Genomic DNA, 97729 nt, shown 5'->3' with positions numbered 1-97729 from the left:
GCCTCTGTAGCGTAAATCTTTGCTGAAACTCACTAAGACGCATTTTATGTAGAAAGCGAACGGAAATACAAAATTGAATAAAATGGTTAATCAACAGGCGTGGTATCATAATAAAGATTGTGAAGAAGTATTTGATCAAATTTTGAAAAACTATGATTAGTATATCTTTAGGGGGTTCATATAAAATGGAAAGGGTTACTTATAAAACAAGTCAAATATTAGAAATTTTGGGTGTATCAAGAGATGCACTGAGATATTACGAGGAACAAGGAATTGTAAAACCAAACCAAGATGTAACAAACAATTATCGTAAATATAATAATTATGATATTTATACATTATTGGTCGCAGATTTTTATAAAAAGAGAAACCTATCAATGAAAGAAGTGAAAAAACTACAAGAAGGAAGAGCAATAGAAGAACTGGAAACTTTATTAGAAATAAAAGCCGAGCAATTAGAAGAAACCATACAAAATAAGAAACATATGCTTAAAAAAATAAAAGAAACAAAAGCATTCTGTGAGGAATTAAAAGAACACTTAAACCAGTACTCCATAAGGGAATTTCCGACCTATGAAGTAGTTGATGAATTTTCCGACTTTTATTCCTTTATGGAGTATCCTTCCATATTGGGAAATGTGGATGTGATAAAGGATGATATTCTTAGCAAAATCATGAGAGAATTTACTTTTGATGATAACGGGTTACTTGATACCAAGATGTATATTGTAGAAAAGCATGAAACGATCCATAAGGAAAAAGTCGGATGTTACTTACAATATGCAAAGTGTATTTATACAATTGTTGAGGATGGTAGATACCGAAATGGAAATAATGATATTAAAAATAAAATATTTGAATCTACTTTAGAATGGGGAAATAAACAAGGACTTAAACCAAAAGGGGTTGCTTTTGTTAACACTCGTCTTATTACATATCTTGATAACAAAGAACGAGCCTTCTTAGAAATATATATTCCAGTTGAAGAAGAGTGAAATTTTTTAATTGATATTGACCTAGGGGTAACACCATAGTTTATTTTTTAAACCAATGGAACAAGTGAAAACTGTTCTATTGGTTTTTTTATAAATAGGAGGGTGTTTGGTTTGAGTGGAATGGTAAAAAAGTATATTTTATGGACCTATGTAATGTTCTTTGTTTTTCTTCTTGTCATAGGGCTGACGATGTTTCTATTAAAGTCTCAGCCTGTAGTAGACATTTTAATCGTGCTATCATCATGGACGGCTACATTTGTCTTCGTAACAATGTTCCGTAACATCTACCCCTAAGGGGATTTATGGAACTTTATAAAAAAACAATTTATAGGGAAAGTTAGAATGTCAATGGTATTGTGTGTCGTTCTAATTCAATTTTTAGTTTTGATTAGCAGTCTTATAATTACTAACAAAGTTTGGAATGTACCTATTTACGAACAATTACCTGCTTCGTGGACTTCACTTCTTATCTTATTTGGTTACAATTTAATCCTTGGACCACTAGGGGAAGAATTAGGGTGGAGGGGATTTGTATTAAATGAATTGCAAAAAAGATTCAGTCCATTAAAATCAGCTATTTTCGTTGGATTGGCTTGGGGTTTCTGGCATACACCATTATGGCTTATGTCAGGATACGCTGGGCTTCAATTGGTACAATACATCATTTGCTTCTTGGCAGGAATTGTTGCAGTATCAATCATCATAACCGCATTTTATAACTTGAATCATAATCTTATTATTCCAATCATTATCCACCAACTTTTCAATTATTTTATGGCTATTCAAGCTGGAAACGTACTTAATACTCTTACAGTTACCTCTGTTTTATATTTAATAGTGGCTGTAATTTTAATAGTAGTTAATTATAAAAAGTGTTTATACAGATAATTGTGTATCATCAAATTCTTATGTTTTTTGACACGAATGTTGATTAACCATTTTATTCAATTTAATAGTTTCGGCAGCGATTTGCGCTACAGAGTCGGACGTTTACCGAGGGCACGCTTGATTTAATTCAATCGTATCCTATGAAAGTGTTTAGGGGGAAGAGATTAAGGAAATTGATTTTGAAAGAGAAATAGATTTAGCGCCATCAGCATTATTTGAAAGTCCTTGAGCCACAAGGGATTAAAATTATGAAATTAACTCAAGTAAGGACGAATAGTAAAAGATGAAGGATTATTTAATTGAGAATTGTTATCACTAATTGTATACTTAATTAGTAACAGATAAATATAATGGAGTGAGGGGAATATATAATGCAAATATACTGGACTAAAATAAATCAGATTATTGAAGAAACACCTGAGGTTAAAACGTACCTGCTCGACCGTCCGAAAGACTTTACATGGGAAGAAGGTTCCCACACTCACTTCGCACTGGAAGGTTTTAATGCTGGAGATAAGCCAAACCGCGGTTTGATTCGTCACATGTCCATCTCCACTTTACCGCACGAAAATTTAATTGGTATTACAACACGCATTAGAGAGCAGGCTTCTGAATTTAAAACGGTTTTAAGAAATCTTGAGGTCGGCAATGAAGTGGCAATATTTAAAACTCATTCGAATGTACCGCTTAAAAGAGAAGACAAAAATGTTTACCTGCTGTCATCTGGTGTCGGCCTGGCAACTTTCAGACCGCTTGTACTTGATTATTTCGAACGTCCTGACAACGTCAATCAAATTCATTCCTTGAACATCGACTCATCAAAAGATTTCTTATTCACTAACATTTTTGAATCCGCACCTGACAAGAAGTTTACATCACAGTTCGTAGATACACGTGATGACTACTATGAAGAAGTGAAGAATCTTGCATCAGACGAGAATGGACTTTACTATGTTGTCGGCAGCGATGAGTTTCTCGTGCAGAACATTAAAGTACTGCGTGAGCAGGGCATTAAGCCGGAACAAATTATGCTCGACAAGCGTGAACAGTCACTGCGTGAGTTTTTATCACTTGATTTGCCAGTTTAAAACGAAAGAATCCATTTTGATTAATCTTTACTCAAAATGGATTCTTTTCTTTTATTTACACGCTTCCGTCGTAGCGTAAATCGGTAAAAAAACTTGTTCGCCTTCTTTTATTTTTTGTTTGATGAGGTGAGGGTTTATTTTATAAAAATCTGCTAGTCTTTCTTGAAAGGACACAGGTTTGTTGGCTGGATACATAGCGAAGACAGATTGGATCGTATCACCAGGGATTGGTTTAATCGCGATAAATTCCATAGATTCACCACATTTTTCTCCAGAAGAAAAAGCAAGAGGGATTGTGCCTTCGACCATATCTACTTTAATAACATAAAATGTGCATAAGAGTAAAAGCGTTGCTACGAGTATTTTCATTGAAAAAAACCTCCTTTTCTCAATAATATGCAAGAAAAGGAGATTATATGATTCATCGTTTAATAGGATAGTATTTACACGCAAAAAATAGATAGACTAGCGTGCTAGCGTAGATGACGAACTGTAAATATCCACTCTCCCATTGAAAAAGAGAGATTATAAGAGAGATTAGCATAGGTACAGTGCTAGAAAAAAGAGTGCTTCTCCATAAATGGCGGTATTCTCCTTTTCTTTTCAGTACATAAATAATAAATGTACCGATGTAAGCCAAAATACTAATTCGAACGAATACAATGAATGTATTTAAGCAAAATAAAAAGAAAAAAGCAAAAGGATAAAGAAGCCACTTTATATCATCAAAATAGTCAACAAATCCTTCCATGCTAGTTTGTTGTCCAGCAAGACCTTTTACAAAAAACACAAAAGATATAATCGTCATTATAAAAATAAAGCTAAATATGTATTGCATTACTTTTCCTATAGGAATGAGTCGAAATGCAGCTATTTTTTTCGGGCTATGTAAACTTGCTTTAAAAATTTGATATAAACTCATAAAAAGACATCCTTTCTAATCTATTTTATCACCAATTATAGGAAAGCTACAAAGTAAATACGTCCATTTGTTAAGATATTGTAAAGTTTAAGTGAATTCGCTTTACAATTGATTTATTTTTTTAAGATAATAGATTACGTACGAAAAATGTCGAAACGGGAGTTGACTAATAAATTGGAACTCAATTGGCAGGAAATGCTGTTTGAATTTTTTGGCGGACTTGGTATCTTTTTATTCGCTATTAAATTTATGGGGGATGGACTACAAAAAGCAGCTGGAGATAAATTAAGGGGTATTATAGATCGGTATACAACAAACCCATTCATGGGTGTATTAGTTGGTATTATTGTTACTGTACTCATCCAATCAAGTTCGGGGACTACCGTTATTACTGTTGGTCTAGTAAGTGCCGGTTTCATGACACTGCGTCAAGCAATTGGGGTAATTATGGGGGCAAATATTGGAACTACCGTTACAGCTTTTATCATCGGTTTTGATGTAGGTGGCTATGCATTACCAATAATGGCTGTAGGTGCTTTTCTTCTTTTCTTCATAAAAAAGAAAGCCGTTCAAAATATCGGAGAAGTGATCTTCGGATTTGGAGGACTCTTTTTAGGTCTAGAATTAATGAGCGGAGGAATGGAGCCATTACGAGAGCTGAAGTCATTTACTGACTTTACGCTAAGTATGAGTGATCATTCTATTTTAGGAGTTTTAGCAGGTACAGTTTTAACTTTAATCGTGCAAAGCTCAAGTGCAACAGTCGCTATTTTACAAAGTTTATATGCAGAAAATTTAATAACATTATCAGGAGCTTTACCTGTATTATTTGGGGATAATATTGGTACAACTATTACGGCAATACTTGCTTCACTAGGTGCTTCAGTTGCGGCGAAACGTGCAGCAGCGACACATGTGCTATTTAATGTTGTTGGAACGATTATATTCGTTATTCTTTTAGCACCATTTACGATGTATATTGAGTGGATTTCAGGGGTGCTTAATTTAGAAAATAAAATGCAAATTGCTTTTGCACATGGATCTTTTAATATTGCAAATACCATTATTCAATTCCCGTTAATTGGAATTTGGGCTTATGTTGTGACAAAACTAATTCCTGGTGAAGATGTTTCGATTGAATATAAGCCGAAGCATTTAGATGTGCACTTTATTGAGCAATCGCCGTCAATTGCGATTGGACAAGCAAAAGAAGAAATCATTCGAATGGGTGGTTTAAGTATCCAAGGATTGGAAACAACTTACTCTTATTTAAAAACAAAAACAAAACGTGAGGCTGAAATAGCCTATCAAATAGAAGATGCTTTAAATAATTTAGATCAGAAAATAACCGATTATTTAGTGAAAATATCATCACAGCCATTGTCTGATCAAGATTCTAGTAGACATAATATGCTGATGGATACAGTAAGAGATATCGAAAGAATAGGCGATCATTTTGAAAATATTTTGGAGCTTATCGAATATCAAGAAGTCAATCGACTTACTCTTACGGATGATGCGATGCAAGATGTTTCAGAAATGTTCGAGCTAACGATCAGTACTGTGAAAAAAGCAATTGAAGCTTTAGATACAAACAGTAATGAATTAGCTAGAGAAGTAGCAGAGCAAGAAAATAATATTGACAGAATGGAACGTCAGTTTAGAAAAAATCATATTATGCGTGTGAATGAAGGTAAGTGTACAGGGCAAGCTGGAATTATGTTTGTCGATATTTTAAGTAACTTAGAACGTATTGGAGATCACTCTGTTAATATTGCGGATGCTGTTTTAGGCAAACGTATATGATAGAAGTTCTTGGTTGGATATTAATCGTCGCTTGTTTTATCATTGCTTTCGTTGGAACGGTATATCCGATTATTCCTTCTGTTGTGTTCATGGTTATCGGGTATGTCGTGTACGGATTGTTTTTCTCCTTTGACGAGCTAACTTTTTGGTTCTGGATTATTCAGTTGCTATTCATCGCGCTTTTATTCGGTGCTGATATGGCTGCAAATGCTTTTGGAGTGAAGAAGTTTGGTGGAACGAAGGCCGGAGTTTGGGGGAGTACGATTGGTTTGCTTTTTGGGCCTTTCGTTATTCCCGTTGCTGGCATTCTAATCGGTCCATTTTTAGGGGCAGTTTTAGCTGAACTAATTGTAACAAGAGAAGGTTTGAAGCAGGCAATTAAATCAGGTGTAGGATCATTAATCGGCTTTCTCACATCTTCCGTTGTGAAAGTTATGGTGTTAACGGTAATGGTTATCATTTTTATACTTTACATTTAATTTCAGTCAAAAGTATGAGAATCAGATTTTTAGTCGATTTTCATTGAACGTTTCCTTTTATTTTGTTACGCTAATACATGGAAAGAATTTTCTAAATTATTCTTTAGGAGGAAACAATAATGGCATACGAATTACCACAATTACCTTACGCGTACGACGCACTTGAACCACATATCGATAAAGAAACGATGAATATTCATCATACTAAGCATCACAATGCTTATATTACTAATGTAAATAACGCACTTGAAGGTCATGCAGATCTACAAGCTAAATCAGTAGAAGAGTTAATCGCTAACTTAGATGCTGTTCCTGAAGCAATTCGCACTGCAGTTCGTAATAATGGTGGAGGACACGCTAACCATTCATTATTCTGGGAAATCCTTTCACCAAACGGTGGCGGAAATCCAACTGGAGAATTAGCAGCAGCAATTGATGCTAAATTCGGTAGCTTTGATGCATTCAAAGAAGAATTTGCAAAAGCTGGAGCAACTCGCTTTGGTTCAGGTTGGGCATGGTTATCAGTTGCTAACGGAGAACTAGAAGTTTCTTCTACAGCAAACCAAGATTCACCAATCATGGAAGGTAACACTCCATTATTAGGATTAGACGTTTGGGAGCATGCTTACTACTTAAACTACCAAAACCGTCGCCCTGACTACATCGGTTCTTTCTGGAACGTAGTAAACTGGGATGAAGTATCAAAACGTTTCGCTGCTGCGAAATAATTTATACTTAAATTGAAACTTAGCACACACTTTTTCGTCTAAAAGTGTGTGCTTTTTATGTTACACTAGTACATAGCAAAAATAATAACTGAAGTTGGTGATCTCATGCGAAAAACTCCTCAAAAACGAGCGCAAAACGTTAAAGCAAAACAAAGAGCAAATATTTCATTTCGCATGAATATACTTTTCTTTACTATCTTTCTTCTATTTACTTTACTCATTTTACGATTAGGCTTTTTGCAAATTGTAAAAGGGGAACAATATTCGTTAGATCTTGAACGTAGAGAAGAAGTACCTGTGAATACAAGCGTACCGAGAGGACGTATTTTTGATAGTGAAGGACGTATTATGGTTGATAATGAACCGCAGCGAGCAATTACATATACGAAAATGCAAACAACAAAATCAAAAGAAATATTTGAGATTGCTCAAAAGCTAAGTGTTCTTATTGAAAAGGATGTAAATAATATTACGAAAAGTGATTTACAAGATTATTGGCTTCGAAAATATGAAGAAGAAGCAGATGAATTACTAACAGAAGAAGAGCGGCAAGAAATAGAAGATGATGAAAGTTTAGAAACGAAGAAAGAAAAAAATGGTGCGATTGATCGTTTAATGCGAAGTAAAATTACAGAGGAACAATTACAGTCATTTACTCAAGAAGAGCTTGAAGTAATTGCTATATACCGAGAGATGGTAACGGGCTATGCATTATCTCCGCAAATTATTAAAGGTGGAGAGTTTTCTAAAAAGGCGCTTAAACCTGGACAAATATCGGAAGAAGTTACTGTCGAAGAATTTGCCCGCGTGTCAGAACGATTAGGTGAATTAAAAGGAGTAAATACAACGACAGATTGGAGAAGGGTAAAAACTTCTTCTCTAGCCATTTTAGGGACTACTACTTTACCGAAGGAAGGTATACCAAAAGATAGCTTAGACTATTTCTTAGCGAGAGATTACACAAGAAATGACCGTGTTGGGAAGAGTTATATTGAACAACAATATGAAGAAGTGCTACAAGGCCAGAAAAGTGTTGTAAAAAATATTACGGATGGCAAAGGCCGAGTATTTGATGTACAAACGGTTTACGAAGGTGAGCCAGGGAAAGATTTAGTATTAACAATGGATAGCGAAGTTCAACTAGCTATGGAAGAAATTGTAGAAAGAAATTTATTGGCTTTTAAAGGGAACCCTGGGTCGAAATATTTAGATCGTGCATTTTTCGTCATGCTAGACCCATATACAGGAGAAGTTCTTTCATTAGTAGGGAAGCAACTTGTAAAAGACCCAGAGACAGGAAAGCAAACAGTACGAGATTATGCATTTGCGACTTTTACAACTGCCTATGAAGTAGGATCTACTATTAAACCAGCTACACTGCTTACAGGATATCGTGAAGGAGCAGCGAAGATCGGTGAAAAGAAAATAGATGAACCAATTGTTATTAAAGGATCTAAACCAAAAAGTTCTGTTTTTAATCGGAATTCTAGAATTTCGATGAATGATTTAGAGGCAATTGAACGTTCCTCTAACGTATACATGTTTAAAATTGCATACGGTTTAGCAAATTCTGTGTATAGACCGAATGCTCCGATTAACTTTGATCCAGATGGTTTTAGAAAAATGAGAAATGGGTATGCGCAATTTGGATTAGGTGTACCTACTGGAATTGATTTACCTGGAGAGGTTTCGGGTGTAATTGGTGGAACGGTGCCTGGTAATTTACTAGATTTAAGTATAGGGCAGTATGATACGTATACTCCCTTACAATTAGCTCAATTTGCAGCTACTCTTGCAAATGGTGGTAATCGAATTCAACCTCGTGTTGTGAAAGAAATTAGAGAACCATCGAGCGATGGCGCTCAACTTGGTAGAGTAGTAAAAGAGTTTGCTCCAAATATACTGAATACGATTGATAATACAGAAGCTGAAATTAATCGTGTCCGAGAAGCTATGCAACGAGTATACTATGGGGACAATGGGTCGGCAAAAAGAGCATTTGGTAACTCACCATTCAATGGAGCAGGTAAAACAGGTACTGCGCAATCGTTTTTCTATGATGCGGAGAAAGGTACTAGTTTTGCGACGGTTAATTTAACGCATGTTGGGTTTGCACCTTTTGATAATCCTGAAATTGCATATGCGGTGTTAATTCCACAGGCTTCACTTGAATCTTCCTATAAAACAAACTTTTCAACTCCATTTGCACGCGAGTTAGTAGATAAGTATTTTGAGATTCAGAAAAAAAATGCGGCATTAAAAGAAAATGATTCTACTTCTATGCCGCAAATTAAACCAGCGTTTACAAATGAAGTGATAGATGAAGAACAAGCTGAATAATTGTAAGAAACTGATTGGACGAATGATGTCCAATCAGTTTTTTTATATTTACATAAGCTTTACATAGGCTTCACACAGACTCAACATCTGTCCAGTAAAGTAGACATTGTAAGAGATAGAAAAACAACTTTAGGGGGATTTACCTGATGAAGAACTGGAAATACTTATTAATGACAACAATGGTAGGATCAGCGTTAACACTAGGAGCTTGTGGAAGTGAATCAAGCACAACACCTGAGAATGAAGAGCCAACAACTTCTGGAGAAACAGCCGGGGAGCAAGCGGGAGAAGAAGTAGCAACAATCGAAGGTAAAGTAGCTGGAGACGGATCAAGTACAGTTGCTCCGATAATGGAAGCAATTGTAGAAGAATACGCTGGAGTTCAAGGTAAAGTTCAAGTAACAGTAGGTGTGTCTGGAACAGGTGGCGGTTTTGAAAAATTCATCGCTGGATCAACTGATTTCGCAAATGCATCTCGCCCTATTAAAGACGAGGAAAAAGAAAAACTTGCAGCGGCAGGTATCGACTATACAGAATTTCAACTTGCTTATGACGGTTTATCATTAGTAGTAAACAAAGATAACACATGGGTAGATTCATTAACAATTGAAGAATTACAAAAGATTTGGATTGAAGACGGTTCAGTGAAAAAATGGTCTGATATTAACCCGGAATGGCCAGCTGAAGAAATCGTATTCTATTCTCCGGGAACAGATTCAGGAACATATGATTATTTCGATGAAGTAGTACTAGATGATGCAGATATGGTGAAGGCTGCAACTCTTTCGGAAGATGATAACGTACTAGTACAAGGTGTACAAGGCGATAAAAATGCAATTGGTTACTTTGGATATGCTTACTACTTAGCGAATAAAGATACGTTGAAAATAGTAAAAGTGGAAGGTGTAGAACCTACAAACGAAACAATAGAATCTGGTGAATACTCACCACTATCTCGTCCACTATTCGTATATGTTAATAATAATGCTGTGAAAGAAAATCCAGCGACTTATGACTTCATCAAGTATTCTCTTGAAAATGCAGGAGATATGGCTGAAGCAGTTGGATATGTAAAACTTCCAGATGCTGAATACGAAAAAGGTTTAGCTACTTTGGAAGGTTTGAAATAATAACTAGATTTGACAAGTTAAGAGTTGAGTAGCAGGTTTGCTACTCTTTTCTTTCGTTTGGTAAAAGGGGGATTCACCATGGCTCAAAAGAATGTAGATGGTACACGGTCAGTACAAGAGCTAATTGCAAAATCAGGTAGTAAGAAACAAAAGAAGATAATAGAAAAATCTATACCAATCGTTCTTTTATTAATCGCATCTATTTCTGTATTAACGACATTTGGAATTGTTTTCACTTTAATAGTTGAAACAGGCATATTCTTCTCGAAAGTTTCCGCTATTGATTTCCTTTTCGGGACGGAATGGTATCCATTTGCAAATACAGAGCAATTGTTTGGAATATTACCTTTAATAGTAGGTACTTTAAAGGTCACTTTCATTGCGATAGTAGTAGCGGTTCCATTTGGTATTGGATCTGCCATATTTTTAAGTGAATATGCATCAGAGAATACGAGAAGAATTATTAAACCTATTTTAGAAGTTTTAGCTGGTATTCCAACAATAGTCTATGGATTCTTTGCTTTAACTTTTGTTACTCCATTATTACAGCAATTCATTCCAGACTTGAAAATATTTAATGCATTAAGTCCGGGAATAGTAGTTGGGATTATGATTTTGCCAATGATTGCATCGCTATCAGAGGACGCAATGTCTTCTGTGCCGAATTCAATTCGTGAAGGTGCACTCGCAATGGGCTCAACCAAATTAGAAGTGGCAATGAAAGTAGTTCTTCCAGCAGCGTTATCAGGAATTACTGCATCCATTGTGCTCGCAATTTCTAGGGCGATAGGAGAAACGATGATTGTTTCTCTAGCTGGTGGATCAACACCTAAATTTGACTTTAATGTAACGGATTCTATTCAAACGATGACTGCCTATATTGTTCAAGTTTCGACAGGAGATGCTGGATATGGGACAACCATCTATTACTCTATCTACTCCGTAGGATTTACGTTGTTCTTGTTTACGTTATTAATGAACTATATTGCTCACGTTATTTCGAAAAAGTATCGGGAGGAATATTAATATGAAATATGTTCATCATGATTCTGTCGTAAAAAGAATGCAAAATAGACTAACTGTAAATCGTATATTTAAAACGATATTTTTCCTAGCAACATTATTTGCTTTATTAACATTAGCTATACTTTTTTATCGTATTATTTCACAAGGTGTTGGTTATTTAACGCTTGATTTCTTTCAAAACTTTGGCTCTCGTTTCCCTGCAAAAGCAGGAATAAAAGCGGCATTAGTTGGTTCGATTTGGTTAATGTGTGTAGTTGCACCTGTTTCCTTATTTTTAGGTGTAGGTACTGCAATTTATCTCGAAGAATACGCAAAGAAAAATAAATTGAATGATTTTATTCGCATGAATATATCTAATCTTTCTGGTGTTCCTTCTGTTGTATTTGGTTTACTTGGTTTAACGATTTTTGTTCGAACATTGTCACTTGGAAATAGTATTTTAGCGGCAGGATTTACAATGAGTTTGCTTATTTTGCCGGTGATTATCGTAGCTGCTCAAGAAGCAATTCGCGCAGTACCAAAAGATATTCGTGAAGCGTCTTATGGGATGGGTGCAACGAAATGGCAAACAATTGTAAACGTTGTGCTTCCGTCTGCAATTCCAGGTATTTTAACAGGTGGGATTTTAGCTCTTTCCCGTGCAGTTGGAGAAACGGCTCCATTAATTGTCATTGGTGTTCCTGTAATTATTCAATTTTTACCGGAAAATTTACTAAGCCAATTTACAGCACTTCCAATGCAAATTTACGATTGGGCAAAACGACCACAATTAGAATTCCAAAGTGTCGCAGCTGCAGGAATACTTGTTTTAATGATGTTTTTATTAATCATGAATTCAATCGCAGTGTTTATCCGAAACAAATTTCAAAAAAGGTACTAAGAGGGGGAAGTAAAGATGGAACAGATTTTAGAAAAAGAATCAAAAATCATCCTACCAACGAAAGATATTGTATATGACACACAACAATTAAATTTATGGTATGGCAATCACCATGCGCTAAAAAATATAGATCTTCCAATTAGAGAAAATGAAGTTACTGCAATTATTGGACCATCAGGTTGTGGTAAATCGACATATATTAAAACGCTCAACCGTATGGTAGAACTAGTGCCAACCGTAAAAACGACTGGGAAAATATTATATCGTGAACGAAATATTTTTGACGCGGATTATGGGGTAGAGGAATTGCGTACGAAAGTAGGAATGGTTTTCCAAAAACCTAATCCGTTCCCGAAGTCTATTTACGATAATATTGCTTATGGTCCGAGAATTCATGGTATTAAAAACAAGAAAATATTAGATGAAATCGTTGAGAAAAGTTTGCGCGGAGCAGCTATTTGGGATGAAGTGAAGGACCGCTTAACGACGAATGCTTATAGTCTTTCAGGTGGACAGCAGCAACGTATTTGTATCGCTCGTTGTTTAGCAATTGAACCAGATGTTATTTTAATGGATGAGCCTACTTCTGCACTTGACCCAATTTCGACATTGAAAGTAGAAGAACTTATTCAACAATTGAAAGAGGATTATTCTATCATTATCGTGACGCATAATATGCAACAAGCAGCACGTATTTCCGATAAAACGGCATTCTTTTTGAATGGAGAAGTCGTGGAATATGATGATACAGACATAATATTTTCAACGCCATCGGATAATCGTACAGAAGATTATATTTCGGGTCGTTTTGGATGAGGAAAGGGGTTAAGTGAGAATGGTAGGAAGAGAAAAGTTCGATGCAGATTTAAAATATGTGCAAGATTTGCTATTGGAGTTAAGCAATACTGCAATTGATACATTAAATAATGCAATCGATCATTTACTAGATCATAATATTGAAGGTGCGCTCACGGTTATTAATAATGATATTCATATTAATCGTTTAGATGAGGAAATAAATGATCGTGTCATTTTACTTATTGCGAAACAGCAGCCCGTTGCAACTGATTTGAGAAGGTTGATGGTATTGGTGAAAACTGCTGGTGATATGGAGCGTATCGGGGATTATGCGGTAAATATCGCAAAAGAAACGATTCGTATTGGTAAAGACGAACATATTCCATCTATTCATTTGTTAGATGAGATGCGCGTAAAAACGATTCATATGCTGAAGCAAATTTTAGATGCATTTGTGAATGAAGATATGGAAGAGGCTAAGTTAATAGCGAAGCTTGATGATGATGTTGATGAAATGTATGGGAAAACGATTAAAGTATTCCTATCAACAGGCATTGAGAACCCAGAGCAAATGGGGCAAATTACGCAGCTTTCATTTGTTTGCAGGTATTTAGAAAGGTCTGCGGATCACGCGACGAATATTGCGGAGCAGTTATTGTTCTTGTTAAAAGGAAAGCATTACGAATTGAATAATTAAAGGGAAGCCAGCTTAAGGGATACTTTAAGCTGGTTTTTCTTATAGAAGTAAGGAATATCAATGTGTTACAATATTTAGAAACATTTTAAAGGGGGAGAAATTATGGGGGAAGATTGTTTCATTTGCAATAAGCATAAGGGCAGTATTCAAACAGCGGGGATAACAATTTACGAAGATGAGTACGTGTATGTCGGTCATATTGATAAGAATGGACAACCAAATTATTTAGGGCATATTATGATTGATTTAAAAAGGCATGTACCAACACTTGGGGATATGACAATGGACGAGGCGAAAGTCTTTGGGATGACGATGACTAAAGTGAGTAAAGCGCTTTTAGAAAGTGAAAAAGCGGAACATGTATATTCGCTTGTTTCAGGTAATTCTGTACCACATTTACATATGCATCTAATAGCTCGCTATCCAGGTACTCCGGAGCAATATTGGGGACCGATGGAGGTATATGATTGGGAAGATGCTCCTATAGGCGATAACGACAAGGTTGTAAAACTTTGTAATCGACTAAAAGCTTATTTGGGAGAGAATAGTTATGAATAACGGTATAAATGACTTAAGTTGGGTAGGTAGTGAAAGAAATTTTGTGGATGATCCACTTATTATGCAAATCCAGCATATAGTTGTTGGTCGTTACGGGGGTAACTCAAATGCGGGGCAATATAAAAATGAAGACGGTTGCTTAGTTTGGGCCAATGAAAAAGAGGATTGGGAATTTGTAATTATTTTAGATGCTCATAAAACGGCTAAAAGTGCAGAAGTTGTATTAAAGCAATTTGAAAAGAAAAGAATAGATATAAGAAATCAATTATCACTAGAATTAAGTTATGATACATTCAATCATATGGAAAAGTTCATACTCTCGATTTTTAAAGAAGAAGAATTTTTAGATGCTTGTCGAAAAGTAGAAGGGGAAACTGCGTGTTTAATTGTGGTGAGAAAAGGAAAATATATTTGGTGGTTTTCTATTGGAGATTGTATTTTATACTTATATCATCCAGAGCTTGCTGCACTTGGCCAATTTCAATTAAACCAAAGGCAATTTTATGAATGGGTTGGTCAGGTTAACACGTTTGATCAAAATGTACCTTGCTATAGTACTGGTACAAGAGAGTTACGGAAAGGTATCAATCAGCTGCTTTTGACTACAGACGGGTTAATCGAATGTCCAAAAGAACCTTTTGCGAAGCCTAAAGATATATTCAATGTATTTACAAATTCTTCAGATGTTGAAAATGTAAAATCGTTGTTGTTAAAAATTCAAGAAAATAATGTGAGAGATAGTACAACTATTGTTTCGTGGAAAGTTTCTGTATCGGCTGATGCAATGATACCAAGTGATCAATAGAAAACAGAGCCATAAACCTATTTAGGTCTATGGCTCTGTTTATCGAGTCATTTTTTGTTTTTCGTAATTTTTTCTGCAATTTCTTTAATCGTCATCGAAGAATCTAATTCGTATTCTCCAATTTGTATTCGAATAGCTAAATCTTGAGCGATTAAATAGTCTTCGAAATCTTGTTTATTTGAAATAACCCCTAAGCTTTCGAGAGTAGAACCTATATCAATGGAATTCATACCTGGTTCGATGATTAATATGGACTTCGTGTCGACATCTGTCGATTCATCTTTCGGTTTTTCTTCCTTGTCTAGAACTGGGACCTTTTTGGCATTTTCTAAATCTAATTGAAGCTGAGCAAGCTGTTGTTTAACATTTGTCAGTTCTTCCTGTGACGTTTTCAATGCTGCTGTATCCGAAGTAGTCGAATTTTTTATTTCTTTATCGAAAAAATTGCTTTGTAATTGGAAAGCTGCACCTGCTATAAATAAACCAATTCCAAAAGAACGAAGAGTCGATTTATTCATTATTTGTCACCACCGATTACATTATTAACTTCCTCTACTGTTAACGAAGATCTTTTACTTATTTCTGGCAATGAATAGCCTTGTTTATGTAGCTCAAGCACTTGGTTTTTAATGATTTCATGGATAACAGGTTGTACTTTTTGTTTTTTAGGAGCTTTCATTGTAGTTCCTTCAATTAAAAGTTCTTCTTCAATTACTTTGAGTCTGCGTTTTATCGTACTTACATCTTGATACAAAGTGAAAGATAAATCTTCCACTTCCGACTCCACTTTTTTTACAGAATCCTTAATGAAAAAAGAAACAAGGATTAATAGTACTCCGATTATCATGATTATTAAAGAATAGTCCATAATTTCACCTCTAAATAGTTAACTTCTTATACTAATACTAACATATACAAAAAAACTTTGAATAATTTCTTTTATTAATAGTAGATTTTTCTCGGATGTATGCTATAATTGGTTAGTCGTATAAATCATGCTCAAGTATTTATATTTAATCCTGGAAAAGAGTGGGAGGGACTACCATGCGCGTTAATATTACATTAGCTTGTACAGATTGCGGAGAGCGCAACTATATTTCTAAGAAAAACAAGCGTAACAATCCAGAACGTCTTGAACTTAAAAAATATTGCTCACGTGAAAAGAAAATGACTCTTCATAGAGAAACTAAATAATAATTTAAACCAAAACCAAATGCGGTTTTGGTTTTTTTCTATTAAAATGTTGGGGGGAACGAACATCATGACAAAAAAAGTGCAAAGAGACGAGAAGAAGCATGCACTAGCTTCTTTGGATAAATCCCTTTACCATTCTTATTCACACCAAATTGCTTCTAACTTTCTAATGGAGGAAGATGTAAAAAGAGCCTCTGTCATCGGTTTAACTATTTCCAGCTTTCCTGAAGTTGACACAGAAGGAATTATAAAAAGCCTATGGGAAATGGGGAAAACAGTTGTTGTGCCGAAATGTTCGCCAAAAGATCGAACAATGACATTTTATAAAATCGAAAGCTTTGATCAGCTAGAAACAGTGTATATGCACTTATTAGAGCCAAATGCTTCTCTAACGAGTGCAGTTCAAATGAGTGACATTGACTTACTTGTTGTACCAGGAATCGTTTACAGCACCACAGGGTACCGAATTGGCTATGGTGGAGGGTATTACGATCGTTTTTTAGCTGATTATGGCGGTCAGACGGTTTCATTAGCATTTGATTTGCAAATAAGTAATGAAGTGCAGCCAGAAAGCTTCGATTTGCCAGTACATAAAATTATTACGAATACGCAAATAATTGATTGCAGTTTAAACCGTAAAGAGGAGAACGAATGATGAAGTCAGTATATGATGTTATGCAATTATTAAAACGATACGGTACATATATTTATACGAAAGATCGACTAGCTGATCTTGAAATGATGGAAGATGAAGTACGAGAGCTGTATAAAATGCAAATGTTAGATGCAAATGACTATAAAATGGCGCTTTTAATCTTAAGGCAAGAACAAAGTAAATACAAAAAATAATCAGCAGCAGATACTTAGATATCTGTTGTTTTTATATTTTTTTAGTAATAAATGAAACTTTTTAAGGTGTACAACCGTCTATAAGTTGTATGAGAATAAAAGAGTGAAATAATTATATCGTATATCTGCATGTTTTTTGTTGATTTATTGTTAAGAAAGGATTAAGATATACTCTGTTACTTTTACTCATACAATTAAGAGTGAAAAGGGGAGGATGTAGGCATGAAGAAGAGAAATTGGCCGACACATTCTATTCTTGTTCTAGCTATTGTGGCTACTTGGATAAAAACATATGTGGTTTACCACACTAGCTTTGATATGAAAATCGAGAATATGATGCAACAATTAATTTTATTTATTAACCCGCTAAGTTTTCTATTATTTATTTACGGACTTTCATTATTTTTCAAAAGTCCAAAAGTAAGAAATAGATATATTGTTATAATGAGCTTTATTTTAGCAGCGATATTGTACGGGAATGCTGTTTTTTATCGTTTTTTCACAGACTTTATTACATTACCGGTATTATTTCAAACGAGTAATTTTGGAGATCTTGGAGCGTCGGCAGTCGAAAGTATTTATCTAACGGATATTTTCTATTTCACAGACGTTATCATTCTAGCAATTGCATTGAAATGGTTAAAAGTCGGGGAAAAAGTTGCGATGATTAAACCAGCTGTAAAAAAAGCATATTTTGTATTAGCAGCGGCAATGTTATTTTTAAATTTAGGTTTAGCAGAAATTGAACGACCACAGCTTTTAACGAGAAGCTTTGACCGAGAAATGCTAGTGAAAAATCTTGGACCTTACAATTATCATTTGTATGACATCTATATTCAATCAAAATCACATGCGCAACGAGCACTAGCGGATGGAAACGAACTAGTAGAAGTAAATAACTATGTTCGATCAAATCAAGCTGAACCGAACGCAGAGATGTTTGGTCTTGCTGATGGACGCAACTTAATCGTTGTATCTATGGAGTCTTTACAAACATTTGTATTGAATAATGATATGAATGGTCATGAAGTTACACCATTTTTAAATTCATTAACAAAAGATAAAGATACGTTCTATTTTCCTAATTTCTATCATCAAACGGGACTTGGGAAAACGTCAGATTCGGAATTTCTTGTAGAAAACTCACTTTATCCATTAGGTGGAGGAGCCGTTTTCTTTACGCACAGTGAAAATAAATTCCATTCGATGTCAGAAAGCTTAAATGAAAAAGGATATTTTACAAACGTAATGCATCCGAATAAGAAAAGTTTCTGGAATCGCGATATGATGTATCAAGCACTTGCTATTCAAAAGTACTATGATGTTAATAGCTATTTGATAAATGATGGAGATGCGGTGAACTGGGGAATGAAGGATATTCCATTCTTCGAGCAATCGGTTGCCCATATGAAAGAAATGCCACAACCGTTTTATTCTCGTTTAATCACGTTAACAAATCATTATCCGTTTGATTTAGATGAGGAAGATCAATTAATTCCACAGTACGATTCTAATTCTCGTACATTAAATAAATACTTCCAAGCTGTACGTTATATGGATGAAGCTTTGAAATTATTTTTTGAAGACTTAAAAGAACAAGGTTTATACGATAATTCGATTATTGTAATGTACGGGGACCATTATGGTATTTCTGAAAACCATAATGCAGCAATGGCTCAATATTTAGGCAAAGAAATTACACCTTATGAATCTGCCAAACTTCAACGTGTTCCTTTCTTTGTTCATATTCCAGAAAGCGGACTTGGAAAAGAAATGCCAGAAGTAGCTGGACAAATTGATATTCGACCGACTATTTTACATTTACTTGGTGTAGAAACAGCGAAAGATATGCAATTAGGGGCAGATGTATTTTCGGAAGATCATGAAGAATTTGTTGTTTTCCGCGATGGTGGATTTGTAACGGATAAATTGGTTTATTCTGGAAATGCTTGTTATGATAATGCAACAGGCACTGCAATCGAAATAGAAAATTGTCAGCCTTATATTGACCGAGCTACACAAGAGCTGGGCTATTCTGATAAAATTATCAATGGAGATCTACTACGTTTTTATGATTTAAAAACAGGAAATCTATTATTGGACGAAGCAGAAAAAGCAAATCCAGAACAAAAAAAGTGATAGCTTTTAAGCAAATGAGCACAGACGAATTTTAGTCTGTGCTTTTTTGTGAAACAAAATGGAAGTTGATACGTCTTATACTGTAACGTGAAGGGGGGAGTCTGTTGAAAAAAATTGTCGTACTAATAATTTGTGTATTATTTCTTCAAGCTTGTAAGGAAAATACCGTCATAGTAGAAGAAATGAACAATGAGCCAGAGGAAGAAGAAGCAGTACTACCAGAAGAATTACCAACTACCCCTACGGCAGAAATACCATCTTTACAATTTCCAATTTCGGAATTTCATAGTGTAATTGGCTGGCTATCGGATGATGAAATACTTTTTACATTGTTAAATGATGGCGAATGGACCGTACAATCCTATTCCATATCAACTAAAAACTGGAGAACTATTTACACGTCTTCGTTTCCTATTATTCAAGGATATGTTCATCCGACGAAAGAAACGATTTTATTACATACTTCCAATAGTTCCTCATCTGCAGAAGTACAAATTATACATAAGAATGGACAGTTAGTACAAAGTCTATCGTTTGAATCGGCTGAGTTATATTTGGATTGGCATCCGACAAATGCTGATTTAATCGCATTTACAGCTTTTTATGAAGATTGGACATATAGTGCATTTGTATATGATGGTTCTACGCAAAACTTAACGGAGATTGAAGTAGAGAATCCGTTTGTTAAATGGTACGATGAAGAACAATTAATGGTATTTAAGTGGTCTGAAAGCAGTTTAGATGGCAGTGAATTAATGTTGTATTCTATAAAAGATAAGACTGTGAAAGAAACGGGTATAACGCATCTTTTGGATGTTTTAGTTTCAGGAGACAGTATTTTATATGTACAAATTAATGAACCCAAAAAGCAGTATGAATATCGCTTATTACAGCAGGATACAGGCAAATCTTTTGAATGGACGTCACCAGCTGTAAGTAATTATTCAGAATGGGTTATGCCGAGTATATCGATGGATTTTGAAGGGGCTTTGATTGCTATAAAATCAATTGAAGCAGGTAACCAGGATGAGTTTAATAGTAAAGGGATTATTTCGAGTATTTCATTGGAAGGCATAAATGATCTAGGGGAAATTAATGCTCAGCCCATCGACTGTGCGCCGAATGGAAAAGTTTGTTTAGGTGGGTATGAAAAAGAGAATTGGATTCAATTAGATCTGCTGAAAGAACAAACTTGGATAACGTTTGAGGAATAAAAAAAGCTGCTGTACAAATGTACAGCAGCTTTTTTGTTACACTTTAGTGTAAGCTCGGTGGAAAACCTTGGTTCACGATAGTCATGACTGTAAAGAAGCCAAAAACTGCAAATGTACCAAAGTTAAATAGAACTCCTAGCATATTCTTTTCTTTGAAAGCTTGAAAAGTGCCAATTACAGCTAAAACTGTAACAAGTCCAAAAATAACCATTAATAAGTTCATGAAAGACACTCCTTTCGACATTTGAAAATGAATGTCGCAATTGCATATTCCTCTTCTATTGTAAATGTAATAGTAACTTTTGTCGAGTGAAAAAAATGGCGAATAATTGAACAAAGAGCTGTTTATCGTATAGAATATACAAGAGGTGATTATTATTTTAAACGTTCGAACATATCCACTAGGTTTTATCGAGACAAATTGTTATGTTGTTTCGAATGCAACAAAGCAATGTTTAATTTTTGATCCAGGCGGAGACGGAGACAAATTAATCAGTGAAATAAAAAAGCTGAACTTACAACCACTTGCTATTCTTCTAACTCACGCGCATTTTGACCATATTGGTGCGGTAGATCAAGTAAGAGAGGCGTTTTCGATTCCGGTACATATTCATACTGCAGAAAAGAAATGGCTGATGGATGCATCTAAAAATGGTTCTGCTAAGTATGCAGAAATTCCATCTATATCTTGTAAAGAAGCAGATGTCATTTTAACGGATGAAACAAAATTAGAAATTGGAGATTTCACATTTCAAATTTTTCATACACCGGGTCATTCTCCAGGGAGCTTAACTTATTATTTCCCAGAAGATGAATTTGCAATCGTTGGGGATACTCTTTTCCAAAATAGTATCGGAAGAACTGACCTGCTTGGTGGGAATAGTGCAGAATTACTTCGCTCCATTCATTCTAAATTATTGTCATTGCCTGGAACAACTGTGCTTTACTCAGGGCATGGTGGTGCAACTACACCAGAAGATGAGATGGGATCAAATCCGTTTTTAAATGGTTTTTAACTTTAATCAAAACAAAAAGCAGCTCAATTTAATGAGCTGCTTTTGTCTTGGACATATTATTAATGTCCAGCGCTGTGCATAAACGTTGTATAGTATGTAAAACCTGCGAAGAAGAACATTAAGTAAGCTCCAAAGATATACATATACATACGTTCAGATAGGTTTAAGAAACCTAGTAGAAGGAATAACCCCGTATTAGCTAAGAATAGTAGAGAAGCTTCTGTCATATCACCTAAATAAAAAAATACTGCGAAAATCCCTGTCCAGAAAGCCATCACTTTATACATATTGCCCATTTGTAGTCCCTCCTTTTGCAACGACACAAATATTCTCATACTCATTATAAATGAAAGTGTTCATACATGTAAACCGAATAATATATTTCTTTATACAAACAACATAACATTGTCACAAATATGTGTAATTCAACTCTAATTATAGAACTTCTATTTGATATAAGCAATTCTTACATTGATTTTGCATACTTTCCTTTTGCTCAAACTCATTATTTGGGAATAATACATCAAATTGTCCTTTTAAATAAGATTCATGTAGTTCGCAAACTAGGTGAGAATGCGAGTTTATACTGTCTTGATACGGACAATTGTATATCGAAAACGTAATGCTTTTTTTATTGCCTTCCTCGTGAACATTCGTAATATAGCCAATGGAAGTAGCGACTTCAGAAATGGCATTTAATTTGTCTTCGAAAGAATGAACAGAATTTGCAAAGCGTTGCATTTGTTTTTCCCCGTATTGATACGTTATTTGTTTCCCTTTTGTAATAGCTTCTTCTCCAAAAGAATCTGCTAGTTCTAATAACCATTGTAGCAAAAAGTGATTTTCTTGTTTTGGGAAACTTAAATAGACAGGATCTTTTGCCAGAGTATACATTCTTGCTGGGCGTCCGCCTTTGCCATTTTTTAAAAGTACAGAGTCGAGTAAATTAGATTCGTTTAACTTTGTTAAGTGGAGTCTAGCTACGTTCGGATGAATTCCAAACTGATCTGCAATTTCTTGAACGGTAACTTCTTTTTTTTCTTTTAGCACATACTGGTAAATAGAATACCTGGTTTCATCTGCTAACGTGTTTGTAAGCTTTAATGTTTTCGGCATCTTGTTCCCTCATTTCTCCTACTACTATTATAATGAAAAATTAGGAAATGGCAAAATGAAATAAAAAATTTAGAAAATTGCATAAAATGTCTTTCTTTCTAATAGATTTCCAAGTATACTGTTTTTGTACAAGTTGTGAGCGGTCGCAATTTGTATCTGGGGAAAGGGACGATGCATGCAACAACCAGAAAATATTGTCGAACAAAAATGTTATCAACTATTAAGAAAAGCACATACATTTGGTGCGTCCGATTTGCACATGATTCCAAACGAAGAGAATTATGATTATTATTTCAAAAAAAATTCTCAAATGTTTGAAGCAGGGAAGCTTCCCCTGAATATGGGCGAACGTATTATTTCATTCTTCAAATTTTTATCCTCTCTTGATATCAGCGAAAAAAGAAAACCACAAAGTGGTTCATTTCAACAAGCTTTTAACTCTCAAAAATTTTCATTTCGAGTATCAACATTACCATCTGTTTTTGGAAAAGAAAGTCTTGTTATCCGATTACAGCAACATGATAACGCAAAAATAATTCATTCCTTATCGTTATTTCAAGATGCTTCCGAAAAAATTGTGGAGCTCGCAAATAATCGACAAGGGCTAATTCTTTTTGTCGGTCCAACCGGCTCTGGTAAGTCGACTACTATGTATTCACTCACAAAATATTGCTCAGAAAACTTAAATAGACATGTTATTTCTTTGGAAGATCCAGTAGAAAATAGTCAATCTCATTTATTGCAAATACAAGTGAATGAACGATCTGGCATTACGTATGCAGCTGGATTGAAAGCTATTCTAAGGCACTCGCCAGATGTCATCATGATTGGAGAAATTAGAGACGAAGACACAGCAAAAGCAGCTATCCAGGCATCTTTGACTGGTCATTTAGTTGTTTCGACAATTCATGCAAAAGATGCGGTAGGATCTTTGTATCGTTTAATCGATCTTGGGGTGGCAATAGAAGAACTAAAGCAAACGATTATTGGCATCGTTGCACAGCGGCTTGTTCCTGTGCAAAATGAAGGAGTACAAGAACTCTCGGCAATTTTCGAAATAATTTCCGGTGAATTTTTATTGGAAGCTTTTGATTCTATTTTGTCTGGGAAAACATATCATATGCCTCATATTTTAACTCTTTCGTATCAACTAGAAAGAGGGGTTAAATCTGGTGTTATTTCAAAAAATTAAGCATTATTTTACACGCAAAGAAGAAACGATTCCTTTAGCAATTCAAGCTTCCTTTTTAAAAAGGCAAAGTGAGCTATTAAAGGAAGGCTATACATTTCATGAATCGGTTGTGATGCTTTTGCCGTTTCATGTAAAAAACCCTGATTTAGTTGCACATAAAGTAATCGAAGTGCATAAAAACGGGCTAAGTGTTACAGAAGTATTTAAAGTGCTAGGGTTTCCGAATCGCATACTACTTCCAATAAGTCTTGCAACAATCCATGGTCAGCTGCAGGAAACGCTCGAAATTCTAAGTGTACAAGTAGGCATTTTTGAACGAGCGCGAAAAAAGTTAAACAATCTACTGATGTATCCATTGTTTTTATTTGTTGTTATCTTTTTGTTGTTTTCAATTTTCCGAATTTATTTTTTGCCGAATATGCAGTCTTTACTTGATACAAGAAGTCAAGCAGAGTCGAGCGCTTCCATTGTATGGACGGGCATATTACTGCAACTGCCGAATTATAGTTTAATAGCGCTTGTTTTGCTCGTATTAGCGATTTTTACGTTGTTATTTTTCGTGCGTAAAAAAAGTGTAGCCGTTCAACTTTCTTTTTATGAAAAACTACCGATTGTTCATGCTTGGTATCGACTGTTTTTAACTAGAACTTTTACACGGGAAATAGGGAGTTTGATAGAAAGTGGCATGTCATTGCAGCAAGCTTTTGATGCGCTAATGAAACAAGAGGAACATAAAATATTGCAATTTATAGCGGGGCAAATGAAAGACAAAATTGTACATGGAGAATCCTTTTCAAGTGCGGTACTTTTACTTCCTTATTTTACAGCCGATTTTCACCACTTTGTCATACACGGAGAAAATAGTGGACATTTAGGGAGAGAGCTTACGCTTTATAGTGAGTTTCTATCAGAAAGGCTTGAAGCAAAAATAACGAGGTATTTAGGTATAATCCAGCCAGTTTTATTTTTAATTTTAGCCGTTTTTATTGTTGGTGCTTATTTAGCGATACTTTTACCAATTTACGAAATGATTAATATAACTTAAAAGGGGGATATACATGTTGAAAAAATTGAAAAATGAGAAGGGCTTCACTCTGGTAGAAATGATGATCATTTCAAACGTTAAAACTCGAAAAGTGCGCAACAACGGTATTTGAAGGCATTTGAAGGCTGTTGCGCAAAACAGAAAACCACAGTAAAACCACATTTATTTTCATTTTAGATAAATTGGCGGAAATACTCATTAATTTTATCATCACTTTGCTGCTGCATTTTCTTCGTCACGTGCGTGTAAATTTCTAATGTGATGTTTATATTGGAATGGCCCACTCTTTCCATGATAACAGGTAAGTCGACACCAGCTTCAACAAGCATCGTGATATGTGTGTGCCGCAAAACGTGCGTGCCGTTTACATCGTTGATGTTATACGCCTTATAAATTTTATTAAAGACTACGCTAATTGTCGTCGCTCTTACAGGCTGTTGACTCCTACCAGTGAAAATCAAATCACACCATTCAGATTTCGGATCCCGTAATCCAATTAGCTTCTCTTTATTGTATTGCACTTTCATCCTCTTTAATTCTTCTGCTAGTTCATCGTTAAAAGATACAGTTCGATTGGAATCTTCCGTTTTTGGCGGAGCAAACTCAAACCCACCTTCATCAAAACCTTTCTCGTATAATGTCTTATTTACCACTAATAAGCGTTTCTCCAAGTCTATATCATCCCAAGTGAGTGCTAATACCTCGCCTACACGCAAACCCGTAGAGAGCATTGTGAGTGCCACAGAAAAGGCATTCCTTCTACCTGACGATTTAACACCAGCTAAAAAGTTTTGAATCTCCTCTTTTTCAAGATATTTTTTCTTTGCGTTTATAAGTAGTTGTGATTTTTTGTTAGCTTTCGGAATTACGGTGTCTTTGACGATGTTTTTTTCAACATATTCATTTTTGGACGCAAATTCAAACATTAAATTTAAAGCGGTACGGGTGCCAGCGATATGATGTTTGGATATATGGGTATCACGTCGTTCGATTAAGAATTTTTGTATGTCATTTATTTGTAACTTACTTATCAAATGCTTGCCATGTTTATCGATAAAAGGGCGAATAGCTACTATTCTCGTTTTAACCGACGATGCTTTAACGGTTTCTTTGTACACGTTCAACCACTCGTCGTAAACTTCTTGCACGACTTTTTTCATCGTTTGGCGCTCTTTAGATAATTCGTCAGCTACAAGTTGTACCCTACGCACAGCTTCCTTTTTCGTATCTCCACGGCGTGTTATTTGCCTACGTTGTCCTGTCAGTGGATCCGGTGTAGCGTCTGTAGTGCATGACCACTTCCCATTTTTCAGTGTTCGACAATACATATTCATTTCTCCTTTCAAACTTTAAATACTTAGAAGAATGTACATTAAGATTATATATTAAAAAGAAAAGCCTTAGGTACGGTAGGTGAATCGGGGTTCCAAAAAATCTACCTTTGCTAATTTTAGCGTTGACAGGCTAACGGTGGACCATAGATATGGGCATCACCTCATTATCGAAGGGAATATACGTTCTTTTAGGAGGTGAAATAAAATCCCATTAAATTATTTAATGGGATTCTATTTTGTTTTAAAAAGGAAATAAGTTCTCGAAGTCATAAACCTTATTTCAGGATTATAACTTGAATAATTTATTATTTTCGCTAAGTACAAGTCGAACATCATCTTCAGATAAAAAGTCATAGCGATCGATCTTTTCTTTTAATACTGCACATATAAACTGACTACCATTACTATTTATTTCGTTTGTTACCTTTTTAAAATTCTGAGAATCCATAGATTCAAGGACATCATGAATAAAAAATTTAGGGTAATTTAGTTCGAGTTTATTAAGAAAAGATACATAGGCAGTATCAAAAATTAGTGCTAATGCTTTTCTATCACCAGTACCTAAACCATCATCAATATTAGATAATTCTATTGGAAATCCATCATCGTTTGAACTTAAGTATAGTCTTTTGTTGAAAATAGAATAAGATAGTTCAGAGAAAACCTCATTAAAAACGGTTAAATTATCTTGTTCGATATCTGTATCTAAAGTTTCTAATTGACTCTGTAAACCCGATAAAATTAGATAGTTTTCTGAATAGATTTTTTTGACTGATTTTAATGAAGCTAACTGTTCATTTTCTCTTAAAATATCAGCATATTTTTTCTCGAAATCTTCATAATCATTTTTATTGAAAAGTTTTAATATATCCTCATTTTCATTTATAATAGTCTTTTGTTTAATAAGCAATTCTTCAATTTCTGTATTTAATTCTCCAGTTCTTTTAGTATAATAAGTCAATTTATTACTTCTCATTTTAGAATTGAACATTACTAGATCTTCAAATGAATGTTGAAGATTTCCCGTGAATTTATTTTCAATTTCATTATAAAAGTCCCTTAAAATATCATCGTCAATTGCTGTTTTTTCTTTTTCTTCATTTTCTTTAATTGAGCTAAATTTTTCTATTTGAAATTTAAGGAAATCAATTTTATCATTTATAGAATTAAGCATTTCCTTGACTTTAAGGTTTTTTGAAATAAATTGGTTATAATTTTCTGAGTTAATAAAACTCCTAAATATATGTTGTTTTTTTTCGATAGAATTATTTAATACACCAATTCTTTGCTTAAGTTCATTAATGTTTTTTATCTTATTTAATTGAAATAAATTAGTTATATTTGATTCATAATCTTTAATTTGTGTTTTTAAATTTAGAATTTTTTCATTGGTATTATTATCAGTCAAGCTAAATAAAAATCTATAAATGCTTTGGTATATATCAAAGCTCGTAGTAGCATGCAGATAATTGAAAACTGAATAATTATCATTCTTTAAGTTGATTCTAATAAATTTCTTTATTAATTGTCTGAAACTAGGTTTACCACTGAGGTTAAATGCAATAGAATTTAATTCTGAGCAATACTTTTTTTCACCGCATGGCTCAGAATTGATTCTTCTTCTTCCATTTTCGAACAAATCAACTTGAAGAAAATAATCTTTATTATTTTGAGAGACAAGTAACTCCACAATTAATTGTTGCTCATTAATGTATGCTTTCAAATTTTCATTTTCACTTTTTGTATCAGCATCTAACCATAAATACTTCTTATCAGTTGAGCCTAAAGCAATATCTATTAGTTTTAGGGTGGTGGTTTTTCCAACATTATTTCCTTTTTCATTATGACTACTACTGCCATCGATAATGAAATTCATACCTTTTTTAAACGTGATTTTTCGAATATCATCTTTTTTGTTTTTAGGGAATATCCTTAAATGTTCAATGTACATAATGAATCACATTCCCTTCAAGTTTTACTTTCCCTAATAAAAACAGAAAATCAATAGCTAATTGTATTTTAAATACAGGATGTGTATTATAAAAATCGCTAAAGATTTCTTGCAACTCGCTAATATGTACCAAAGAATTCTTCTTAAAATCATTATTTAATCGTGCAGCAATATAAAATATTGTTTCCTCAGGTTTTGAATCAAATTCTATTAACACTATATTTATCCTCCATTTTCTAAAGAGGTTTTATTAATTCTCTTCTTCCGGAACTGGTTCTAAAATTTTGCATCTCGTAAAAGTGTAATACATTAATGCTTGGATTGCGAAAATAATCTCTTCGTCGTCTAATATGATGTCTTGAGGACTATAGCTGTTGTCTGCTTGAATTTTAAGATAGTCCTCGATTTCTCTGCATATTAAGTCAGTGTCTTCGAATATTATATAATTTGATTTAAATTCTAAGTATTTATAATTTATTCTAGAAATAATTAAGTGTTTTTTGGGGATAGAATTCAAAACAGTTTGGACATCATCAAGATAGTGATCGCAATCTCGAAAGATAGTTTTATAATAGCCCATTTTATTGTATTCCATCTTTTCATCAAATTCTGAAGGAGATAAATTTGTGTTTTCGCTAGGTTCTTCTTCAATTCTTTCGCTAAAGTTAATGCAAAACTGAAATAGTTTTGATCTGTTTAGTTTTTTATTTATTATATTAACAGTATCGATTTGGAGATTTTGATTATTGTTTCCTCTATTAGTAATACCTCTGTTAAATAAACTCAAATCATTTCCTCCCTCTAAAATCCCCTGTATTATTTAAATTATTATCACCTCTATTCTTTATATTCCCAGTGCTATTAGAAATAGTTTTCTTCATAGCCACCAAAGAAATAATTGCAGCAGTAACTGAAATGATTGCAGCGATTAGTGAGTGGTATTCCTTGATAAATTCCATATGTAAATATTCCCCCTCATATTTTATTGGTCTTATGTGCCAATGTAATTGTTTGAAAGATAGACTGTTCAGCAAGCGACGACATATAACTATGCAAAAACCCTGAACAGTGCAATAATTCCATATATCTTATTAGTAAAATCCACCCCTATCCCCAAACAGCCTAATATACCCATCAGCCAGGTGAAAAAATACGATGGGGGAGGGGGTGGAAAAAAGCCCCGGATAGGGCATCAAACTCTTCTTGAGTAAGAATGCTCTCATCTAGCAATCTATTTTACAAATGTAGTATTTCTAACTTTCCAATCCTCGAGTTTAATGTAAACCCAGAAACCGTAAATTCCTAATGTGATGATACTTAGCAAAAGCCATTTGATCCAGTGGCCAAATAAGCCTACCGCTGAACCGTTAAACTGCATTCTTTTACCCTCAACCACGGTATGGTTAATCTTCCAACCGTAAATCATAGTGAGTGACCATGGATAACATATTCCCAAAGTGAATACAGTAACCAAAGAACCTAGTATAGTCCATCCAATGAATTGTAAAAGTCCGCCGTCAAAATAGGATGTTTGACCATTTCTTGATTCTAGAGATGTGTCTTGTGTTGAAATGTTGATTGTTGTCATTTGCTTCTCCCCTTTGTAAATAGTTTTTATATATTGGTATTACACTTGTTGCCTGAATAATAGATTCCATACTTGTTGAATTCTTGAAGTGAAAGCGGAAAAAATTGAGCATATGCTATGCCCATTGACTTGCGTAAATATAACTACATCAAATTTATAAAAAAGAGACATAGAAAACTATATCTCATATTACTAACTTTAATTTCTTAAAAGTCCTTATTCCAACCATTCCATAGCTCCTAATTTTCCGCGAATAGGGAAAATAGCATCTATTTTTCTATTAAAAATAAGTTCTATACGATATTGAGCAAATTCTTCTGATACAACAAAGTAGTCTGCAATATGACTTATTAACACTGGTTGATCTAATGCCATGTTATAGATGTTTTGAACAAATCTATATGGCATAAGTAAATATGCAGACATTCTTCTAGCTTGATTTTCTAACTTATTAATAGAACATATATCTATTTCTATTTGTGACGAATGATGAGCATATATGTGGCAAAACTCTTCTGCAAGTAGTAGCTTTCTCTCGATAGCATTTAGCCCAGGCTTCAAAAATATTGTACCTCTTCTATCTATTTCACTTGGAAGAGCAAATGACTTTAATGAACCAATATCCTCACTCTCTAAATACGATTCAGCGAAGTGGATATCAAGTGGTTTAATTTTAATTCCATACTTCCAACAAATATCTTCTATATCGATTTCATCTGGGCTGCCATATTTAAAATTTGAAAGAACTTTTTCTGCAAGTTCTTCCCAAGTATCTACTTTAATCTTTAAGGCTTCCAAAACCATCACCTGGATCCTCGTCATCATCTAATAATAACTTTTCCATCTTTTGAAGCTGAATCATTTGTTTAATCATCTTTTCTGGATCAGCTGCAAGTTTGTGAAATAGGACGGGATGTTTCTTAAGTTCTTCGAAAATATTCATTTCGTCAGGAGATAGATTTATTTCTTTTCCTGCTACAGAAACTGTTTGGGGATTAGTTGGCTTCTCTATTCTTCCTAATAAGTAGTCTGTAGATACACCTAGTAATGTTGCTAAATTATCTACTATATCAATAGGAGGTAATTTAGTGCCGTTTTCATAAGCTGTATAAGTTGTCCTAGCCATCCCGATTTTATCTGCAACATACTTTTGAGTCCACATAGGATTATTAGACTTCTTAAATTCTCTGCATTCCTTTAATCTTTTTGCGAACCTTTCCATAAATATCACCTATCCAATCGTTATAAGAGTATTATAAATGTTTCTGTCAGTAACTTCTATGCATGTTCTTTAAAGTGTAACTTTGTTTGATTAACCAGTTGACAAGTTCCTTTTAGGAACATATAATAAAAACATATCAAAGTTCCTTTTAGGAACAAAAGGAGGGTTAGTATGAGAGAGTGGCTTAAAGAATACAGGGAAGAAAGGGGGTTAACTCAAGGGGAGACAGCTCAACTATCTGGTATTTCTAGAAGTTATTACACAAATATAGAGCAAGGAAAAAGAAATCCTACAGTTGATGTAGCGAAGAAAATTGCGAAAACACTAAAGTTCGATTGGGTGATTTTTTTTAGAAATCAATGTTCTTTAAAGGAACATAAAGAGGTTGTATAAAAGATAATTTCAATAGTTCCTCGCACCCAGCAACAAGCTTTTAAACGAGCGGAGGTTCGCCACGACATTCCTTATAGGAATCGAGCACTGCCAATTGGTCACGCTAAGACTTTGAAACCTTGCTGGTGGGTGTGAAGGGTAAGAAGGGAGGAAGAAAAATGTCAGAAATCACTCTAGTAAACGCAAATGATTTAAAAGAAGTGATTCGCGAAGAGGTAAGACAAGCAGTTGGCGAAGCGTTGCGAGAACGTCAACTACCAATCTTACTATCTTTGCAAGATGCAGCTGACTTACTGGGCGTTAGTTATACGACAGTGTATCGTGCAACAAAGATTCAAGGATTTCCAGTTAGTCATGATTTTGGACACGCCAAGATTGTGACGGATCAGTTACTTCAATGGATTAAAAGCAGAAGCAACTATGACTTAGTTTACAACTTTGGCAGTTAGCCAGATTCATAAATCGCAACTTTTTATACTGGTAAAGAGACTACTACTTCTGTGAAATCCAAATCTGTCACTAGGGAGGAATAAAAATGAATCAATTAGTTTTTGTTGAAAATGAAACAGTCAGTACGAATAGTTTAGTCATTGCAGAAATGTTTGGGAAAGAACACAAAAATGTATTAAGAGATATTCAAACGCAAATTGAATATGCTGGTACAGATTTTTCACAGCTCAATTTTGAGCCGTCAGAATATGATGTTCGTGGTAAACGATATCCGAGATTCAATCTAACAGAAGAAGCTTTTACGTTAGTTGTTATGAGCTACAACACGAAAGAGGCAGTTCAAACGAAGATTAAATTCATTCAAGAGTTTAAGAGAATGAAAGAATTCATTGAAAACTCACGCCGACCAAAAGTGTTAACAGAAAAAGAACAACTTAGAGCTTCTATGAAACTATCTCTCGAAACATCTGAGGAAGTCGAGGTCCTCAAAATTGAAGTAAATGATTTAAAAGAAAAAGTTGAGAACCAAATTACAATCGATCACGGTGAACAGCGTAGATTGCAAAGAGCCATTGGAAGTAAAGTTTATGAACTGGAAAGTATTGCAGAATTTAGACCAAAATTATTTCGTGAAATCTATCGAGAAATTAAAGATAGATTTGGTGTTGCTTCATACAAAGACGTCAAACGTAAAGATCTGCAACTCGCAATTAGATATGTAGAGGCGTGGATACCTAGACGAGCTGCATAAATGAGGAGGGCGTTTAATGCGCCCAAAGACAGGAAGGGCAACATGAGAAAAGTAAGAGGAACAAACGGTTTCGTTCTGAGCTAACTTCATTCTACGAGATGTGACCGTATCATAAAAGAGCAATTCAGATACAAAAAGGGGGATATAGGAAATGACAATTAAAAATGCCGCAAACGTAGGACAAGCGGTTTCTCGATTAATGGAATCAGAAGAATTAAATGGAGATCAACTTGCATTTGATCTCAACATTAGCCGCCAATTAGGTAGTCACATGAAAACAGATAGGAGAAAGATGCAACACGATATAGCAAAAGCATCTATTCAAACATACGACAACGCTGAATATATCCATGATGTGTTATTTGAGTTTAGTGAAGGCTACACTTCACCGGTATTTCGTGGAAAACACATCGAGCAACATCGTTTATCGATTGAATCATATACGATTCATGAGTTACAAGAAGCCATAACAAAAATGAAGGAAGTCAGCTTAGCAAAACCACCTTCGGCTATTTCAAAGGATGAATTACAAGAAATTAAAAGTTTGATGGAGGAGTTACTGGATGGGAAGGTCTTCATCGACAATCTGCTCATACAGCTTCAAAAGGATTATCGAATTTCTATTAAGGACTGCATCCGCGGATTAATGCCGAGGTGGATGGCAAAAGGGTGGTTGGCGTGAAACGGATTTTAGAACAAGAAATAGCGAAAGAACAATCTTGCATCGAGGATTTATTGGTGAGGATCACTATTCACACAAAACGTGGTGATTATAGTTTAGCGAGTGAACGAGGCAAAGACATGCAGAAATCCATCAAGAAAATTGAACACTTGAAACAGCAGCAAGAAAATAACCGAAATTTTGCAAGCATTATCGAAAGATTAGCTGGAAAAGGAATTTTAATCGAGGCGGTGAAGCGAGTTGAAAATTAAACCAGGTGAGTGGTTGGCATTAGAGCCAGTTGAAAGATACCTATTAATAGTAAAGGCTACAAAAAAAGCTAATTGACTCTGCAAAGTCAATTAGCAAAATTGAATACGTATGAATATTATAACATGAGAGCATTTGCTCTCGTAAAGAAGTCTAAGATTTCCCTTTGCTTTCTTAGATTTCTTGATGGAATTCAACCATTAGAGAGAGGGTGGAAACATGTTAGAAAACGGAATGGTAGCAGGCTATGGATACGAGGAGCCTTTACGAGAACCTAGAAAGATTGGTCAATGCAAATACAAACATTGTAGAGAAGAACTGTACGAAGGTGAAGGATACGAACTTCATGGTCACTTATATTGCTCTACTGGATGCATGGGTGAACATCTTATCGAACAAGGTGAGGCCGTCGATTTAAGTGCATAAGAAAATCCACTATTCGAAGTAGTGGATTGGTAAGAAACTCTGGAATTAAATTTATATCTATATTATATCGGTAGGAATCAGAAATTTCAAGGAGGGGTATTGTGCAAGCCAAAACGTTAATACAAACAGTTGATTTGAGCCGTGAAGAGTGGTTAGAGGCAAGACGACTTGGTATAGGTGGTAGCGATGTATCAGCAATTGCAGGTTTAAACAAGTGGAAGTCTCCGGTTGGAGTTTATTTAGATAAGATCGGTCAAGCACCTCATGAGGATTTAGTTGGGGAAGCAGCATACTGGGGCAATGTTATGGAAGACATAGTTGCTAAAGAATTTACTGTACGAACTGGTTTAAAGGTTCGGAGAAGAAACGCAATATTGAAACACCCAGATTATCCTTTCATGTTAGCTAATGTGGATCGTTTGATAATTGGTAAACGAGAAGGTTTGGTGTGTAAAACAACTTCTGAATACCTAAAAGGTGAGTGGGATTGTGAAGAAATACCAACCGCTTATATACTCCAATGTCAGCATTACATGGCGGTTACAGGATTTACCGCTTGGCACATAGCAGTACTTGTTGGAGGAAATAAATTTGTCCATAAAAAAATCGACCGTGATGAGGAATTAATCACATACCTCATAAATATAGAAAAAGATTTTTGGGAAAACCACGTGTTGAAACAGATTCCTCCAGCATTTGATGGTTCTGATGCATCTGTAGATTTACTAAAAGCACTTTATCCTGAATCGAATGCAGACACGGAAATCAATCTACCTTCTGAAGTGGAAACACTTATTGATGCATTAGACCAAATTAAAGTGGATTTGACTGACCTTCAAACAAAAGAGAAGGAGTATAAAAATAAAATCAAAGCTTTTATGGGTTTGAACGAAAAAGCTTTTACAGCTACTCGGAAAGTGACTTGGAAATCAAATGATGTTACTCGCTTTGATTCGAAACGCTTAAAAGAAGAGGAACCAGAACTCTTTAAAAGATATTCGAATACTACTTCAGAACGAAAATTCTTAATCAAATAGGAGGAAAACGGTAATGGCAACAAATACACAAGTGAAACAACAGTTAGCTAATAAGGTAAACGGTGGAGTACAAAAACAAGTTCCTCCAGAGCAAACATTAAATGCGCTTTTAAAGCGCATGGGCCCAGAAATACAACGAGCATTACCAAAACATATGGACGCAGACAGAATCGCACGTATCGCCCTTACAGCGGTACGTACTACACCTAAGCTACTAGAATGTGACCAAACATCTTTCTTAGCTGCAATCATGCAATCTGCGCAATTAGGTGTAGAACCAAATACAGGTCTTGGACAAGCTTATTTAATACCTTACGGGAAGAATGTTCAATTCCAATTGGGATATAAAGGATTAATCGACCTAGCAGTTCGTAGTGGGCAGTACAAAGCGATTTACGCCCATGAGGTTTATGTGAATGACGAATTTGAATTCCAGTACGGTTTAAACAAGGATTTGATTCATAAGCCAGCCTCTAATCCAGATGGCGAACCAGTTGGTTACTATGCAGTGTATCACTTGAAGAATGGCGGATTTGATTTCGTTTACTGGACTAAGGAACGTATTGATAAGCACGCTCAAAAGTTTAGTCAAGCTGTTCAAAAAGGATGGACAAGTCCTTGGAAAACAAACTTTGATGCGATGGCAAAGAAAACGGTGTTAAAAGAAGTATTGAAATACTCTCCAAAATCCATTGAGTTGCAGAAGACGATTGAAGCAGACTCTACTATCAAAAATGAAATAGCAGCTGATATGAGCGATATTATCGATGTCACTGACTATAGCGTGGTTGAGGATGTATCTGAACATAAGTCGGAAGAATTGGCATCAGGGCAAGTATTCGAGGACAAACTAGTTTAAGAGTGAGGGGGATATCCCCTCTAATTCTTATCATGCAAAAATGAGGAGGAAATGTAATGGCGAGACCGAGAAAACAAGGGCTGGATTACTTTCCACTTGATGTAGATATCGACCAAGATGACAAAATCCAGTTGGTCGAAGCCGTACATGGTCCTGTCGGATTTGCAATAGTAATCAAGTTATTAATGCGTATTTATAAAGACGGCTATTTCTCTAAGTGGACAGAAACAGAACAATTACTCTTCTCAAAGAGAGTTAATGTCGACATTAACTTAATTAATGAGTGCATTAAGGATTGTGTGAAGTGGGATTTATTCGATAAAAGCATATTCGAAACCCATGGAGTGCTTACATCCAATGGTATTCAAACTAGATTTTTAGAGGCTGTTGGTCGTAGGCAAAAGGTTGAAATGATACAAGAATACCTACTTTTGGAGTTGGAGGACATTAAAGTATACAAAAACCTCTCGGTTAAGAGTATTAATGTCGACATTAATCTGATTGATGTAAACATTAATCCCCAAAGTAAAGTAAAGGAAAGTAAAGTAAATGAAAGTAAAGTAAATCAAACAACAACAGATGGAAAAGATGTCGTCGATGATGTTCCTAAAAATGTTGAAATGAATGATAAAAAATTAGCGGAGGTAACTCAATTCTATTCAAGTAATATCGGGAACTTAGTTCCACACATTGGGGATGAACTAGGATACATGATTGATGAACATCCTTCGGAATTAATTATTGAAGCACTAAAAAGAGCGCTTGAAGCAAATGCAACCAACAAAATACGGTATGCAAATTCTATTTTAACTAACTGGAAAAACCAGTTACTAAAAACTCTAGACGAAGTTAAAGCAGCTGATCAACGTAGAACCAATTCGTATGCTACTCATAAAGGCGCAAAAGTTGAGGTAGTACCTGATTGGTTTGGCAAACATCCAGTTGCTACTAGCCAAACAGCTGAAGTGGTAGACATAGCAGCTGAACGTGAACGATTACAAAGAGAATTGGCAGGAGGATGAAACGAATGATTGGGAAAACAATAACTCTATCTCAAGAATCTGAAACGCAATACATTATCCATCAACTAAATCTGTTCGGAATCTATGAAACTAACAGAGGTGATGATTTAAGCAAGGTTGACCGTTATACACTACGCAGCATGCTAGCGGTCGAATTGGCGGTGAGAGAGTGACGACAAAGGCAGAAGAACCAAAGTTCTTTTATGAGTTGGTAAGGATTTTAGACAATGCTTATACAGGAGATAATTTAAGTATTTCTAGAGAAGTTGAAAGCATTGCTATGAAATTTGAAAAAAAAGGTTTGAATGAACGTGCTAATAAGTTACTTGCTAAAGCAGAGCGTTTAAAAAGTAGAAGTGGCAAAGGGTTCATTCAATTGCAACAATCGACAGAAAAATTAGGTTTTGAATTATTTTCTCCTTCTGAGTCCTTAAACAAGGCTAGAAATTTCATTCCGACCTATGCCAACAAAATAAAAATCGCAGAACTAGTTAGTGTGGTTAACAAACGAGAAGTTTTTTGGGAAGCGGAAATACCTATTCCGAACAAAACTTTGATGTTCGGTCAACCAGGTACAGGCAAAACGGTAAGCGCTCATTATATATCTGGAATTCTTGACTTGCCATTGATATTAGTACGATTAGACACATTAATTTCTTCTAGTTTGGGCGGTACTGCAGGAAATTTAAGAAAAGCATTCGATGCCGCTAATAAGCAACCATGTGTATTATTTTTAGATGAATTTGATGCAATTGCAACGAACCGCTCTCAATTAACTGGCGATGGCGCTGAGAACGAGATGAAACGTGTGGTCAACTCGCTTCTTCAAAATCTCGATTCATTGAATGATGAAGTGATGTTATTTGCAGCAACGAATTTAGAAAGAGAAATTGATCCAGCTGTATGGCGAAGGTTTCATAATCGAATGGATTTTCAATTACCGAGTGAAGATGAAATGCTACTTTACTTGAACAGAAATTTAGATGACAACCTTTTAATCAATGACATTTTGGATTTGTTGATGGGACGGAGCTTTTCTGAAATTGAAATCATTTTAAATAAAGCTAAAACCAAATGCATTTTAAGAACCGTTGAAATGACTAGAGAAATTGTGTTGGAGTCGATTAATGAAAATTTAATGCAAACTAGGGAGGTTGGTTACCGATGAGCATTTGTAAACGTTGCAATCGTCCATTAAGAACTCAAAAGTCAATCGATACAGGATTCGGCCAAGTATGTAAACGAAAACACGATGAAGCCGAAGAGGAATTCCTTAAACGTCAAATAACAGTGGATGATGAACTCGAATACCAATCGAAAATGAAAGCGTAAGGGGATGCGGAATGACAAAAGTTTGTGTTGAATGCAAAGACAGCAGCAAGCTGGTTCGTTATTGGAACAGTAGTTTTTGCGAAGAGTGTTTTTCTCAGCTGCTAAACGATAAGTTCAAGGAGGATGAAGATTATCAGAAGTCCTCGCAGAAAGTCGTTTAGTCCAACGCATGCCAACAGAGGTGCAGGTCTTGAGAGATTAGTAGATATGACAAACATGCAGTATCGCAATAAAGGGGTAGCGGATATTCGTAAAGTTCCTACTCCAGTGCAGATATCAAATAACATCAAGGGTAAGGTAACAGGTTACACAACAAAAGGTGAATGGGTCGATTATGTTGGGATTTATGCAGGTCATTCAATCATCTTTGATGCGAAAGAAACCAACCTAACCACAAACTTCCCGTTAAAAAATATTCACGACCATCAATTCAACTTACTTGAATCATGGCATGAAAAAGGCGCAAGAGCATTCCTACTAGTCTCTTTTACTAAAAAACAATACGAGACATACCTACTTCCTTTTAGGCTCTTAAAAGAAGCGTGGACAGGCTATAAAGTTGATGGTCGAAAGTCCATACCTTATGAGCAGTTCCGATTGAATTGTGAGCAGGTCAAAAGTGAAAACGGATATGTGCTGCATTATTTAAAACACATTTGAGAAAGGGTGAACAGAGTGGATAAACACAAGGATTTGTTTTTTCTTTGCGATAACTGTGCTAACCCAGTCATCCTTTCACAAGAAATGGAGCAAGGGGTATTGCAAAAGGCAAGGTTCATCAGATGCCATTATTGCGAATGTGAAAACTGGGACATTGAAAAACTAAAACAATACTCAAAATGGACAAGGGAATATGCGAAAGGGTGATTACTTTGAAAATTGGTGACTGTCATAAATGCGGTGAACCAGTAATGGAGTGTACCGAATGGGATATATCACTTAGCTTGGGTTTTACTTGCGAGGCTTGTAATAAACAAAATGTTAATGCTCATGAACGCTATGTAGAAAACGCTGCTTGGTTGAAAGAGCATAATCGGAAAGTAAATAAGCAGTTAAATGGGTAGTTGGAATACGACGCATATGACACATAAAGCGTATAAAAAATAAATGATAATGGGGAACTCATGAGTTATTAAAAGCGTTGCAACGCCTCCTGACGAGGAGGAAAAGAAGATGAAATTCTTAGATTTATTTGCAGGAATTGGTGGTTTCAGACTTGGACTAGAACAAGCAGGTCATGAGTGTATTGGTTATGTTGAATGGGACAAATACGCTAGAAAATCATATGAAGCAATACACGATACAGAAGGAGAGTGGACAGCAAATGATATTACAACAGTTACAGACGAAGATTTACGAACACTTGCAAATATGGGGATTGAGCTTATTACTGGAGGATTCCCGTGTCAAAGCTTCAGCGTTGCTGGAAAACGTGGAGGATTTAATGATACTAGAGGAACGATGTTCTTCGAGATTGCTAGAATCGCCAAACAAATCAAACCACGGACTATACTCCTTGAAAACGTTAAGGGGTTATTATCTCACGACAAAGGGAACACGTTCGGAACTATCCTCCATACGTTGGATGAACTCGGGTATGACTGTGAATGGCAAGTGCTTAACTCTAAAAACTTCGGCGTCCCACAAAACAGGGAGAGAGTGTTCATTATCGGACATCTTAGAGGAACAAGTAGATCAGAAGTATTTCCTTTCAGAGGAGAAAATGAAACACCTATTAGCATCGCTGGTTATTTGAGTGAAGGTTATAAAGATGTGAACTATGTATTGAATCCAAAAGGAATAGCTAAATGTTTGCTAACAATGGGTGGAGGAAATCGAGAACCCAAAGTAGTTGTTCCTGTACTAACTCCTGATAGAGCTGAAAAACGACAAAACGGAAGGAGATTTAAAGAAGACGGAGAGGAAATGTTTACACTCACTTCTCAAGATAGACATGGAATATTACTAAGTGAACCTAAAATACTAGACGACCAAGGACGTACAAACAAAGATCACAAAATAAAAGATATCGCACCTACTTTGAGAGCGGAAAGTCATGGTAACGAACCTAAAGTTGTGGTGATGGGTAATGTGAATCCTTCAGGTAATGGGATGAATGGACAAGTTTATTCGAGTAATGGATTAAGTCCTACAATTACTACGAATAAAGGGGAGGGTAATAAAATAGCAATCCGTGAAGCCACAAAAAAAGGATTTGCGGAAGCCGAACCAGGTGACAGTGTCAATTATTCATTGCCTAATAGTGAAACAAGAAGAGGTCGAGTTGGAAAATGTGTTGCAAATACTTTAGATACTGGCTGTCAACAAGGTGTAGTAACGAATGAATTAAAAATCAGAAAACTCACACCTCGTGAATGTTGGAGATTACAAGGCTTCCCAGATTGGGCATTTGAAAGAGCTGCAGTAGTTAATTCTGATTCCCAACTTTATAAACAAGCCGGTAACAGTGTGACTGTAAATGTTATCTATGAAATTGCTAAAAGGTTAAGTTAATACACAGTTCGTAAATTAAGCGTCGCAAGAAAATTTGTAAAGGAGTGAATAAATGATTAACCGTGTCGTATTAGTTGGGAGATTAACAAAGGATCCAGAATTAAAATACACGCCTTCAGGAATAGCGAAGGCAAGATTTACATTAGCAGTAAATCGAACGTTCAAAAATGAAAATGGTGAGCAACAAGCGGATTTTATAAATATCATCGTCTGGAGAAAGCAAGCGGAAAACACGGCGAACTTTTTGAAAAAAGGAAGTTTAGCAGGTGTGGAAGGAAGAATTCAAACGGGTAGTTATGAAGGCCAAGATGGAAAACGTGTTTATACAACGGATGTAGTTGCAGATAGCGTGCAGTTTTTAGAACCTCGAAGTAGCTCAGGAGAGCGTGGTCAACAGCAGCAAGAAAGTTCAACATATCAGCAGAACCAACCAACGAATCAACAAAATTACACTCGAGTTGATGAAGATCCATTTACAAACAGCAGCGGACCAATCGAAGTATCAAACGATGACCTACCATTCTAAATAAAAAAAGACAGGACTCCTCCTGTCTCGCACAACTCAATATTACCACATTGGAGGGGTCTTGGCTTTATGGAAGATTTAAAAATAGATACTAGTACAATGCAGCTAACAGTTGATATAATGGATATACCTACCAGTTGTGTGATTGTGATTTGTGACGGCAAAGCAAAACTCAGAGAACTTCCGACACATGGGGAATATAAGATCGTGACGCATCAAGGGAAAGTTAAAAGGATGCGGACGGAACAGGGGGAAGAGTTTTGAGTGAAAGAAAGATTGAGAGAAATGTATTGTATTCTATCATTTTTGTACTAATATTTGTTCTTTACATTTTAATTTCAGGAATAATTAATTCAATTTTTGAATTTAATTTTTACATTGGCTTTAAAAGGTCTTTTTGGGGTCCTGCATCCACATTTCTAGGTGCGCTTTTGGGGGCTGGGATAACCGGCTTATTAGCTGTTCGAATAAATCAGAAAGAAACTCAAAGGTTAAGAAATATGGAGAGTGAAAAAGGAAATAAAGTATTACGAGTTCTAAATCACTATTCTAAAAATCTTTTTGATGAATTGGAATCAATTTTATTTGCAGAAAACAGTATTAATATTATAAGAGATCCTATGCAAGACGTTCCAATTATTGAAGTTAATGAAGATGAATATGGACCAGCTTATTTTCCTGATGATGAAATCATGGAATATAATAGATTAATTAAACCATTAATTGATGCAAGAAGAACTTCTGCTCAAAATTTCATAGAAGAGTATAGAAAATTTCGTGAAATCAATACAGATAATCTAAATTACGATTTATTGGACAAGTATTTATGGTTAATAAGTGAATTTAAACTATTTGTATTACCTGTTATAAACGAAATAAAGGAAAAGAGTTATCGGAGAATAAAAGAACATGAAAAAGAAAAAATTCAATTTATTTTTCATGAACTTTCTGAGTTCACAAAAGTAGTGTAGTCTCTATGTAAAAACAGAGGAACATGATTGAGTATTATTGGCTCTCAGGCCTTGTATTTTGAGAGAAAAGCTAATTTGGAGACCTTCCTCCGAATGGGATATAAAGATAGATATAGTGATAGTTACCCACCAAGGTAGGATTAATCGTATGCGGAAGGAAGATGAAGAACAGTTTTGAAAGCTACTTTTATAGCTTTCCTTGTATTCTAAAGCATCCACAAATTAAAATTGGTAAGGATCGAATTAAAAAGGGGTTATTAAAATGGCATGGTATCTTGTTCCAGCAGGTTCAAAAAAAAATACAGAAGCAGCGAGAAATAGAAAAAATACATTGGAAAATAAATACTTTATTGCTCCACTTATGACTGAGTTAGAAGATGAGATTCAAAGAATTCTGAGATTTGCAGAACAAGATGAATATGTATACATATGGGGAGCTAAGACTGGGCCTAGTAATGAAAGAACTTGGTCGAAATTAACCCAGGGTGATAAGGTAATATTTTATGCCGAAGAGTCGTTTGCATACTTAGGCGTTATATTAGCAACTACAAGAAACAGAGAAATTGCTGAAAAGATTTGGCCATCTGATACCACTAACTTTGAATTTATATACTTTATGACTGATGTACAGAGAATTGATATAAGTGCTGAGGCTTTTAACGCGGAATTTGGTTATCCAAAAGGCCCCCAAGGTTTTCAACCTATTGCTCTTCAAAGAATAGAAGTTGTCTCTAATAAGTTTGGTTCTATAGAACAATCTATTGAATACATGGCCAACAAAAGACTAGAAATCTCAGAGATAAATTTAATTACAGCAAAAGAAGAAGCTGGATTTCAAGATGAAGTAGATAATCACATAATAAATAAGGTCATAGAAGATAATTTACCAAGGGAAATTCCTCCCAAAACAAACACGGGGAACAAGAATGGACAAAATAAAAGAGATCCTGAAAGAGCTAAATCTGCCATAATACTAAATGATTATAAATGTGAATTTAATTTAGAACATGTAACGTTTATTAATAGAAAAGGAATGCCCTATATGGAAGCTCATCATCTTGTGCCTATGTCAGCACAAAAAAATTACTCTTACTCTTTAGACGTAACCGTTAATATTGTATCGTTGTGCCCTAATTGTCATAGGGCAATACATTTGGGCAACTCTGCAGTTAAAGAAAGAATAATTAAGGAAATATTTACTAAAGATAGGAAAAGGAATTTAAAAAAATGTGGAATTAATACCACAATTGATGAATTAATCTTAAAATACACATGATACTTTAAAGTCCCACCGTCCATCTTTACGGTGAGTGGAATCTAAAGTACTTCTTAATAGATAGAGAATATAAGATTGTTATGTATCAAGGGAAAGTTAATAGGATGCGGACTGATAAGGAGGAAGAGTTTTGAATGGGACAGATATCAAGTCATATGAAAGTGACCAAGGTTTAATAGTAAAAGCAAAAGTAAAGCGATATAAGAACGATGAAAAAATTTCAGACTACACAATAACAATTGGCACTGAATTAGTGGTTAAACCGATGAATAAACAAAAGATAAAGCATAGAGATAGAAAGATTAAAGTCATTAGTTTTAATTTTAGTAAAGACTATGGACAAAGAGTTAATGTGATATTTCTAGATAATAACAGAAGAGGGATAATAGAGATAAGTGATCTAGATACTTTTGAATAAATAAAGTTCTACCAGCCAACTGGAGGACAACAAACGATTGCAGCAACAGCTGTGTCATTTGTTGTCCTCTTTTTTTATTTCATTTTTTGAGGGAGAGATGGGAATGAGAGCGATTCAAACAGAGCTAGTCAAAAAAGGTTTTTCAGATGTCCTAAAACAAGAAATAGACAAAGAGAATAGTAAGGCAAGCAAACGAGTAAAAGAACATCTAACACGTAGGGAAATTGAAGAATTGATGGGGTGCAATCGTCAAACATACAAACGTGTTGGTGGCGCGGTTCGAAATAAACGATAGGAGGAATTTGAAATGTCAGATAAACAATTAGATATTGCTCGATTAGTTACAGACTACAGAATGATGAAAGCGGAAATAAAAAGGCTGCAATCAATCATCTATGGCTTTTCAATTCCAATGACCAACTGGGGAGTGGCTCAATACGGACTAGATGCAGCTATGCCGAAAGGATCGTCAGGTAAAAGTGTAGCAGAAATGAAACAAATGGATATTCGAGAAAAGAAACAAAGAGAACGTTTAGAACGGATGGAATGCATAGTTTTCGCACTAGAAAGTGTATTTGACATTTTAGAAGATGAAACTTCTAAGACTATATACGACTGCTTACTAGATGGCTTAACGCATAGAGATATAGCGGCTCATTTAACAACATCCAAGGACTTTGTGCGAATCAAGAAACAAGAGATTTTTCGCCAGATTAGCCAAAATAGCCAAATCCTAACCTATTTGCAAAAAGAAAAAATTGCGGTGTAAACTGGAAGGAGGGTCGGCTAGGTAGGTTCTCTTGCGCAGGAAAATATTAGCGTGTTTGCCATCTTCGACGGCAGTGTGAAAATATTAGGTAATATTGTTCAGTAATTCTACTTTTCTATGACGAAAATAGTCGTAGGAGGTGATAAAAAAATGGATGGTAATTTAAGGAGATTGTACGACTATAATAAAATAAAAAAGTTTTTCAAGTTTGCAAGAAATATCGATATTTATGATGACCATACTATGTCCTACTATGTAAAAAAAATACAGAAGAATTGACCGTGCCTGAACTTGAAATCATGATGGAAACGGTTAAAGAAGTTATTGAAAATGGTAAATCAATTCAATCAATATTTTTTAATACTATTAACGGATTATTTACACTTGTTGCAATGATGGTTGCTTCTTATATTGCAGGTTACGTACTTTTAACTGGCGTATTAATTGAGGTGAATGCAGAAGGAGCAGTAGAGTATATTCAAAAGCTTATGACTGGCGTTACTCTATTAGGTCTAACATACATTCTAATTCTATTAAGTTATTTTTACTTGAAAAACAAACTAGATAAATTCAGAAGTATATTATACGAAATTATCAAAATTACAATACATATAAAAAATAATAATTTATATCGTTCTTAAATGAATTATTAAGGTCACATCTAACTGGTGTGGCTTTTTATATGTCATAAAAAGCAAATAGCATAATGAGGTGATTGAGAATAAATAAGTACCTGGAGGTGGTGTTATGTTAGGTGGCTGAGAAATATGAACTGGCTGAGAAAGATTATAGAGCCGGTATGAAATATAAAGATATTGCTGCTAAGTATGATGTAAGTCTTAATACAGTTAAGTCTTGGAAACAACGTAAATGGAGCGATAAGGATGAGGATGTATCTAAAAAAAGTGTGCACACAAAACAAAAAAGGGTGCATACAAAAAAAGATACTAAAGAGCCTGTTGTTGAGTCGGATGAACTGACTGAAAAACAACGGCTTTTTTGTATTTACTACATTAAGTATTTCAATGCTACAAAGGCTTATCAGAAGGCTTATCAGTGTAATTATGTGACTGCGAATGTCAACGGAAGTAGGTTGCTAGTAAATGCTAGTATTCAGAATGAAATAGACAGAATGAAAACAGAACAAACAACAGAGCTGAAACTAGATGTCAGAGATGTGATTCAGAAATACATTGATATCGCCTTTTCAGACATAACGGACTTTGTTGGATTTGGATCAGAAGAAGTCGTTGCTAGAAATGAACTTGGCATTGCAATGACGGACGATGACGGTAAAGAGATAACTTACACTCATAACTTTGTTAACTTTAAGAATGCTGATGAAGTAGACGGAACTATACTAACTGAAGTAAAAAAGGGTAAAGATGGTGTTTCTGTAAAACTTGCTGATAAGATGGCAGCTTTAAATATGCTGGCTAAGTATACTGATCTATTAAGTGAACGCGAGTTAAAACAATTACGTGAAGAGAAGATAAAAGTAGACATCGCAAAAACTCGTTCTGAAACTAAAGGAACAGGTAGTGCAAATATAAATGTTGTGGACTTTAGTAATTTAAGTACAGAGGAGTTGAGAGCCATTGCCAACTCTAAACGATGAACAACTTAAGGCATTAGCTCATGAAGCCGAAAAAGAGCTCTCCCGTCGTTATTATCGTGATTACGTAGAGTATGCTCATAATGGTCATTACTCACATTTTAGACATACAGAATTAATATGCGAGCCTCTTCAAAGAATTGCGGATGGCGAACAATTATTTGTATTAATTGAATTGCCCCCAAGGCACGGGAAGTCAATGACGGTAACTGAAACATTCCCTAGTTACTATCTAGGTCGTAATCCAGACAAACGAGTGATAGCTGCTGCATACTCTGATGGACTTGCTACTAAGTTCGGTCGTTTGAACCGTAATAAATTCTATGAGTTTTCTCAAGAACTATTTGATGTTCAACTATCTGAATCGAATGCAGCTACTAAAGACTGGGGAGTTGAGGATAGACGAGGTGGCATGATTGCTACTGGTATTGGTGGTTCAATTACCGGTCAAGGTGCTGATTTAATGATTATCGATGATCCTATCAAAAACATGAAGGAAGCTAGCTCCCAAACTATACGCGATAACATATGGGATGAATGGGAAGCAACGCTCTCTACTCGTTTACATGATGGGGCATCTGTAATAGTCATAATGACTAGGTGGCATGAGGACGATCTAATTGGTCGTTTACTTGCTCGTAGTCCTCGTAAATGGATTCGTTTGCGGTTGCCGGCTATAGCAGAGGATGAAGATGACCTACTTGGTAGAAAAGCTGGCGAACCTCTTTGTTCAGAACTTGGATTCGATGAAAAGTGGGCAGAAGAGAAAAAAGCCGAAGTTGGTACACGTACCTGGGCTTCACTCTATCAGCAAAGACCTGCACCTGCTGGAGGTAACATCTTCAAACGTGAATGGTTCAAATATTACATTCGTACTCATGAACAAAAGCTAGAATGGGGCTTGAGTGATGATGTCATGGTATTGCCTGTACACTTCGATAAGCTTGCTCAATCATGGGATTGTACGTTCAAAGATTCCGAAACGAGTGACTTTGTAGCCGGTGGAGTTTGGGGACGTAAGAATGCACAGTATTTCTTGTTTGACATTGACCACAGAAAAATGGGTTTTGCCGACACCATGAAAGCGATTCGTGCTATGTCTGATAAATGGCCAAAAGCGAGAAGTAAATATATAGAGGATAAAGCGAACGGTACTGCTATCATCGAAATGTTGAAAGATGAAATCAGTGGTATTGTTCCCGTTAATCCAGACGGTGGTAAGGAGGCTCGTGCTAATGCGGTGTCTCCTCTTTTTGAGGCTGGAAATGTTTATTTACCACATCCTAACATGTGCCCTTGGGTCAATGACGTCATAGAGGAATTAGTAAGCTTCCCGAATGCAGCACATGATGACTTGGTGGATATGACAACACAAGCATTGAATCAACTCTATACAAATAATTCAAATCCTTTGGATCGATATAAAAATCTATTAGGAAAGTAGGTGAATAAACTGAAAACAATTGATCAAGCGAAAGAAATACGTAATGACTTTATGCAGGGTAATGGTAAAGCGAACAGTCGTGATAAATTAACACGTCAGGTAGCTGGTGTTCATCGCAAACTTTCGCATGATGAGATCACTAATCTATATGCCGATAGCCGTATAGTGCAAAATATCATTGATATTCCAGCAGAGGACATGACAAGAAATTGGTTCACTTTACGCATGAAAGACGAGCAATTAGCACGTGACATTATGAGCAAGTTAGCTGATTTAAAAGCAAAGAAGGCTTTTAAAGACATGATCACATATGAACGCTTGCGTGGAGATGGATTTATCAGTTTAGGGGTAACGCAAGCAACGAAGTTCGATTTAAAGGATACCCTAGATGTAAATAAACTTTATTCGGTCGATTATTTACACGCATTTAGTAGCATGAAGGTCAATGAGTTCCTTATCAATGAGGATGTATTCGATATTAAGTATGGTCAGCTCGAAGAACTGCGGATTAATCGTGCTTCTGGCCATGGGTTGCAGACGCAAACAACAGAATCGGCCGTGCATGTATCACGCTTACTCCATAGCCAAACAAGGCGAATGGAAGGGGAATTTCAAGGACCATCTTTATTGGAGCCGTTATATGACATTTTGACTGTTTTTGACACATCTGTATGGAGTGTTGGGCAAATTTTGCATGATTTTACATTCAAGGTGTATAAATCGAAGGACATCGAAAACTTAACCTCACAAGATAAACAGCAACTTTCTATGATTATGGATTACATGTTTCGTACAGAAGCTCTTGCAATGATTGCGGAAGGTGAAGATCTAACAAAACAGAGTACATCGGTTTCGGGTATTAAAGATCTACTCGATTTTGTTTGGGACTTATTAGCTGGTGCTGCACGTATGCCGAAAACCGTTATTAAAGGGCAAGAGGCAGGTACAATCACAGGGGCTCAGTATGATGTAATGAACTATTACTCTCGAATTGTTGCGGACCAAGAGAACGAGATGAAACCACATTTAGAAAAGCTTATTAGGATGTTGATGCTCTCTGAAAAAGAACTAGGTGGCCGCATAGATCCCGAATCAATGGAATGGGAGATTCAATTCAATCCTTTGTGGAGTGTAGATGCTAAGACCGATGCGGAAATTCGTAAACTTACAGCAGAGACTGATCAAATTTATTTAGTAAATGGTATTATCACAACTGATGAAATTCGAGAAGCGCGCTTTGGCCAGTTTGGCTTATCCAGTGAAATGAAATTTAGTGGTGACGAAGCAGACTTTAAGAGAATGGCAGATGAAGTCTATCGAAGTTGGCGTGATTCAAATGGCTAAGAAAATACCAATTACACGGTTCCCTGATGCTGCAACAGTCACCTACAGTCGTGCATTGAGGAAGATGGTAGGTGAGTTAGGCGATGAGACAATTGCTCTATTTGAAAAGTACATTGAGCCAGAACTAGCAATAAGACAGGACAGTCAGGAATTTAGTAATGACGGATTGTTTGATAGTTTAAAGAAAATGCTCAAGTCCTTAAAAAATAAAGCAAAAAAAGTTTTTGCTCCTGGTAAGAACGAGCGTGTGGCACAAACTTTTATTAATAGTGTTAATCGATTCAACAGACATAATTTAGAACAACAAATGAGGGTTAAAGAGATTAACCTTGCAACAAACGAAACATGGCTTCCTTCGTTCCTTAAATCCAAGATAAAAGATAATGTTGGTTACATTGAAACCATTGAAGTTGAATATTTTGCGGACATTGAAGAAATAGTCAACGCAGGCGTTGAAAAAGGATCTTCTATCAAAGAAATACGCCAACAATTAATGGCCCGTGTAGAAGTAACACAGAACCGGGCGCAATTTATTGCGATAGATCAAGCGGGATCTATTTTAGGTCAAATGACAGCTAAACGTCACCAAAACATTGGGATTGAGAGATTTAAATGGTTAACATCGAAAGATGAACGTGTACGAGAAACACATAAAGAATTGAATAATGAAGTATTCCCATACAGTGATCCACCAGAGGTTAACGGCAGAATTGTAATACCTGGCGAGGATTATCGTTGTCGGTGTGTAGCCATTCCTGTATTTGATGATGAAGATGAGTAACCTATTATGAAAGGCCTAGAGAGGAGGTGGAAACTTGAGGTTACAACGCTATGATAAATCGTATATAAAAGATTATGGAGAAACACCAGAAGGTTACTTGACTGTACAGGTCCCAATAACTCGTCCTGGTGTTTTTCCGTATCAGCGTCAAGATGGAACTGTTCAAATGGAAGTTAAGTTGCCGGATGAAATATTTAACGACAGAACTATTCGTTCTGCGCGATCTAAACCTGTGACAGATGAACATCCAAATGAACCAGTGACTATCGAGAACTATCAGAGTTACGCAAAGGGCATGAGTCATACAGACGCACGAGTAGAGGATTTAAAACTTTATGTCTCGTTGACAATAACCGATAAGGACCTTATTCAAAAGGTTTATGATGGCAAGCGTGAAATAAGCATCGGTTTCTTGTCTGATGTAGTTGCAGAACAAGGCACTTACAACGGGCAAACCTATGATTATGCTCAAAGAAATATCGAAATTAATCATATTGCAATCGTAGATCAAGGTCGAGCAGGTCCAGAAGTGGCTATTCGTTCGGATAGTGACGCATGGCAAATTGAAGATAAAAATAAGGGAGGGCATACAATGCCGACATATAAGATTGACGGAAAAGATTATGAAGTAGATTCAGCAGTAAAATCATTTTTAGAAGCACAAGCAGCTAAACTAGAAGCTGCACAAACAAAGGCGGCTAGCTTAGATGCGCTACAAGGTCGTCATGATGCTTTAGAAACAAAGTTAGAGAACACCGAGAAAGAACTAAAAACAGCAAAAGAAAGTCAGTTTTCTGCAGATGAATTAGATAAAAAAGTAGAAGAACGTGTCGCTTTAATTAGCACATCTACACCACTGTTAGGCGATTCATTCGATTTCACAGGTAAAACAGATCGTGAAATTAAAGAGGCTGTTATCGCTACAACTAAAGAAGAATTTAAGGGTGATGGTAAGTCAGATGACTATATCAACGCCTTTTTTGATGCAACGGTTGAGCAAGTTCAATCAACTGGATTTTCTTCAACAGGTGTAAATAATGCATTCACTGGTGATGCAAAAGCCAATGAAAAGGAAATTGAAGAAATGAAAAATAAGCGCTTAAATATGCGTAATAAGGAGGAAAAATAATGCCTATTACAAATTATCCTGATTACATGTCGCCAGCGGGGAAAGCTGGTCAATTAGCAAATTATCAAAGTTATACTGCTGACACGTATGCGGTAGAAGCTAAAGTTCCATTCGGTGCTGCAGTTCAATTAAACGTAACAGGTACTGCAATTAAACCTATTGATACTGGTGGTGCAGTTATTGGTATCGCATTAGCTCAAAACATTCACGATTGGGTGGAAAAGAAAGACGACCAGAACTATCCAGTAGGAGAACCTGCTGCAATCGTTAAGCGTGGTCGCATTTTTGTTGTTGCTGGTGGGGATGTAATTAATGGCCAAGCCGTTAAAGTGGACCCCGCTACGCAAAAGTTTGTTGCATCTGGTGCTTCTGTAATTGATGTATCAAACGCAGTATTTAAAAGTAATGCAACAGCGGATCAATTAGTAGAAATCGAAATTAACTTACCTTAAGGGAGGAAAACAAATATGACGCAACAACAACGTATGGACGCATTGATTCGTCCACAAGATCTAAACGCAATCGATAAGCGAGTATACGAACCGCATGCTTCCGAACTGAAAGCACGCTCAGTTTTCGCATTAAAAACAGATATTCCAGCAGGAGCAAAGACATACAGCTATGACGTTATGACTCGCTCTGGTGCTGCTAAAATCTTAGCTCCAGGAGCTACAGATGTACCGTTAGTAGATGCGGATTTAAGGGAAGAAACAGTGAAGATTTATTCTATTGCTGCAGCTTTCAATATTTCTGTCCAAGAAGTACGTGAAGCTCAAATGGCCGGTCGTCCTATCGAAGTAACCAAAGCTGATACTGTTCGCAAAGCCATTGCAGAAAAAGAAAATAAAATTGCCTTTTCAGGTGACAAAGAACACAGTATTAAAAGTTTAACTGATTCAGTGGGAATTCAAGTTTACGCAACGCCACAAAATGCAGGTTCTACGTCTACTAAATGGGCAGACAAAACTGGTGAGGAAATTGTTGATGATCTTATTGAAGCAAAAAGTAAAGTAGATCTATTAAACGGACATGAAGCTGACACGTTGCTTTTAACTCCTGATGCTAAGAAGCAACTGCAGAAGAAAGTGTTTAACGAATTCACCAAACAAACAGCGTTACAGTATATCCAATCAGAAAACATGTTTGCTCGTATTGAAACAATTAACGACCTTAAGAAAAAAGGTCTAGCTAGTTCAGATTGCTTTGTTGTATTTGACTCTTCGCCTGATGTCGTGCAGTTAGGTATTCCGATGGATATTGTGCGCCACCCACAAGAGTACGCTTTCCCGAATACGAAAGTACCGTTTGAAGAACGTACAACAGGTTTAATTGTTCGTTATCCTATGGCAATTTGCCGAGCAGACGGAATTTAAGGAGGGAATCACATGTTAGTACAAAATAAAGGCAATCATTCATATCAAGCTAATGGTTTAACACTTATTCCAGGAACAAATAAGGTAGATGAGCAGGACTTCGAGAAGTTTATTGCACACCCATTGATGGCTCATTTAGATCAAAAAGGAGAATTTGTGTACGACAAAGAAAAATCAAAGCCAAATGCTAAAGAAGCCATCGCTATGATTGAAGATGCGTTTGACGTAGACATGTTAAAAGCGTTGAAAGAAGATGAGGACCGCAAAACGGTTGTGGATGCTATCGACAAGCGCATCGAAGAGCTTTCTAATCCCGAAAAATAAGGGAGTGAACTAAATGTTAACAACGATTGAACGTGTAAAATCAATGGGGAATGAATTTACTTCCATTCCAGATGAACGTTTAACGATATTTATTGAGGATGCTTCGTTGGAAGTGTCCTCTTTGCCATTTACTGTACCAGATACGTATAAAGAAAGATTGGCTAGATATTTAACAGCTCACTTAACAACAGCGAATAATAAACAAGTTGTTCGTGAGAAAGTAGACGTTATCGAACGTCAGTATAGTGATCCAAATAAGCTTGAGGGCATTTTTTCTACACGTTATGGGCAAGAATATCAGAGAATGGTAGAGTGCTTAGAAGAACAGTTAAAACCAAAGAAATCAATCAACTTGGTGGTGCTCTAATATGGCTAGAGTAAACATACGGATAACTGACAGGAATAGAATCCCTCTGTTAACAATGAGTTTAAGAGAGTTGAAGAGATATTCTGTAGAAGTTGGTGTATTTGCCGATGAGGATTCGCATTATGCCATGATTGCAAGTGTTCATGAATTTGGAGTGACGATTCAAAAACGAAATAGCTCTATTATTATTCCTGAGCGTTCATTTTTAAGGACTACTTTTGACGAAAAAGAAGCAGACTGGGTTCAATTCGCCAAAAGGCAGCTAAAAAATGTTCTCGACTTTAAAATAGATGCCCGCACACTTTACGAACGGCTGGGTGCTCGTATGGTAGGCGATATACAAGAAAAAATTACTGATCTTGATGCGCCCCCAAATGCAATCTCTACCATTCAGAAAAAGGGTTCTAGTAATCCATTAATTGACGACGGTGGCTTGCGCAGACGAATCACTTACAGGGTGGTGGAACGTAATGCCTGAAATAATGATTTTTAAAGAAGTTATTGAGGAAAATGGCCTTCCGTTCACAGTGTTTATTAAAAATGAAGGGCAACATATTGATGGGAAATGGGTTACTGGTATACCTATAAAGAAACCAATGACTGGCGTTATATTGCCATTAAATAATGATGATATTAAATATATCGAAAGCGGTACTTACACAGTCAAAGAAAAGAAGTTGTTCACAACGAAGCCTATCGAAATAGGAACACAAATAGAATATAAAGAAGATATATATACCTTACAGGCTTTTAAGGATTACTCAGAGTATACAGATGTTCATATTTATTTGATGAGGTGGCGTGAAGGAGTGGACTTACTTGATTAAATATGATGACATATGGATTCCATTACAAAGAGGATTATCTGCTTATACAGGTATTCAAGTAATTCAAGCTGAAAGCGTAGGGAAACAGCCGAAATATCCTTTTTTCTCTATAAAAAAGACTACAATAGGGCAAAATGTCGGACATGTAGCAGAATCTTTGATGGGTAATGTGAAAACAATTGAGCAGGATGTAGAATCTGTATTTTCAATCACTTGCAATGCAGTGACAATAGAAGATGCAGAAGACTATACACATAAAGCCCGTGCTTATTTCTTAGGGCGTGGACATATAGAATTATCAGATGCAAACATCACTGTAGTTGACGTATTAAACGCAACGAATCGTGATGTTTTTTTAACTGTTGATTATGAAAGAAGGTGCGGCTTCGATATCCGATTACGTGTCCGAGGTCAAGCAACGTATGAAATAGAAGTAATCGAGAATGTAATAATTAATTAGGAGGGGTAATATGCCACTACAAGATGTAACGGTCATTATTGACATTAAGAAGCCGTCGGCACTTATAGGACTTGGTACGCCGCTTATATTAGCAAATAAAGCTGGTGCAAGTACTTATAAGGAATATCTAGATTTAGAAAGCATTAAAACGGCATTCGGAGACACATCAGATGCTTATAAACTAGCAAAGAAAGTATTTGATCAAGGGGATTATCGACCTCAAAAAGTCGCAATAGCTACGTATGATTTAGCAGCTTCTCCTACAGTTATTAAAGCAGTAGATACCCTAGAAGAATACTTCTACAACGATTGGTACTTTGTGATGTTGGATACTGGAGTTGTTGCTGATTACAAAGCTATAAGTGATGTAGTTGAAGAAAAAGCTCTTAAAATTGCGGCGCATGTGTTAAGTGATCCGGCTGATTTAGCGACACTTGCGGCCGGCAAGTATGATCGTACATTTGTATTTGAACATAACAAGCCAGAAGAGTTGCCTCATGCTGCGATAATTGGTCGAGTAGGATCTCGTCCAGTCGGTAGCCTTACATGGAAATTTAAGACGCTTAAATTTGTAACGTCACGAGATTTAACAGCGACGGAATTAAATGATATTCATACAGCTGGAGCAATAGCTTATGTTACGAAAGCAGGGATTGATCAAACATCAGAAGGTAAAATGCTTAGCGGTGAATTTATCGATGTTATCCATGGTAAAGATTGGGTGAAACTCAACATTGAACAGCAAGTGCAATATCTACTTTCGACTAATCCAAAAATTCCTTATACAGATAGTGGAATCGCTCAAATTGAAGGAGCTGTTCGTACAGTTCTTGAAATAGCTGGACAGAACGGTATTATCGCCACAGATGATGCAGGGCAATATCTGTATACGATTACTGCAAAAGGTCGAAATGAAGTTTTAGCTTCTGACCGTGCAGGACGTAAATATAATGGTTTGTCATTTAGTTTTGAGCTTGCTGGAGCTATCCACGAAGCAAAAATAAACGGTGAAATTTTAGTATAAGGAGGGCACTTGAATGACAGGACATATCGGCACATATGACGCACGAAAGGTTGTCACGACAGTAGACGGAATATTTATTACTGGTTATGCAGATGGAACGATGGTTAAGTGTTCGAAGGACAATGATAATTTCGAGTCGAGTTCCTCAGCGCAAGGTGATGCAGTAGTTTCTATTAATGGAGACAATATGGGAACGATAGAAATAACGTTAAACCAGACGTCTCCAAGCGTTTCATATTTAGATAAATTGGCAAATGAGCGTAAGTTAATGCCAATTTGGGTTAACTCTAATAATGAAATCAAGGAAGTAACAGGCGGTACCAAGGCTATGATTACAAAGCCATCTGATAAAGAGTATGGTAAATCCGCATCAAATCGTGTCTATACAGCCAAGGTGTTTGACTACACAGTTAAATAAAACGAAAGGAGAGTGAGCCAAGTGCTTACTCTTTTTAATTTGCTATGAAAAGAAGACATATTACAAACAACCTAAAACGAAGAGAATGGGAGCGAAAGCAAATGGCTAAAAAGGGTGAACAAAAATTATTTGAAGCAACAACTAAAGAAAAATATACATTTCAACATCCAGGACTACGTGAATCTGTAAGAATGCGTGACAAATCCAAAAATGAACATGGTGTGCAGCAAGGAGAAAAGCTTTATGAAGCAATGATGGAGCATGTGATTTTTAAAGAAGATGGAACGAAAGTGTCGTTTGAACACTTCGAGGAAGTAGGAGGATTCTCTGAAGTTATGGCAGCGGCAGTTAAATTTACCTTTCAAGAGGGCTAAACCTATTCATGTACATCGACAAACAGTTGATGAAAATTGGGTGTTTTGGCGTCCGATCATGGAGGGGAAATTAAGCTTTGAGCGTGCTGAGACTATGACGCTGGATGAGTTATTAGAAGTAAATGCCGCTATTGATAGTTACGCCCAACGGTTAAATGAAGCGAGGGGTGGTTGATTTGTCCTTACTACGAGAATTAGGCGTCGCTGTAGGAATGGATATCGATGATGGTCCATTAGCTGAATTGGATAGAAAAGTAGATGCCGTAATAGCAAGTTTAAGAAGAATAGATCCTTCTCTTATCGTTGATGTATTGGATGAAGTAGGAGATTTAGGAGACGAATTTGGTGATTTAGAAGACTCTATTAGGGACGCAACGGACGAAGTAGAAAACTTAGATGATACTGATTTGAATCGCCTGGATGGCGAAGTGAAAAAAGCGGACAAAGGTATGAATATTTTCAAAAAAGCTGTCCTAGGTGTAGGTTCTGCTTTAATGGCTCTTGGAATCGGTGCAGCTCTGAAAGAGTTTACAACAGGAGCTATCGAGGCGGCAGCTAGCGCTCAAGCAATAGAAGCACAGTTCGACCAAGTGTTCAAAGAATTAGATGTACAAGCTCAAGGTGTAGTTGATAGTTTAGGAGACAGCTTCGGAATGTTACCGAATCGAATTAAGCCAGCTTACACCTCTATGACCTCGATGTTTAAAGGTCTTGGACTTGAGACAGAAGATGCAATGGTGGCATCTGAACGAGCCGTTACGGCTGTTGCTGATGCGGCAGCCTTCTATGACAAATCGTTTGAGGATGCAAATAGTTCGCTCAATTCCTTTATTAAAGGGAACTACGAGGGTGGAGAATCCATCGGGCTTTTTGCAAATGAAACGCAAATTGCAGGTTTTGCTTCTAAAGAACTTGGATTGAATTGGAAAAAGCTTGGTGAAGCCGACAAGCAACTTGCTCGTTTAACATATGCAGAAAAAATGATGGAAGCTGCAGGAGCAACAGGTCAAGCTCTAAGAGAATCTGAATCTTATGAGAACCAAATGGGGAACTTAAAGCAAGCTTGGCAAGATTTTATGGCTAAGGCAGGCGCACCAATATTAGAACAAGCGGTAGGTGCACTATCTTGGATGAGTGACATACTTTCTAATATTGATCCTGGACCATTTATGGAATTTGTTTCGACTGGATTTGATAAGCTACTTCAATTTAAAGATGTAGTGGTAGATACGATAAGCTCTATTAAAGATGTTGGAGATGTTTCGGATTTACTAAAAAGCTTAGGTATTCCTCCTGAAATTGTAGATATGTATATGTCATTTGGAGAATCCATTTTTAATGCATTTGAAAAAGGGAAAGCTGTTGTTTCTACATTTATTAGTGATGTCATAGTACCGCTAATGCCAGTGGCTCAAGAGTTTATTGGCACTGCAATGGATTACATTTCGAACATTGTTAGTGGAACTATGAATCATTTTGATACATTAAAAGCAATAATTGCAGGACTGATCGATGGTGTCATTGTGCCAATGATGCCTGTTGCAAAATCAGTAATTGAAACAGTATTTAATGTTATTTCTCCAATATTGCGTATAGCTGGTAGTTTATTTTCTGGTGTTTCAGGTGCAGTTAAGTTTTTAGTATCAGAAATCATTGTACCGATGTTACCTTTGGCTACTGTTTCGCTGAATCAAATGTGGAATGTAGCAAAACCGATTTTAGATGGACTTACGTGGGCTTTTAACGGAATTGCTGATGCAGTTGAATGGGTAATAAAAAAGTTTAGCGGATTTAGTAAAGTTGCTGAAAAATTAGATATTGGTGGAAAGATAGGCGGTGTTATTTCAAAAATTACCGCAAATTTCCCTGGTTTTGAAGTAGGTCTTGGTCGTGTTCCTTATGATGAAATGCCAGCTCTCTTACACAAAGATGAAGCGGTATTGCCAGCAGATGAAGCAGATGCTTTGCGGAATGCTGGAATCTTAAAAGGTGATGGTACAGATCCTACATTGGATTTTGATGGAGCCAGCTATAACAATGCAGCTCCTATTACTAATAGAACATCAAGTTCTACCGTACATGCACCAGTACAAATAATTGTTCAAGGATCTGACAATCCTCAAAAAACTGGTCGAAGTATCAAAGAAGAATTAGAGGGTTGGTATAGTGATTTAAGCACTATATTCCCTGTAGTAATGGAGGGATAGTAGGATGGCAAAAATAAACGGTATACAAATTCATGTAGAAAAAGAAAGTTTACAGAATGACGTTGAATTGCCATCTCATCCGGTCGAGAAGGGAATCAATCTCACTGATCATGTGGAACGAAAACCGGTAGTTCTTTCGATTAGCGGTAAGCTCATACGCCCAGATAATACATCGTTAGAAACACTTTTAGGAAGATTATCGACAATTGAAACAAAAGGAACTGTTGTTAATTATGAAGGTCGCAGAATCTATCACAATTTGATGATTGCGGCCTTTTCCTATGATGCCGATTCAAAGATAATGAATGGTTTTAACTTCAGCATGACACTAAAAGAAGTGAGATTTGCAGCACCTTCTTATGTATCGCTTCCAAAAAAAACAAAAACGGCAGTTGCTGGTGTTTCTTCTGTAGGGCGTAAGCAAACGGTAAATAAAAAACAATCTCCTATTTATCATGTAACGAAAAAAGGGGATACCTATTCAGGTATTGCACAGAAATACGGTGCAAAGTGGCAAGAAGTACAAAAGAACAATAGCTATCCAGCGAAGCAAATTCCTATTGGAGTAAAAATAAAAGTGGGGTGATGAGGAGTGAACTTTGAATATATCGAAATAGAAAAAGAGCTCATTCCTTATCGCTTTGAAATTGAGCTTGGTGCAGAGTTATTTGAAATTGAAATCAATTATAACTTACAGCATGATTTTTTTACTCTTGATCTATATAAAGACGGTGAAGTATTAGTTTATGGTGAAAAAATGACATATGGCGTGCCATTGTTTTCTGAAGTATTTGATTCACGCTTTCCTGGTCCTACGATTATTCCGATAGATGAATCAGGACAAGAACAACTTGTGACCTTTGAAAATCTTAATGAGACAGTGTTTTTAAGGTTGGTGAATGACTAATGAGTACAATTCAATTTGGACGTGTCACAGAGCTTGTAATAGGCGACTTGAAGATGTCTAGTGAATCGTTAGAAATAGAATTTAATATTCCTTTTGACGATGATCCAGATCCAAACATGAGTGAAATTGTAATATACAACTTATCTGATACTACCTTGAGTAAGCTCAAAAAGGGTGTAAAAGTAACGATAAATGCAGGATACAGGGACGACAAAGGGGTTATCCTTTCAGGCTTTATGACTAAAGTATCATCTGAAAAGGGTGGAGCTGATAGAGCAACTAAGATTTCAGTAATTGATAGCCAACCTATTAACGACAAGAAAACGGTGAAAAAAGCTTTCAAAAAGGGAATCAAAGGCGATCAAATATTAAAAGAGCTAGCAAAAGCACTTGGCCTAAAAATAGCTGTTATAAAGTTACCGAAAAATGTTGTTTATAAAAAAGGTTTCTCGGTTAACGGTTCTATTGTTGATGCAATGAAAAAAATCGCCAAAGATTGTGAGGCTAGCTTCTATATAAGCCGTTCTAATGTTTATATTCGCTCTATAAAAGAGGGAGATAACACTAAATTTATTCTTAAATCGGACACAGGTTTAATTGGCTCACCAGAGTATTTTGAGGAAGAAAGGGATGGCAAGGTGGTTAAAGGTTATAAAGTTAAGTCCTTGCTTCAATATCGCATGAATACTGCTTCTATTATTGAATTACAATCATTATTTGTAAAAGGAAAGTTTAGGGTGCGTAAAGGTAAACATTATAGACGTGGGGATGCTTATTATTCAGAAGTCGAGGTGATTGCATGAGTAATTCATCCGAGTTTTATGCTAATTTTAAAAATCAGATACTCCTATCAATTAATACCTGTATGCCTTGTAAAGTCCTTGCTTACAACGAAAATACTCGAACAGCCAAGATTCAACCTTTATTCATGGTAAAAGAAATGAATAGACCACCTGAGAAGCTTTCTGTACTAGAAGATGTTCCTGTTCTAAAGCAAAAATACAAAGTAAACGGCGGAGCTACACAAGAATATGTGCCAGCATTGAGCGTTGGAGATACTGTATTGGCGGTGTTTTGCCAACGTGCTATTGATGATGCAGCAGAAGGAAAGCTTGTTTATCCTGGTGCATCCCGCTTATTTGATGTCCACGATGCGATTATTGTAGGGCTATTGTGAGGTGAGTGAATGAAAACTATTGAGTTAACTGATGATGGAGATTTACTCTTTGAAAATGGTGATTTTAAGCTGATAGAGGGTGTTCAAGAGGTTAAACAAGTATTAACTATCTCCCTATCAACGAACCTCAAAGAATGGTTTTTAAACTTGGATTTAGGATTAGATTTTATGAAGATATTAGAAAAGCCAACAGATGAAGAAATACGTTCTGAAATAATTCGTGTAATTGGTCAAGAAGAGCGAGTGGACATAATAAATGATGTTGAGATAGTTCAGGATCGCAAATTAAGAAAATTAAGCGTGAAATATAATGTGCAATTAATTGACGGCCAAACATTAAGTGAGGAGGTGCCTATTGGTGGCACTTGATCGCAATGGTTATAAACGAAAAAATTATGATGATTTGTTAACGGATATGTCTGCAAAGGCAAAAGAAAAGTTTGGAGAGAATGCGAATATTACAGAACGTTCAGTTTTAGGTATTCTACTTCGAATAATGGCATGGTTCTTGTCTCTAGCGTGGCAGGATAATGAAAATGTTTACTATTCTGCATATCGCAAGACAGCAGATGGAGCGCAACTTGATATGCTACTACCGTATGCAGGTATAACACGGAATTTAGATCAATATGCTTTTGGCGCATTAGAAATAACCGGCACACCTAATCATTTGGTGAGTGCTGGTTTTTTAGTTTCTAAGAATAATTTAGATAATTTTTTTGAAACGACAGAAGATGTTGTACTAGGTTCGAATGGAAAAGCAATCGTGGAAATTAAAGCAGTAGAGCTAGGTAGTATTGGTAATGTTGCAGCTAACACCATTACAGAAATAGTTAATCCAGACGCAGATGTTACAAGCGTTACAAATATCTCAGATACAAAAGGTGGACGAGAAAAAGAAACAGATTTAGAGGCTCGAGAACGAGCGTCTATAACGGTTGAAGGTATGGGCTCTGCAACTACTAACGCTATCAGAACTAACTTGCTAAAGATTCCTTCCATTCGTGCAGCTACTGTGATTGAAAACTTTGGAGATGTTCCAGATGCATACGGAACACCAAAGAGGTCTATCCAGGCATTTGTATTAGGCGGCACTGATGAAGAAGTTGCAATAGCTGTGTTTGAAAAGAAAGCCGGAGGAATTCAACCATATGGAACTACTTATGTCGATGTGATTGACGATAGCAAAAATCTTCAACAAATAGGATTTACTCGAGCAATTGAAGTGCCTATTTATATTAAAGTAGCTCTAGCAACAAATAACTCTTTTCCTAGCGACGGAATTGAAAAAACTAAATCTGTACTAATCAAATATATTGGTGGAACGGATATAGATTCATCTGTTTATGCAGGTCTTAATATGGGTGATGACGTGATTGAATCTCGTTTAATTGCAAGAACATATCAAGTTACTGGTATTGAAGATGTAACAATTCAATTATCCGCTGACGGTACAAATTACAGTGAAACAAATTTAATCATTGGAATGCAACAGGTTGCTCAAGCTGATGCAGCTAATATAGAGGTGACAGTAAATGTTTAGTACAAAACTTATCATTAAACGATTTGCAGATTATTTTGCAAAGCATCCTACCTCTAATCTATCAAAACTTATAAGCATTTTCTCTGATGAATTAGTAGAGTTGGAGAAAACCAACAAACAAATTTTATTGTGGCGTGATATCGAGAAAGCGCAAGGAAAAGCACTTGATTTAATAGGCGAAAATGTAATACAAGATCGTGGTGTTGCGACAGATGAAGTCTATCGCATTTTATTAAAGTCTAAAATGGCCAGAAATCTATCTGACGGAACAATCAATACTATAATACAAGTCATATCGATAGCATTATCAACTGATCCGTCGACTATTAAGATAGTGGAAAAATGGAATGATGTTAATGAAGCAGAACCGGCGGCAATCAAATTAATAGAATTACCATTAACAAAAATTAACGAAGCTGGATTGGATCCGATGAACTTTGTGCGTATTGTTCAAAAAACTGTAGCTGCAGGTGTGAAAGTTGGCGTAATAGAGTTATCAGGTACCTTCGAGTTTGGAGACGAATCAAATGCTATCGACAACATGAAAGGCTTTGGGGATGTAAACGATGAATCGATTGGTGGATATCTAGGAGCTGTCTATATACCAGCAACTGATCAAGAGTTACCGATTTAAGGAGGCAAACACATGGCAGAAAATTTACCAATATGGAATGCGGTTGGTGTAGAACCTCCTGCATCATTAAAAACAGATGGTTGGCAACCAGGAATGAAGCCGAGTGCTCAACACATGAATTGGCTTTTTAGCCGAATATATAAATGCTTGGAAGAATTTCAAGCGGGTGGCGGAACGGAAGAATTAGAGCAAGAATTAGCTGATTTACAACAAGCTCTTGCGACGCATAAGGCTGAAAAAGCGACTTTGGAGAAAGCGGGGCATGTGCAACTATCCAACAAGATAGACGGAGCACTCGAAACGAAAGCCGCTACAGAAAAAGCGGTGAAGGATGCAAAAGAAGCCGCTATAAACTACGCTCGAGAGTTCGGAGTAGGCTATGCAGTTAAAGACATATCAGGTGCAGACTTAAACACTTTAAATAAAAGTGGTAAATATTCCGGCGGTGGCTTGATTAACGCACCTGGTCCACATGGATTCTTTATAGAACATTATGAATATAACGATGGATTCAAAAGGCAAATTGCTTATTCTTTAGATGCACCTGTTGACAATCCTTCTTTCACAAGGCTGAAAGTTAATGGTGTTTGGAAACCTTGGGATATGTTCATTTCTGAATCCATGAAAAACGTACCAGGTGGGTATGTGGGCATAGGTTCGGATGGTACTATTCCCGGTAAGATGGTGAAGATAGGGGAAGTTAATGCCACTGGATTAAACACAGTTAGTTTTAGCGGTTTAGACGAGTACACAGAACTAGAATTTAGGTATAATCAAATATTTATACAAGAGCCCGGCGCTATGTGGGCGCCAGTATTTTCTATCAATAACAATGATATTTTTAGTGGTACTAGGTTTAATGGTAATACTGTAACGCTTTTCGGCACTAATAATCAACTTTCGACTGTGCCGTATAGCAATCCTAGGGGGTACGCAAAAGGTAACGTAAAACTAGTTAAAGTGGTACAAGCAGTAGTTTTAGAATCAAACGGATATGCTTATGGCTTTGCTTCCCCTTCAAGTTTTATAACTTTTGCTATGGCTAATACCCCTACTATAAGCAAAGTATCATTGACTAATAGCTTGAATAGAGTATTTGATAATGGGGTGGTGGAATTATGGGGAATGAAGTGAACAACGGTAACGATTGGGTAACTACAGAAGATGAGTATGGAATATATCAAACAAGAACAAATGAACATGGGATAGTGGAAGAAAAGATTACTAGAAAACAAAAATGGTATGACGAAAACCCGACCGAACCGGAAGTATTGCCCGAACCGACAGAAACTGAAATGATGATGGACTATCTTGTAGATGTCGATTATCGAGTAACAATGATCGAATTAGGACTATAAAAAATAGAATGGAGAATGCAAAATGAACTTAACTTATCGTGCATGTAAATCACAAATTGAAAGACAATCTTACACAACTAAAGAGGATATGCAACAAAAACTAGATATTTTCTTAGTTGGAGATCGCATTACCCAACCTCAATATGAAGAGTTAACAACACAATTAGACGCAGCTTAAGCTAGCGTTATTTTTTATGCCATTTTTCAACTTAGGAACATAAAGCGTCGTAAGAATTATTTAATAGTTTAGAAGGATTCCTTCCTCTTTTGTCGAATTGTGGATGAAAAGGAGAGTGAATGAAATGAAAATTTCAATGTATCATGGAACATCTAAAAAAAGAGGGGATCAAATATTAAATGATGGAATGTTGAAGGCTACCAGCATAAAAAGAGTATATGATGATGATCATCCGTTACCCTCAACAGATGGTTATATTTATTTAACTAATGATATTGCTCTAGCAGTTTATTACGCTAATAAGACATCATATTTTAGTGATGAAGATGAACAATTAATGATTTTTAAGATAGAAATGGAGAAGGAAAGCCTAAAAGCAGATATAGATGAGATAAATATGACTCATCTTTCTTTTTGGAAAGATAAGTCACCTATAATAGATAAGGAAAAACCAACATTAGATGAATCTTTAGCCATCGTTTCAGCGGCTAGGTTTCCTAACGACATTATATTGAAAGAATTTGATGTCCAACATATGATAGAAACATCTACATTCTCAAGAAATTCTTCTGCTTCTGAAAGGGTTTTCGATATACTAACAGCTCGAAATTCCAAGGATGAATATTCAATGAAAGAAAAAGAGGCTTTCTTAATGGGGTGTAAATGGGAAAATTATATAGATGTTTTATAAGAGCGTTCCAATCGGAGCGTTCTTTTTTGTCTTTGGAACAAAGAAATGTCGAAGAAAGTTTCTGGAATTTAGAAGGTATTTTAACTCTTTTGTAGAATTATGGGATAAAAGGGGTGGGTATGACTATGATTAACATAACGGTTAAAAGTTTAAAAGATAAAAGTATCGCAGTTTTACGTTATGAAAATGGTGTGTACATTTGTCCTAAAGGCCATGTTGTCTACGAAATTAAGAATAATAGATACGTATGCCAAATTTGCAATGAGGCATTTTCAGTAAACAGAAGAACGAAAAAAATTAAATTTTAGCTACAAAAGGGCATCCATTAGGGTGCTCTTTTTATGTACAAAAAAATAATAGGAGTGAACATATTGGAAAAATATTTATCTTCAACAGGAAGTTTTTTAGCTGTAGTTTCAGGTGCAATTTTAATGCCTATATTTGAATTTATGTATGGTATAGGCGAGGCAGTTATGTATACCATGACTGCGCTTTTATTTTTCTTAGTAATGGATTGGATTGCTGGTATAAGAGCTTCGAAGAAAGATGGCACGTATGCAAGCAAGTACGGAATCGACGGTGTATTTCGTTCATTTTTTATTTTACTATTACCGGCAGGTGGTCATCTATTAGACAAGGTTTTAGGTGCACCAGGTGTTTTATTTGGATTATTAGCGTTCGGAGTACTTTATCACGTCATCCAGTCTATGACGGCAAATTCGATAAGAGCAGGATGGGGAGCTTGGGTTCCAGAAGGTATTCTGAACAAAATAACAGATTGGGTCCAATCGGAGTTAGAGGCTAAATTGACACGATCTCAACAAAGAAGAGACGGGGTGAAGTAATGGTTGTCCTAAACTATGAGGTAAAACATATTAAAAAACACCATACAACTCGTACAGGGAACAAGTTATTGAGAGTTGCTGCAGAAGTCATACACTACACAGCAAATAATGGTGGAACAGCAGATAACCACTTTACTTACTTTAATAGCACATTACCAGATTCAAACAACAAGCTACCTACAGTTAAAAAACGTTTTGCAAGTGCACATATCTTTGTGGACCGTAACAAGGCACTTGAGCTAATACCATTGGATGAAGTAGCTTTCCACGCAAATGAACGAAAAGAAGGACCATTAATTCCATCATTAAAAGCGACTGCACCTTTCTATTTAGGAGGTAATGCTAATCTAATCTCAATTGGAATTGAAATGTGCATGGAAAAGGACGGAACGATTCATCCGGATACAATCGCTCGTACAATATTAGTTGTTCAGAAGCTACAGAAACAGTTTGGTAAACATCCAATCTATCGCCACTTTGATGTAACTGGAAAGAATTGCCCTGCACCGTTTGTTGTTGACAAAGCTCTGTGGGAGAAGTTTAAACAGGTTGTAGAAAAGAAGGAGGAAGCAAAAGTGGAACCAGAAAAAATAGTTTTAACACCGGGACAACAAAAAGCGAAAGATGCACTAGTTAAACATGGACTAATGGCAGAAACTTACGAAATCAATGATCCTACCGTTTTAACTTTAGTTACAATGCTGGCACCTCTAGTAAACAAATTAGAATCAAAAGGATCTATATAATATCTTGCCCTTGCTCACTTATTTGTGGGCGGGGCTTTTTTATTTGTGTAAATATAGTTGATTTCTTGACGACATAATATTTAGTAATGACAGAATGGAGGTAAATTATGAATTTAAAGAGTTTTTTCTTTATAATAACTGCATTATTAATAATTCCAGGTTTGGTATGGTTCAAAAATGAATGGATTAAAGATATACTAGGCGCATATTCATTTATCGTTTTTGCATATACTTTATTTCTTTTTTTACTAGTTTTAGTTGATATTCTTTATAACTTTTATGATTGGTACGTTCAATGGATTAGTATTAAGAAACTTAAACAAACTAATAATAAACCTAAAAAATCAAAACACTTCTATGTTTGGTTAATCAATTCCAGTTTTGACGAAAAATATTTTTATGACATTCTAAGTGGTTTTTCAGTAGATAATTTGTTAATGAATTTGAAAGTTGTAAAAGAAAAGTTAAAAGAAGGCATAGGGGAAGACATAGGTGATTATTATTTATTAAGAAACTTTCTTGAAAATGTGAAGAGTGAAATAAATAGTTTTTCTACTATTGTAAAGTCCTTTATTATTCCGATAATTGCGACTGGTATTACATTTATATTAGCTCAATCAATCGCTAAAAACGAAATGACTGATATGTTAGTCTACTTCCTTACATTTCCGAATAGTTTATCGTTCCCTTTTATTATTTCTTATACTCTAATAGCGGTTGCGCTTATTATGGTTATTACAAGGGGTGTTAAAAGCATTTTTAAATTAACTACTTTGAAAGAAAGAAGAATCAATTCTATATTATTTGTTTTAAACTCAATAATTAGTGAAATGGAACACACTAAGAAAAACGATGTCGAATAGAACTCTATAAGATAATTAAGAAATTTCTTGCCCTGCTCATTAATTTGAGTGGGGCTTTTTTTTATTTTCAGATAAATATATGGACAACTATATTTCCAAAATGTACTATAAAAGTAAATTGAAACGGAGGAGATATATAATGTTGACAAAGGGAATCAAGGTTATTTTACTAATTGTATTGATGTTAAGTTTTAGTATTTATAACACCGAAACGGCTAATGCTGCTACAAAAGTAATGTGGGGTAAAACAGAGCTAAAGCAAGGTCAGTTAGGTAAAATCACTATTTTGAGTAACACCAGCCTGCTAGACAAAAATTCAAAAGTAGTTCGTACTCTAAAAAAAGGAGAGGAATATCGAGTTTATTCTTATAAAAGTAATGATGATGGACTTTTTGGAATTGGCGGTGGTCTTTTCGTTCAGAAAAATGGAACTGTTAAATACGAAACACCGTCCAAAAGTAAACTTGAGCTATTAAATAGTGTAAATAATCAACCACTAGAGGTTCACTTTATTGATTATGGTCAAGGAGAAATTCATGAGATTGAATATTACTATGAGGAGACTTCATATTGGTTTGAAAACTGTACAGAGTTAAGAAAATTCTATCCGAATGGTGTTGGGATTGGGCATCAATCTTACCAATTTAAATTGGATAAAAACTTTGATGGTTGGGCTTGTGAGCCGGACTAAATGATTGTGAGAGTTAGTTATATGAATAAAAGGTTATTGAAAGCTCTTGCAATATTAATGCTATTAATTAATGCGTGTTTTAAAAGTCCAACGAATACCGAATTCATCGCAACCCTGCTCATTAATTTGAGTAGGGCTTTTTTTATTTGCCTTTTCATGTACAATAATATCAATTGGTATAATTTTCTTCTTCAACTACCATGAAAGTAAATTTCTTCAATGAAACGAAAATGACAACAGTTAAGAAGACCCTGCTCAATCGTTAAAAAAAAAGAGGAGAGCGTGCATTAATTAGCCTATTTTTTTCAGTGGACTACTAGTATTGACTCATCTAAACATTTTCATTCTCTGTGGTGCAGCACTATTTTGTGCTGCATGGATGGCTAACGGGACAGGTTAGTTGAATAAGAATGTTTGATTATTATTCCTAAAAATGGAATAATAAGTGTTGCGAAAAAGGAGGAAGAGAATTGGGAAATTCATTATTGATGACAACAGATGCATCTTATACTTTGAATTTTTTGATATACATACAAAATATTTTTCTCAATCAAAATCAGAGTAACGAAGAATACAAATACCCGTTTTTTCCATTAAAAATAGCTTTTAATAAAGATTTTGAATTAAAGTATAAAGATTTATGGGGTGAAATTGCAGAAAGAATATCTAAACCTCATAGTAATGATATGAAAATTTTTCATGAAGAAAAGGATTTGTTTTATCAAAGATTATTCGTAATTAATTCCGATAGTTTAAAGAAGTATGCTGAAATATACAAATCATTTCAAGTGTGGTGGGATAGCTTTGCAGGACGTTTTTCGGTAGAAAGGTCTATCGATGAAACAGGACAAAAATTATATGTAGAATTGGCAAAATCACTAACGCAAAGTGAGATAAAACCTCAAAGGTCGTTGAATATTAGCTTGATTTATGATGAATGTCTATTAGCTAATGCAGAAGTCTCTTCTTATTTTGCTGTTCTTCCAATAAGAAATTTTTTTGTTAAATATAAAGAGTTGGTTCCCAAGTTACAAGATTGTTTTTATTAAACTACCATGAAAGTAAATTTCTTCAATGAAACGAAAATGACAACAGTTAAAAAGACCCTGCTCAATCGTTAAAAAAAAAGAGGAGAGCGTGCATTAATTAGCCTATTTTTTTCAGTGGACTACTAGTATTGACTCATCTAAACATTTTCATTCTCTGTGGTGCAGCACTATTTTGTGCTGCATGGATGGCTAACGGGTGCTTTAGTTAAACTAGGCAATCATTTTTGGATGGTCTATTTTTTTATCTGAAACCTCAAGTAGATTTCAGAAATCCATTGTGAAATGTTACACTTCAACTAACACGGTAGGTTAGTTCAATAAAAGTTCCATTTAAAAAAAGGAAGATTCGATGGTTAATATTAAGGCATCAGTTCTTCCTTTTACTTGGTGAACATTTAAAAAGCGTTTAGTAAAACTTGATAATTCAGTCTTTATTTTGCAATTGTCTTCTATAAAACAAAAATAAAAACTATAATACTCTATTGTTGCCAGTGGTGTCCAGGTTGCATATAAGGTTGGAATTCATGTCTTTGAATCCAATTGGACTCATGTTGCTCATATCCTGGCTGACCCTACTGCCATGGCTGACCTTGATGCCATTGCTGCCATGGCTGCCATTGATGCCATTGATGCCATTGATGCCATTGCTGACCTTGATGCCACGGCTGACCCTGATGCCACGGCTGACCTAATGGGTTGACCATTTGAATTCACTCCTTATTTTAATAATCTAAATACCATATGATGGATTTACTTTAAGATAGGGGTCATTAGCCCTTACTTAGGAAATTAGATATCCTAAATTAGTCCAAATATAACGTTGAAGCGGAACGTTTAATTTTGTCATTTTTGAGGAGATGGATTGCGACGTTTTGGATTTCTGGAATGAATATGGATGTAATTGAAATAATTGGAACTTTTATTGCTTTTAAGCGTAATAAAGTAAAGGAATAGATTAGTTCAAATGACCAATCGATAATTACTTACTACAAAGATAAAACTCTCTCTTAATTGAGTGGGCTTTTTTATTTGTAAAATAATTAGCAATTATTTATTAGCATATAGAAGGATTTTCCTTATTTACCTCGAATATTATTTCAAAGGGGTGAGTCAATGAAGAAATATGCTGTAGAAGTGACGTTCCATGATGGAAAAAAATTCGATTTCAAAACAGATGACAATGTTCGAATGTTACAGCCAAAAAATATCAATGGTGCTAAATTAATTATGACAAAGGAACAGTATGCGGTTAATTTAATCCATGTAAAAGAAATGAGAGTAACGCAACAAGTATAGATAGAAGAATCCACCAACCATTTAAAATTTGGAAGGTGGTTTTTTATTTCTAAGTAATGCTATAGACATTGTTATTACCAAAATGTACTATATTAGTAAATGGATATAAAGGGGAGATTCATAATGTTATCAAGGTTTTTAAAGGTATTTACAATTCTTATTCTAGTTTTGGGACTCAATATCACACTTGTTGGACAAGCAGATGCAACTGGAAAAGTAATGTGGGGTAAGACTGAACTAAAATTAGGTCAGATTGGTAAAGCAACTATTTTAGCTGATACAACACTAGTTAAATTAGAAAGTGATGGATCCATATCGACTGTACGTGCGATGAAAAAAGGTGAAGAATACCGTGTGTACAATTATAAGGGCAATCATGGTGGTTTGTTTGGAGTAGGTGGAGGTAACTATATCCAAAAGAACACTAAAGTGAAATACGAAACACCATCTAAATCTAAGCTAGCTTTATTAGGTCAACAAGGACAGACTACGGGTAATATGCAAGTGCACTTTATCGATGTTGGACAAGGTGATTCGACTTTAATTCAATCTCCGGACGGAAAAAATATTTTGATCGATGGAGGTACTAAAGCAGCTGGTGCAGATGTTGTAGCTTTCTTGAAATCGAAGGGTGTTAAAAAACTAGATTACGTAGTAGCGACACATCCAGATGCGGATCATATAGGTGGGCTTATATCTGTAATAAATTCATTTACAGTAAGTAACTTTGTGAACAGCGGAAATTTGCATGCAACACAAACTTATGCAGAATTATTAATGCTAGTTGATAATCAGAATATTAATTACATTGAGCCGAAAAATGAAGATATTTTAATTGGAAATTGGACTTCTGATTTTTATTTGCAAGTGTTATACGCAAATCCAACGGCAGCCGAAACTAATGATGCTTCTATTGTAATTAAAACAGGTTTCAAAAAGGTAGACTTCTTGTTAATGGCTGATGCTGGTGTAGATATTGAAAATTATTTGGTGTCTAATTATGATGATATTTCAGCGAGTGTTTTAAAAGCGGGGCACCACGGATCTAATACAAGCAGTTCTGCAAGTTTTATTAAAGCAGTGAAACCATCAACAACTATTTTGAGCTATGGAAAAGACAATTCGTATGGCCATCCGCATGCAGAAGTTGTTAAGAATTTAACTGCAATTAGTTCAAAAATATATAAAACTGCTACAGATTGCAATATCACTGTTTCTACTAACGGATCAACACATGCAGTTTCGAACAGTTGTAAAAAAACTGAATCCAAGCCTGTTGAAAAACCAGTTGAGATACCAATCGAGAAACCTGTTGAGAAACCAATTGTCGTACCAACACCACCTGTACAAAGTGGATTTAAGAATTGTACAGAATTAAGAAAAGCATATCCAAATGGGGTAGGAGTTGGTCACCCAGCGTATGAATCGAAACACGATCGCGATGGTGATGGTTGGGCATGCGAAAAATGACGAAAGTAAAATACACACTTGATAAAATCGAAGGTGGCCAGTATGTATTTCTTGAGCGTGAAAATGAAGAAAAACAACTACTGATCCCTTCAACTGAAATTAATGTTGAAATAGTTGAAGGTAGCATCGTATTAATTAGCCAAGTAGACTTAGTTTACGAAATCGAAGTATTAATAGAAGAAACCGATGAGATGAAAGAAAAAGTCAGCAGTCTTCTTGAAAAGCTGAAAAATAAAAAACTATAATAAAACGGTCACCAACTCGATTTGAGTGGTGGCCGTTTTACAATTTAATGCGTAATCAAAATTAATAGTGCTTTTAATGGTAGATTTTATTGCAATGTGGTCTTTTTTTAGTGAATCACAATTTTTTATACTACAATGTGGTCCTTTTGAGTGGTCCACTCACATTTAAACCACAGAAATAGACGATGCTAGGTTAACGCAGAAAATGAAACCAGAATAAAACCACTTCATACGGCTTTTTGACGACTTAATGAATGTTGTGAAACAGACAGAGAAGAGTACCTTAAATGATGATCGTGCTGCTTATCATTTCCGTTTTAATATTGATAACTATTCCGAATGTGACGAAGCATTCTGCAAATATTGATGACAAAGGATGTAAAGCATTTGCGAAAATGTTAGAAGGACAAATTGAGGCGTATAAAATCGAATTTAAAAAAATCCCTACACTAGATGATTTAGAAACAGAAGGGTATTTAAAAGGGGAAAAGACGTGTCCGAATGGAAAGGAAGTTACAATTGATTCGGTGGACGGTAAAGTAACGATTGAAGGAGAAACTGCGGTAGGAACTGATCCAAGTGGAATCTAAGCTAGATGAAAAGGGCTTTACTTTGATTGAAATGTTGTTAGTTCTTTCTATTTTGATGGTCATGACCTCTTCTGTTATTTTTGCTAGTACAAATAGATTAGCGGAAATAGAAGAAAAAAGATTTTTTAGGCAGTTTCATTTGGATATACAAAGATTGCAAACAACAGCGATTGTAGAGGAAAAGTATGCTTATATAAGGTTTAGTGAAAATGGCAAGAAGTATATTGCTAGTTCTGCAAACGCTAAACTGTTTGAATACCAACTGCCAAGTGGAATTAGTTTATCGAAAGAAAGCAGTTTAAAAGGGGTTACTTTTCATCCAAATGGATCGGTGCAGGAGTTTGGGAAGTTATTATTTGAAACAAAGAAGGGGATAAAGCAAGTTACTATTTATATAGGAAAAGGAAAACTAAATTATGAGGAATAGTAAAGGTTTTTCGTGGCCAGAAACCGTATTGTCTTTAAGTATTATTTTATTAATTGCCAGTACTTTACTTCCACTTCTAAGCAATATGACTGTGTTATTGGAAGATAAAAAAAGAAAATATCATTCATCACTAGTCGTTCAAGAAGCAACTAAAATGTATATTTCTGCTGGTACTGTAAGCGGTACGATGAAAATAGATCAGCTCGATTATTCTTTTATTGTCCAAATGGATGATATTTGTGTGCATTATGAAGGGGTGCGAGAGGAGAAAAATACTTGCGTATCAATTTCAACTTATTAAATAAATTAAATGAAGGCGGTTACACACTTCTCGAATCCATTATTCAGTTGTCTGTTCTCCTATTATTTTCACAACTATTTACGTTAACGATCGGCTTGTTATTTAAAGCAGAAGACTATGTAACGAATCCAATAGATACGGAATGGGCATTATTTATTCGAGATGTGGAAAGCTATTTAAATGATGTTGAAATTTTGACGATTCAACGGGAAGATATTGGCGTGCGTTTTCGAAAAGGGGAAGAAGAGTTCGATATCGAATTGTATCAAGATCTTATTAGAAAACAAAAAAATAGGCTGGGACATGAGCAAATGTTGCTGCGAGTAAAGTCGATATCAACAACTTTAGATGGACCGTTTCTACGGTTTTCAGTTGAGTTTACCAACGGGGTAAAAAAGGAGCATACATTTTATGTTACGTATCGTGAAAAATGAAGAAGGTGTTTTGTTACCGGCAACAATTGTCCTGCTATTTATCGTCTGTTTGGCAATACTTGCGGCATCAAGTGCGTTTCAATCGAAATATCAAATATATGACTCGCTGGAAAAGAGCAATATACAAGATGCTGTGAAAAAAGTGGAAATGTCTAAGGAAGAGCTTGTGAACGATGAAGATTTAGGAATGGAGTGAATAATATTCTGCGCATTAGTATAGAAGGAAGTCATAATTCCTAGCGGCACAATTTAATAACAGTTGTAATAAGAATAGCGGCTCTCTATAATAAAGGATAACTTATTAAATGAAATGTAATAAAAACTCGAAAATAATCCTTATATGTAGTGAGTTGGTGAATGATGTATAAAGTATATTTAGTTGGATTCATGGGAAGCGGTAAAAGTGCGGTCGGTAGAAGGCTAAGCTATTTATTGAAAATGCCTTATTACGATATGGACCATGAAATAGTGAAACAGCAAAAAAGAAAGATTCCGGAAATCTTTGAGCAAGAGGGAGAAGCGTATTTCCGAAAGATTGAAACGGAATTCCTGCAAAACTTCCGCAATGAGTCCTGTATTATATCGACAGGTGGAGGTGTTGCAATGAATGAAAAAAACATTCAGATTATGCGTGCCACTGGTTTAGTTTTATACATGGATGCAACGTTCGCAGATATTTGGATGCGCATAAAAAATGACACCAATCGACCGATTGTTCAAAGTAGCTCGAAGGAAGAGTTGGAGCAGTTATATGCGAAAAGAAGAAGATTTTATAAAAAAGCGGCTCATATTACAATTCTTACGGAAAATCGCCAGTTAAGACAGATTACTGAATATGCTGGTTATCAAGTGAATCGATTGAAAGGCGAATGAGAAACGGTTAATTTTTTTTATTGTTCGTATTTTAGATACTTTATGAAAAAGTATTGCGTACTTTATTATTCAATGTTAGGATATAGACGAAGTGAACGATTTATACAGATAACGCGGATGAGTATATGGGGAGAGAACGCACACGATGCGTCGCCGAAGGAGCAAATAATGATTATTATGAATCTCTCAGGCAAAAGAACTCGTATAGGACGCATCTCTGGAGAGTGCTTTCGTTTAATATCACGCAAAGCCACCAAAGAGGACAGCCGATCTCGGTAAACTTACAGGTGCCAGGACAGAGAACCCCCAATTTTCTAAGGGGTTTTTCTGTCCTTTTTTTTGCCGAAAAAAAGTATATGCGTTTTTATTCGGTAATTGTCTAGCTTCTGCGCCTAGCCTTTCGGGGTCAAATGTGAAAAGGTGCTACTGAGGTTACTCGTCGCAGAAGAACGTGCCTGTCGGGGCAGACATAGGCGCCTACGCTTTTCTTGTGTGTGAATTATTTAAGGAGGAGATTTTTTTGTCAGAGCAGTTGAAACGTACACCTTTATTTGATGTTTATGCATCATATGGAGGAAAAACAATTGATTTTGGAGGCTGGGAATTACCTGTACAGTTTTCCAGCATTAAAGAAGAACACGAAGCAGTAAGAACAAAAGCGGGATTGTTTGATGTTTCTCATATGGGAGAAATTACGGTTACAGGTTCAGCGAGTGAAGAGTTTTTACAAAAAACAATGACAAACGATGTTTCCAAATTAGTAAATGGACAAGCACAATACACAGCAATGTGTTATGCAGATGGCGGTATTGTAGATGATTTATTAGTTTATAAACTAGCAGAAAATAATTATTTATTAGTAGTAAACGCTGGAAATATCGAAAAAGATTTCGAGTGGATGAAGCAACACATTACTGGTGACGTGGAATTAGTGAACAAATCCGATGAATACGGATTATTAGCATTGCAAGGTCCACTTGCACAAAGTGTTCTTCAAAAACTTACTTCTAAAAATCTAGATGAAATCGGATTTTTCCGTTTTGCAGAAAATGTCGAAGTAGCTGGGAAATCTGTTCTTGTTTCACGCACTGGATATACTGGAGAAGATGGTTTTGAAATTTACGCAGCAAGTGCTGATGTAGAAGCTTTATGGATGAGCATTTTAGAAGCTGGTAAAGAAGAAGGGGTTATTCCAGCAGGACTTGGAGCTCGTGATACTTTACGCTTTGAAGCATGCTTACCACTTTATGGTCAAGAGCTTTCAAAAGACATTACTCCACTTGAAGCAGGTTTAGGCTTTGTCGTTAAATTGAAAAAAGAGCAAGACTTTAACGGGAAATCTGTATTAGCAAATCAAAAAGAAAATGGTGTACCACGAAAAAGTATTGGAATTGAAATGATTGATAAAGGAATTCCACGTACTGGTTACCCTGTATATGTTGGCGAAAAACAAGTTGGTTTTGTTACGACTGGTACACAATCTCCAACACTTAAGAAAAATATTGGACTTGTTTTAATCGAAGCAGAATTTGCTGAAATCGGTCAAGACGTAGAAGTAGAAATTAGAAACAAGCGTTTAAAAGCAATTACAGTAGCAACACCATTTTATAAGAAACAAAAATAATTACAGAAAAGAGGTTGTCCATTGATGAAGCATCGTTTTTTACCAATGACTGAACAAGATCAAAAAGAAATGTTAGATGTAATCGGCATTTCTTCTATTGATGAGTTGTTTGCAGATATTCCGGAGAAAGTGCGTTTTAAAGGTGAATACAATATTAAACCAGCTAAAGCTGAATCGGCTTTATTGAAAGAATTAGCAGCTCTTGCAGAAAAAAATGCGGATAGCAAAAAATACGCATCATTTTTAGGAGCAGGTGTTTACGATCATTTCAAACCAATTATCGTAGATCATGTTATTTCAAGATCAGAATTTTACACGGCATATACTCCGTACCAACCTGAAATTTCACAAGGAGAGCTTCAAGCTATTTTTGAATTCCAAACAATGATTTGTGAACTAACAGGAATGGATCTTGCGAACTCATCTATGTACGACGGTGGTACTGCACTTGCAGAAGCAGGAAACTTAGCTGCTGGACATACACGCAGAAAAAAATTAATCGTTTCTGAGGCTGTTCATCCGGAGTATATCGATGTTGTGAAAATGTATGCAAAAGGACAAAACGTTACAGTTGTAACAGTTCCTACAAAAGATGGCGTAACTGACTTAGCTCAATTAGAAGCATTAGTGGATGAAGAAACTGCTGCTGTTTTAGTACAGTATCCAAACTTCTTCGGCCAAATTGAAGATTTAGCTAAAGTAGAACAATTAACACATGCCCAAAAAGCATTATTCGTTGTTTCTGCAAACCCACTTGCTTTAGGAGCATTAACACCTCCTGGCAAATTCGGAGCAGATATAACAGTAGGTGACGCGCAAGTATTCGGTATTTCCGAAGCATTCGGTGGTCCTCACTGTGGTTTCTTTGCTGTATCTTCTAAATTAATGCGTAAAGTTCCTGGTCGTCTAGTTGGAGAAACGACTGATGAAGAAGGTCGTCGTGGATTTGTATTAACATTGCAAGCACGTGAGCAACATATTCGTCGTGACAAAGCAACTTCTAACATTTGTTCAAACCAAGCTTTAAACGCACTTGCAGCTTCAGTTGCAATGACTGCACTTGGTAAAAAAGGTGTACAAGAAATGGCAATTCAAAATATCACAAAAACACATTATGCGAAACAAGCGTTTGAAAAAGCAGGATTTGAAGTACCTTTCCAAGGCGCTCATTTCAATGAAATCGTTATAAAAGTAAACGGTTCAGTTGCAGATGCAAATAAAGTGCTTCTTGAAAAAGGCTTTATTGGCGGATTTGACTTAGGTCGTGTAAACGCTGATCTTAAAAACCATGTATTAGTCGCTGTTACAGAACAACGTACAAAAGAAGAAATAGATGCACTCGTGCAAGAAATGGGGGCTCTTTATGCATAAGGATAATCAACCACTAATTTTTGAAATTACAAAAGAAGGTCGTGTAGGGTATAACCTACCTGAACTAGACGTACCAGCACTAGATTTAGCATCATTTTTACCACAAGGAATGTTACGTGTGGAAGAAGCTGAACTACCTGAAGTATCAGAACTAGATATTATGCGTCACTATACAGCTCTTTCAAATCGTAACCATGGTGTAGATACTGGATTCTATCCACTTGGATCTTGTACGATGAAATACAATCCAAAAATTAATGAATCAGTTGCACGTTTCGCTGGCTTTGCGAACATTCACCCATTACAAGATGAATCTTCTGTACAAGGTGCAATGGAATTAATGTACGATTTGCAAGAACATTTAGTTGAAATCACTGGTATGGATGAAGTAACACTTCAACCAGCTGCTGGTGCACATGGTGAATGGACAGCTCTTATGATGATTCGTGCATTTCATGAAGCAAATGGAGATACACACCGTACAAAAGTAATCGTTCCTGACTCAGCACACGGTACAAACCCTGCTTCTGCAACAGTTGCTGGTTTTGAAACAATTACGGTTAAATCAGACGAGAACGGCTTAGTAGATTTAGAAGATTTACGTCGTGTAGTAGGTCCTGATACAGCTGCATTAATGCTTACTAACCCTAATACATTAGGTTTATTTGAAGAAAGTATTTTAGAATTAGCTGAAATTGTACATAGTGTTGGCGGTAAGCTTTACTATGACGGTGCTAACTTAAATGCGGTTATGTCTAAAGCACGTCCAGGAGATATGGGCTTTGACTGTGTTCACTTGAACTTGCATAAAACCTTTACAGGTCCTCACGGTGGTGGTGGTCCAGGTTCTGGTCCAGTTGGTGTGAAAGCTGATTTAATTCCTTTCTTACCAAGTCCAGTGCTTGTAAAAGAAGATGACAAATATACATTTGATTACAATCGTCCACAAACAATTGGTCGTGTAAAACCATTCTACGGAAACTTTGGTATTAACGTACGTGCTTATACGTATATCCGTTCTATGGGTCCAGATGGTCTTAAAGCAGTAACAGAGTATGCAGTATTAAACGCAAACTATATGATGAGACGTTTAGAAGAACATTTCGATCTTCCATACAACCGTCATTGTAAGCATGAATTTGTATTAAGTGGACGTCGCCAGAAGAAACTTGGCGTTCGTACATTAGATATGGCGAAACGTCTGCTTGACTTTGGTTATCACCCACCAACAATCTACTTCCCGTTGAATGTAGAAGAAGGTATGATGATCGAGCCAACGGAAACAGAGTCTAAAGAAACATTAGATGCTTTCTGTGACGCTTTAATCCAAATTGCAAGAGAAGTAGAAGAAAATCCAGAAATCGTTCAAAATGCACCACATACAACGGTTATCAATCGCTTAGATGAAACAAAAGCTGCTCGTCAGCCAGTATTACGTTACAAAAAAGCATAAAAAAGAAAGTGCGGTCCTATTAATGGATCGCACTTTTTATATTTCCAAAAATGGATGTTTTAACTTTTCATTATTAAAACCCAATCGAATTATCGCCTTTTTCCCATTCATTTTTGATAGAGCGTTTATTTTGTGTGAGAAGCTCTTCAATTCGTTCTTCATAAGCGAGTTTTCCATCATAATGCCAGTTAAGTGCTACGGACATATATAGTTCATTTAATTGCGACATAGAAAGACCTTTTGAACGCTCGGCCATATTTGTAAATTGCTCGTCGGTAAAAATATGCTTAATGTCTAATTTACGCAAATATTGTTCTCTAACACTTTTGGTTGGAGAGGGGATCTCATATGCTCGGTCGAAACGTCCGGCACGATTAATAAGCGCAGGATCGATTTTTTCGGGGTAGTTTGTTGTACCAATGATAAATAACCCTTCCCGTGATTGAACGCCATCTAGTGTGTTTAAAAAGACCGATCTCGTGTATTCTGGCATGGAATCAATATCTTCTATAACAAGAATCGCTGGAGCGAGCCTGGTCACGATTCCGAACACCTCTTGAATAGAATGGCTTCCGGTAAATTCGGTTATTTGCCAATAAACAACAGGAGCTTTTGTAGAACCAGTAATAGACTTTACTAATGTTGTTTTTCCATTACCAGGTGAACCATAAAGTAATATCCCTCTTTTATATGGTAAACCATAATTTTTGAAGAAATAACCATCTTCTTTGAAAAATTCATCGATGGATCGAAAAATGTCTTTCTTGATACTATGTTCTAAAAATACATCATCTCGGTTAACAACAGCTTGTTCTCCGTAATTTCTCCGCTGCGGACCATTTTCTGTATCGACTAAATAGGTAATCGTTTGCATGAGTAGTTGTCTTAGTTTTTCATTAACATCATTTAAAAAAGTAATAGCCTTTTCTGGAGATGTAGAAAAAAGATGGTATTCTGGCCAGCTATGACCTGCTGAATAATTAAAAACAAATGTTAGTGCTACATCATATTCATTGAAGAAAATCAGTTTGTTTTCAAATGTTTCGGTAATTTCTAATTTGTTTTCTATAGCCATCTTTGCCTTGCTTATTATTTTCCCAAGTGGTTTTGTCTCGAAAATAAATGCAAGCACTTCATAAGCTAATAAATCTTTCTCCATCATTTCCAATAAATTCGTATCGAGCTGACCCATTGCTTCTCCAATATCTATATGCATCCATGTTCCAACTTTCCGAGCACCCAATCTTTCCATAATTCTTTTGGATACAAGTGCAAAATCTTCATAATTTGGGTGGATGTTTCTGAAATTTTCCGAGTGTGGAAATAATATATGCTCGCTCATCCTATACCTCCATAACAAGAATTGTTTAAAGAAAAAAGGCCCCTCTCAAAAGAAGAACCTTGATATATTATTTTGACTTAATCTTACCAGTCCAAGATTTGAAACCACCTTGAAGTTGATTTAACTCAGTATATCCTTTTTTCTTTAAAAACATTGCTGCACGAGAGCTTCTTGCGCCGCTTTGGCAATACAGATAAACGGGTTTATCTGGGCGAATCTCTTTGAAGCGTTGACGAAGCTGTGAGGATGGAATATTTCTAGATCCTAGAATATGGCCAGCATCAAATTCTTTTGGTTCTCTTACATCAATTAGTTGAGCTTTTCGATACCCTTCAATGAATTGCTCTTGTGTAAGATTCGTAACTGCCTTTTTTAGTCGCAATGCTTGAACAACAGCATAGACTACTAATGCAACAATTACTCCGATTAAAAAGTATAAAGTAGTAGACACGGTCTTTCCCCTTTCTATGTTTCCTTATTCATTATAAAAGATTAACTAGATACAATTCAATCTATTTGATAAAATGAATAGCATTGTAAGGGGGAAATTTGATGAAAAAGACAGAATGGTACTTTATTAATTCCGGGCCTTGTAGTCCATCTTATAATATGGCGTTAGATGAAGCGTTGCTTGACTGGCATAGTGAAGGGCTAATTCCACCAGTCGTTAGATTTTATGAATGGAACCCAGCAACTCTTTCAATAGGATATTTTCAATCTGTAGACAAAGAAATTGACATAGAAGCAGTTAAACGATTAGGATTAGGTTTTGTGCGCAGACCAACTGGAGGCAGAGGTGTGCTTCATGAGCACGAATTGACATATAGTGTAATCGTTTCTGAAGACTATCCAGATATGCCTGCAACTGTAACGGAAGCGTATCGTGTCATTAGCGAAGGGTTGCTGTTAGGTTTTCAACATCTAGGTTTAGACGCATATTTTTCAGTTCCCGATACAGAAGAAAAGAGAGCCGACTTGAAAAATCCAAAGTCAGCTGTTTGTTTTGATGCTCCGAGTTGGTATGAGCTTGTTGTGGAAGGTAGAAAAGTTGCAGGAAGTGCGCAAACAAGACAGAAAGGTGTCATTTTGCAGCACGGAGCTATTTTACTAGATTTAGATGAAGAGAAGCTACTCGCTACTTTTAAATTTGCTTCGGAAGCATTAAAAGAAAGAGTGAGAAAAAGCTTACCTCAAAAAGCTGTTGCAATTAATAAAATTATACAAAATCCTGTCACAATTGATGCATGTAAAATTGCCTTTAAAAAAGGATTTGAAGATGCGTTACATATTGAGCTAATCGATTACACATTAACAAATGAACAAGAAAAGTATGTAAAAGAGCTCGAAAAAAGACGTTATGCAAATGATGAATGGAATTTTAAAAAATAATATATAAAAACTTTTTTTTGGTAATTAAGTCTTATTGACGTTGATATGACTTGGATGAAGAAAAACAAGGGTATTTGCATAAATGAACAACATATAGTATTGTTTTAATAAATCGGAACACTATATATAGTGTTCTTTCATTATGAATATAGGGAGGCAAAATGATGGTATTAGCATCTCAAAAAACAAATGCAACCATTCAAGTTGAGCAATTAAACAATGATATTAAACAATTTCCACAAGTTCACCCAATTACAGCGGACATGAATTTAACACATAAAGGTGTTTCAAGACTTGTCATGATCGATCGTTATTCTTTTAAAGATACGGAAAAGAAAACACTAAAAGTAGGAGATTTTGTCGTTTTAACGGTAAAGGAAGATCCTAAGTTTCCGGCACGTGGTTTAGGTTATATTGTGTCACTTGATGAAACTACTAAAACTGCAGAAGTTTTAATTGAAGAGGATTATCGAAGTGCAATTGATAATAGTAGTGAGATAGAAACGGGAATCGTAAAACGTTCGATAAATGTTATTGAGAAACCATTAGAAGTGTTCTACGAGCAAATTGCTAAACGTAATGCAACTGGACTTGCTTCGGTTGAAAAAACTGAAGAAAAACGTGCAGAATGGTTCCAAAAATTTTATGATCAACTTGTTTCGTTAAAATTCATTCCGGCTGGACGAGTTATATACGGAGCAGGGGCAGGAACTGATGTAACGTATTTCAACTGTTACGTAATGCCATTTGTTGCGGATTCTCGTGAGGGAATTTCCGATCATCGTAAGCAAGTAATGGAAATAATGAGCCGCGGTGGTGGTGTTGGAACAAACGGTTCTGCACTTCGTCCACGCAACACATTAGCGCGTGGAGTAAATGGTAAATCTTCAGGTTCGGTATCATGGTTAGATGACATTGCGAAGCTTACACATCTTGTAGAACAAGGTGGATCAAGACGTGGAGCACAAATGATTATGCTAGCAGATTGGCATCCGGATATTGCAGAATTTATTATTTCGAAAATGCAAAATCCACGTATTTTACGATTCTTAATCGAAAATACAAACGATGAAACAATCAAGCAATTAGCGAAAGACAAACTAAAATTCAAACCTTTAACAGTGCAAGAAGAAGCAATGTACCAAGGAATTGTAAACTACAAAGCAATCCCTGGTTTAGGTGGATTTAGCAATGAAATTATTCGTGAAGCAGAAACAAAACTTCGTGATGGCGGGAACTATTCTGTTCACAACTCAGAGTTTTTAACTGGAGCGAATATTTCAGTTACACTTACAGACGATTTTATGAAAGCTGTTGAAGAAGATGCTGATTTTGATCTTCGTTTCCCAGCAATCGAAACTTATACACCAGAAGAAATGGCAGTCTATAACGAAAAATGGCATACAATTGGCGATGTTCGTGAATGGGAAGCAATGGGATATGCAGTTAGAACATACCGTACTGTAAAAGCAAAAGAGCTTTGGAATTTGGTAAATGTATGTGCTACTTATTCAGCAGAACCAGGAATTTTCTTTATTGATAATGCAAATGAAAAAACAAACGCAAAAGCATACGGACAAAAAGTTGTTGCGACAAACCCATGTGGCGAACAACCATTAGCGCCGTACTCAGTTTGTAACTTAGCTGCTGTCAATCTAGCAGAATTTGCTAACAAAGAAACGAAAACAGTAAACTATGAAGCTTTGAAAGAAACTGTTCGCGTTGGTGTACGCATGCAAGATAACGTTATTGATGCAACTCCTTATTTCTTAGAGGACAATAAAGTACAAGCACTAGGAGAAAGACGTGTTGGTCTAGGTGTAATGGGTCTAGCAGATCTACTTATATACTGTGAAAAAGAATACGGATCAGATGCAGGGAATGAACTTGTTGATGAAGTATTTAAAACAATTGCAACAACTGCATATGAAACTTCAGCTGAGCTTGCTATTGAACGCGGAAGCTTCCCGTTCTTAGTTGGGGCAACAGAAGAAGAAACAAATCGTCTTCGCAAAGCATTTACGGAAACAGGATTTATGTCATCTATGCCTGAAGAAATTAGACAATCAATACTAGAAAATGGTATTCGTAACTCTCATTTACTAACAGTTGCACCAACAGGTTCTACTGGAACAATGGTTGGTGTTGCGACAGGTTTAGAACCATATTACTCATTCACTTATTACAGAAGTGGACGTTTAGGTAAGTTCATCGAAGTAAAAGCAGATATCGTACAAGAATACTTGCAAGCAAACGAAAATGCAGATGAAGCAAACTTGCCAGAATGGTTTGTTACTGCAATGGAACTTGCACCAGAAGCACATGCGGATGTGCAATGTATTATTCAACGTTGGATAGATAGCTCTATTTCTAAAACAGTAAACGCACCACGTGGCTATACTGTTGAGCAAGTAGAAGGAGTTTACGAGCGTCTTTACCGCGGTGGGGCAAAGGGAGGTACGGTTTATGTTGATGGTAGCCGTGACTCACAAGTACTTACTTTAAAAGCGGAAGAAAACACGTTAGACGATCAAACCCATGAAGAAAAAGTAATGGAAAAACGACCAATCGTACTAATCGATACAATCCAAGATTTACGCTCTACGAATGTAAACATTGGATCTGAAGTAGGTAATACATGCCCAGTTTGTCGTAAAGGTACAGTAGAAGAACTAGGTGGCTGTAACTCTTGTACAAACTGTGGTGCCCAGCTTAAATGTGGTCTATAAGTAAATAAAAAATGCACGCGCTGAATAAATTCCATTCAGTCGTGTGCATTTTTGCATTTCTATGATTAATAATTCGATTCAAGTCCCAAACTGAGGAAAAAAGGGGACTTGAATATGAAGTTTAAAGGAATATCCTTGAGTACGAGTTTTGTAGCAGCATTAATTTTTAGTTTATTATTGAAATTGATGGACAAATTCCATTTTATTGAATGGAATCCCGTAGGTTTTTCAGATAAATTACACTTATTTAGTTCTAGCCATACAGTTGTAAAATGGGGGATATTATTTGTTGTAATTTGGTTTATTTGTATATTACTTTATTATATAAGTTTGATTTTTATGAAAGTACCTGTTTCCATAAGCAGTTTGGCATTAGGTATTCTACTTGCGTTTGTACTAGAATGGGTTATTTTAGATGAAAATTCTATGGCGAAATTAATCAAGCATGTATCGATTCCATTTATGTGTATCGTGATTATGTCGGTAAGATTTTTAATGGAATCTGCTATTTTTCAAGCCCAAGACCATCCTTTAAGTAAATGAAAATTTACCCGACACGTTTCCTATGATAAAATAAGGTGAATGTTTTATTCATAAAATGAGATGGGGTTAAATGATGAAACTTGAAAAATTACGTGCTTCATTAAAAGAGAAAAATGTGGATGCTTTACTCATTACAAATGGCTATAGCAGACGCTATATGACTGGGTTTACTGGTACTGCTGGTGTTGCGATTGTTTCTGAAAATGACGCAGTATTTATAACAGATTTTCGTTATACAGAGCAAGCAGCAAGTGAAATTACAGGCTACCGCATCGTAAAGCATACAAAAACGCTTGTAGAAGAAATTGGACAACAAGTAGCTGAAATGGGAATTAAAACGCTTGGTTTTGAAAAAGACAATGTTACGTATAGTGAATTTGAATTGTATGAAAAAGCAGTAGTAGCTAAATTAGTTCCAGTATCTGGTTTAGTGGAAAAGATTCGCTTGATTAAGACAGAAGAAGAGATTAATATTATAAAGTCTGCTTGTAGGATTGCAGATCAAGCATTTGAACATATAATTACATACATTAAACCAGGGCTGACAGAGTTAGAAGTGTCTAATGAGCTTGAGTTTTTCATGCGTAAACTTGGCGCAACATCATCTTCGTTCGATACGATCGTTGCTTCTGGTGTAAGATCTGCACTTCCACACGGTGTAGCATCTGAAAAAGTGATTGAAAATGGAGATTTCGTTACACTAGATTTTGGTGCCTATTTTAATGGATACATTTCTGATATGACTCGAACGGTTGCAGTTGGTGAGCCAAGTGAGCAACTAAAAGAGATTTATCAAGTAGTGCTAGATTCTCAACTACTTGCATTAGAAAAAGTAAAACCTGGAATGACAGGTAAAGAAGCAGATGCGATTGCGCGTGATTATATTGCTTCTAAAGGTTATGGAGAAGCTTTTGGGCATTCATTAGGGCATGGTATTGGTCTTGAAGTGCATGAAGGACCAGGATTATCTTTCCGTTCAGATATTACACTAGAACCAGGGATGATTATTACAATTGAACCAGGAATTTACTTGCCGAATATCGGTGGAGTTCGTATAGAAGATGATGCAATTGTAACTGAAAATGGACTTGAAAAGCTTACGCATTCTACAAAAGAATTATTAATATTAACTTAAATTTGGGGGAAAAAAGATGATTTCTGTAAATGATTTTAAAACAGGTTTAACAATAGTAGTAGATGGAGTACTTTACCGTGTACTTGATTTCCAACATGTAAAACCAGGCAAAGGCGCAGCATTCGTACGTTCGAAACTAAGAAACTTACGTAATGGTTCTGTTAATGAAAAAACGTTCCGTGCAGGAGAAAAAGTAGAAAAAGCACAAATTGATAATAAAAAAATGCAATACTTATACGCAAGTGGAGATCAATATATTTTCATGGATACGGAATCATATGAGCAACTTGAGTTAGGCGAAGCACAAATCGAGTATGAGTTAAAATTCCTAAAAGAAAATATGGAACTTCATATTTCTCAATACCAAGGTGAAACGATCGGGATCGAATTACCAAAAACAGTTATACTAGAAGTAACGGAAACAGAGCCAGGTATTAAAGGTGATACTTCAGGTGGCGGTTCAAAAACTGCACAACTTGAAACTGGTCTAAATGTTACTGTACCACTTTTCATTAATGTTGGAGATAAATTGGTTATTAATACAGATGAAGGCTCTTACGTTTCAAGAGCTTAATAGGCAAAAGTTATACGGCACACGTAATGGTCATTGAAAAATGACCTTTGCGTGTGCTTTTTTTGAGGATGGATATTGTTTCAAGCGGGCTGTGAAAATGAAAATCATGCAATTATGTCTCTCTTTAAAACTAAACCATTCCTTTTCGACTTGCTTAACATATAGTGCTTCTTAGTGAATAGCCACTATGTCTTCGCGCTTGCCGCACCTTGCATGAGCTAACTTGTGCAGCGCCCAAGTGGGTCTCATACTTCGGCTCATGTGGCCCGACGCGCTACGGCATGAAGTAAATCTCTATCTATACAGCTAAGTAATTACTCATATTTGTACAGCTACTTTCATATGCTCATAGTATGGAAGGGGGAGGCATTGTGGAATTTCACGATGTACTTCGAGTGGCTGGAATAGGATTGCTCATCGCAATTCTCCATCTGTTTTTTGAATCTACTGGGAAAAAGGAATTTGCTTTCTTTTTATTTTTTGTAGGGTACATTTACATGACGATTGAACTGCTGCGGCTACTGAAAGTGTTTTTTGTAGAAATTTCCACATTTCTAGAATGGCTATTAATGACGAGTTAACAAATGATAGTATACGTAACGATTATATTAGCCTTTAGCCTTCTAGAATTTGTGAAAGAAACATACCCAAAGCTGCATACTTCTATTTACACGATTTACCTCTTTTTGTTTTTATATTACATCGTTGCGACTTTCGTCATTCCTATTTCTACGCAATTTATCACAGCAGTTCCTACTCCTATACTTCCAGTTTTTAAACTACTCGTCTTCTCAGTTGTGATGCTTTTCGTTTCTCAAGTATTCGAAGAGCTTTTGCAGGATTATGAGTATACAAGCCTTGCGACGCTTATCACCTTTACGACAAAAGCAATCGTCCTGTTAATGTGGCTCGAGCATATGCGACCATTTTATGCTAAATTCTTTTCTATAATGGGATTACTTTCATGAAGGAATGAATCAAGTGGAAGAAATGATAAACACCTTATTATTACCAGTAAAAGAAGTGACACAAACATTTATCTATATCTTGCTGTTTGGTTTTACATTTCTTTGCTTAGAATGGTTCATTCCAAAAAGTAAGCGATTGTTTAATCTGTTATTCATTTATATCATCTGCTTTTTTTGTTTAGAGCCTGCCTATCGAGTGCTTGAAATGATACAAGCCTTGACTGCTCAATTAGTTACTTTGTTCTTAGGAATGTATCCATTACTCACTGCCGGAATTGCTTTGTCTGGCGGTGCATTATTAGTAACGTTATGGAATCCTGGAGTTGTTTTATTTGCCTCTTTTACAGCTTTTTTAGCAGAAAAGATTTTAATTCCTTCGATTATGGCAGCATTTATTTTTGATTTAATTAGTAGAATTCATCCTGCGACTTCTTTTTCACGGCTTTCGGATCTTATACGAATGACGTTAGTTGGAACTACTTCGATTATTCTTGTTATATATAGTTTTTTCATAACGGTTAATGGAGTTATTACATGGTCTGTTGGCGGTGCAGTGAGTGAGTCATTTAAACGATTAATTCAAAATAATATTCCGTTTGTCGGGTCTTTACTCACCGAAAGTATTAGTACGATGAAAAGTTATTCTTCCTCTATTTCTGTTGTGACAGGTAATTCTTTGCTCATTTCCGTGTTAGTTTTAGTTTCGATTCCAACAATACAAACTATTTTAATCGCCTTTTTATATCGTTTGCTTGGAGCATTGCTTCAGCCTTTTTTAGATTCTGAAGTGAGTGGCTTATTTGATGATATTGGCAAGTCTTTATTTGTATTATCGATTATTTCGGTTTTAATCGCATTTGCGTTTTTCTTTACGATTATTTTGGCGATGTTGTTTGCAAAACTTTTTGTAAGTATGAAAGGATAAGTTCAATTTTACAATCTATTATATATGGGATACTACTCATTGTTGTTATTGGGGAGCTATTTTCGATATTGCTAGGGCCAGAAGAGAAAGGGAGAACGGTATTTATCGTAAAAATAGCGATTATATTTTGGATTGTTTCGAATCTCTTCATATAATTAGTTTTTCGTGCATAAAGTATTATATCCATTATGAAAAGAAGGGTGAAACACTATTACGCAAAAATCAAAATCAACGTTTCGTTTTGTTGTAATAGGTGGAGCAGTTCTGTTCATAAGTTTACTTCTTTCGGGCCTAATCAATACGAAAAGTGATCAAAATCCAGTTCCTATTCAACAAGAAGGGCAGTCACCAAAAGGGCTTGCGGCTGTTTTGGAGAAAATAAGTGGAGTTGGACGTGTAGAGGTTTATTTTCATTATCGTAATGGCTCTGAGGAAACAACGGAGAGCGAGGTATCATTTTTCCAATGGACAAGTGAGAGCAAGGGGGACAAGGAGGAACTTATCGGTATATTAGTAGTTGCGGAAGGGGCGAAAGATAGGCGCATACAAAATAAACTAGTAACGACACTTTCATCTGTTTTGCAAATATCTCCACATCGTATTGTGATTGAAGAAATGGAACTGGAGGATTGATGAAATGAATATAAAAAAACGTTCTGTGTGGTTTTTAACATTAATTAGTTTAGTAGCTGTTATTACTGTTTTTTATGTGTCTGATAAGCCATCTCCTTTTGATGGACTCAAATTATTTTCGGATGAAACATTAGAAAATGTAGATCTAGTGGAAACTTCTGCTACAAACGAGAAATCCTTCGCTTCTGAAAATAATGCATTTGAAGAAATGAGAATGGAAGTTGAAAATAAACGCAGCTTGCTTCGTGAGCAGTTGACGACAAAAGTCGGTACAAATGATTTTACTGCAGATGAAAAAGCAGATTACTTCGCACAAATTCAAGAATTGACAAATGTAGATTCTGCGGAAGGAATGTTGGAGCTTATTATCAAATCAATTGGATATGATGATGCGTTTGTTCGAATTGATGATACTAAAGTACAGATTGATGTAGTAGCAAGTGAGTTATCTGCTCAACAAGCAAATGAAATTATTTACGCTGTTAAGCAAGAATGGCCAAAAGCATATGATGTAAGTGTAAAATTCACTGGACAACAATAGTACTATTGACTGACTAAAAAGTGCCGAATCGGCACTTTTTTTATTATTTCGGAAGATTTGCTTCAAATCTATTTCAAAATGCACTGAAAAAGTCTAAAATGATAAGGGTAAGTATTTTATATACACAAAGGGAGATATGTAACATGAAAATACAAGAAATAAGAGAAATTATAAAATTAATTGATCAATCTAGTTTAGATGAATTTTCGTACGAGTCTGAAGGAACGAAAATTAAATTGAAAAAAAATCATAGTGGATCTGTTTCTTCTGTAGAGAAACGTGTGGAAGCTCCTCCATTATTAATAGAAGAACCGAAAAGTGTAGAAGTAAAACAAGTGCCTGCTGTAGCCGTACAAGCAGAGGAAGTTGTTGCGCAATCAGAAGCGGTGGTAGATAGTTCTTTACATAAAATTACTTCTCCGATGGTTGGAACGTTCTACCAATCTTCTTCACCAGATGTGGCAGCTTATGTTCAAGTAGGAAGCAAAGTAACAGCAGATTCAATCGTTTGTATCGTAGAAGCGATGAAACTATTCAATGAAATTGAAGCAGAAGTTACCGGTGAAATCGTCGAAATTCTTGTTAAAGACGGACAATTAGTTGAGTATGGTCAACCTCTGTTCCTTGTTAAAGGAAACTAAGAAAGGAGCGAGGTTTATGAAAAAAGTATTAATAGCAAACCGCGGTGAAATCGCAGTACGTATTATTCGTGCGTGTAAAGAATTAAATATCGAAACGGTAGCTGTCTATTCAGAAGCTGATCGTGAAGCACTTCATGTACAAATTGCTGATGAGGCATATTGTATTGGACCAAGATTATCAAAGGACTCATACTTAAATTTTTCTAATATTATTAGTGTTGCAAAGCTTACTGGATGTGATGGCATTCACCCAGGTTACGGATTTTTAGCGGAAAATGCTAGTTTTGCCGAGCTTTGTGAGGAGTGTGCAATTGAATTTATCGGACCATCGTCTTCTGCGATTTCTAGCATGGGTACAAAAGACGTGGCGAGAGAAACAATGAGAAAAGCTGGAGTTCCAGTTGTACCTGGTTCTGTTGGCATTGTTGCAGATGCAACAGAAGGTTTGAAAATTGCACTTGAAATAGGATTCCCAGTTATTATTAAAGCGACTGCTGGTGGCGGTGGTAAAGGGATTCGTGTTGCAAGAGATGAAGAAGAACTTGTCAAAGGGATTCAAATTACACAAAAAGAAGCAGCCGCAGCATTTGGAAATCCTGGCGTTTACTTAGAGAAGTTTATTGAAGAATTTAGACATGTAGAAATTCAAGTACTAGCAGACGGACACGGTAACGCTGTTCACTTAGGTGAGCGTGATTGCTCGATTCAACGTAGAATGCAAAAGCTAGTAGAAGAAGCTCCTTCACCTGCTCTTTCAGAAGAGATTCGTACTGCAATGGGAGATGCAGCTGTAAAAGCAGCACTAGCTGTAAACTATAAGAGCGCAGGTACTGTAGAATTTATTTTTGATCATATCAATCAAAAGTTCTATTTCATGGAAATGAATACACGTATTCAAGTAGAGCATCCAGTAACTGAAATGGTTACGGGCATCGATTTGATCCAACAACAATTAAAAATTGCTGCAGGTCAAAGATTACCTTTTAAACAAGAAGATATTAAGATAAAAGGTTGGGCAATTGAATGCCGTATTAACGCTGAAAACCCGGTGAAAAACTTTATGCCATCACCAGGTAAAGTAGAAATGTACTTAGCTCCAGGTGGCTATGGTGTTCGTGTGGACTCAGCAATGTACCCAGGGTATAGTATTCCACCATTTTACGATTCAATGGTCGCAAAACTAATTACGTTCGGTGATACACGAGAAGAAGCTATTGCGAGGATGAGACGTGCACTTAGCGAATTCGTTATTGATGGTGTGGAAACAACTGTTTCATTCCATGAAAAATTAATGAACCATGAAGTATTTATTTCAGGAGATTTTGATACGAAATTTCTTGAAAAATATGATGTAATCAATTCATAAAAGGAGCGAAAAAATATGTCTGAAACAAACGAGCAAAAATTTGTTCAAATGACTCCTGAAGGAAAAGAATACCTAGGGACAATCGAAATTGCACCTGAGGTTATTACTGTAATCGCAGGTATTGCAACAACGGAAGTAGAAGGTATCGCTGGTACAAGAGGTAACTTTGCTGCTGGTGTTGTGGAGCGATTAGGGAAAAAAGTGCATGGCAAAGGTATCAAAACAGAAATTACAAAAGATGGTTTGTTTATCGATGTATATTGCCTAGTAAAATACGGAGCTTCCGTACCAACTGTTGCTAGAGAAGTACAATCACAAATCCGTCAAGCAATCGAAAACATGACAAGCTTAGTACCAAAAGAAGTAAATGTTCATATAACTGGTGTTCAATTCGAAACGGCAGGGGAATAATAAAACAGCTTGTAAGTGACGTATTGTCGCTTACAAGCTGTTTTTTTGTTTGGAGGGTTGCAACTAAAAGATAATGTATATTGAAAAAAATGGTTCTATCTATTTCTTTTTTGATTACACTTTATATAAGAGAGAATGAAATGAGGAGACGTGCAATTGGCGAAAAAATGGGTAATTACAGCTCTTTTAATGTTTGGAGTGTACGCTTTGCTGATGTATGTTTATATCTTCCACAGTGGGAGTGGGGGGATACCAAATGCTTTGAAAGGGACTGTTGCAGATCCGCAGCTTTTTATGTCTGAGCGAGAATTGTACTTGAGTGAGGAGTATTCAAAAATAAGGAACTTCCTCTTTTTTGTAGCAACACCGTTTGAATGGCTTGTCTATTTATTTATACTAATTACCGGCCTTTCTCAAGCGTTTGAACGATGGATGCCGTTGCGAAAAAAATGGTCCATTTTGCAAAATGCCGTGTATTTATTTTTACTATCACTTTTTATATTTTTCCTATTATTCCCATTAGACTATTATAGATATTCTTTAAGTAAAAAATATGGAATTAGTAACCAGGCATTTAATTCTTGGATGCGAGATAATGTCATTGAATTTTGGGTTAGCTTTGGAACGACTGTAGTAATTGTTACCGTTCTTTATTGGCTTATCAATAAAAGCCCGAAGAAATGGTGGCTAAATGCTTGGTTATTAATGATCCCATTCTCCATTTTTCTTATGTTTATCCAGCCGGTAGTCATCGACCCATTGTATAATGATTTCTATCCGTTAACAAATAAAGAACTAGAGACGGAAATTCTAACGCTTGCTGAGCAAGCGAATATTCCAACAGAGCATGTGTATGAAGTGAATATGGCGGAAAAGACAAATGCGCTAAATGCTTATGTGACGGGGATTGGGAGTAATGCAAGGATTGTATTATGGGACACTACTTTAAATCGCTTATCAGAAAATGAAATTCTCTTCATTATGGCTCATGAAATGGGGCATTATGTAGAGAAACATATATATTTCGGAATAGCTGGTTATATCCTAACTACGCTTGTTGGCCTTTGGTTAACAGCGAAACTAATGCCTTGGGTCATCACCCGTTACGGCCGTGTATTAAAAATAAAACGACTAAACGCTATCCATTCACTACCGTTATTTTTGCTAATAACTTCTTTTTTATTGTTTGTATCAAGCCCACTTTCTAATTACATTTCTAGGTATCAAGAAACGAGAGCAGACCAGTATGCAATAGAGTTAGTCGCTGACCGAGATGCTGCAGTAAGTACTTTTCAAGAACTTACGAAGGCAGGATTAAGTGAAGTGAATCCTCCACTGCTCGTAAAATGGTTTCGCTATTCTCATCCGCCCATGTTAGAAAGGATAAATAAAGTTGCTAATGAAATAGAAACAAAAGAGTAAGATATCCGTGACAATGTAAAAGACTTGCCCTAATAAGGTAAGTCTTTTAAGTATTCTTAAATAGTAAAAATGTAATATTAGGCTTCTATTTTAGACATATGGACACCTTTAATACGCAGGGTAAATCAAAAGATTTAGGTAATGATACCGTTGTGAAAACAAAGGATTTTAAAAAATGAAGTTAAACTACAAGACAAGTACTCAAGCTCAATCAGGCAGCACAAATTGGAAAGCTTTGCAGAATGATTTTGATTGGCTTTCGAAAGAGGTAATAGACGGGAGGTAAGGGAAAACTACATTTGTACCAGGATGGCTTAATGCTGTGGAACGCTACAGTCAGATTGTTCGGTTAGGAATAGGTAAAGGAAGTAAACCAGTTATTGCTCACAAGAAAATTGATTATTTCCCTTTTCTAAATAACAAAGGTGAGTTTACACGGGATGTATTCTACATGTATTCTGTTGCTACTTATCAAGAACTACACGTTAACACCCCAGGTTATGCAGATGGAAGTATTAAATGCATGTTTTTAGGAAGTGAAGAGGACAAGTTTCATATCGTAATATATTGGTGAAATTTATTGAGAACGTCCATCCGGGTGCTCTTTTTATGGAAGACTAGAAAACGTTGTGTAAGCTAGCTTTTTATATTTAGTAGAATACTAGTTTTTATAATAATAAGAGCAACTGCAAAAGTATATTTTATGCGATAATATTATATATACATATTTTTGGAGGTATTGGATTTTGAAAGTGATGATTTAAATGTTTATTTTACTTCTAGCCATTTCAACTGGTATTTTTTTTATCTTATTAATGGTTATAAAGTCGGATAAGACAATAGCGCGTAACATTGAAATTTTTGGATATTTATTATTAGTTGTATCATTAATATGGACCAGTATTTTAACAGTACCGAAGAAATGGAAAGAGGTAGTGAGTTCTTGATGCTAGAGGAGAAACTAAAAATTCTATGGCTATATGAAGGGGATAAAAAAGACTATTTAATCAATGGAGATATTGATGACTTGAATAATGATTATTTTAGTTTAACAAATTATCTTCATGGTCCAGTATTTGACAATGGATTTATTAGAGAGTAAGAATCTATTACTAATAAAATCCATTATGGTTTATTTGTTCTTTCGTCTTTGTTTATTGCAGTAGGTAGGATATCAGAAGTATTAAATGTTAATAAAAAACAAAAAAGATCAACAAATAAGAGGAATAACAAGAACTATAGGCGAAGAAACAATACTATTAATTTTATGAACTTTTAAACGTATTTGAACAATATTATGTCCCAGTAAGAAATTCAAAACTGTCGCCGTGAGGCAAACAATTCGGAATTGTTTGTGCCACAAGGATATTATTGTAATCGCTTTGTAAAGTATTTATTATATTTTATAGAAATACATCCTTTAATAACCAATACTTCAGTGCGATGAATTAAGTATACTTTTGGAGGATATAAAGCTGCTATCGAAATTAATAAAAGTAAGTCTACTCACTGTACTCACACTAAGGGATTGCTGTTTAAAATCCATTTGCAGCAGATGCAGTTGTGGTAAAACTGTATTAATAGTTGGACAAATCGGAAGAGTAACGATATTAGAAGATGTACCACTTGTAAAAATAGAAAGTGACGGTTCATTGTCTACTGTTCGTATGTTTAAAAAAAGGCGATGAATACCATGTTTACCAGTCCGAAGGTCAACACGGTGGTTTATACCGTGTAGGTGGGAGTAATTTAGTTTTTATGAAATATAATTAATGCCAGTGTTTTAATTTTGGGAGGTTTGTTTGATGGATAGGTTAAATAAATTTAAATTAGAATTTGAAGGTTTAATAACGCGATATGTTAAAGAGATAGATGCAACTGTTGAATTAAATGTAGAAGTATTCAATGAAGAGGATAAGCTAAGTCAACCAATTAAAAACGATAGAGGAGAGAAGCAAGGTTTTTTCTCAGAGGAGGAAAAAAGTTCAGTTACAGAGGATAGTGATGTTAATACAACTCTAGTTTATAACAACAGTCTAGAAGTACAATCAGAAAAAATATGTATTCTTATTAATTTTCATGGCTTTTCGGAGAATGTAATTAATTATTCCAATTTAGGTTCAAAAAAGAAGTATTCTATAATAAATTTCTTATTGGACACTATTTTAGAAAAGATAGATTCGAAAGAAACTACTGATTTAGCACAAATAATATATAAAATAGAAGAAATGAAGTCTGAAGATATAAGTCTTCAATTAACATATGTAGTTAATAAGTTTTTTGAAGAATTGGTATTAGATATTTATACAGGTGATAAAAATGAAGGTATTGAAAACTTTTTATCACTTAAGCATCTTGATATAGTATCCACTCTGAACTATGAGGGAGCAAAGGTTAATGCAAAATTAATTATAATTGATGAAGATTATAAAGAGGCGTATATTAATTTTATTGTTAAACTACACACACCTATTTCTTATTCATCATACGGAAAAGTAAGGAAATTGCTGGAGCTTTCAGGGGAAGGCATTTTTGTAATAGGAGACCATAAACTAATTTATGGTTTAGGTAGATTGAAAAATTATAGTGATGCAAAACGAAGTAAAATTGAAGAAAGAATTATAATAATAGATTTTCTAAGTGCTTGGAATTATAAGATTAGCTCACTTGAATTTGTTCATGAATCTATAACCTCAGCATCTAAAGAGGTTGAAGATTTAAGATGGTCTTATAAACAAAGAATGATTATTGGATTTAAGCATAAAAATTTGTTCTTAATGGATAGTGAATTTCCAGAAAAAAAATTAAAACGATTATTAAGAAAAACCTTTAATAATTATTTTATAAAGAAAGAGATAGAACCACAGGTGTCAACCTCTTTTGTGCAAAATATAATTGAAATTGTAAAAACAGCTGCTGATCAGAAGAAGGGGACCATGGTAGTTGTTACAGAACCCGAGATTGCGCAAGAAGAAATTAAACGGTTGTCTGGTCAAGGTATTCAAATAGATACTTTGAATTTTTCACAAAAACGATTAAAAAATGAAATAGTTACACTGATTAATAGGTTAACGGGTATTGATGGGGCAATCTATTTAGATATAACAAGTAATTGTTATGCAATAGGGATGATTTTAGATGGAAAAGCAGTAGCGGAAAAAGGAAATAATTCTAGAGGAGCCAGATATAATTCAGCTATAAGATACCAAAACTTAGATGAATTAAAAAATAAGAGTGTAATAATTGTCATATCTGAAGATGGTATGGTTGATATTATCGGTGATGAAGAAAATGAATTTAAATTGAAAACCATAATAAAAGAAATTGAACTGATGATTGTTAATAAAGAACATCAAAATGCATTGAAAAGAATAGAAGAGTTAATAGACGAAGGTAGGGACTACTCAGAACTATATTATTTAAGATTCAAAATTTATTACGAATTAAAAGAATACGAAGATGCTCTTGAGGCACTAAAGATAGTCGAAAAGGACGCAGTCGAAAAGGATGTAATTGATTCTACACTTTATTTCATTTTGGCATTGTTAAATAGTAAACTTCAACGAAATGACGCAATAATCGCAAACTATACAAAAGCCATCGAAATAAATCCTGAATATGCTTTAGCATATAATAATCGAGGAATAGCCAATCAAAACTTTAAAAAATATGAAGAAGCCATAGCTGATTATACAAAAGCCATCGAAATAAATCCCGAATATGCTTTAGCATATAATAATCGCGGAAGTGCATATGGTAATTTGGATAAATATGAAGAAGCCATAGCTGATTATACAAAAGCCATCGAAATAAATCCCGAATATGCATCTGCATATAATAATCGAGGAATAGCCAATAAAAACTTAGAAAAATACGAAGAAGCAGTAGCTGATTATACAAAAGCCATCGAAATAAATCCCGCATATACATCTGCATATAATAATCGCGGAAATGTATATGGTAAATTGGAAAAGTATGAAGA

Annotated in this window: 125 protein-coding genes and 1 riboswitch; of the genes, 108 read left to right on the top strand and 17 right to left on the bottom strand. The window is 35.6% G+C overall.

Going from position 1 to position 97729, the window contains the following annotated elements:
* The first annotated feature begins 185 nt into the window (after positions 1 to 185).
* The 4 genes from RUH95_RS16165 (at position 186) to RUH95_RS16150 (ending at position 2971) form a co-directional block, all read left to right on the top strand.
* Positions 186 to 995, top strand: a complete 810-nt coding sequence (locus tag RUH95_RS16165) for a MerR family transcriptional regulator (RefSeq protein ID WP_313893925.1) — start codon at positions 186 to 188, stop codon at positions 993 to 995.
* 111 nt (positions 996 to 1106) lie between these two features.
* The gene (locus RUH95_RS16160) at positions 1107 to 1289 is read left to right on the top strand and encodes a hypothetical protein (protein ID WP_313893924.1); all 183 of its coding nucleotides are present in this window, start codon (positions 1107 to 1109) and stop codon (positions 1287 to 1289) included.
* 48 nt (positions 1290 to 1337) lie between these two features.
* On the top strand, positions 1338 to 1883 hold the full coding sequence (locus tag RUH95_RS16155) for a CPBP family intramembrane glutamic endopeptidase (RefSeq protein WP_313893923.1): 546 nt from the start codon (positions 1338 to 1340) through the stop codon (positions 1881 to 1883).
* A gap of 371 nt (positions 1884 to 2254) precedes the next feature.
* On the top strand, positions 2255 to 2971 hold the full coding sequence (locus RUH95_RS16150; protein ID WP_313893922.1) for a dihydropteridine reductase: 717 nt from the start codon (positions 2255 to 2257) through the stop codon (positions 2969 to 2971).
* A gap of 51 nt (positions 2972 to 3022) precedes the next feature.
* Here RUH95_RS16150 and RUH95_RS16145 read toward each other — a convergent pair whose 3' ends face one another.
* Complete coding sequence (locus tag RUH95_RS16145; RefSeq protein WP_313893921.1) at positions 3023 to 3340, bottom strand: hypothetical protein; 318 nt, start codon at positions 3338 to 3340, stop codon at positions 3023 to 3025.
* Positions 3341 to 3392: 52 nt separating this feature from the next.
* Positions 3393 to 3893: a DUF1189 family protein gene (locus tag RUH95_RS16140; RefSeq protein WP_313893920.1), complete on the bottom strand. Its 501-nt coding sequence runs from the start codon at positions 3891 to 3893 to the stop codon at positions 3393 to 3395.
* A 174-nt stretch (positions 3894 to 4067) separates the two neighbouring features.
* On the opposite strand from RUH95_RS16140, the gene RUH95_RS16135 reads away from it, so the two are divergent.
* From RUH95_RS16135 to RUH95_RS16085, 11 genes are all read left to right on the top strand, one after another.
* Complete coding sequence (locus tag RUH95_RS16135) at positions 4068 to 5699, top strand: Na/Pi cotransporter family protein (RefSeq protein WP_313893919.1); 1632 nt, start codon at positions 4068 to 4070, stop codon at positions 5697 to 5699.
* Positions 5699 to 6178 (top strand): DUF456 domain-containing protein, encoded by a 480-nt coding sequence (locus tag RUH95_RS16130; protein ID WP_313893932.1) that lies wholly within the window; start codon positions 5699 to 5701, stop codon positions 6176 to 6178. The genes RUH95_RS16135 and RUH95_RS16130 overlap by 1 nt, the downstream gene beginning before the upstream one ends.
* A gap of 119 nt (positions 6179 to 6297) precedes the next feature.
* The gene (locus RUH95_RS16125; protein ID WP_313893918.1) at positions 6298 to 6906 is read left to right on the top strand and encodes a superoxide dismutase; all 609 of its coding nucleotides are present in this window, start codon (positions 6298 to 6300) and stop codon (positions 6904 to 6906) included.
* A 105-nt stretch (positions 6907 to 7011) separates the two neighbouring features.
* Positions 7012 to 9246, top strand: a complete 2235-nt coding sequence (locus RUH95_RS16120) for a peptidoglycan D,D-transpeptidase FtsI family protein (protein ID WP_313893917.1) — start codon at positions 7012 to 7014, stop codon at positions 9244 to 9246.
* Between the two features lie 146 nt (positions 9247 to 9392).
* Positions 9393 to 10376 (top strand): PstS family phosphate ABC transporter substrate-binding protein, encoded by a 984-nt coding sequence (locus RUH95_RS16115; protein WP_313893916.1) that lies wholly within the window; start codon positions 9393 to 9395, stop codon positions 10374 to 10376.
* A gap of 78 nt (positions 10377 to 10454) precedes the next feature.
* Complete coding sequence (gene pstC, locus RUH95_RS16110) at positions 10455 to 11402, top strand: phosphate ABC transporter permease subunit PstC (protein WP_313893915.1); 948 nt, start codon at positions 10455 to 10457, stop codon at positions 11400 to 11402.
* Between the two features lies 1 nt (position 11403).
* Positions 11404 to 12282: a phosphate ABC transporter permease PstA gene (gene pstA / locus RUH95_RS16105; RefSeq protein ID WP_313893914.1), complete on the top strand. Its 879-nt coding sequence runs from the start codon at positions 11404 to 11406 to the stop codon at positions 12280 to 12282.
* Between the two features lie 15 nt (positions 12283 to 12297).
* A complete protein-coding gene (pstB, locus tag RUH95_RS16100; protein WP_313893913.1) occupies positions 12298 to 13098 on the top strand; it encodes a phosphate ABC transporter ATP-binding protein PstB in 801 nt (266 codons plus the stop codon).
* A 19-nt stretch (positions 13099 to 13117) separates the two neighbouring features.
* Positions 13118 to 13777, top strand: a complete 660-nt coding sequence (gene phoU, locus RUH95_RS16095) for a phosphate signaling complex protein PhoU (RefSeq protein WP_313893912.1) — start codon at positions 13118 to 13120, stop codon at positions 13775 to 13777.
* A 102-nt stretch (positions 13778 to 13879) separates the two neighbouring features.
* Positions 13880 to 14335 (top strand): HIT family protein, encoded by a 456-nt coding sequence (locus RUH95_RS16090; RefSeq protein ID WP_313893911.1) that lies wholly within the window; start codon positions 13880 to 13882, stop codon positions 14333 to 14335.
* The gene (locus RUH95_RS16085) at positions 14328 to 15140 is read left to right on the top strand and encodes a protein phosphatase 2C domain-containing protein (protein ID WP_313893910.1); all 813 of its coding nucleotides are present in this window, start codon (positions 14328 to 14330) and stop codon (positions 15138 to 15140) included. Before RUH95_RS16090 ends, RUH95_RS16085 begins: the two co-directional genes overlap by 8 nt.
* Before the next feature lie 47 nt (positions 15141 to 15187).
* Here RUH95_RS16085 and RUH95_RS16080 read toward each other — a convergent pair whose 3' ends face one another.
* Entirely contained in the window at positions 15188 to 15658 is a 471-nt protein-coding gene (locus RUH95_RS16080) for a hypothetical protein (RefSeq protein WP_313893909.1), read from the bottom strand.
* Entirely contained in the window at positions 15658 to 16008 is a 351-nt protein-coding gene (locus RUH95_RS16075) for a hypothetical protein (RefSeq protein ID WP_313893908.1), read from the bottom strand. The genes RUH95_RS16080 and RUH95_RS16075 overlap by 1 nt, the downstream gene beginning before the upstream one ends.
* Before the next feature lie 176 nt (positions 16009 to 16184).
* Here RUH95_RS16075 and rpmG point away from each other — a divergent pair, with 176 nt between their 5' ends.
* The 5 genes from rpmG to RUH95_RS16050 all read left to right on the top strand — a co-directional run bounded on the left by rpmG (position 16185) and on the right by RUH95_RS16050 (position 20536).
* Positions 16185 to 16334: a 50S ribosomal protein L33 gene (gene rpmG / locus RUH95_RS16070; protein WP_053588882.1), complete on the top strand. Its 150-nt coding sequence runs from the start codon at positions 16185 to 16187 to the stop codon at positions 16332 to 16334.
* A gap of 67 nt (positions 16335 to 16401) precedes the next feature.
* Positions 16402 to 16989, top strand: coding sequence for a 5-formyltetrahydrofolate cyclo-ligase (locus RUH95_RS16065; RefSeq protein ID WP_313893907.1), 588 nt, complete (start codon positions 16402 to 16404; stop codon positions 16987 to 16989).
* Entirely contained in the window at positions 16989 to 17183 is a 195-nt protein-coding gene (locus RUH95_RS16060; RefSeq protein WP_313893931.1) for a YqgQ family protein, read from the top strand. Before RUH95_RS16065 ends, RUH95_RS16060 begins: the two co-directional genes overlap by 1 nt.
* A gap of 222 nt (positions 17184 to 17405) precedes the next feature.
* The gene (locus RUH95_RS16055) at positions 17406 to 19322 is read left to right on the top strand and encodes an LTA synthase family protein (RefSeq protein ID WP_313893906.1); all 1917 of its coding nucleotides are present in this window, start codon (positions 17406 to 17408) and stop codon (positions 19320 to 19322) included.
* Positions 19323 to 19426: 104 nt separating this feature from the next.
* A complete protein-coding gene (locus RUH95_RS16050; RefSeq protein WP_313893905.1) occupies positions 19427 to 20536 on the top strand; it encodes a YqgU-like beta propeller domain-containing protein in 1110 nt (369 codons plus the stop codon).
* Positions 20537 to 20579: 43 nt separating this feature from the next.
* On the opposite strand, the gene RUH95_RS16045 is transcribed toward RUH95_RS16050, so the two are convergent.
* Positions 20580 to 20759 (bottom strand): DUF2759 domain-containing protein, encoded by a 180-nt coding sequence (locus RUH95_RS16045; RefSeq protein WP_313893904.1) that lies wholly within the window; start codon positions 20757 to 20759, stop codon positions 20580 to 20582.
* Positions 20760 to 20913: 154 nt separating this feature from the next.
* On the opposite strand from RUH95_RS16045, the gene RUH95_RS16040 reads away from it, so the two are divergent.
* Positions 20914 to 21552 carry an MBL fold metallo-hydrolase gene (locus RUH95_RS16040; protein ID WP_313893930.1) on the top strand — a complete coding sequence of 213 codons (639 nt, stop codon included), beginning with the start codon at positions 20914 to 20916 and terminating at the stop codon, positions 21550 to 21552.
* A 59-nt stretch (positions 21553 to 21611) separates the two neighbouring features.
* Here the strand turns inward: RUH95_RS16040 and RUH95_RS16035 are convergent, their stop codons facing one another.
* Positions 21612 to 21848 carry a DUF2626 family protein gene (locus RUH95_RS16035; RefSeq protein WP_313893903.1) on the bottom strand — a complete coding sequence of 79 codons (237 nt, stop codon included), beginning with the start codon at positions 21846 to 21848 and terminating at the stop codon, positions 21612 to 21614.
* A 139-nt stretch (positions 21849 to 21987) separates the two neighbouring features.
* The gene (locus RUH95_RS16030) at positions 21988 to 22668 is read right to left on the bottom strand and encodes a helix-turn-helix transcriptional regulator (protein ID WP_313893902.1); all 681 of its coding nucleotides are present in this window, start codon (positions 22666 to 22668) and stop codon (positions 21988 to 21990) included.
* Between the two features lie 175 nt (positions 22669 to 22843).
* Between RUH95_RS16030 and comGA the strand changes: the two genes are divergently transcribed.
* The 3 genes from comGA to RUH95_RS21540 are packed head-to-tail and all read left to right on the top strand — an operon-like array spanning position 22844 to position 25017.
* Positions 22844 to 23860 (top strand): competence type IV pilus ATPase ComGA, encoded by a 1017-nt coding sequence (gene comGA / locus RUH95_RS16025; RefSeq protein WP_313893901.1) that lies wholly within the window; start codon positions 22844 to 22846, stop codon positions 23858 to 23860.
* Positions 23841 to 24905: a competence type IV pilus assembly protein ComGB gene (comGB, locus tag RUH95_RS16020; protein ID WP_313893900.1), complete on the top strand. Its 1065-nt coding sequence runs from the start codon at positions 23841 to 23843 to the stop codon at positions 24903 to 24905. Before comGA ends, comGB begins: the two co-directional genes overlap by 20 nt.
* Before the next feature lie 13 nt (positions 24906 to 24918).
* Positions 24919 to 25017, top strand: a complete 99-nt coding sequence (locus RUH95_RS21540; protein WP_397469517.1) for a prepilin-type N-terminal cleavage/methylation domain-containing protein — start codon at positions 24919 to 24921, stop codon at positions 25015 to 25017.
* Positions 25018 to 25078: 61 nt separating this feature from the next.
* Here RUH95_RS21540 and RUH95_RS16015 read toward each other — a convergent pair whose 3' ends face one another.
* The 8 genes from RUH95_RS16015 to RUH95_RS15980 form a co-directional block, all read right to left on the bottom strand.
* Complete coding sequence (locus RUH95_RS16015) at positions 25079 to 26233, bottom strand: tyrosine-type recombinase/integrase (protein WP_313893899.1); 1155 nt, start codon at positions 26231 to 26233, stop codon at positions 25079 to 25081.
* A 292-nt stretch (positions 26234 to 26525) separates the two neighbouring features.
* A complete protein-coding gene (locus RUH95_RS16010; protein ID WP_313893898.1) occupies positions 26526 to 28190 on the bottom strand; it encodes a hypothetical protein in 1665 nt (554 codons plus the stop codon).
* On the bottom strand, positions 28180 to 28407 hold the full coding sequence (locus RUH95_RS16005) for an ABC-three component system middle component 6 (protein ID WP_313893897.1): 228 nt from the start codon (positions 28405 to 28407) through the stop codon (positions 28180 to 28182). The genes RUH95_RS16010 and RUH95_RS16005 overlap by 11 nt, the downstream gene beginning before the upstream one ends.
* A 33-nt stretch (positions 28408 to 28440) precedes the next feature.
* Positions 28441 to 28977 (bottom strand): hypothetical protein, encoded by a 537-nt coding sequence (locus RUH95_RS16000; protein ID WP_313893896.1) that lies wholly within the window; start codon positions 28975 to 28977, stop codon positions 28441 to 28443.
* A 1-nt stretch (position 28978) separates the two neighbouring features.
* Positions 28979 to 29149: a hypothetical protein gene (locus tag RUH95_RS15995; RefSeq protein WP_313893895.1), complete on the bottom strand. Its 171-nt coding sequence runs from the start codon at positions 29147 to 29149 to the stop codon at positions 28979 to 28981.
* 272 nt (positions 29150 to 29421) lie between these two features.
* Entirely contained in the window at positions 29422 to 29778 is a 357-nt protein-coding gene (locus RUH95_RS15990; RefSeq protein WP_313893894.1) for a DUF898 family protein, read from the bottom strand.
* A gap of 216 nt (positions 29779 to 29994) precedes the next feature.
* Positions 29995 to 30582, bottom strand: a complete 588-nt coding sequence (locus RUH95_RS15985; RefSeq protein ID WP_313893929.1) for an ImmA/IrrE family metallo-endopeptidase — start codon at positions 30580 to 30582, stop codon at positions 29995 to 29997.
* Positions 30557 to 31000 (bottom strand): helix-turn-helix domain-containing protein, encoded by a 444-nt coding sequence (locus tag RUH95_RS15980; RefSeq protein WP_313893893.1) that lies wholly within the window; start codon positions 30998 to 31000, stop codon positions 30557 to 30559. The genes RUH95_RS15985 and RUH95_RS15980 overlap by 26 nt, the downstream gene beginning before the upstream one ends.
* A gap of 171 nt (positions 31001 to 31171) precedes the next feature.
* Here RUH95_RS15980 and RUH95_RS15975 point away from each other — a divergent pair, with 171 nt between their 5' ends.
* The 67 genes from RUH95_RS15975 (at position 31172) to gcvPB (ending at position 79128) form a co-directional block, all read left to right on the top strand.
* Positions 31172 to 31393: a helix-turn-helix transcriptional regulator gene (locus tag RUH95_RS15975; RefSeq protein ID WP_313893892.1), complete on the top strand. Its 222-nt coding sequence runs from the start codon at positions 31172 to 31174 to the stop codon at positions 31391 to 31393.
* 158 nt (positions 31394 to 31551) lie between these two features.
* On the top strand, positions 31552 to 31842 hold the full coding sequence (locus RUH95_RS15970; RefSeq protein WP_313893891.1) for a helix-turn-helix transcriptional regulator: 291 nt from the start codon (positions 31552 to 31554) through the stop codon (positions 31840 to 31842).
* 86 nt (positions 31843 to 31928) lie between these two features.
* The gene (locus RUH95_RS15965) at positions 31929 to 32594 is read left to right on the top strand and encodes a Rha family transcriptional regulator (RefSeq protein WP_313893890.1); all 666 of its coding nucleotides are present in this window, start codon (positions 31929 to 31931) and stop codon (positions 32592 to 32594) included.
* Between the two features lie 151 nt (positions 32595 to 32745).
* Positions 32746 to 33276, top strand: coding sequence for a hypothetical protein (locus RUH95_RS15960; protein ID WP_313893889.1), 531 nt, complete (start codon positions 32746 to 32748; stop codon positions 33274 to 33276).
* A complete protein-coding gene (locus RUH95_RS15955) occupies positions 33273 to 33527 on the top strand; it encodes a hypothetical protein (RefSeq protein ID WP_313893888.1) in 255 nt (84 codons plus the stop codon). The genes RUH95_RS15960 and RUH95_RS15955 overlap by 4 nt, the downstream gene beginning before the upstream one ends.
* Positions 33528 to 33744: 217 nt before the next feature.
* Positions 33745 to 33951, top strand: coding sequence for a hypothetical protein (locus tag RUH95_RS15950; protein WP_313893887.1), 207 nt, complete (start codon positions 33745 to 33747; stop codon positions 33949 to 33951).
* A 101-nt stretch (positions 33952 to 34052) separates the two neighbouring features.
* The gene (locus RUH95_RS15945) at positions 34053 to 34988 is read left to right on the top strand and encodes a YqaJ viral recombinase family nuclease (protein WP_313893886.1); all 936 of its coding nucleotides are present in this window, start codon (positions 34053 to 34055) and stop codon (positions 34986 to 34988) included.
* A 13-nt stretch (positions 34989 to 35001) separates the two neighbouring features.
* Entirely contained in the window at positions 35002 to 35847 is an 846-nt protein-coding gene (locus tag RUH95_RS15940) for a recombinase RecT (RefSeq protein ID WP_313893885.1), read from the top strand.
* A gap of 56 nt (positions 35848 to 35903) precedes the next feature.
* Positions 35904 to 36869, top strand: coding sequence for a Lin1244/Lin1753 domain-containing protein (locus RUH95_RS15935; RefSeq protein WP_313893884.1), 966 nt, complete (start codon positions 35904 to 35906; stop codon positions 36867 to 36869).
* Between the two features lie 5 nt (positions 36870 to 36874).
* Positions 36875 to 37042: a hypothetical protein gene (locus RUH95_RS15930; RefSeq protein WP_313893883.1), complete on the top strand. Its 168-nt coding sequence runs from the start codon at positions 36875 to 36877 to the stop codon at positions 37040 to 37042.
* Positions 37039 to 38037 (top strand): AAA family ATPase, encoded by a 999-nt coding sequence (locus tag RUH95_RS15925; RefSeq protein WP_313893882.1) that lies wholly within the window; start codon positions 37039 to 37041, stop codon positions 38035 to 38037. Before RUH95_RS15930 ends, RUH95_RS15925 begins: the two co-directional genes overlap by 4 nt.
* A complete protein-coding gene (locus tag RUH95_RS15920) occupies positions 38034 to 38201 on the top strand; it encodes a DUF6011 domain-containing protein (protein ID WP_313893881.1) in 168 nt (55 codons plus the stop codon). The genes RUH95_RS15925 and RUH95_RS15920 overlap by 4 nt, the downstream gene beginning before the upstream one ends.
* A gap of 123 nt (positions 38202 to 38324) precedes the next feature.
* Positions 38325 to 38861, top strand: coding sequence for a Holliday junction resolvase RecU (locus tag RUH95_RS15915; RefSeq protein WP_313893880.1), 537 nt, complete (start codon positions 38325 to 38327; stop codon positions 38859 to 38861).
* Between the two features lie 212 nt (positions 38862 to 39073).
* A complete protein-coding gene (locus RUH95_RS15910) occupies positions 39074 to 39265 on the top strand; it encodes a hypothetical protein (protein WP_313893879.1) in 192 nt (63 codons plus the stop codon).
* 109 nt (positions 39266 to 39374) lie between these two features.
* A complete protein-coding gene (locus RUH95_RS15905; RefSeq protein ID WP_313893878.1) occupies positions 39375 to 40715 on the top strand; it encodes a DNA cytosine methyltransferase in 1341 nt (446 codons plus the stop codon).
* A gap of 52 nt (positions 40716 to 40767) precedes the next feature.
* On the top strand, positions 40768 to 41241 hold the full coding sequence (gene ssb / locus RUH95_RS15900; RefSeq protein WP_313893877.1) for a single-stranded DNA-binding protein: 474 nt from the start codon (positions 40768 to 40770) through the stop codon (positions 41239 to 41241).
* A gap of 69 nt (positions 41242 to 41310) precedes the next feature.
* On the top strand, positions 41311 to 41505 hold the full coding sequence (locus RUH95_RS15895; RefSeq protein ID WP_313893876.1) for an XtrA/YqaO family protein: 195 nt from the start codon (positions 41311 to 41313) through the stop codon (positions 41503 to 41505).
* On the top strand, positions 41502 to 42212 hold the full coding sequence (locus RUH95_RS15890) for a hypothetical protein (protein WP_313893875.1): 711 nt from the start codon (positions 41502 to 41504) through the stop codon (positions 42210 to 42212). The genes RUH95_RS15895 and RUH95_RS15890 overlap by 4 nt, the downstream gene beginning before the upstream one ends.
* Positions 42213 to 42474: 262 nt before the next feature.
* Positions 42475 to 43488: an HNH endonuclease gene (locus RUH95_RS15885; RefSeq protein WP_313893874.1), complete on the top strand. Its 1014-nt coding sequence runs from the start codon at positions 42475 to 42477 to the stop codon at positions 43486 to 43488.
* 130 nt (positions 43489 to 43618) lie between these two features.
* Entirely contained in the window at positions 43619 to 43906 is a 288-nt protein-coding gene (locus RUH95_RS15880; RefSeq protein WP_313893873.1) for a hypothetical protein, read from the top strand.
* A 103-nt stretch (positions 43907 to 44009) separates the two neighbouring features.
* Positions 44010 to 44201 (top strand): hypothetical protein, encoded by a 192-nt coding sequence (locus tag RUH95_RS15875; protein ID WP_313893872.1) that lies wholly within the window; start codon positions 44010 to 44012, stop codon positions 44199 to 44201.
* A 12-nt stretch (positions 44202 to 44213) separates the two neighbouring features.
* Positions 44214 to 44675, top strand: coding sequence for a sigma-70 family RNA polymerase sigma factor (locus RUH95_RS15870; RefSeq protein WP_313893871.1), 462 nt, complete (start codon positions 44214 to 44216; stop codon positions 44673 to 44675).
* 281 nt (positions 44676 to 44956) lie between these two features.
* Positions 44957 to 45316, top strand: a complete 360-nt coding sequence (locus RUH95_RS15865; protein WP_313893870.1) for a hypothetical protein — start codon at positions 44957 to 44959, stop codon at positions 45314 to 45316.
* Between the two features lie 113 nt (positions 45317 to 45429).
* A complete protein-coding gene (locus RUH95_RS15860) occupies positions 45430 to 46293 on the top strand; it encodes a terminase small subunit (protein ID WP_313893869.1) in 864 nt (287 codons plus the stop codon).
* Positions 46274 to 47734 (top strand): phage terminase large subunit, encoded by a 1461-nt coding sequence (terL, locus tag RUH95_RS15855; protein ID WP_313893868.1) that lies wholly within the window; start codon positions 46274 to 46276, stop codon positions 47732 to 47734. Before RUH95_RS15860 ends, terL begins: the two co-directional genes overlap by 20 nt.
* The gene (locus RUH95_RS15850; protein ID WP_313893867.1) at positions 47735 to 49078 is read left to right on the top strand and encodes an anti-CBASS protein Acb1 family protein; all 1344 of its coding nucleotides are present in this window, start codon (positions 47735 to 47737) and stop codon (positions 49076 to 49078) included.
* Complete coding sequence (locus tag RUH95_RS15845; RefSeq protein ID WP_313893866.1) at positions 49011 to 49859, top strand: phage head morphogenesis protein; 849 nt, start codon at positions 49011 to 49013, stop codon at positions 49857 to 49859. The genes RUH95_RS15850 and RUH95_RS15845 overlap by 68 nt, the downstream gene beginning before the upstream one ends.
* 34 nt (positions 49860 to 49893) lie before the next feature.
* A complete protein-coding gene (locus RUH95_RS15840; protein ID WP_313893865.1) occupies positions 49894 to 50988 on the top strand; it encodes a DUF2213 domain-containing protein in 1095 nt (364 codons plus the stop codon).
* On the top strand, positions 50988 to 51440 hold the full coding sequence (locus tag RUH95_RS15835) for a structural cement protein Gp24 (RefSeq protein ID WP_313893864.1): 453 nt from the start codon (positions 50988 to 50990) through the stop codon (positions 51438 to 51440). Before RUH95_RS15840 ends, RUH95_RS15835 begins: the two co-directional genes overlap by 1 nt.
* A 15-nt stretch (positions 51441 to 51455) precedes the next feature.
* Entirely contained in the window at positions 51456 to 52361 is a 906-nt protein-coding gene (locus tag RUH95_RS15830; protein WP_313893863.1) for a DUF2184 domain-containing protein, read from the top strand.
* 12 nt (positions 52362 to 52373) lie between these two features.
* Positions 52374 to 52685, top strand: coding sequence for a hypothetical protein (locus tag RUH95_RS15825; RefSeq protein ID WP_313893862.1), 312 nt, complete (start codon positions 52374 to 52376; stop codon positions 52683 to 52685).
* Between the two features lie 13 nt (positions 52686 to 52698).
* Positions 52699 to 53052 carry a DUF4054 domain-containing protein gene (locus RUH95_RS15820; protein ID WP_313893861.1) on the top strand — a complete coding sequence of 118 codons (354 nt, stop codon included), beginning with the start codon at positions 52699 to 52701 and terminating at the stop codon, positions 53050 to 53052.
* 1 nt (position 53053) lies between these two features.
* Positions 53054 to 53530 carry a hypothetical protein gene (locus RUH95_RS15815; protein ID WP_313893860.1) on the top strand — a complete coding sequence of 159 codons (477 nt, stop codon included), beginning with the start codon at positions 53054 to 53056 and terminating at the stop codon, positions 53528 to 53530.
* Positions 53523 to 53879 carry a hypothetical protein gene (locus tag RUH95_RS15810; protein WP_313893859.1) on the top strand — a complete coding sequence of 119 codons (357 nt, stop codon included), beginning with the start codon at positions 53523 to 53525 and terminating at the stop codon, positions 53877 to 53879. Before RUH95_RS15815 ends, RUH95_RS15810 begins: the two co-directional genes overlap by 8 nt.
* A complete protein-coding gene (locus RUH95_RS15805) occupies positions 53872 to 54339 on the top strand; it encodes a phage neck terminator protein (RefSeq protein ID WP_313893858.1) in 468 nt (155 codons plus the stop codon). The genes RUH95_RS15810 and RUH95_RS15805 overlap by 8 nt, the downstream gene beginning before the upstream one ends.
* Positions 54340 to 54349: 10 nt before the next feature.
* Positions 54350 to 55363, top strand: a complete 1014-nt coding sequence (locus tag RUH95_RS15800; protein ID WP_313893857.1) for a DUF3383 family protein — start codon at positions 54350 to 54352, stop codon at positions 55361 to 55363.
* A gap of 13 nt (positions 55364 to 55376) precedes the next feature.
* Entirely contained in the window at positions 55377 to 55781 is a 405-nt protein-coding gene (locus tag RUH95_RS15795) for a phage structural protein (RefSeq protein WP_313893856.1), read from the top strand.
* A gap of 101 nt (positions 55782 to 55882) precedes the next feature.
* Positions 55883 to 56155: a hypothetical protein gene (locus RUH95_RS15790; RefSeq protein ID WP_313893855.1), complete on the top strand. Its 273-nt coding sequence runs from the start codon at positions 55883 to 55885 to the stop codon at positions 56153 to 56155.
* 176 nt (positions 56156 to 56331) lie between these two features.
* Complete coding sequence (locus RUH95_RS15785) at positions 56332 to 58362, top strand: phage tail family protein (protein WP_313893854.1); 2031 nt, start codon at positions 56332 to 56334, stop codon at positions 58360 to 58362.
* Positions 58363 to 58366: 4 nt separating this feature from the next.
* Positions 58367 to 58948, top strand: a complete 582-nt coding sequence (locus RUH95_RS15780) for a LysM peptidoglycan-binding domain-containing protein (protein WP_313893853.1) — start codon at positions 58367 to 58369, stop codon at positions 58946 to 58948.
* Between the two features lie 6 nt (positions 58949 to 58954).
* Positions 58955 to 59269 (top strand): phage baseplate plug family protein, encoded by a 315-nt coding sequence (locus tag RUH95_RS15775; RefSeq protein WP_313893852.1) that lies wholly within the window; start codon positions 58955 to 58957, stop codon positions 59267 to 59269.
* The gene (locus RUH95_RS15770) at positions 59269 to 60072 is read left to right on the top strand and encodes a phage protein (protein WP_313893851.1); all 804 of its coding nucleotides are present in this window, start codon (positions 59269 to 59271) and stop codon (positions 60070 to 60072) included. Before RUH95_RS15775 ends, RUH95_RS15770 begins: the two co-directional genes overlap by 1 nt.
* Positions 60069 to 60446, top strand: a complete 378-nt coding sequence (locus tag RUH95_RS15765) for a Gp138 family membrane-puncturing spike protein (protein ID WP_313893850.1) — start codon at positions 60069 to 60071, stop codon at positions 60444 to 60446. Before RUH95_RS15770 ends, RUH95_RS15765 begins: the two co-directional genes overlap by 4 nt.
* Positions 60447 to 60455: 9 nt before the next feature.
* Positions 60456 to 60815, top strand: coding sequence for a contractile injection system sheath initiator (locus tag RUH95_RS15760; RefSeq protein ID WP_313893849.1), 360 nt, complete (start codon positions 60456 to 60458; stop codon positions 60813 to 60815).
* A complete protein-coding gene (locus RUH95_RS15755; RefSeq protein WP_313893848.1) occupies positions 60805 to 61989 on the top strand; it encodes a baseplate J/gp47 family protein in 1185 nt (394 codons plus the stop codon). The genes RUH95_RS15760 and RUH95_RS15755 overlap by 11 nt, the downstream gene beginning before the upstream one ends.
* Positions 61982 to 62623: a hypothetical protein gene (locus tag RUH95_RS15750; protein WP_313893847.1), complete on the top strand. Its 642-nt coding sequence runs from the start codon at positions 61982 to 61984 to the stop codon at positions 62621 to 62623. Before RUH95_RS15755 ends, RUH95_RS15750 begins: the two co-directional genes overlap by 8 nt.
* A 12-nt stretch (positions 62624 to 62635) precedes the next feature.
* Positions 62636 to 63757, top strand: a complete 1122-nt coding sequence (locus RUH95_RS15745) for a tail fiber protein (protein WP_313893846.1) — start codon at positions 62636 to 62638, stop codon at positions 63755 to 63757.
* Positions 63742 to 63981 carry a hypothetical protein gene (locus RUH95_RS15740; RefSeq protein ID WP_313893845.1) on the top strand — a complete coding sequence of 80 codons (240 nt, stop codon included), beginning with the start codon at positions 63742 to 63744 and terminating at the stop codon, positions 63979 to 63981. The genes RUH95_RS15745 and RUH95_RS15740 overlap by 16 nt, the downstream gene beginning before the upstream one ends.
* 22 nt (positions 63982 to 64003) lie before the next feature.
* A complete protein-coding gene (locus RUH95_RS15735; protein WP_313893844.1) occupies positions 64004 to 64159 on the top strand; it encodes a hypothetical protein in 156 nt (51 codons plus the stop codon).
* A gap of 124 nt (positions 64160 to 64283) precedes the next feature.
* Entirely contained in the window at positions 64284 to 64850 is a 567-nt protein-coding gene (locus RUH95_RS15730) for a hypothetical protein (RefSeq protein WP_313893843.1), read from the top strand.
* A 371-nt stretch (positions 64851 to 65221) separates the two neighbouring features.
* Entirely contained in the window at positions 65222 to 65695 is a 474-nt protein-coding gene (locus RUH95_RS15725) for a phage holin family protein (RefSeq protein WP_313893842.1), read from the top strand.
* Positions 65695 to 66441, top strand: a complete 747-nt coding sequence (locus RUH95_RS15720; RefSeq protein ID WP_313893841.1) for a peptidoglycan recognition protein family protein — start codon at positions 65695 to 65697, stop codon at positions 66439 to 66441. The genes RUH95_RS15725 and RUH95_RS15720 overlap by 1 nt, the downstream gene beginning before the upstream one ends.
* Before the next feature lie 107 nt (positions 66442 to 66548).
* Entirely contained in the window at positions 66549 to 67304 is a 756-nt protein-coding gene (locus RUH95_RS15715; RefSeq protein WP_313893840.1) for a hypothetical protein, read from the top strand.
* Positions 67305 to 67443: 139 nt separating this feature from the next.
* Positions 67444 to 67995 carry an excalibur calcium-binding domain-containing protein gene (locus tag RUH95_RS15710; protein WP_313893839.1) on the top strand — a complete coding sequence of 184 codons (552 nt, stop codon included), beginning with the start codon at positions 67444 to 67446 and terminating at the stop codon, positions 67993 to 67995.
* Between the two features lie 470 nt (positions 67996 to 68465).
* Positions 68466 to 69044 (top strand): hypothetical protein, encoded by a 579-nt coding sequence (locus tag RUH95_RS15705; RefSeq protein ID WP_313893838.1) that lies wholly within the window; start codon positions 68466 to 68468, stop codon positions 69042 to 69044.
* Positions 69045 to 70157: 1113 nt separating this feature from the next.
* A complete protein-coding gene (locus RUH95_RS15700) occupies positions 70158 to 70340 on the top strand; it encodes a hypothetical protein (RefSeq protein ID WP_313893837.1) in 183 nt (60 codons plus the stop codon).
* A 123-nt stretch (positions 70341 to 70463) separates the two neighbouring features.
* Positions 70464 to 71810: an MBL fold metallo-hydrolase gene (locus RUH95_RS15695; protein ID WP_313893836.1), complete on the top strand. Its 1347-nt coding sequence runs from the start codon at positions 70464 to 70466 to the stop codon at positions 71808 to 71810.
* Complete coding sequence (locus tag RUH95_RS15690; RefSeq protein WP_313893835.1) at positions 71798 to 72055, top strand: DUF3006 family protein; 258 nt, start codon at positions 71798 to 71800, stop codon at positions 72053 to 72055. The genes RUH95_RS15695 and RUH95_RS15690 overlap by 13 nt, the downstream gene beginning before the upstream one ends.
* A 287-nt stretch (positions 72056 to 72342) precedes the next feature.
* On the top strand, positions 72343 to 72645 hold the full coding sequence (comGC, locus tag RUH95_RS15685) for a competence type IV pilus major pilin ComGC (RefSeq protein WP_313893834.1): 303 nt from the start codon (positions 72343 to 72345) through the stop codon (positions 72643 to 72645).
* Positions 72635 to 73072, top strand: coding sequence for a competence type IV pilus minor pilin ComGD (gene comGD, locus RUH95_RS15680; RefSeq protein WP_313893833.1), 438 nt, complete (start codon positions 72635 to 72637; stop codon positions 73070 to 73072). The genes comGC and comGD overlap by 11 nt, the downstream gene beginning before the upstream one ends.
* Positions 73062 to 73373: a type II secretion system protein gene (locus RUH95_RS15675; protein WP_313893832.1), complete on the top strand. Its 312-nt coding sequence runs from the start codon at positions 73062 to 73064 to the stop codon at positions 73371 to 73373. The genes comGD and RUH95_RS15675 overlap by 11 nt, the downstream gene beginning before the upstream one ends.
* A complete protein-coding gene (gene comGF, locus RUH95_RS15670; RefSeq protein ID WP_313893831.1) occupies positions 73349 to 73807 on the top strand; it encodes a competence type IV pilus minor pilin ComGF in 459 nt (152 codons plus the stop codon). Before RUH95_RS15675 ends, comGF begins: the two co-directional genes overlap by 25 nt.
* A complete protein-coding gene (locus RUH95_RS15665) occupies positions 73785 to 74003 on the top strand; it encodes a hypothetical protein (RefSeq protein WP_313893830.1) in 219 nt (72 codons plus the stop codon). The genes comGF and RUH95_RS15665 overlap by 23 nt, the downstream gene beginning before the upstream one ends.
* Positions 74004 to 74167: 164 nt before the next feature.
* Positions 74168 to 74680: a shikimate kinase gene (locus tag RUH95_RS15660; RefSeq protein ID WP_313893928.1), complete on the top strand. Its 513-nt coding sequence runs from the start codon at positions 74168 to 74170 to the stop codon at positions 74678 to 74680.
* A gap of 117 nt (positions 74681 to 74797) precedes the next feature.
* Positions 74798 to 74892: riboswitch (glycine riboswitch) on the top strand.
* Between the two features lie 308 nt (positions 74893 to 75200).
* On the top strand, positions 75201 to 76304 hold the full coding sequence (gcvT, locus tag RUH95_RS15655) for a glycine cleavage system aminomethyltransferase GcvT (RefSeq protein ID WP_313893829.1): 1104 nt from the start codon (positions 75201 to 75203) through the stop codon (positions 76302 to 76304).
* Positions 76305 to 76328: 24 nt separating this feature from the next.
* Complete coding sequence (gene gcvPA / locus RUH95_RS15650) at positions 76329 to 77675, top strand: aminomethyl-transferring glycine dehydrogenase subunit GcvPA (RefSeq protein WP_313893927.1); 1347 nt, start codon at positions 76329 to 76331, stop codon at positions 77673 to 77675.
* Positions 77668 to 79128, top strand: coding sequence for an aminomethyl-transferring glycine dehydrogenase subunit GcvPB (gcvPB, locus tag RUH95_RS15645; RefSeq protein WP_313893828.1), 1461 nt, complete (start codon positions 77668 to 77670; stop codon positions 79126 to 79128). Before gcvPA ends, gcvPB begins: the two co-directional genes overlap by 8 nt.
* Before the next feature lie 73 nt (positions 79129 to 79201).
* On the opposite strand, the gene RUH95_RS15640 is transcribed toward gcvPB, so the two are convergent.
* The gene (locus RUH95_RS15640; RefSeq protein WP_313893827.1) at positions 79202 to 80470 is read right to left on the bottom strand and encodes an ATP-binding protein; all 1269 of its coding nucleotides are present in this window, start codon (positions 80468 to 80470) and stop codon (positions 79202 to 79204) included.
* Positions 80471 to 80537: 67 nt separating this feature from the next.
* Positions 80538 to 80897 carry a rhodanese-like domain-containing protein gene (locus RUH95_RS15635; RefSeq protein ID WP_397469518.1) on the bottom strand — a complete coding sequence of 120 codons (360 nt, stop codon included), beginning with the start codon at positions 80895 to 80897 and terminating at the stop codon, positions 80538 to 80540.
* A 125-nt stretch (positions 80898 to 81022) separates the two neighbouring features.
* On the opposite strand from RUH95_RS15635, the gene RUH95_RS15630 reads away from it, so the two are divergent.
* The 17 genes from RUH95_RS15630 to RUH95_RS15550 form a co-directional block, all read left to right on the top strand.
* Positions 81023 to 81859: a lipoate--protein ligase family protein gene (locus RUH95_RS15630; protein WP_313893825.1), complete on the top strand. Its 837-nt coding sequence runs from the start codon at positions 81023 to 81025 to the stop codon at positions 81857 to 81859.
* A gap of 161 nt (positions 81860 to 82020) precedes the next feature.
* Entirely contained in the window at positions 82021 to 84588 is a 2568-nt protein-coding gene (locus tag RUH95_RS15625; RefSeq protein WP_397469516.1) for a vitamin B12-dependent ribonucleotide reductase, read from the top strand.
* 114 nt (positions 84589 to 84702) lie between these two features.
* Positions 84703 to 85131 carry a hypothetical protein gene (locus RUH95_RS15620; protein WP_313893824.1) on the top strand — a complete coding sequence of 143 codons (429 nt, stop codon included), beginning with the start codon at positions 84703 to 84705 and terminating at the stop codon, positions 85129 to 85131.
* A gap of 70 nt (positions 85132 to 85201) precedes the next feature.
* Entirely contained in the window at positions 85202 to 86266 is a 1065-nt protein-coding gene (locus tag RUH95_RS15615) for a M24 family metallopeptidase (RefSeq protein WP_313893823.1), read from the top strand.
* Between the two features lie 16 nt (positions 86267 to 86282).
* Entirely contained in the window at positions 86283 to 86840 is a 558-nt protein-coding gene (gene efp, locus RUH95_RS15610) for an elongation factor P (protein WP_313893822.1), read from the top strand.
* Between the two features lie 371 nt (positions 86841 to 87211).
* Entirely contained in the window at positions 87212 to 87421 is a 210-nt protein-coding gene (locus RUH95_RS15605; RefSeq protein ID WP_313893821.1) for a SpoIIIAC/SpoIIIAD family protein, read from the top strand.
* Between the two features lie 3 nt (positions 87422 to 87424).
* Complete coding sequence (locus tag RUH95_RS15600) at positions 87425 to 87808, top strand: hypothetical protein (RefSeq protein ID WP_313893820.1); 384 nt, start codon at positions 87425 to 87427, stop codon at positions 87806 to 87808.
* A 22-nt stretch (positions 87809 to 87830) separates the two neighbouring features.
* Entirely contained in the window at positions 87831 to 88733 is a 903-nt protein-coding gene (locus RUH95_RS15595; RefSeq protein WP_313893819.1) for a stage III sporulation protein AE, read from the top strand.
* Between the two features lie 369 nt (positions 88734 to 89102).
* Entirely contained in the window at positions 89103 to 89366 is a 264-nt protein-coding gene (locus RUH95_RS15590; RefSeq protein ID WP_313893818.1) for a hypothetical protein, read from the top strand.
* Between the two features lie 4 nt (positions 89367 to 89370).
* The gene (locus RUH95_RS15585) at positions 89371 to 89907 is read left to right on the top strand and encodes a SpoIIIAH-like family protein (RefSeq protein ID WP_313893817.1); all 537 of its coding nucleotides are present in this window, start codon (positions 89371 to 89373) and stop codon (positions 89905 to 89907) included.
* A 143-nt stretch (positions 89908 to 90050) separates the two neighbouring features.
* On the top strand, positions 90051 to 90548 hold the full coding sequence (gene accB / locus RUH95_RS15580) for an acetyl-CoA carboxylase biotin carboxyl carrier protein (protein ID WP_313893816.1): 498 nt from the start codon (positions 90051 to 90053) through the stop codon (positions 90546 to 90548).
* 16 nt (positions 90549 to 90564) lie between these two features.
* Positions 90565 to 91914 carry an acetyl-CoA carboxylase biotin carboxylase subunit gene (gene accC, locus RUH95_RS15575; protein ID WP_313893815.1) on the top strand — a complete coding sequence of 450 codons (1350 nt, stop codon included), beginning with the start codon at positions 90565 to 90567 and terminating at the stop codon, positions 91912 to 91914.
* Between the two features lie 15 nt (positions 91915 to 91929).
* Complete coding sequence (locus RUH95_RS15570; RefSeq protein WP_313893814.1) at positions 91930 to 92325, top strand: Asp23/Gls24 family envelope stress response protein; 396 nt, start codon at positions 91930 to 91932, stop codon at positions 92323 to 92325.
* A gap of 156 nt (positions 92326 to 92481) precedes the next feature.
* Positions 92482 to 93747, top strand: a complete 1266-nt coding sequence (locus RUH95_RS15565; protein ID WP_313893813.1) for a M48 family metallopeptidase — start codon at positions 92482 to 92484, stop codon at positions 93745 to 93747.
* 322 nt (positions 93748 to 94069) lie between these two features.
* Positions 94070 to 94321: a hypothetical protein gene (locus RUH95_RS15560; RefSeq protein ID WP_313893812.1), complete on the top strand. Its 252-nt coding sequence runs from the start codon at positions 94070 to 94072 to the stop codon at positions 94319 to 94321.
* A gap of 318 nt (positions 94322 to 94639) precedes the next feature.
* Positions 94640 to 94849 (top strand): hypothetical protein, encoded by a 210-nt coding sequence (locus RUH95_RS15555; RefSeq protein ID WP_313893811.1) that lies wholly within the window; start codon positions 94640 to 94642, stop codon positions 94847 to 94849.
* 703 nt (positions 94850 to 95552) lie between these two features.
* Positions 95553 to 97729, top strand: a 2177-nt coding sequence (locus RUH95_RS15550; RefSeq protein ID WP_313893810.1) for a tetratricopeptide repeat protein, incomplete at its 3' end; no start/stop codon positions are given.

Origin of the sequence: Psychrobacillus sp., from assembly GCF_032154225.1 — a bacterium.
GTDB lineage: Bacteria > Bacillota > Bacilli > Bacillales_A > Planococcaceae > Psychrobacillus.
The sequence above is the reverse complement of the archived record's forward strand: the minus strand, read 5'-3'. Positions and strand labels throughout refer to the sequence as shown.

Excerpts from the sequence above, each read along its gene's own strand:
- RUH95_RS16165 (WP_313893925.1), top strand. The coding sequence starts at position 186 with ATGGAAAGGGTTACTTATAAAACAAGTCAAATATTAGAAATTTTGGGT.
- RUH95_RS16155 (WP_313893923.1), top strand. The coding sequence starts at position 1,338 with ATGTCAATGGTATTGTGTGTCGTTCTAATTCAATTTTTAGTTTTGATT.
- RUH95_RS16150 (WP_313893922.1), top strand. The coding sequence starts at position 2,255 with ATGCAAATATACTGGACTAAAATAAATCAGATTATTGAAGAAACACCT.
- RUH95_RS16145 (WP_313893921.1), bottom strand. The coding sequence starts at position 3,340 with ATGAAAATACTCGTAGCAACGCTTTTACTCTTATGCACATTTTATGTT.
- RUH95_RS16140 (WP_313893920.1), bottom strand. The coding sequence starts at position 3,893 with ATGAGTTTATATCAAATTTTTAAAGCAAGTTTACATAGCCCGAAAAAA.
- RUH95_RS16125 (WP_313893918.1), top strand. The coding sequence starts at position 6,298 with ATGGCATACGAATTACCACAATTACCTTACGCGTACGACGCACTTGAA.
- RUH95_RS16120 (WP_313893917.1), top strand. The coding sequence starts at position 7,012 with ATGCGAAAAACTCCTCAAAAACGAGCGCAAAACGTTAAAGCAAAACAA.
- RUH95_RS16115 (WP_313893916.1), top strand. The coding sequence starts at position 9,393 with ATGAAGAACTGGAAATACTTATTAATGACAACAATGGTAGGATCAGCG.
- pstC (WP_313893915.1), top strand. The coding sequence starts at position 10,455 with ATGGCTCAAAAGAATGTAGATGGTACACGGTCAGTACAAGAGCTAATT.
- pstA (WP_313893914.1), top strand. The coding sequence starts at position 11,404 with ATGAAATATGTTCATCATGATTCTGTCGTAAAAAGAATGCAAAATAGA.
- pstB (WP_313893913.1), top strand. The coding sequence starts at position 12,298 with ATGGAACAGATTTTAGAAAAAGAATCAAAAATCATCCTACCAACGAAA.
- phoU (WP_313893912.1), top strand. The coding sequence starts at position 13,118 with ATGGTAGGAAGAGAAAAGTTCGATGCAGATTTAAAATATGTGCAAGAT.
- RUH95_RS16090 (WP_313893911.1), top strand. The coding sequence starts at position 13,880 with ATGGGGGAAGATTGTTTCATTTGCAATAAGCATAAGGGCAGTATTCAA.
- RUH95_RS16085 (WP_313893910.1), top strand. The coding sequence starts at position 14,328 with ATGAATAACGGTATAAATGACTTAAGTTGGGTAGGTAGTGAAAGAAAT.
- RUH95_RS16080 (WP_313893909.1), bottom strand. The coding sequence starts at position 15,658 with ATGAATAAATCGACTCTTCGTTCTTTTGGAATTGGTTTATTTATAGCA.
- RUH95_RS16075 (WP_313893908.1), bottom strand. The coding sequence starts at position 16,008 with ATGGACTATTCTTTAATAATCATGATAATCGGAGTACTATTAATCCTT.
- rpmG (WP_053588882.1), top strand. The coding sequence starts at position 16,185 with ATGCGCGTTAATATTACATTAGCTTGTACAGATTGCGGAGAGCGCAAC.
- RUH95_RS16065 (WP_313893907.1), top strand. The coding sequence starts at position 16,402 with ATGACAAAAAAAGTGCAAAGAGACGAGAAGAAGCATGCACTAGCTTCT.
- RUH95_RS16060 (WP_313893931.1), top strand. The coding sequence starts at position 16,989 with ATGAAGTCAGTATATGATGTTATGCAATTATTAAAACGATACGGTACA.
- RUH95_RS16055 (WP_313893906.1), top strand. The coding sequence starts at position 17,406 with ATGAAGAAGAGAAATTGGCCGACACATTCTATTCTTGTTCTAGCTATT.
- RUH95_RS16045 (WP_313893904.1), bottom strand. The coding sequence starts at position 20,759 with ATGAACTTATTAATGGTTATTTTTGGACTTGTTACAGTTTTAGCTGTA.
- RUH95_RS16035 (WP_313893903.1), bottom strand. The coding sequence starts at position 21,848 with ATGGGCAATATGTATAAAGTGATGGCTTTCTGGACAGGGATTTTCGCA.
- RUH95_RS16030 (WP_313893902.1), bottom strand. The coding sequence starts at position 22,668 with ATGCCGAAAACATTAAAGCTTACAAACACGTTAGCAGATGAAACCAGG.
- comGA (WP_313893901.1), top strand. The coding sequence starts at position 22,844 with ATGCAACAACCAGAAAATATTGTCGAACAAAAATGTTATCAACTATTA.
- RUH95_RS21540 (WP_397469517.1), top strand. The coding sequence starts at position 24,919 with ATGTTGAAAAAATTGAAAAATGAGAAGGGCTTCACTCTGGTAGAAATG.
- RUH95_RS16015 (WP_313893899.1), bottom strand. The coding sequence starts at position 26,233 with ATGTATTGTCGAACACTGAAAAATGGGAAGTGGTCATGCACTACAGAC.
- RUH95_RS16010 (WP_313893898.1), bottom strand. The coding sequence starts at position 28,190 with ATGTACATTGAACATTTAAGGATATTCCCTAAAAACAAAAAAGATGAT.
- RUH95_RS15995 (WP_313893895.1), bottom strand. The coding sequence starts at position 29,149 with ATGGAATTTATCAAGGAATACCACTCACTAATCGCTGCAATCATTTCA.
- RUH95_RS15990 (WP_313893894.1), bottom strand. The coding sequence starts at position 29,778 with ATGACAACAATCAACATTTCAACACAAGACACATCTCTAGAATCAAGA.
- RUH95_RS15985 (WP_313893929.1), bottom strand. The coding sequence starts at position 30,582 with ATGGTTTTGGAAGCCTTAAAGATTAAAGTAGATACTTGGGAAGAACTT.
- RUH95_RS15980 (WP_313893893.1), bottom strand. The coding sequence starts at position 31,000 with ATGGAAAGGTTCGCAAAAAGATTAAAGGAATGCAGAGAATTTAAGAAG.
- RUH95_RS15975 (WP_313893892.1), top strand. The coding sequence starts at position 31,172 with ATGAGAGAGTGGCTTAAAGAATACAGGGAAGAAAGGGGGTTAACTCAA.
- RUH95_RS15970 (WP_313893891.1), top strand. The coding sequence starts at position 31,552 with ATGTCAGAAATCACTCTAGTAAACGCAAATGATTTAAAAGAAGTGATT.
- RUH95_RS15965 (WP_313893890.1), top strand. The coding sequence starts at position 31,929 with ATGAATCAATTAGTTTTTGTTGAAAATGAAACAGTCAGTACGAATAGT.
- RUH95_RS15960 (WP_313893889.1), top strand. The coding sequence starts at position 32,746 with ATGACAATTAAAAATGCCGCAAACGTAGGACAAGCGGTTTCTCGATTA.
- RUH95_RS15950 (WP_313893887.1), top strand. The coding sequence starts at position 33,745 with ATGTTAGAAAACGGAATGGTAGCAGGCTATGGATACGAGGAGCCTTTA.
- RUH95_RS15940 (WP_313893885.1), top strand. The coding sequence starts at position 35,002 with ATGGCAACAAATACACAAGTGAAACAACAGTTAGCTAATAAGGTAAAC.
- RUH95_RS15935 (WP_313893884.1), top strand. The coding sequence starts at position 35,904 with ATGGCGAGACCGAGAAAACAAGGGCTGGATTACTTTCCACTTGATGTA.
- RUH95_RS15930 (WP_313893883.1), top strand. The coding sequence starts at position 36,875 with ATGATTGGGAAAACAATAACTCTATCTCAAGAATCTGAAACGCAATAC.
- RUH95_RS15920 (WP_313893881.1), top strand. The coding sequence starts at position 38,034 with ATGAGCATTTGTAAACGTTGCAATCGTCCATTAAGAACTCAAAAGTCA.
- RUH95_RS15915 (WP_313893880.1), top strand. The coding sequence starts at position 38,325 with ATGAAGATTATCAGAAGTCCTCGCAGAAAGTCGTTTAGTCCAACGCAT.
- RUH95_RS15905 (WP_313893878.1), top strand. The coding sequence starts at position 39,375 with ATGAAATTCTTAGATTTATTTGCAGGAATTGGTGGTTTCAGACTTGGA.
- ssb (WP_313893877.1), top strand. The coding sequence starts at position 40,768 with ATGATTAACCGTGTCGTATTAGTTGGGAGATTAACAAAGGATCCAGAA.
- RUH95_RS15895 (WP_313893876.1), top strand. The coding sequence starts at position 41,311 with ATGGAAGATTTAAAAATAGATACTAGTACAATGCAGCTAACAGTTGAT.
- RUH95_RS15885 (WP_313893874.1), top strand. The coding sequence starts at position 42,475 with ATGGCATGGTATCTTGTTCCAGCAGGTTCAAAAAAAAATACAGAAGCA.
- RUH95_RS15875 (WP_313893872.1), top strand. The coding sequence starts at position 44,010 with ATGAGAGCGATTCAAACAGAGCTAGTCAAAAAAGGTTTTTCAGATGTC.
- RUH95_RS15870 (WP_313893871.1), top strand. The coding sequence starts at position 44,214 with ATGTCAGATAAACAATTAGATATTGCTCGATTAGTTACAGACTACAGA.
- RUH95_RS15835 (WP_313893864.1), top strand. The coding sequence starts at position 50,988 with ATGCCTATTACAAATTATCCTGATTACATGTCGCCAGCGGGGAAAGCT.
- RUH95_RS15830 (WP_313893863.1), top strand. The coding sequence starts at position 51,456 with ATGACGCAACAACAACGTATGGACGCATTGATTCGTCCACAAGATCTA.
- RUH95_RS15825 (WP_313893862.1), top strand. The coding sequence starts at position 52,374 with ATGTTAGTACAAAATAAAGGCAATCATTCATATCAAGCTAATGGTTTA.
- RUH95_RS15820 (WP_313893861.1), top strand. The coding sequence starts at position 52,699 with ATGTTAACAACGATTGAACGTGTAAAATCAATGGGGAATGAATTTACT.
- RUH95_RS15815 (WP_313893860.1), top strand. The coding sequence starts at position 53,054 with ATGGCTAGAGTAAACATACGGATAACTGACAGGAATAGAATCCCTCTG.
- RUH95_RS15810 (WP_313893859.1), top strand. The coding sequence starts at position 53,523 with ATGCCTGAAATAATGATTTTTAAAGAAGTTATTGAGGAAAATGGCCTT.
- RUH95_RS15800 (WP_313893857.1), top strand. The coding sequence starts at position 54,350 with ATGCCACTACAAGATGTAACGGTCATTATTGACATTAAGAAGCCGTCG.
- RUH95_RS15795 (WP_313893856.1), top strand. The coding sequence starts at position 55,377 with ATGACAGGACATATCGGCACATATGACGCACGAAAGGTTGTCACGACA.
- RUH95_RS15790 (WP_313893855.1), top strand. The coding sequence starts at position 55,883 with ATGGCTAAAAAGGGTGAACAAAAATTATTTGAAGCAACAACTAAAGAA.
- RUH95_RS15780 (WP_313893853.1), top strand. The coding sequence starts at position 58,367 with ATGGCAAAAATAAACGGTATACAAATTCATGTAGAAAAAGAAAGTTTA.
- RUH95_RS15770 (WP_313893851.1), top strand. The coding sequence starts at position 59,269 with ATGAGTACAATTCAATTTGGACGTGTCACAGAGCTTGTAATAGGCGAC.
- RUH95_RS15765 (WP_313893850.1), top strand. The coding sequence starts at position 60,069 with ATGAGTAATTCATCCGAGTTTTATGCTAATTTTAAAAATCAGATACTC.
- RUH95_RS15760 (WP_313893849.1), top strand. The coding sequence starts at position 60,456 with ATGAAAACTATTGAGTTAACTGATGATGGAGATTTACTCTTTGAAAAT.
- RUH95_RS15750 (WP_313893847.1), top strand. The coding sequence starts at position 61,982 with ATGTTTAGTACAAAACTTATCATTAAACGATTTGCAGATTATTTTGCA.
- RUH95_RS15745 (WP_313893846.1), top strand. The coding sequence starts at position 62,636 with ATGGCAGAAAATTTACCAATATGGAATGCGGTTGGTGTAGAACCTCCT.
- RUH95_RS15740 (WP_313893845.1), top strand. The coding sequence starts at position 63,742 with ATGGGGAATGAAGTGAACAACGGTAACGATTGGGTAACTACAGAAGAT.
- RUH95_RS15735 (WP_313893844.1), top strand. The coding sequence starts at position 64,004 with ATGAACTTAACTTATCGTGCATGTAAATCACAAATTGAAAGACAATCT.
- RUH95_RS15730 (WP_313893843.1), top strand. The coding sequence starts at position 64,284 with ATGAAAATTTCAATGTATCATGGAACATCTAAAAAAAGAGGGGATCAA.
- RUH95_RS15720 (WP_313893841.1), top strand. The coding sequence starts at position 65,695 with ATGGTTGTCCTAAACTATGAGGTAAAACATATTAAAAAACACCATACA.
- RUH95_RS15715 (WP_313893840.1), top strand. The coding sequence starts at position 66,549 with ATGAATTTAAAGAGTTTTTTCTTTATAATAACTGCATTATTAATAATT.
- RUH95_RS15710 (WP_313893839.1), top strand. The coding sequence starts at position 67,444 with ATGTTGACAAAGGGAATCAAGGTTATTTTACTAATTGTATTGATGTTA.
- RUH95_RS15700 (WP_313893837.1), top strand. The coding sequence starts at position 70,158 with ATGAAGAAATATGCTGTAGAAGTGACGTTCCATGATGGAAAAAAATTC.
- RUH95_RS15695 (WP_313893836.1), top strand. The coding sequence starts at position 70,464 with ATGTTATCAAGGTTTTTAAAGGTATTTACAATTCTTATTCTAGTTTTG.
- RUH95_RS15690 (WP_313893835.1), top strand. The coding sequence starts at position 71,798 with ATGCGAAAAATGACGAAAGTAAAATACACACTTGATAAAATCGAAGGT.
- comGC (WP_313893834.1), top strand. The coding sequence starts at position 72,343 with ATGATGATCGTGCTGCTTATCATTTCCGTTTTAATATTGATAACTATT.
- RUH95_RS15675 (WP_313893832.1), top strand. The coding sequence starts at position 73,062 with ATGAGGAATAGTAAAGGTTTTTCGTGGCCAGAAACCGTATTGTCTTTA.
- RUH95_RS15665 (WP_313893830.1), top strand. The coding sequence starts at position 73,785 with ATGTTACGTATCGTGAAAAATGAAGAAGGTGTTTTGTTACCGGCAACA.
- RUH95_RS15660 (WP_313893928.1), top strand. The coding sequence starts at position 74,168 with ATGTATAAAGTATATTTAGTTGGATTCATGGGAAGCGGTAAAAGTGCG.
- gcvPA (WP_313893927.1), top strand. The coding sequence starts at position 76,329 with ATGAAGCATCGTTTTTTACCAATGACTGAACAAGATCAAAAAGAAATG.
- gcvPB (WP_313893828.1), top strand. The coding sequence starts at position 77,668 with ATGCATAAGGATAATCAACCACTAATTTTTGAAATTACAAAAGAAGGT.
- RUH95_RS15640 (WP_313893827.1), bottom strand. The coding sequence starts at position 80,470 with ATGAGCGAGCATATATTATTTCCACACTCGGAAAATTTCAGAAACATC.
- RUH95_RS15630 (WP_313893825.1), top strand. The coding sequence starts at position 81,023 with ATGAAAAAGACAGAATGGTACTTTATTAATTCCGGGCCTTGTAGTCCA.
- RUH95_RS15625 (WP_397469516.1), top strand. The coding sequence starts at position 82,021 with ATGATGGTATTAGCATCTCAAAAAACAAATGCAACCATTCAAGTTGAG.
- RUH95_RS15620 (WP_313893824.1), top strand. The coding sequence starts at position 84,703 with ATGAAGTTTAAAGGAATATCCTTGAGTACGAGTTTTGTAGCAGCATTA.
- RUH95_RS15615 (WP_313893823.1), top strand. The coding sequence starts at position 85,202 with ATGATGAAACTTGAAAAATTACGTGCTTCATTAAAAGAGAAAAATGTG.
- efp (WP_313893822.1), top strand. The coding sequence starts at position 86,283 with ATGATTTCTGTAAATGATTTTAAAACAGGTTTAACAATAGTAGTAGAT.
- RUH95_RS15600 (WP_313893820.1), top strand. The coding sequence starts at position 87,425 with ATGATAGTATACGTAACGATTATATTAGCCTTTAGCCTTCTAGAATTT.
- RUH95_RS15595 (WP_313893819.1), top strand. The coding sequence starts at position 87,831 with ATGATAAACACCTTATTATTACCAGTAAAAGAAGTGACACAAACATTT.
- RUH95_RS15585 (WP_313893817.1), top strand. The coding sequence starts at position 89,371 with ATGAATATAAAAAAACGTTCTGTGTGGTTTTTAACATTAATTAGTTTA.
- accB (WP_313893816.1), top strand. The coding sequence starts at position 90,051 with ATGAAAATACAAGAAATAAGAGAAATTATAAAATTAATTGATCAATCT.
- accC (WP_313893815.1), top strand. The coding sequence starts at position 90,565 with ATGAAAAAAGTATTAATAGCAAACCGCGGTGAAATCGCAGTACGTATT.
- RUH95_RS15570 (WP_313893814.1), top strand. The coding sequence starts at position 91,930 with ATGTCTGAAACAAACGAGCAAAAATTTGTTCAAATGACTCCTGAAGGA.
- RUH95_RS15555 (WP_313893811.1), top strand. The coding sequence starts at position 94,640 with ATGGACCAGTATTTTAACAGTACCGAAGAAATGGAAAGAGGTAGTGAG.